The organism is Streptomyces chrestomyceticus JCM 4735, assembly GCF_003865135.1.
GTDB lineage: Bacteria > Actinomycetota > Actinomycetes > Streptomycetales > Streptomycetaceae > Streptomyces > Streptomyces chrestomyceticus.
The window spans coordinates 5,781,455-5,896,797 of sequence record NZ_BHZC01000001.1 but is presented as its reverse complement, the minus strand read 5'-3'; the positions used below and the strand labels follow the sequence as shown (position 1 = coordinate 5,896,797).

At 72.5% G+C, this 115,343-nt stretch carries 88 protein-coding genes, 1 tRNA gene, 1 other RNA gene and 3 pseudogenes (2 of these 93 running past the window's edge); 39 read left to right on the top strand and 54 right to left on the bottom strand.

Annotated features, from left to right (window positions below; genetic code table 11):
- Positions 1-1,420, bottom strand: partial view of an RDD family protein gene (locus EJG53_RS25555; protein ID WP_125046707.1) — the 5' portion only. The gene continues 179 nt to the left of window position 1, outside the view; 1,420 of the gene's 1,599 nt are visible here — the first part of the coding sequence; it begins with the start codon at positions 1,418-1,420; its stop codon lies beyond the left edge, outside the window.
- A gap of 249 nt (positions 1,421-1,669) precedes the next feature.
- Between EJG53_RS25555 and EJG53_RS25550 the strand changes: the two genes are divergently transcribed.
- A complete protein-coding gene (locus EJG53_RS25550) occupies positions 1,670-2,149 on the top strand; it encodes an SsgA family sporulation/cell division regulator (protein WP_125046706.1) in 480 nt (159 codons plus the stop codon).
- Between the two features lie 185 nt (positions 2,150-2,334).
- Here EJG53_RS25550 and EJG53_RS25545 read toward each other — a convergent pair whose 3' ends face one another.
- From EJG53_RS25545 to hppD, 5 genes are all read right to left on the bottom strand, one after another.
- Positions 2,335-2,745: a VOC family protein gene (locus EJG53_RS25545; RefSeq protein WP_125046705.1), complete on the bottom strand. Its 411-nt coding sequence runs from the start codon at positions 2,743-2,745 to the stop codon at positions 2,335-2,337.
- A 190-nt stretch (positions 2,746-2,935) separates the two neighbouring features.
- Positions 2,936-4,399, bottom strand: a complete 1,464-nt coding sequence (locus EJG53_RS25540; RefSeq protein ID WP_125046704.1) for a dihydrolipoyl dehydrogenase family protein — start codon at positions 4,397-4,399, stop codon at positions 2,936-2,938.
- A gap of 111 nt (positions 4,400-4,510) precedes the next feature.
- Complete coding sequence (locus EJG53_RS25535) at positions 4,511-4,804, bottom strand: ribosomal protein L7/L12 (RefSeq protein WP_125046703.1); 294 nt, start codon at positions 4,802-4,804, stop codon at positions 4,511-4,513.
- A 76-nt stretch (positions 4,805-4,880) separates the two neighbouring features.
- A complete protein-coding gene (locus EJG53_RS25530) occupies positions 4,881-6,245 on the bottom strand; it encodes an FAD-binding oxidoreductase (RefSeq protein ID WP_125046702.1) in 1,365 nt (454 codons plus the stop codon).
- A 177-nt stretch (positions 6,246-6,422) separates the two neighbouring features.
- Positions 6,423-7,568 (bottom strand): 4-hydroxyphenylpyruvate dioxygenase, encoded by a 1,146-nt coding sequence (gene hppD / locus EJG53_RS25525; protein WP_125046701.1) that lies wholly within the window; start codon positions 7,566-7,568, stop codon positions 6,423-6,425.
- Between the two features lie 129 nt (positions 7,569-7,697).
- Here hppD and EJG53_RS25520 point away from each other — a divergent pair, with 129 nt between their 5' ends.
- Genes EJG53_RS25520 through EJG53_RS25500 form a run of 5 tightly spaced genes read left to right on the top strand, consistent with a single transcriptional unit; the run spans position 7,698 to position 11,971 of the window.
- On the top strand, positions 7,698-8,165 hold the full coding sequence (locus tag EJG53_RS25520; protein ID WP_031007388.1) for an Lrp/AsnC family transcriptional regulator: 468 nt from the start codon (positions 7,698-7,700) through the stop codon (positions 8,163-8,165).
- A gap of 15 nt (positions 8,166-8,180) precedes the next feature.
- Entirely contained in the window at positions 8,181-8,828 is a 648-nt protein-coding gene (locus tag EJG53_RS25515) for an ABC transporter permease (protein ID WP_125046700.1), read from the top strand.
- Positions 8,821-10,074 (top strand): betaine/proline/choline family ABC transporter ATP-binding protein, encoded by a 1,254-nt coding sequence (locus EJG53_RS25510; protein WP_125046699.1) that lies wholly within the window; start codon positions 8,821-8,823, stop codon positions 10,072-10,074. Before EJG53_RS25515 ends, EJG53_RS25510 begins: the two co-directional genes overlap by 8 nt.
- Positions 10,071-10,970: an ABC transporter permease gene (locus tag EJG53_RS25505; protein ID WP_125046698.1), complete on the top strand. Its 900-nt coding sequence runs from the start codon at positions 10,071-10,073 to the stop codon at positions 10,968-10,970. Before EJG53_RS25510 ends, EJG53_RS25505 begins: the two co-directional genes overlap by 4 nt.
- Positions 10,967-11,971 (top strand): glycine betaine ABC transporter substrate-binding protein, encoded by a 1,005-nt coding sequence (locus EJG53_RS25500; RefSeq protein WP_125046697.1) that lies wholly within the window; start codon positions 10,967-10,969, stop codon positions 11,969-11,971. Before EJG53_RS25505 ends, EJG53_RS25500 begins: the two co-directional genes overlap by 4 nt.
- Before the next feature lie 95 nt (positions 11,972-12,066).
- Here the strand turns inward: EJG53_RS25500 and EJG53_RS25495 are convergent, their stop codons facing one another.
- The 4 genes from EJG53_RS25495 to EJG53_RS25480 all read right to left on the bottom strand — a co-directional run bounded on the left by EJG53_RS25495 (position 12,067) and on the right by EJG53_RS25480 (position 17,460).
- Complete coding sequence (locus EJG53_RS25495; protein ID WP_125046696.1) at positions 12,067-12,846, bottom strand: S16 family serine protease; 780 nt, start codon at positions 12,844-12,846, stop codon at positions 12,067-12,069.
- 76 nt (positions 12,847-12,922) lie between these two features.
- Positions 12,923-13,564: an IclR family transcriptional regulator gene (locus EJG53_RS25490; RefSeq protein ID WP_031007402.1), complete on the bottom strand. Its 642-nt coding sequence runs from the start codon at positions 13,562-13,564 to the stop codon at positions 12,923-12,925.
- A gap of 393 nt (positions 13,565-13,957) precedes the next feature.
- A complete protein-coding gene (locus EJG53_RS25485) occupies positions 13,958-15,754 on the bottom strand; it encodes a DEAD/DEAH box helicase (protein WP_031007405.1) in 1,797 nt (598 codons plus the stop codon).
- A gap of 41 nt (positions 15,755-15,795) precedes the next feature.
- A complete protein-coding gene (locus EJG53_RS25480) occupies positions 15,796-17,460 on the bottom strand; it encodes an MFS transporter (protein ID WP_244955331.1) in 1,665 nt (554 codons plus the stop codon).
- 152 nt (positions 17,461-17,612) lie between these two features.
- Between EJG53_RS25480 and EJG53_RS25475 the strand changes: the two genes are divergently transcribed.
- From EJG53_RS25475 to EJG53_RS25455, 6 genes are all read left to right on the top strand, one after another.
- Positions 17,613-18,290, top strand: a complete 678-nt coding sequence (locus EJG53_RS25475) for an alpha/beta fold hydrolase (RefSeq protein ID WP_244955330.1) — start codon at positions 17,613-17,615, stop codon at positions 18,288-18,290.
- The gene (locus EJG53_RS42755; RefSeq protein WP_244955329.1) at positions 18,287-18,475 is read left to right on the top strand and encodes an alpha/beta fold hydrolase; all 189 of its coding nucleotides are present in this window, start codon (positions 18,287-18,289) and stop codon (positions 18,473-18,475) included. The genes EJG53_RS25475 and EJG53_RS42755 overlap by 4 nt, the downstream gene beginning before the upstream one ends.
- 125 nt (positions 18,476-18,600) lie before the next feature.
- Positions 18,601-18,672, top strand: a tRNA-Cys gene (locus EJG53_RS25470).
- A gap of 504 nt (positions 18,673-19,176) precedes the next feature.
- Complete coding sequence (locus EJG53_RS25465; RefSeq protein WP_244955328.1) at positions 19,177-20,013, top strand: helix-turn-helix transcriptional regulator; 837 nt, start codon at positions 19,177-19,179, stop codon at positions 20,011-20,013.
- The gene (locus EJG53_RS25460; protein ID WP_125046695.1) at positions 20,010-20,504 is read left to right on the top strand and encodes an NUDIX domain-containing protein; all 495 of its coding nucleotides are present in this window, start codon (positions 20,010-20,012) and stop codon (positions 20,502-20,504) included. The genes EJG53_RS25465 and EJG53_RS25460 overlap by 4 nt, the downstream gene beginning before the upstream one ends.
- An 87-nt stretch (positions 20,505-20,591) precedes the next feature.
- On the top strand, positions 20,592-21,743 hold the full coding sequence (locus EJG53_RS25455; protein WP_244955327.1) for a transcriptional regulator: 1,152 nt from the start codon (positions 20,592-20,594) through the stop codon (positions 21,741-21,743).
- 72 nt (positions 21,744-21,815) lie between these two features.
- Here the strand turns inward: EJG53_RS25455 and EJG53_RS25450 are convergent, their stop codons facing one another.
- The 7 genes and pseudogenes from EJG53_RS25450 to EJG53_RS25420 all read right to left on the bottom strand — a co-directional run bounded on the left by EJG53_RS25450 (position 21,816) and on the right by EJG53_RS25420 (position 32,817).
- Positions 21,816-24,146, bottom strand: coding sequence for a xanthine dehydrogenase family protein molybdopterin-binding subunit (locus EJG53_RS25450; protein ID WP_125046694.1), 2,331 nt, complete (start codon positions 24,144-24,146; stop codon positions 21,816-21,818).
- Positions 24,143-25,215 (bottom strand): annotated as a pseudogene (locus EJG53_RS44195) ((2Fe-2S)-binding protein); the annotation flags it as partial. The pseudogene EJG53_RS44195 and the gene EJG53_RS25450, both read right to left, overlap by 4 nt.
- A 1,304-nt stretch (positions 25,216-26,519) precedes the next feature.
- Complete coding sequence (locus EJG53_RS25440; RefSeq protein ID WP_031007419.1) at positions 26,520-27,416, bottom strand: FAD binding domain-containing protein; 897 nt, start codon at positions 27,414-27,416, stop codon at positions 26,520-26,522.
- 469 nt (positions 27,417-27,885) lie between these two features.
- The gene (locus EJG53_RS25435; protein WP_125046693.1) at positions 27,886-29,589 is read right to left on the bottom strand and encodes a beta-N-acetylhexosaminidase; all 1,704 of its coding nucleotides are present in this window, start codon (positions 29,587-29,589) and stop codon (positions 27,886-27,888) included.
- 71 nt (positions 29,590-29,660) lie between these two features.
- The gene (locus tag EJG53_RS25430) at positions 29,661-30,539 is read right to left on the bottom strand and encodes a carbohydrate ABC transporter permease (RefSeq protein ID WP_125046692.1); all 879 of its coding nucleotides are present in this window, start codon (positions 30,537-30,539) and stop codon (positions 29,661-29,663) included.
- Positions 30,540-30,562: 23 nt separating this feature from the next.
- Entirely contained in the window at positions 30,563-31,456 is an 894-nt protein-coding gene (locus EJG53_RS25425) for a carbohydrate ABC transporter permease (RefSeq protein WP_241269649.1), read from the bottom strand.
- 62 nt (positions 31,457-31,518) lie between these two features.
- Positions 31,519-32,817: an extracellular solute-binding protein gene (locus EJG53_RS25420; protein WP_125046690.1), complete on the bottom strand. Its 1,299-nt coding sequence runs from the start codon at positions 32,815-32,817 to the stop codon at positions 31,519-31,521.
- Positions 32,818-33,116: 299 nt separating this feature from the next.
- On the opposite strand from EJG53_RS25420, the gene EJG53_RS25415 reads away from it, so the two are divergent.
- Positions 33,117-33,542, top strand: a complete 426-nt coding sequence (locus tag EJG53_RS25415) for an SSI family serine proteinase inhibitor (protein ID WP_125046689.1) — start codon at positions 33,117-33,119, stop codon at positions 33,540-33,542.
- 165 nt (positions 33,543-33,707) lie between these two features.
- On the opposite strand, the gene EJG53_RS25410 is transcribed toward EJG53_RS25415, so the two are convergent.
- Positions 33,708-34,004, bottom strand: coding sequence for a DUF3039 domain-containing protein (locus EJG53_RS25410; protein WP_125046688.1), 297 nt, complete (start codon positions 34,002-34,004; stop codon positions 33,708-33,710).
- A 289-nt stretch (positions 34,005-34,293) separates the two neighbouring features.
- Between EJG53_RS25410 and EJG53_RS25405 the strand changes: the two genes are divergently transcribed.
- Complete coding sequence (locus EJG53_RS25405) at positions 34,294-34,659, top strand: hypothetical protein (protein ID WP_125046687.1); 366 nt, start codon at positions 34,294-34,296, stop codon at positions 34,657-34,659.
- 135 nt (positions 34,660-34,794) lie between these two features.
- Here EJG53_RS25405 and EJG53_RS25400 read toward each other — a convergent pair whose 3' ends face one another.
- On the bottom strand, positions 34,795-35,385 hold the full coding sequence (locus EJG53_RS25400) for a YqgE/AlgH family protein (RefSeq protein WP_125046686.1): 591 nt from the start codon (positions 35,383-35,385) through the stop codon (positions 34,795-34,797).
- 298 nt (positions 35,386-35,683) lie between these two features.
- Between EJG53_RS25400 and murA the strand changes: the two genes are divergently transcribed.
- Positions 35,684-37,030 (top strand): UDP-N-acetylglucosamine 1-carboxyvinyltransferase, encoded by a 1,347-nt coding sequence (gene murA / locus EJG53_RS25395; RefSeq protein ID WP_031007446.1) that lies wholly within the window; start codon positions 35,684-35,686, stop codon positions 37,028-37,030.
- A gap of 591 nt (positions 37,031-37,621) precedes the next feature.
- Here murA and EJG53_RS25390 read toward each other — a convergent pair.
- From EJG53_RS25390 to EJG53_RS25360, 6 genes are all read right to left on the bottom strand, one after another.
- On the bottom strand, positions 37,622-37,903 hold the full coding sequence (locus EJG53_RS25390; protein ID WP_004571953.1) for an HU family DNA-binding protein: 282 nt from the start codon (positions 37,901-37,903) through the stop codon (positions 37,622-37,624).
- A 307-nt stretch (positions 37,904-38,210) separates the two neighbouring features.
- Positions 38,211-39,644: an NAD-dependent malic enzyme gene (locus EJG53_RS25380; RefSeq protein ID WP_174856454.1), complete on the bottom strand. Its 1,434-nt coding sequence runs from the start codon at positions 39,642-39,644 to the stop codon at positions 38,211-38,213.
- Positions 39,645-40,138: 494 nt separating this feature from the next.
- On the bottom strand, positions 40,139-42,562 hold the full coding sequence (locus tag EJG53_RS25375) for a HelD family protein (RefSeq protein ID WP_125046685.1): 2,424 nt from the start codon (positions 42,560-42,562) through the stop codon (positions 40,139-40,141).
- Between the two features lie 265 nt (positions 42,563-42,827).
- Positions 42,828-43,568, bottom strand: a complete 741-nt coding sequence (locus EJG53_RS25370) for a zf-HC2 domain-containing protein (protein ID WP_125046684.1) — start codon at positions 43,566-43,568, stop codon at positions 42,828-42,830.
- Positions 43,565-44,053, bottom strand: coding sequence for a sigma-70 family RNA polymerase sigma factor (locus EJG53_RS25365; protein ID WP_241269646.1), 489 nt, complete (start codon positions 44,051-44,053; stop codon positions 43,565-43,567). Before EJG53_RS25365 ends, EJG53_RS25370 begins: the two co-directional genes overlap by 4 nt.
- Before the next feature lie 540 nt (positions 44,054-44,593).
- The gene (locus EJG53_RS25360) at positions 44,594-45,235 is read right to left on the bottom strand and encodes a CGNR zinc finger domain-containing protein (protein WP_125046683.1); all 642 of its coding nucleotides are present in this window, start codon (positions 45,233-45,235) and stop codon (positions 44,594-44,596) included.
- Positions 45,236-45,390: 155 nt separating this feature from the next.
- On the opposite strand from EJG53_RS25360, the gene EJG53_RS25355 reads away from it, so the two are divergent.
- Positions 45,391-46,167 (top strand): class I SAM-dependent methyltransferase, encoded by a 777-nt coding sequence (locus EJG53_RS25355; protein WP_125046682.1) that lies wholly within the window; start codon positions 45,391-45,393, stop codon positions 46,165-46,167.
- A 47-nt stretch (positions 46,168-46,214) separates the two neighbouring features.
- Here EJG53_RS25355 and EJG53_RS25350 read toward each other — a convergent pair whose 3' ends face one another.
- The gene (locus EJG53_RS25350; RefSeq protein ID WP_125046681.1) at positions 46,215-47,486 is read right to left on the bottom strand and encodes a uroporphyrinogen-III synthase; all 1,272 of its coding nucleotides are present in this window, start codon (positions 47,484-47,486) and stop codon (positions 46,215-46,217) included.
- Positions 47,487-47,626: 140 nt separating this feature from the next.
- Positions 47,627-49,108 carry a nitrate/nitrite transporter gene (locus EJG53_RS25345; RefSeq protein WP_125046680.1) on the bottom strand — a complete coding sequence of 494 codons (1,482 nt, stop codon included), beginning with the start codon at positions 49,106-49,108 and terminating at the stop codon, positions 47,627-47,629.
- 318 nt (positions 49,109-49,426) lie between these two features.
- Here EJG53_RS25345 and EJG53_RS25340 point away from each other — a divergent pair, with 318 nt between their 5' ends.
- The 5 genes and pseudogenes from EJG53_RS25340 to EJG53_RS25325 all read left to right on the top strand — a co-directional run bounded on the left by EJG53_RS25340 (position 49,427) and on the right by EJG53_RS25325 (position 52,385).
- Positions 49,427-49,570 (top strand): lasso RiPP family leader peptide-containing protein, encoded by a 144-nt coding sequence (locus EJG53_RS25340; protein ID WP_125046679.1) that lies wholly within the window; start codon positions 49,427-49,429, stop codon positions 49,568-49,570.
- A gap of 272 nt (positions 49,571-49,842) precedes the next feature.
- The gene (locus tag EJG53_RS42745; RefSeq protein ID WP_244955324.1) at positions 49,843-50,415 is read left to right on the top strand and encodes a hypothetical protein; all 573 of its coding nucleotides are present in this window, start codon (positions 49,843-49,845) and stop codon (positions 50,413-50,415) included.
- The gene (locus EJG53_RS25335; RefSeq protein WP_244955323.1) at positions 50,385-51,719 is read left to right on the top strand and encodes an asparagine synthase-related protein; all 1,335 of its coding nucleotides are present in this window, start codon (positions 50,385-50,387) and stop codon (positions 51,717-51,719) included. Before EJG53_RS42745 ends, EJG53_RS25335 begins: the two co-directional genes overlap by 31 nt.
- A 28-nt stretch (positions 51,720-51,747) precedes the next feature.
- Positions 51,748-51,978, top strand: a pseudogene (locus EJG53_RS25330) (lasso peptide biosynthesis PqqD family chaperone); the annotation flags it as partial.
- Positions 51,975-52,385: a lasso peptide biosynthesis B2 protein gene (locus EJG53_RS25325; protein ID WP_125046678.1), complete on the top strand. Its 411-nt coding sequence runs from the start codon at positions 51,975-51,977 to the stop codon at positions 52,383-52,385. The pseudogene EJG53_RS25330 and the gene EJG53_RS25325, both read left to right, overlap by 4 nt.
- Before the next feature lie 26 nt (positions 52,386-52,411).
- On the opposite strand, the gene EJG53_RS25320 is transcribed toward EJG53_RS25325, so the two are convergent.
- Positions 52,412-52,933, bottom strand: a complete 522-nt coding sequence (locus EJG53_RS25320) for a DUF4232 domain-containing protein (RefSeq protein WP_244955321.1) — start codon at positions 52,931-52,933, stop codon at positions 52,412-52,414.
- Between the two features lie 103 nt (positions 52,934-53,036).
- Positions 53,037-54,008 carry a LysR family transcriptional regulator gene (locus EJG53_RS25315; RefSeq protein ID WP_125046677.1) on the bottom strand — a complete coding sequence of 324 codons (972 nt, stop codon included), beginning with the start codon at positions 54,006-54,008 and terminating at the stop codon, positions 53,037-53,039.
- 124 nt (positions 54,009-54,132) lie between these two features.
- On the opposite strand from EJG53_RS25315, the gene EJG53_RS25310 reads away from it, so the two are divergent.
- Positions 54,133-55,437 carry an MFS transporter gene (locus EJG53_RS25310; RefSeq protein WP_125046676.1) on the top strand — a complete coding sequence of 435 codons (1,305 nt, stop codon included), beginning with the start codon at positions 54,133-54,135 and terminating at the stop codon, positions 55,435-55,437.
- A gap of 121 nt (positions 55,438-55,558) precedes the next feature.
- On the opposite strand, the gene ssrA is transcribed toward EJG53_RS25310, so the two are convergent.
- From ssrA to ftsE, 5 genes are all read right to left on the bottom strand, one after another.
- Positions 55,559-55,928: a transfer-messenger RNA gene (gene ssrA, locus EJG53_RS25305) on the bottom strand.
- A 116-nt stretch (positions 55,929-56,044) separates the two neighbouring features.
- Positions 56,045-56,554, bottom strand: a complete 510-nt coding sequence (gene smpB / locus EJG53_RS25300; protein ID WP_125046675.1) for an SsrA-binding protein SmpB — start codon at positions 56,552-56,554, stop codon at positions 56,045-56,047.
- A gap of 18 nt (positions 56,555-56,572) precedes the next feature.
- Positions 56,573-57,769 (bottom strand): S41 family peptidase, encoded by a 1,197-nt coding sequence (locus tag EJG53_RS25295; protein ID WP_125046674.1) that lies wholly within the window; start codon positions 57,767-57,769, stop codon positions 56,573-56,575.
- A 67-nt stretch (positions 57,770-57,836) separates the two neighbouring features.
- Positions 57,837-58,748 carry a permease-like cell division protein FtsX gene (gene ftsX / locus EJG53_RS25290; RefSeq protein ID WP_031007481.1) on the bottom strand — a complete coding sequence of 304 codons (912 nt, stop codon included), beginning with the start codon at positions 58,746-58,748 and terminating at the stop codon, positions 57,837-57,839.
- Between the two features lie 32 nt (positions 58,749-58,780).
- Positions 58,781-59,470, bottom strand: coding sequence for a cell division ATP-binding protein FtsE (gene ftsE / locus EJG53_RS25285; RefSeq protein ID WP_030025118.1), 690 nt, complete (start codon positions 59,468-59,470; stop codon positions 58,781-58,783).
- A 294-nt stretch (positions 59,471-59,764) separates the two neighbouring features.
- Between ftsE and EJG53_RS25280 the strand changes: the two genes are divergently transcribed.
- Positions 59,765-59,953 carry a hypothetical protein gene (locus tag EJG53_RS25280; RefSeq protein WP_031007483.1) on the top strand — a complete coding sequence of 63 codons (189 nt, stop codon included), beginning with the start codon at positions 59,765-59,767 and terminating at the stop codon, positions 59,951-59,953.
- Positions 59,954-60,112: 159 nt separating this feature from the next.
- Here EJG53_RS25280 and EJG53_RS25275 read toward each other — a convergent pair whose 3' ends face one another.
- The 4 genes from EJG53_RS25275 to EJG53_RS25260 all read right to left on the bottom strand — a co-directional run bounded on the left by EJG53_RS25275 (position 60,113) and on the right by EJG53_RS25260 (position 66,079).
- Positions 60,113-61,093, bottom strand: coding sequence for a hypothetical protein (locus EJG53_RS25275; RefSeq protein WP_125046673.1), 981 nt, complete (start codon positions 61,091-61,093; stop codon positions 60,113-60,115).
- Positions 61,094-61,485: 392 nt separating this feature from the next.
- Positions 61,486-62,598: a peptide chain release factor 2 gene (prfB, locus tag EJG53_RS25270; protein WP_125046672.1), complete on the bottom strand. Its 1,113-nt coding sequence runs from the start codon at positions 62,596-62,598 to the stop codon at positions 61,486-61,488.
- A 102-nt stretch (positions 62,599-62,700) separates the two neighbouring features.
- Positions 62,701-64,047, bottom strand: coding sequence for a serine/threonine-protein kinase (locus tag EJG53_RS25265; RefSeq protein WP_125046671.1), 1,347 nt, complete (start codon positions 64,045-64,047; stop codon positions 62,701-62,703).
- Positions 64,048-64,294: 247 nt separating this feature from the next.
- A complete protein-coding gene (locus tag EJG53_RS25260) occupies positions 64,295-66,079 on the bottom strand; it encodes a serine/threonine-protein kinase (protein WP_125046670.1) in 1,785 nt (594 codons plus the stop codon).
- A gap of 476 nt (positions 66,080-66,555) precedes the next feature.
- On the opposite strand from EJG53_RS25260, the gene EJG53_RS25255 reads away from it, so the two are divergent.
- The 5 genes from EJG53_RS25255 (at position 66,556) to EJG53_RS25235 (ending at position 75,154) form a co-directional block, all read left to right on the top strand.
- Entirely contained in the window at positions 66,556-70,002 is a 3,447-nt protein-coding gene (locus EJG53_RS25255) for an FtsK/SpoIIIE domain-containing protein (protein WP_125046669.1), read from the top strand.
- Between the two features lie 251 nt (positions 70,003-70,253).
- Positions 70,254-71,639 carry an ABC transporter substrate-binding protein gene (locus EJG53_RS25250; RefSeq protein ID WP_125046668.1) on the top strand — a complete coding sequence of 462 codons (1,386 nt, stop codon included), beginning with the start codon at positions 70,254-70,256 and terminating at the stop codon, positions 71,637-71,639.
- 103 nt (positions 71,640-71,742) lie between these two features.
- A complete protein-coding gene (locus EJG53_RS25245) occupies positions 71,743-73,095 on the top strand; it encodes a carbohydrate ABC transporter permease (RefSeq protein WP_125046667.1) in 1,353 nt (450 codons plus the stop codon).
- Complete coding sequence (locus tag EJG53_RS25240) at positions 73,092-73,973, top strand: carbohydrate ABC transporter permease (RefSeq protein WP_125046666.1); 882 nt, start codon at positions 73,092-73,094, stop codon at positions 73,971-73,973. The genes EJG53_RS25245 and EJG53_RS25240 overlap by 4 nt, the downstream gene beginning before the upstream one ends.
- A 197-nt stretch (positions 73,974-74,170) precedes the next feature.
- Complete coding sequence (locus EJG53_RS25235; protein ID WP_125046665.1) at positions 74,171-75,154, top strand: class I SAM-dependent methyltransferase; 984 nt, start codon at positions 74,171-74,173, stop codon at positions 75,152-75,154.
- 18 nt (positions 75,155-75,172) lie between these two features.
- Here EJG53_RS25235 and EJG53_RS25230 read toward each other — a convergent pair whose 3' ends face one another.
- Positions 75,173-77,473 carry a bifunctional glycosyltransferase/CDP-glycerol:glycerophosphate glycerophosphotransferase gene (locus EJG53_RS25230; protein ID WP_125046664.1) on the bottom strand — a complete coding sequence of 767 codons (2,301 nt, stop codon included), beginning with the start codon at positions 77,471-77,473 and terminating at the stop codon, positions 75,173-75,175.
- A gap of 325 nt (positions 77,474-77,798) precedes the next feature.
- Between EJG53_RS25230 and EJG53_RS25225 the strand changes: the two genes are divergently transcribed.
- Both EJG53_RS25225 and galE read left to right on the top strand, forming a co-directional pair.
- Complete coding sequence (locus EJG53_RS25225) at positions 77,799-79,448, top strand: glycosyltransferase family 2 protein (RefSeq protein ID WP_167515164.1); 1,650 nt, start codon at positions 77,799-77,801, stop codon at positions 79,446-79,448.
- A gap of 165 nt (positions 79,449-79,613) precedes the next feature.
- Complete coding sequence (gene galE, locus EJG53_RS25220; RefSeq protein ID WP_125046662.1) at positions 79,614-80,591, top strand: UDP-glucose 4-epimerase GalE; 978 nt, start codon at positions 79,614-79,616, stop codon at positions 80,589-80,591.
- A 48-nt stretch (positions 80,592-80,639) separates the two neighbouring features.
- Here galE and EJG53_RS25215 read toward each other — a convergent pair whose 3' ends face one another.
- The 3 genes from EJG53_RS25215 to EJG53_RS25205 form a co-directional block, all read right to left on the bottom strand.
- Positions 80,640-81,785 carry a glycosyltransferase family 2 protein gene (locus EJG53_RS25215; protein ID WP_125046661.1) on the bottom strand — a complete coding sequence of 382 codons (1,146 nt, stop codon included), beginning with the start codon at positions 81,783-81,785 and terminating at the stop codon, positions 80,640-80,642.
- Positions 81,786-81,853: 68 nt separating this feature from the next.
- Positions 81,854-83,008: a glycosyltransferase gene (locus EJG53_RS25210; RefSeq protein WP_125046660.1), complete on the bottom strand. Its 1,155-nt coding sequence runs from the start codon at positions 83,006-83,008 to the stop codon at positions 81,854-81,856.
- Complete coding sequence (locus EJG53_RS25205; protein WP_244955320.1) at positions 82,995-85,979, bottom strand: bifunctional glycosyltransferase/CDP-glycerol:glycerophosphate glycerophosphotransferase; 2,985 nt, start codon at positions 85,977-85,979, stop codon at positions 82,995-82,997. The genes EJG53_RS25210 and EJG53_RS25205 overlap by 14 nt, the downstream gene beginning before the upstream one ends.
- A 368-nt stretch (positions 85,980-86,347) precedes the next feature.
- Between EJG53_RS25205 and EJG53_RS25200 the strand changes: the two genes are divergently transcribed.
- The 3 genes from EJG53_RS25200 (at position 86,348) to EJG53_RS25190 (ending at position 90,549) form a co-directional block, all read left to right on the top strand.
- Positions 86,348-88,942 carry a YfhO family protein gene (locus EJG53_RS25200; protein WP_244955319.1) on the top strand — a complete coding sequence of 865 codons (2,595 nt, stop codon included), beginning with the start codon at positions 86,348-86,350 and terminating at the stop codon, positions 88,940-88,942.
- 78 nt (positions 88,943-89,020) lie between these two features.
- Positions 89,021-89,992: a glycosyltransferase family 2 protein gene (locus EJG53_RS25195; RefSeq protein WP_125046657.1), complete on the top strand. Its 972-nt coding sequence runs from the start codon at positions 89,021-89,023 to the stop codon at positions 89,990-89,992.
- On the top strand, positions 89,989-90,549 hold the full coding sequence (locus tag EJG53_RS25190) for a GtrA family protein (protein ID WP_125046656.1): 561 nt from the start codon (positions 89,989-89,991) through the stop codon (positions 90,547-90,549). Before EJG53_RS25195 ends, EJG53_RS25190 begins: the two co-directional genes overlap by 4 nt.
- On the opposite strand, the gene EJG53_RS42740 is transcribed toward EJG53_RS25190, so the two are convergent.
- From EJG53_RS42740 to EJG53_RS25180, 3 genes are all read right to left on the bottom strand, one after another.
- The gene (locus tag EJG53_RS42740) at positions 90,519-91,052 is read right to left on the bottom strand and encodes a hypothetical protein (RefSeq protein ID WP_244955318.1); all 534 of its coding nucleotides are present in this window, start codon (positions 91,050-91,052) and stop codon (positions 90,519-90,521) included. The genes EJG53_RS25190 and EJG53_RS42740 overlap by 31 nt on opposite strands.
- Complete coding sequence (locus EJG53_RS25185) at positions 90,980-92,752, bottom strand: PIG-L family deacetylase (RefSeq protein ID WP_244955317.1); 1,773 nt, start codon at positions 92,750-92,752, stop codon at positions 90,980-90,982. The genes EJG53_RS42740 and EJG53_RS25185 overlap by 73 nt, the downstream gene beginning before the upstream one ends.
- A 230-nt stretch (positions 92,753-92,982) precedes the next feature.
- A complete protein-coding gene (locus tag EJG53_RS25180; protein WP_125046655.1) occupies positions 92,983-93,615 on the bottom strand; it encodes a TetR/AcrR family transcriptional regulator in 633 nt (210 codons plus the stop codon).
- Positions 93,616-93,895: 280 nt separating this feature from the next.
- Here EJG53_RS25180 and EJG53_RS25175 point away from each other — a divergent pair, with 280 nt between their 5' ends.
- On the top strand, positions 93,896-94,831 hold the full coding sequence (locus EJG53_RS25175) for an ABC transporter permease (RefSeq protein ID WP_125046654.1): 936 nt from the start codon (positions 93,896-93,898) through the stop codon (positions 94,829-94,831).
- Positions 94,824-95,639 carry an ABC transporter ATP-binding protein gene (locus EJG53_RS25170; RefSeq protein WP_371858725.1) on the top strand — a complete coding sequence of 272 codons (816 nt, stop codon included), beginning with the start codon at positions 94,824-94,826 and terminating at the stop codon, positions 95,637-95,639. The genes EJG53_RS25175 and EJG53_RS25170 overlap by 8 nt, the downstream gene beginning before the upstream one ends.
- Positions 95,640-95,804: 165 nt before the next feature.
- Here EJG53_RS25170 and EJG53_RS25165 read toward each other — a convergent pair whose 3' ends face one another.
- A complete protein-coding gene (locus EJG53_RS25165; protein WP_125046653.1) occupies positions 95,805-100,781 on the bottom strand; it encodes an NAD-glutamate dehydrogenase in 4,977 nt (1,658 codons plus the stop codon).
- A gap of 543 nt (positions 100,782-101,324) precedes the next feature.
- Between EJG53_RS25165 and EJG53_RS25160 the strand changes: the two genes are divergently transcribed.
- Positions 101,325-101,891, top strand: a complete 567-nt coding sequence (locus EJG53_RS25160; protein ID WP_125046652.1) for a DJ-1/PfpI family protein — start codon at positions 101,325-101,327, stop codon at positions 101,889-101,891.
- 80 nt (positions 101,892-101,971) lie between these two features.
- On the opposite strand, the gene EJG53_RS25155 is transcribed toward EJG53_RS25160, so the two are convergent.
- Both EJG53_RS25155 and EJG53_RS25150 read right to left on the bottom strand, forming a co-directional pair.
- Positions 101,972-102,706, bottom strand: a complete 735-nt coding sequence (locus EJG53_RS25155) for an HAD family hydrolase (RefSeq protein ID WP_125046651.1) — start codon at positions 102,704-102,706, stop codon at positions 101,972-101,974.
- Positions 102,707-102,774: 68 nt separating this feature from the next.
- Positions 102,775-103,281 (bottom strand): DUF6912 family protein, encoded by a 507-nt coding sequence (locus tag EJG53_RS25150; protein WP_125046650.1) that lies wholly within the window; start codon positions 103,279-103,281, stop codon positions 102,775-102,777.
- Between the two features lie 309 nt (positions 103,282-103,590).
- Between EJG53_RS25150 and EJG53_RS43400 the strand changes: the two genes are divergently transcribed.
- Positions 103,591-104,124, top strand: a complete 534-nt coding sequence (locus EJG53_RS43400) for an Rv3235 family protein (RefSeq protein ID WP_125046649.1) — start codon at positions 103,591-103,593, stop codon at positions 104,122-104,124.
- A gap of 89 nt (positions 104,125-104,213) precedes the next feature.
- Here the strand turns inward: EJG53_RS43400 and secA are convergent, their stop codons facing one another.
- The gene (gene secA / locus EJG53_RS25140) at positions 104,214-107,048 is read right to left on the bottom strand and encodes a preprotein translocase subunit SecA (protein WP_125046648.1); all 2,835 of its coding nucleotides are present in this window, start codon (positions 107,046-107,048) and stop codon (positions 104,214-104,216) included.
- Between the two features lie 390 nt (positions 107,049-107,438).
- Here secA and EJG53_RS25135 point away from each other — a divergent pair, with 390 nt between their 5' ends.
- Together EJG53_RS25135 and EJG53_RS25130 are read left to right on the top strand one after the other, a co-directional pair.
- On the top strand, positions 107,439-108,020 hold the full coding sequence (locus tag EJG53_RS25135; protein WP_125046647.1) for a GNAT family N-acetyltransferase: 582 nt from the start codon (positions 107,439-107,441) through the stop codon (positions 108,018-108,020).
- A 71-nt stretch (positions 108,021-108,091) separates the two neighbouring features.
- Entirely contained in the window at positions 108,092-109,288 is a 1,197-nt protein-coding gene (locus EJG53_RS25130; RefSeq protein ID WP_125046646.1) for a winged helix-turn-helix domain-containing protein, read from the top strand.
- A gap of 59 nt (positions 109,289-109,347) precedes the next feature.
- On the opposite strand, the gene EJG53_RS25125 is transcribed toward EJG53_RS25130, so the two are convergent.
- The 5 genes and pseudogenes from EJG53_RS25125 to EJG53_RS25105 form a co-directional block, all read right to left on the bottom strand.
- Positions 109,348-110,103, bottom strand: coding sequence for a response regulator (locus EJG53_RS25125; protein WP_125046645.1), 756 nt, complete (start codon positions 110,101-110,103; stop codon positions 109,348-109,350).
- 236 nt (positions 110,104-110,339) lie between these two features.
- A complete protein-coding gene (gene hpf / locus EJG53_RS25120) occupies positions 110,340-111,032 on the bottom strand; it encodes a ribosome hibernation-promoting factor, HPF/YfiA family (RefSeq protein WP_125046644.1) in 693 nt (230 codons plus the stop codon).
- Between the two features lie 320 nt (positions 111,033-111,352).
- Positions 111,353-111,637 (bottom strand): ComF family protein, encoded by a 285-nt coding sequence (locus tag EJG53_RS25115; protein WP_371858724.1) that lies wholly within the window; start codon positions 111,635-111,637, stop codon positions 111,353-111,355.
- Positions 111,638-112,999: 1,362 nt separating this feature from the next.
- Positions 113,000-113,344: pseudogene (locus EJG53_RS44190) on the bottom strand (hypothetical protein); the annotation flags it as partial.
- A gap of 259 nt (positions 113,345-113,603) precedes the next feature.
- On the bottom strand, positions 113,604-115,343 hold the 3' portion of the coding sequence (locus tag EJG53_RS25105; protein ID WP_125046643.1) for an LpqB family beta-propeller domain-containing protein. It continues 81 nt past the right edge of the window; only the last 1,740 of its 1,821 coding nucleotides appear in the window; the start codon falls outside the window, past its right edge; the stop codon is at positions 113,604-113,606.

The window sequence follows — 115,343 nt, the reverse complement described above, 5'->3', positions numbered from 1 at the left end:
GCACCTTGACGCCGCACACCTTCTTGCCGAGCGTGTGGCCCCACTTGACGGTGGGCAGCACCTCGTACAGGCCGCCGCCGATGAGCAGCACGGCGAGCACGACGGCCAGGTAGGGGCCGGTGGTGCCGTCGAGCAGGTAGACGGTGACCTCCCGCCCGGACTGCTTGGCGGCCTCCACCTTGGCGTCGATGTGCTCGGTGGCCGGGCCCCACAGCGGTACGGCGGCGGCGCCGGTGAGGACGGCCAGGACCAGGGTGTCGATCAGGCGGGCGGCGAAGCGGCGGCCCAGGGGGGCCGGGCGGCCCTGTTCCTGCGCGGCCGCGAGGAACGGGTCGGTGGTCGGCGGCTTCCAGGGGACGACGCCTTCGGCCGCGCCGTCCTGCTGCGGCGGGAAGCCGGAGAAGGGGGCGGGCTGGGCCTGCGGGCCGGGCTGCGGCGCGGGGGCCGGTCCGGGGGCCTGCGGTGCGGGAGCCGGGGCCGGTCCGGGGGCGGACCGGGAGGCCGGCTGGTGCGGCGGAACGTGCGGTGCCGGTGACTGCTGCGGCATCTGGGGGTGCTGAGGCTGCTGCGTCGGGAACGGCTGGTGCTGCACGGGCGGCACGGCGGGCCCCGGACCGGGCTGCGGCGGGGACTGCGGCTGTACGGGCCCCTGCGGCGCCTGCTGGGCCGGTCCCTGGGCGGCGGGCGTCCGGGCCCCGGGAGCGGGCTGCGCGGCCGCCTGCTGCGGGCCGGAGGCCGCCGGCGGCTGCTGCGCGCCCGTGGACGGCAGCGGCTGCGGCGCCGCGGCGCCGGGCAGCGGCGACGCCGGGGCGCCGCCGGACTGCGGCGCCATCCGGATCGACATCGTGTCGCTCTTGCCGCCCTGGGGCCCGTCGGGGCGTACGGCGCGGATGGTGGTCGTGCCGCGGTCGCGGCCGGGGGCGCCTTCGTCCCGTACGGCGCGGATGGTGACCGTGCCGTCGGTCCGCGGCGGCTCCTCGCCGGACGCCGGCGCACCGGGCGCGGCAGCGGCCTCGTCGCGCTGCTGCGGCAGCCCGGCCTGCGCCTCCTCGGGCGAGCCCCAGGCGATACGGCGGTCCTGCTCGCCGCCGAAGCCACCCTGCCGTGCGGTGTCGGCCTGCCAGGCGGAGGCGGGCGCGCCGCTGCCCGCCCCGGTCAGCCGACCGGGTTCCTCCTCCTCGTCGAGGAAGACCGGGCCGGTCTCCTCCACGGCGGGGGTGGGGGCCGGCGCGGGCGCGGGAGCCGGGGCGGCGCCGGGCGGCGGGGCGGGGAGCGCCTCGCCCTCGGCGGGCGCGGGCCGGCTGGTGCCCGGCACCCATGCGGCACCGTTCCAGTACCGGATGTAGCCGGGAATGGACGGGTCCGGGTAGAAGCCTGGCGTGGGGCTGCCGCCGGCGGATCCTGAGGAAGGGGCGCTCATGTCCGAAGTCCCGTATCTGTTCTCGGCCTGGTGTGGTGGGTGGGGCATGTGCAGTCTGCCGCAACGCAGCGTCCACATCTATCAGACGGAGGGTCGGGGCGGGTGTCCCGGCCGGGCCGGACCACCTGGAAGAGGCCCGCGAAAAAAGTTGTGCGAAGTCGCGTAATGGTCCGGGCTCCGGAGCCTCTATCCAAGTGCGGGCCCCGTCACAGGGGGGTTCGCAGGAGGTACCGAAGAGAGGCGGACCGTATGCACACCGTGGTGGAACGAGAGCTGGAGCTGGGCCTGGTCCTGTCGCCGGACCGCAGCATCCCCGTCCCGGCCCGGCTGACCTACCGCTCGGACGACCCCTACGCCGTCCACGTCACCTTCCACATCGGCTCGGACGCCCCCGTCAACTGGACGTTCGCCCGCGAACTGCTCGTCGAGGGGGTGTTCCGCCCGTGCGGCCACGGTGACGTGCGGGTGTGGCCCACGAAGGTGGACGGGCGCAGCCTGGTCTGCATGGCGCTCAGCTCCCCGGACGGCGAGGCCCTGCTGGAGGCGCCGGCCCCGGCGGTCTCGGCGTGGCTGGAGCGCACGCTGCGGGTGGTCCCGCCGGGGTCGGAGCAGGACCACTTGGGGCTGGACAAAGGGCTGAGCGCGCTGCTCGCCATGACGCCGCGGGACGACGACCGGTGGCTGTCCGGCCCGTGGCCGTCGGACGAGTCGCCGGAGGCGGGGGCGTAGGGCGTGTCTTTTGGATCAGCCTGGAGCAGCCCGCGGCGCCTGGTGCGGTGCATCGCAAGGCGGAGCATTGCCCTCGGACTGGGTGTCCGTGGGTGATGCGACAACGCCGCGAGGTGCCGTGCCAGGCGCCGCGGGCCCAGGATGATCCGAAAGACGCGCCCTAGCGCGGGCCGGACGTACCAGGGTCAGGACGATGCGGTACCGAGGTCCTCCAGGCTGTGCTTGCGGGTGAGGAACTCGATGGCGTGGCCGTCCGGGTCGCTGACGTAGACCCCGCGGCCGCCCGCGAGGTGGTTGATCTCCTGCGGCTTGTGGTGGTACGGGTCCGCCCAGTACGGCAGTTCGCGCTCCTGGATGCGGGCGAAGATCGCGTCGAACTCCTCCTCGGAGACCCGGAACGCGAGGTGCTGGGGCACGATCGCGGCCGCCTCGACGACGTGCTCGGCGTAGTCGATGGTCAGGCCGTTCGCGGTCGATACGGCGGCGAACGGGCCGAACGCCGTCGGCTCCTCCAGCCCGGCCAGCTCCGCGAGGAAGCGCGCGGACGCGAACTTGTCGGTGGCGTGGATGATGGTGTGGTCGAGTTGCACGGACACGGGGTGCCTCCTGCGACGTCTGCGCGGGCCGGTGCGTTCAGGCCCGTCGGGCTCTGGCACTCCTGACCGTACGGCGGCCCGGCGCGCCTGAGTATCGGGATTCCGACCTACGCCGCCGGTCCGGCCCTGCCCGGACCGAGGTCCTCGTCCGCGGTACGCACCGCCGCCCGGCCGCGTACGGACCGGCGTCTCAACCGCGGTACGTCTCCAGCAGCCGGAGCCACACCTCGCTGATCGTCGGATAGGCGGGCACCGCGTGCCACAGCCGGTCGATGGGGACCTCGCCGGCCACCGCGACGGTGGCGGAGTGCAGGAGTTCGCCGACGGCCGGGCCGACGAAGGTGACGCCGAGGAGGGTTTCGCGGTCGAGGTCGACGACCATACGGGCGCGGCCGCGGTAGCCGTCGGCGTACAGGCCGGCGCCCGCCACCGAGCCGAGGTCGAAGTCGACGACGCGGGTGCGGTGTCCGGCGCGTTCGGCTTCGGCGGCGGTCAGGCCGACGGAGGCGGCCTCGGGGTCGGTGAAGACGACCTGCGGTACGGCGGCGGTGTCGGCGGTCGCGGCGTGCGCGCCCCAGCGGCCGGTGTCCAGGGCGGTGGTGCCCTGGGCCTGTGCGGCGATGGCGGCGCCGACGATGCGGGCCTGGTACTTGCCCTGGTGGGTCAGCAGCGCGCGGTGGTTGACGTCGCCGACGGCGTACAGCCAGCCGTCCGCCACGCCCTTGACCCGGCAGGTGTCGTCGGTCTCCAGCCAGGTGCCGGGCTCCAGGCCGACCGTCTCCAGGCCGATGTCGTCGGTGCGCGGCGCGCGGCCGGTGGCGAACAGGATCTCGTCGGCGACCAGCTCGTCGCCGTTGTCGAGTACGACGGTGGCGGGCCCGTTGGGCATCTCGCGCCGTACCGCGGTCACCGAGACGCCGGTACGTACGGTGGCGCCCGTCTCGGCCAGGGACTCGGCGACCAGTTCGCCCGCGAACGGCTCCATCTTGGGCAGCAGTCCGCCGCCGCGCACCAGGAGCGTCACCCGGGAGCCCAGCGCCTGCCAGGCGGTGGCCATTTCGACGCCGACGACGCCGCCGCCGACCACCGCCAGGCGCGGCGGTACGGACTGCGCGCTGGTGGCCTCGCGGCTGGTCCAGGGGCGGGCGTCGGCCAGTCCGGGGAGGTCGGGGAGGACGGCGCGGCTGCCGGTGCAGACGGCGACGGCGTGCCGGGCGGTCAGGACGCGTTCCGCCCCGCCGCCCGTGTCGACCACGACGCGCCGGGGGCCGTCGAGGCGGGCCCGGCCGCGTACGAAGTCGATGCCGGCCGAGTCCAGCCACCGGACCTGGCCGTCGTCCTTCCAGTGGGAGGCGAACGCGTCGCGGTGGGCGAGCACCGCCTTGCTGTCCAGCGGCGCGGCCGCCGCCTGGAGCAGGCCGGGGACGCGGCGCGCGTCGGCGCGGGCGGTGACCGGGCGCAGCAGTGCCTTGCTGGGCATGCAGGCCCAGTACGAGCACTCGCCGCCGACCAGTTCGCTCTCCACGATCACCGCGCTGAGGCCGAGGGCGTGTGCCCGGTCGGCGACGTTCTCGCCGGTCGGCCCGGCGCCCAGCACGACGACGTCGTACGTGTCCCGGGCGGTGGCCTCTTCGGTCCCTGTGGTGGCTGGCATCGCTCTTCGCTCCCTGCGTCGGCGTCGCGGCGGTCGGCTCCATCCTCGTCCCGGGCGCCCGGCCCGGCCACATGTATCGGGGCATTCGCCGGGCGGCGGGGGCACCGGCTCTCAGCCTTCCCGGCGCTCCACGGCCTCCTTGGCCTCGACCAGGCCGGCGCCGGTCAGTTCGCGGTAGCGCTTGATCGCCTCGACCTTCCTGCCCTTGTGCAGCAGCGCGTCGATCTCGGCCATGCCCTCGGGGCCGGGCTCCTCGATGCCGAGGTGTTCCATGACGAGGTTCAGCTTGCGGTCCATGTGCCGCAGCCGGCGTTCGAGTGTCTTGTGGCGCGCGTCCATGGTGGAGGCGAGGACGACGATGACGACGGCCGCGGCGCCGATGATGGTCCAGAGGTCGGAGTTCATGGTCCGAACCCTAGAAGGTGCAGCTCATGACGGCCGAACCGCGGCCGGCCCACGGCCGGACCGCCGACGGTGCCGGTCAGAAGACCTTGCCGGGGTTGAGCAGTCCGAGCGGGTCGAAGACGGCCTTGATGCCGCGGTGCATCTCCAGGCCGACCGGGCCCAGCTCGCGGGCCAGCCACTCCTTCTTCAGGACGCCGACGCCGTGCTCGCCGGTGATCGTGCCGCCCAGTTCCAGGCCGAGCGCCATGATCTCGTCGAAGGACTCGCGGGCGCGCCGGGACTCGTCGGGGTCGTTCGCGTCGAAGCAGACGGTGGGGTGGGTGTTGCCGTCGCCCGCGTGCGCGCAGACGCCGATGGTCAGGTCGTACTTCTCGGCGATGGCGGCGGTGCCGTCGAGCATCGCGGCGAGTTGCGAGCGCGGTACGCAGACGTCGTCGATCATCGTGGCGGACTTGACGCGTTCCAGGGCGGTCAGGGTCAGCCGCCGTGCCTGGAGGAGGAGGTCGGACTCGGCCGGGGTCTCGGCCGGTACGACCTCGGTGGCGCCGGCGGCCTCGCACAGCGCGCCGACGGCGGCGAGGTCGGCGGCCGGTTCGGGGGTGTCGAAGGCGGCCAGGAGCAGGGCCTCGGTGCTGTCCGGCAGTCCCATCTGGGCCATCGCGTTGACGGCGCGGATGCTCGTACGGTCCATGAGTTCGAGCAGCGAGGGGGCGTGGCCGCGCGCCATGATCTCGCAGACCGCGTCGCACGCGGCGGCGGTGGAGGGGAACTCGGCGGCCAGCGCGAGCTGCTGGGGCGGTTCGGGCTTGAGGGCCAGGACGGCGCGTACGACGATGCCGAGGCTGCCCTCGGAACCGACGAAGAGGCGGGTGAGGTCGTAGCCCGCGACGCCCTTGGCGGTGCGGCGGCCGGTGGTGAGCAGCCGTCCGTCGGCGAGGACGACGTCCAGGCCGAGGACGTACTCGGCGGTGACGCCGTACTTGACGCAGCACAGGCCGCCGGAGGCGGTGCCGATGTTGCCGCCGATGGAGCACTCCTCCCAGCTCGAGGGGTCCGGCGGGTAATAGAGGCCGTGCTCATTGACGGCGCGGGAGAGCGCCGCGTTGACGACGCCGGGCTCGACGACCGCGATCCGGTCGACGGGGTTGATCTCGATGATCCGGTCCATCTTGACCAGGGAGAGCACGATGCAGCCGTCGGAGGCGTTGGCGGCGCCCGACAGGCCGGTGCGGGCGCCCTGGGGGACGACCGGGACGCGCAGTGCGGTGGCGGTGCGCATCACGCGCTGGACCTGCTCGACCGTGCGCGGCAGAACGACGACGGCGGGTGTGCCGGCCTCGCAGAAGCTCGCCATGTCGTGGGCGTAGGCGCCGGTGACGTCCGGGTCGGTGAGGATCGCTTCCGCGGGGAGGGCGTCGCGCAGGCGTGCGATGAGGTCCATGCCGTCAGCCTCCCATCCGTGGGCCGTACACGGAAGATCCTCTCCCGCACCCGGGTGGCGGTCCCGGGTGCGGGTGTGCCGCTCCCCTCGGGAAGGGCCGCGGCCCCGCCGGGTCAGGTTCCGGCGGGCCGCGGGGTGGGGGGTGGCGTCCGGAGGACACCCGGGGCGGGCCGGGTGTCAGAGGTTGCCGCGCCGTTCCTGCTCCCGCTCGATGGCCTCGAAGAGGGCCTTGAAGTTGCCCTTGCCGAAGCCCAGCGAGCCGTGGCGTTCGATCAGTTCGAAGAAGACGGTGGGGCGGTCCTGTACGGGCTTGGTGAAGATCTGCAGCAGATAACCGTCCTCGTCGCGGTCCACGAGGATCTTCAGCTCACGCAGCGTCTCGACCGGGACACGGGTCTCGCCGGCCCACTCGCCGAGGGTGTCGTAGTAGGAGTCCGGCGTGTCGAGGAACTCGACGCCCGCCGCGCGCATCGCCCGTACGCTCTCCACGATGTCGTTGGTGGCCAGCGCGACGTGCTGGCAGCCGGGGCCGCCGTAGAACTCCAGGTACTCGTCGATCTGCGACTTCTTCTTGGCGACGGCCGGCTCGTTGAGCGGGAACTTCACCTTGCGGGTGCCGTCCGCGACCACCTTGGACATCAGCGCGCTGTACTCGGTGGCGATGTCCGAGCCGACGAACTCCTTCATGTTCGTGAAGCCCATGACGTTGTTGTAGAAGGCGACCCACTCGTCCATCTTGCCGAGCTCGACGTTGCCGACGCAGTGGTCGATGGCCTGGAAGCGGCGCTTGCCGGGCTCGACGATGGGGTCGGCGGCGACGTAGCCGGGCAGGTAAGGGCCGTCGTAGTCGGTGCGCTCGACGAGGGTGTGCCGGGTCTTGCCGTACGTGGCGATGGAGGCGCGGACGACGACGCCGTGCTCGTCCTTGGTCTCGTACGGCTCCTCTATGCCGGTGGCACCGTGCTCCACGGCGTAGGCGTAGGCGGCGCGCGCGTCCGGCACCTCGATGGCGAGGTCGATGACGCCGTCACCGTGGGCGGCGACGTGGTCGGCCAGGAAGTGGCCCCAGTCCGTCGTCGGCTTGATGACGGAGGTGAAGACGAAGCGGGCGCCGCCGGATTCCAGCACGTAACTGGCGGTCTCGCGGCTGCCGTTCTCCGGTCCGGAGTAGGCGACCCGCTTCATGCCGAAGGCGGTGGCGTAGTAGTGCGCGGCCTGCTTGGCGTTGCCGACGGCGAAGACGACCGCGTCCATCCCCTTGACCGGGAAGGGATCGGCCTGCCGAGCACTGGTGGGGGTGGTGTGGTCCGTGGTCTGTGTCATGCCCGCAGACTCCCTCCGACCCACAAGGTGCGCAATAGTTTGCGCATTCACTGGGCAACCTGTATAGCGAATCGCTTGATTCACCGGACGATTCGTACATGATGACCATCAAATTCGGAGGCAATGGCCGTGGCGATCGATCATTTGGACGGCAGGCTCCTGGAGCTGCTCGCCGAGGAACCGCGCATCGGCGTACTGGAGGCCTCGCGCCGGCTCGGGGTGGCGCGCGGCACGGCGCAGGCGCGCCTGGACCGGCTTCAGTCGAACGGAGTGATCCGGGGATTCGGTCCGGACGTGGACCCGGCGGCGCTGGGCTACCCGGTCACCGCGTTCGCGACGCTGGAGATCAAACAGGGTCAAGGGGCCGACGTACGGGCGCACTTGGCGTCCGTACCGGAAGTGCTGGAGCTGCATACAACGACGGGACATGGGGACATGCTGTGCAGACTCGTTGCCCGTTCCAACGCCGACCTGCAACGGGTGATCGACCGAGTTGTGGGTTTCGATGGCATCATGCGGGCTTCCACCGCGATCGTCATGGAAAATCCGGTTCCGTTGCGCATCATCCCCCTGGTCAAGCAAGCCGCGGGGGACTGACCGAGGAGAGCGCGTGTGAGCTTCTGGGAGTACGTCGGCAGTCGGCACACCCAGCTCCTGACGGATACGTTTCAGCACGCCAGCGCCGTCTTCCAGTGCATGGTGCTCGCCACCGTGCTCGGCGTGCTGCTGGGCGTCGCCACCTACCGCACCGAGTGGGCCGGGAACCTCGCCACCGCCACCACCGCGACGATCCTGACGGTGCCCTCGCTGGCCCTGATCGGCCTGCTGGTGCCGATCGTCGGCCTCGGCGTGGCGCCGACCGTCATCGCCCTGACGCTGTACGGGCTGCTGCCGGTGGTACGTAACGCCGTCGTCGGCCTGCGCGGCGTCGACCCCGCGCTGATCGACGCCGCCAAGGGCATAGGGATGTCCCGCACGGCCCGGCTGCTCCGGGTCGAGCTGCCGCTGGCCTGGCCGCCGATCCTGACCGGCATCCGGGTCTCCACCCAGATGCTGATGGGTATCGCGGCCATCGCCGCCTACGCCTCCGGGCCCGGCCTGGGCAACGAGATCTTCCGCGGCATCGCCTCCCTGGGCAGCGCCAACGCGCTCAACCAGGTGCTGTCCGGAACACTCGGCATCGTCGTCCTGGCCCTGCTCTTCGACGCCGCGTACGTCGTCCTCGGACGGCTGACCATTTCCAGGGGGATCCGTGCCTGACACCACCGCCTCCGGCGCCGGCATCGCGCTGGAGAACCTGAGCAAGCTCTACCCGGGCAACCCCACGCCCGCGGTCGACAACGTGAGCATGGACATCAAGCCCGGCGAGACGGTGATCCTCGTCGGGCCCTCGGGGTGCGGCAAGTCCACCACCCTGAAGATGATCAACCGGCTGATCGAGCCCACCTCCGGGCGGATCATGATCGGCGACGAGGACGTCACCGGCATCGACCCGGTCCGGCTGCGCCGCAAGGTCGGCTACGCCATCCAGTCGTCCGGCCTCTTCCCGCACATGACCGTCGCCCAGAACATCGCGCTCGTCCCCAAGATGACCGGCTGGCCGAAGGCGAAGGTGAGCAGCCGCGTCGAGGAGATGCTCGACCTGGTCGGGCTGGACCCGCGCGAGTTCCACGGCCGCTACCCGAGACAGCTCTCCGGCGGGCAGCAGCAGCGCGTCGGCGTGGCGCGGGCGCTGGCCGCCGACCCGCCCGTCCTGCTCATGGACGAGCCGTTCGGCGCGGTCGACCCGATCACCCGCGACCACCTCCAGGACGAGCTGATCCGGCTCCAGCACGAACTGCGCAAGACCATCGTCTTCGTCACCCACGACTTCGACGAGGCGATCAAACTGGGCGACCGCATCGCGGTGCTGCGGGAGCAGTCGCACATCGCGCAGTTCGACACGCCCGAGGCCATCCTCACCAACCCCGCCGACGACTTCGTCTCCGGCTTCGTCGGGGCGGGCGCGGCCCTCAAACGCCTCAACCTCACCCGCGTACGGGACGTCGGCGTCGTCGACTTCCCCACCGCGTCCATGGAGGACCCCCTCCAGTCCATCTTCGACCTGCTGCGCTCCGGCACCACCAACGAGATCCTGCTGCTGGACCGGCACCGGCGCCCCTACAAGTGGCTGCGCCGCGGCGACCTGATGCGCGCCAAGGGCTCGCTGGCCCGCGCGGGCACGCTCGTGCACGACACGGTCACCCGCGACGCGACCCTGCGCGACGCGCTGGAGGCGGTGCTCACCGACAACGCGGGCCGGGTCGCGGTGACCGGGCGGCGCGGCGAGTACATCGGCGTCGTCGACATGGAGACGCTGATGAACAACGTCCACGAGCTGCTGGAGGAGGACCGGCTGGACGCCGTCGAGCACCGGCACGCGCTGGAGGAGCAGCGCGCGCGGCAGACGCGGCTGGCCCAGGAGGGCGTGGACCCGTCCGGTGGCGCGCACGGGGTCAAGGCGTGAGCCCCCGGGACCGGCGCCGGCCGCCGAAGGGCGAACGGCCGCCGGGCGAGCACGAGGTACGCGGGGTGACCTTCCGCGACGAGGCGGCGGCCGGGGAGCGCGGCCCCGTGCTGACGGCGGAACCGGAGCCCGCCCCGCCGGCCACCCGGCCACCGCGCCGGATCACCTGGAAGAAGGTGGCCGCGCTGCCCGCCGTACTGGCGGCGGTGCTGCTCGCCACCTGGCTGTGGTTCCGCGGCGTCGAGCTGGACTCGATCGGGCACCAGGCGGTGGACGGCGGCAAGGTGGGGCTGGCGCTGCGCCAGCACATCCAACTGACCGCCGTGTCGACCTTCTTCGTCCTGATCATCGCCATTCCCCTGGGCATCGCGCTGACCCGCGCCAAACTGCGCCGGGCCTCGCCGTTCGCGGTGGCGGTGGCCAACCTCGGGCAGGCGGTGCCCGCCCTGGGCCTGCTGGTGCTGCTGGTCATCTGGATCGGCATCGGGCCCGAGGCCGCCGTCATCGGCATGGTCATCTACGCGGTGCTGCCGGTCCTGGCCAACACCATCGCGGGCCTGAAGGCCATCGACCCGACGCTGACCGAGGCCGCCCGCGGCATCGGCATGTCCGCGGCCGGGGTGCTGGTCAAGGTCGAACTGCCGCTGGCCGTACCGCTGATCCTGGCGGGCGTACGCAACGCCCTCGTCCTGAACGTCGGCACCGCCACGCTGGCCACCTTCGGCGGTGGCGGCGGGCTCGGCGACCTGATCTCGGCGGGCATCATCACCCAGCGGATGCCGGTGCTGGTGCTCGGTTCCGTCCTGACGGTGGTGCTGGCGCTGCTGGTCGACTGGCTGGCGTCGCTCGTGGAACTGCTGCTGCGCCCGCGAGGGCTGGAGGTGGGGGAATCATGACCGCAGGACCGCGCCGGCCCCAGGGGCGGACCGTACCGGCCGCCACCGCCTGCCTGCTGCTGGGCGCGGCCGCACTGAGCGGCTGCGGGCTGGTCAGCGGCAGCCCGATGAGCGACGACGTGCGGCCCGGCACGATCGGCCGGGGGCAGCCGCTCAAAGGCGCCGAACTGACCGTGACGTCCAAGGAGTTCACCGAGAACATCATCCTGGGCCAGCTCATGGGCCTGGCCTTCAAGGCGGCCGGCGCCACGGTCGTCGACAAGACCAACATCCAGGGCTCGATCGGCGCCCGGGAGGCGGTCAAGTCCGGTACGGCGGACGGGATGTACGAGTACACCGGCACCGGCTGGATCACCTACCTCGGCCACGAACGCCCCATAGTGGACCCGCAGAAGCAGTGGGAGGCGGTACGCGACGGCGACCGCGCCAACGGCCTGGAGTGGCTGCCGCAGTCGAAGCTCAACAACACCTACGCGCTGGCGCTCAACGCCGAGCAGGACAAACGGCTGGGCGTCGAGACCCTGTCGGACGTCGCCGCGCTGTCCCGGAAGGACCCGAGCGCGGTCACCCTGTGCGCGGAGGCCGAGTTCTCGGCCCGTAACGACGGCCTGCCGGGCATGGCCAAGGCGTACGGCATGCGCATCCCGGCCGGCAACATCAAGAAGATGACCAGCGGCGTCGTCTACACGCAGGTGGCGGAGGGCCGCGCCTGCACCTTCGGCGAGGTCTACACGACCGACGGCCGGATCAAGGCGATGGGCCTGAAGACCGTCAAGGACGACCGGCACTTCTTCCCGAACTACAACGCGGCGCCCGAGATGAACGCGGCGACGATGAAGAAGTACCCGCAGATCGCCGCCCTCCTCGCGCCGATCACCGCGGCGCTGGACAACGCCGTCGCGCAGAACCTGAACGCGAAGGTGGACGTGGACGGGCAGGACCCGCACGAGGTCGCCAAGGAGTGGCTGATCGAGAAGGGGTTCATCAAGGAGGGCGGCTGAGCGGCTGCCGGGACGCTCCGGCCGGCTGCCCGCGGCTCGCAGCAGCCGGCCGTCAGCCGCCGGTCACATCCGGCCGGCAGCCGGTCAGCACCTGATCAGCAGCTCGGAACCTCGCCGCCGGACTTCAGCGCCTTGAGCGCGTCCACGGTGCCGGACAGCGTGCTGACCGGCACCAGCCGCAGCCCCGCCGGAAGCTCGGCCTGCGCGTCCCGGCACTCCGACTTCGGTACGAGGAAGACCGTGGCGCCGTCCCGGCCCGCGGCCTGCGTCTTCAGCGCGACACCGCCGACCGCTCCGACCTCGCCGTCCGCGGTGATCGTGCCGGTGCCCGCGATCTTCTTCCCGCCGGTCAGGTCGCCGCCCGCGCCGTCCCCGGCCAGCTTGTCGATGATGCCCAGCGAGAACAGCAGGCCCGCGCTGGGCCCGCCGATCGTGCCCAGGTCCAGCTTGACCTGGACGTCCTTGTCGCTCTTGTGGAGGTAGTTCAGGGCGGCGCGGGTGGCGACGTCCTGGGAGGAGCGCATGTCCTTCAGGTTGTGCTCCACGGCCTTCTCCGCCGTGTCGCCGACCGGGTAGACCGACTCGACGGGCATCACGGCCTGGTCCGTACGGAACCAGCCCCGGACGATGTCCGGCAGCCGGACCGGGGCGTCCGGGCCGGTCGCCACGATCGCCGCCATCCGCAGCTCACCGCTGGTCTCGCGGGTCGGCGCCCCGCTGATCGTGATCACCTGTTTGCCCTTGTGCTTGCCGAGCACGTCCGCCGTGTCGCCGGGGAAGGCGACCGAGAACGGCAGCGGCGCGAAGGCCACCGTGGCGAGGAGCGCGATGATCAGGGCGGCGCAGATCCCGAGGGCGCGAGTGCGAGAAGACACCCCGCCACCCTAGATGACCTGGCGGCCCGGCCTCTCACCACGGGGCGGGGCGGACACGCGCCACCGCCCCCGCCCGTCACCGCAGCGCTTCGGACACCTCACGGGCCGCCTCGACCACCCGGGGCCCGACCCGCTCGGGCACCGTGTCGGCGAGCATCACGACGCCGACGCTGCCCTCGATGCCGCTCACCCCGAGCAGCGGGGCCGCGGCGCCGCTCGCCCCCGCCTCCAACTCGCCGTGCGTCAGGGCCAGTCCGGCGTCCTCGACGCGGCCCTGCCGGGCCTTGAGGATCGCCCGCCCGGCCGCGCCCCGGTCCAGCGGGTGCCGGAAGCCCGCGCGGTAGGCGACGTGGTAGTCGGTCCAGGACGGCTCGACGACGGCGACGGCCAGCGCTTCCGTACCGTCCACGAGCGTCAGGTGGGCGGTGGCGCCGATGTCCTCGGCCAGGGCGCGCAGGGCGGGCAGCGCCGCCTCCCGCACCAGCGGATGCACCTGGCGGCCCAGGCGCAGCACGCCCAGGCCGACCCGGGCCCGGCCGCCGATGTCACGGCGTACCAGGGCGTGCTGCTCCAGGGTGGCGAGCAGACGGTAGACCACGGTCCGGTTGACCCCCAGCTTGGTGGACAGCTCGGTGACGGTCAGGCCGTGGTCGGTGTCGGCGAGCAATTTGAGGACGCGCAGTCCTCGGTCGAGCGTCTGGGAGGTCTCCGCGGTCACGACGCCCCCTCCTCGGGTGAGTGGCGGCTCGTCCGCGGGGTGCGCTGCCGGTCCCGGGGCAGCGCGCGCGAAGAGGCCGCCGGCCGCATGGCACCGGCTGCGCTCCGCGGCGGCGCTGCCACGGGGCGTGTGCGTGACCGGGACAGTAGCGAGCCGGTCCGGTCAGCGGAAGAGTCCGTCCAGAATCCGGTCTTCCATGACCGCTTTATCCCTGAACATCCGCAGGTTGTGACCGGATGGCGGCGCACACCGGCCTTTCGGCCTGGGGTACAACACGGAGACGTACGGACACGGAGACGTACGGACACGGGCACGTCCGCGCCCCCCGTACGGCCACGGCCCACGCCCCGGAACACCGTCCGGACCGCGGGCCGCCACCTCACTTCACAGGGCTCACTTCATACGCGTGGCCCACTCCCGCACCTTCTTGATCCGCTCGTTGAGCTGCCCGGCCGTGGCCTCCGCGCTCGGCGGGCCGCCGCACACCCGGCGCAGCTCGGTGTGGATCACGCCGTGCGGCTTGCCGCTCTGGTGGACGTACGCGCCGACCAGCGTGTTCAACTGCTTGCGCAGCTCCAGCAGCTCCTTGTGCGTGACCACCGGGCGCCGCTCGGCGGGCATCTCCAGCAGGTCGGCCTCGGAGTCCGGCTTCTTCTTGCTGTGCGCTATCTGCCGCGCCTGCCGCTTCTGGAGCAGCATCTGCACCTGGTCCGGCTCCAGCAGCCCGGGGATGCCGAGGTAGTCCTGCTCCTCCTCGCTGCCCGCGTGCGCCTGCATGCCGAACTCGGCACCGTCGTACAGCACCCGGTCGAAGACCGCCTCGGACTCCAGCGCCTCGAAGGAGAACTGCTCCTGCTCCCCCGTGTCCTCGTCCTGCTGCTTGTTGGCCTCGTCCATCTCCTTCTCGGACTCGGCGTACGGATCTTCCTCGCCGTCCTTCTTCGGCTTGTCCAGGACGTGGTCGCGCTCGACCTCCATCTCGTTGGCGAAGCCGAGCAGCGAGGGCACCGTGGGCAGGAAGACGGACGCGGTCTCGCCGCGCTTGCGGGACCGTACGAAGCGGCCCACCGCCTGCGCGAAGAACAGCGGGGTGGAGATCGTCGTCGCGTACACGCCGACCGCAAGCCGCGGCACGTCGACGCCCTCGGACACCATCCGGACCGCGACCATCCACCGGTCGTCGGAGTGCGCGAAGTCGTCGATGCGCTGGGAGGCGCCGCTGTCGTCGGACAGCACCAGGGTGGCGCCCTCGCCGGTGATCTCGCGGATCAGCTTGGCGTACGCGCGGGCCTGCTCCTGGTCGGAGGCGATCACCAGCGCGCCGGCGTCCGGTATCGCCTTGCGGACCTCGGTCAGCCGCTGGTCGGCGGCCTTGAGGACCTTGGGCATCCAGTCGCCGCGCGGGTCCAGCGCGGTGCGCCAGGCCTGGGAGACCGCGTCCTTGGTCATCGGCTCGCCGAGCTTCGCCGCGATCTCGTCGCCGGCCTTGGTGCGCCAGCGCATGCTGCCGCTGTACGACAGGAAGATCACCGGGCGGACGACGCCGTCGCCGAGCGCGTTGCCGTAGCCGTAGGTGTAGTCGGCGGAGCTGCGCCGGATGCCGTCGTCGCCCTCCTCGTACGTCACGAAGGGGATCGGGTTGGTGTCGGAGCGGAACGGCGTACCGGTCAGCGCGAGCCGCCGGGTGGCCGGCTCGAACGCCTCCAGGCACGCCTCGCCCCACGACTTGGAGTCGCCGGCGTGGTGGATCTCGTCGAGGATGACCAGCGTCTTGCGCTGCTCGATGCGGTTGCGGTGCAGCATCGGACGTACGCCGACACCCGCGTACGTGATCGCGATGCCGTGGTACTCCTTGCCGAGCGGACCCGCGCTGTACTCCGGGTCCAGCTTGATGCCTATCCGGGCGGCGGCCTCCGCCCACTGCTTCTTCAGGTGCTCGGTGGGGGCGACCACGGTCACCTGCTGCACGACGTGGTGGTGCAGCAGCCAGGAGGCGAGGGTGAGCGCGAAGGTGGTCTTGCCCGCGCCGGGGGTCGCGACCGCGAGGAAGTCGCGCGGCTGCGTCTGGATGTACTTGTCCATCGCGTTCTGCTGCCAGGCGCGCAGCTTGTTCGCGGTACCCCAGGGGGCCCGTCCGGGGAAGGCCGGGGACAGGTGGTGGTTGTTGGTGGCGCTGGTGGTGGTAGTCACGGTCTCCGTCGACTGGCTCGGCGATCGGCAACCGCGTCAGCCTAACGCTCCGCGGGAGCGGACGGCGTTCTCGGGTGAGCCACCGATGCCGTCTTCGCGCCACCGGACGGGACCGTCGCCAGGCCGCTTTCGGCGGGCTTCAGGCGTGTGGCCACCCACGATCCGACGAGGGCGACCGCCGCCATGGCGACGAAGACCGCGGCGAAGGCGGCGGGCTGCCCCCCGGATGCGGCGTTGGTCACGTCCGGCGTGCCGCCCGTGTCGACCGAGGCGCCGCCGAAGGCGCTGAACAGCAGGCCGCTCAGCCCGACGAACGTGATGTTGCCGAGGGCGTCGGAAACCTGGAGCGAGGCGGAATTGCTGCCCGCGTCCTCCGGCGGGGACAGCTTCAGCAGCAGCACACTCCCGCTCGAAATGTTCAGCCCCATCCCGAACCCGGCCACCACCCACGCGACCGCCACGATCCAGACCGGCACCCCGCCGAACAGCACCAGCGGCACGGCCAGGATCGACACCGTGATCAGCAGCAGCCCGATCCCCATGATCCGCTCCCGGTACGGCTCCAGGCGCGGCCGGCTCTGGGTGTACGAGCCCAGGGCCCAGGTCAGGCCGCCGCCGGTCAGCGACAGCCCGGCCAGCGTGGTGGACAGACCGCGCTCCGTGACGAGCATCAGCGGAATGAAACTCTCGGCGGCGAGCAGGGACCCGGCGGCCAGGCCACGGATCAGTACGACGGAGGGCAGCCCCCGCGCGGCCCGGAACGTCCCCTTGGGCAGCAGCCGGACAATGGCCGGCACCAGCAGTACGAGCCCGACGGCCGCGGGCACCACTGCCACCCAGTCCCGCCGCTGGGCCGCGTACTGAAGGAGCCCGGCCCCCGCCGCCACCGCCAGGGCGAGCCCAATGCGGCGCCGGTCCATCCCCTCGCCCCCCTTTCGGGGCGGCAGCTTGCGCAGCGCGGGCAGCATGACCGTCAGCGGCAGCAGAATGAGGACGGGTATGGACAGGAACACCCACCGCCAGCCCAACTGCTCGGTGACCGTCCCGGCGACGAGCGGCCCGACGATCACCGGCAGCACCCAGGCCGCCGAGAAGGCCGCGAGGACGGACGGCCGCAGCGCCTCCGGATAGGCGCGGCTCACCACCACGTACAACGCGACGATCACCAGCCCGCCCCCGATCCCCTGCACCCCGCGCCCCACCACGAACAGCCACATCTCCGGCGCGCACCCCGCGACCACCAGCCCCGCCCCGAACGTGGCGATCCCGGTGAACAGCGGCGCGAGCGGCCCGCCCCGGTCGCACCACTCCCCCGACAGCGCCATCGCGAACAGGCTCGCCGTGAAGTACGCGGAGAAGGCGAACGCGTACAGCTCGATGCCGTCCAGGGCGTGCCCGACGGCCGGCATCGCGGTGTTCACCGCGCTCGCCTCGAAGGCGATGAGCGAGACGACGGAGATGATGCCGAGGGTGAGCGCTCGGTATGTGCGGCCGAGGACGCCTTCGGTGGGCGGTGGGGGCGTGGGGTTGGGGCTGAGGCTTGCGGGGGAGGGTGCGGCCACCGGGCTCGCGGCGGGGCTCGCGAGAGAGGACGCGGCCTCCGGGCTCGCGGTGGGACCTTCGACGGGTCCCGCGACGGGCGGCGCGGCCAAGGCAGGGGCAGGTGGGGGCACTTCGGTGGCGTCACGCGGGTCCACGGCAGTCATGCGATCAGCGTAAGAGGCGTCGGTACGCTGCGCCCCTGTCGCGGGACGGGGATCTTGTCGGCCGTTCGAACTAGGGCGCCGGCCCACCCCCGCCCTCGGCTCCCCCTCCCCTCCCCTCCCTTCCCCCTCCACCCATACGGCAAGCTGCCCCCATGCCCCACTTCACCAGCTACGACGCCACCGTCCTGCACCACCGCGCACTCGGCCCGGACGATTCCGGGCTGCCGCCCCTGGTGGGTCTGGCGGGCGGCCCCGGCCGGGACGCCACGTACTTGGGCGACCTCGGCGGCCTGGCGGAGCAACGGCAACTGCTGATCCCGGACAGCCGCGGCACAGGCGCCTCCCCGCCCGCCCCCGACCCGTCCCGCTACGCCTTCCCGCACCTGGCCGAAGACCTGGAAGCACTCCGCACCCACCTCGGCCTGGACCGCTTCGCCCTGCTCGCCCACGACGCCGGGACGGCAACCGCGCAGGCGTACGCGGCGGCCTACCCGACCCGCCTCACCCGCCTGATCCTGGTCTCCCCCGTCCCACACCTCCAAGGCGAATTCCCCGACGACACACGGGACATCCTCACCTCCCGCTCGAACGAGCCATGGTGGCCGGAGGCATCAGCAGCCGTACAACACCTCTCCGAAACCCCCACCCCGGCCGATGCACACGACCTGCTCCTGACCGCGGCGCCGCTCGCCTACGGCCGCTGGGAGGCCCCCAACGAGCCCACGCAGCCACCGAAGCCGAACAACTGCACCCGGTACCGCGCGCCGCGTTCTGGCAGGGCGTCGACGAACCGGCCCGCCAGACCCTGCTGGCCGGCCTGCGCGACGTGACGTGCCCGGTCCTCGTCATGACCGGCGGCCGGGACGCGGTGACGGGCGTACGGGCAGGCGAACTGGTCGCCGACTCCTTCCCCGACGGCCGGACACACCACCTGCCCGAGGCGGGCCACTATCCCTGGGTCGACGAACCGGCCCGCTTCCGCCAGGCAGTGGAGGAGTTCCTGCACACCCCCTGAGCGCCCCTGAATCCGGCCGACCAACCGGACTCATGAACACCGCATTGCAACCACATGCCAGCCCGCCCGGAACCCTTGCCCCACCCCCGGGCCCGCGGCCTAACCTCGGTGCATCGCCTCATCACGGCCGTGTGCCCGAGCGGTTCAGGGACCGGACTGCAAATCCGGTTACGCAGGTTCGAATCCTGTCACGGCCTCGGAAGACGAGAGGGCGGCCCCGTCCGGACGGGGCCGCCCTCTCGTACGTGCGGGACCTATCCGTACGACCGCCTTCCGGTATCTCCTCCACCCGCATTCTGTGAGGGCTCACCGCAGGCCCCCACCCGATGCCCCGGATGGCGTCCGATCTCGACCGCAGCACAAGCCGCTACGGCCACGAATCCCGCGTCAAGGGCCTGCCGCCGCTCTTCGGCCTTCTCCTTGCACACGGAGCAGCCGTCGACAGGTGTCGGGTCCAGGTCGAAGAATTCCGTGAGGTGGACGGGTGGGGTGAGGAATCCGCCTGGTGTCATTCGGATCACCCCTGCTCCGTGCTCCCGAGAGCAGCCAACCCGCGTTCGGCAACGGCCTCCAGCCGGAACACAGCACTCCCTGAACCGGGAGTAGGTGTACAGATAGCTTCGTGCATGTAGAGCCTGCTCTCTCAGGTTGAGCCATGCCCCGTGCCGCCCATTACGGTCGCGGAGGGGCGAATGTGGCCCATGCTCGCGGTGTTCGCGGGACAGCACATCGACACTGCTAGACATCTTCGGACATCTTCAGGACACCAAGTCGTCCTGGCTGTCTATGCTGTTGGGATGGTCAACGAACGGCTCCGCCGTGCCATGCACCGAGCTGGACTCGACATCGCCTCTCTCGCCGACGCGTCGGAGGTATCGACCAAAACCGTGGAGCGGTGGCTCAGCGGGAAGGTCCCCTACCCGCGCACTCGCTACCGCGTGGCTGCCATCCTCCAGGAAGACGAGTCATACCTCTGGCCCGAAGCTGTCAACGGCTCCTCCCTCGCGGGCGCAGAGATGGTGGCGACCTACCCACGCCGAAGCGATGTCCCCCGGCACCTGTGGATGGAGTTGCTGCGGAGTTCCGAACGGGACATCGACCTCTTGGCTTTCGCCGGTCTCTTCCTCACCGAGGAACACCCCGACTGGCTACCCACGCTGGCCGAGAAGGCCCGGGGAGGGGCACGCGTCAGGATTCTCCTGGGCGATCCGGCCGGTACCCAACTCGCCTCAAGGGATCGCGAATACCGTATCGGCGGCGGCGTATCAGGGAGAGTCAGCTCCGTACTGAACTATTACGGCCGACTCGCGCCGGACACGGTGCAGATTCGACTGCACGATACGCCGTTGTACAACTCGATCTACCGGTTCGACGACGAGATGATCGTGAATGTACACGCGTACGGGGTGCTGGCGGCCTTCACTCCCGTCATGCACCTGCGCCGGATAGACGGCTCCTACTTCAGTACTTACGTGGAGTCGTACGAAAGGGTATGGGCTTCCGCCCGCCCCGCCGACGACGCGTTGGAGTCCCCATGACCAGGAAGACGCGCAGGATCGATTACTGGCAAGACCCCGCAGCGCCGGAACCGACGAGCCGCAAGCCGTCGGCGTCCGTATTCGTCCGCGATGACCGGGGGCGTCTGCTGCTTCTCAAACGGACGGACAACGACCTCTGGACGATCCCCACGGGAGGCGTGAAGAAGGGAGAGACGGTCGGCCAGACCGGCGTGCGCGAGTGCCACGAAGAGACCGGGTACCACGTTGAGGTCGTCGGACTGGTGGGGGTCTTCTCCTCTCCCGACCACGTGATCGTATACATGCACGGAGACCGCGTCGACGAGGTACGCCAGCCGGTCAATATCTGCCTACGCGCTCGGCTGATCGGCGGAGAGGCCCGCCCGGAGCCGTCCGAAGCAACCGAAATCCGATGGGTGGACCCGAAGCACTTGGACGATTACCGCATCCACCCAGCCATTCGCGCGCGAATCGAACACGGGCTGACCTCTTCCCAGCCGCAGATTCTCTGATACACCCACGGGCCGCTACCCGATCTCTCAACTTCCGCTCACAATCGCTCATTTCTCGCTGCTGCATGCTCGGATGCAGAGCTTTAAGTGCATGACCGGTTGTGGCCACGAGGCGAACTCGGCCTGGGAGGGTCACTCACCGTTGACCGGGCACTGACGTACAGCTCATCGTGGGACGCGGCAGTCACTGCTGTCATGGAGCTAGGAAGGGCAGACGTGGACAGGCGAATGTTTCTCGCAGGAGTCCCTTTCACAGCCGTCGCGGGTATCGGGCCGTCCCGCGATTCGCTGCTGAGTACGCTCGACCAAGACCATTCCCGGCCGGGCCGGCGGGTGAATCTCGAAGATGTTGTCGCGGTGCGGAACATGTTCGGCGTATTCCAGAAGATGGATATCTTCCAGGGTGGCGGATCCGGGCGTCGTGCCCTCACCGAGTACCTGAATCAGCACGTGTTCCCCCTGCTCAAGCGGACGTACACAGAGGACGTACGCCAAGCGCTCTGTGAAGCGGCCAGTGAGCAGACCTATTTGGCCGGGTGGATGGCCTACGACAACGGAGAACACGGCGTCGCGCAGCGGTTCCTGATCCAGTCGCTCCGGCTGGCGGAGGAGAGTGGTGACGCCGCTCTGGGCGCCCATGTGCTGGCGGGCATGGCCGACCAGGCCACGCTGGTGGGGCACCCTGCGGAGGGGCGTCGGCTGGCCCAGGCCGGGCGGCATGGCTTGGCGAAGACCACGTCGAACGCGTGCCTGGCTGATCTCTGGACGCTGGAGGCGCGCGCTCTCGCCGTCCTCGGGGAGTCCAAGGCCGCCGCTCGCGCGGTCGATGCGGCACAGACCGCGTACGCCAAGGTCGACTTGGCCGAGGAGCCCGAGTGGGCAGCCTTCATCGACCCGGCCTACCTCGGCGGGGAATGGGCCAACGCCTTCCGGGACATGGGGCGGCCCGACCATGCGGAGGAACACGCGCAGGCGTCGATTCGTCACGCGGAACGGCAGAACCGGGCCCGTCGCGGTGCGATGTCCCAAGCCGTGGTGGCGGTGTCCCATTTGCAGCGCAACGACCTCGAAGCAGCGCACGCCGCCGGTGTGCGGACGCTGAACCTGGCCGGCCAGGTGAAGTCGAGCCGATGCATGGAAGCCGTGCAGGACATCCAGCGGCGCATGGTCCCCTTCGGGAAGAACTCCCTCGTGGCCGATTTCAATGAGCGGGCCCGGTCGCTGGTCCGCGCCGCGTAGGCGGGTATTCGCACGGCTGAGGGCAGGCCCCGTATGAATGCAAGGGCCGCCCTCACGGGCGAACGCCAGCGCCTACTGCTGCTGCGCCACCGCCGCCTGCGGCCGGATCGGCAGGCGGCCTATCGGGCGGCCTGTGGCGGCGCGTACGGCGGAGGCTACGGCGGCCGGGGAGGTGACGACCGGGACGGCGCTGGCGGGTTTGGCGCCGAAGGGGGCTACCACGTCGCGTTCCTCGACCAGTTTGACGATGCGGATGTCGGGGGCGTCCAAGGCCGTGGGCATCGCGTAGCCGGTCAGGTCGGGGTGGCGGATCTGGCCGCGGGTGGTGCGGAGGTTTTCCATGAGGGCCGCGCCGAGGCCCTGGGTGACGCCGGCTTCGATGCGGGCGCGGAGCTGGCGCGGGTTGAGGACCCGGCCGACGTCCTGGGCGACGGACATCTCGACCACACGGATGGTGCCGAGTTCGATGTCGACGTCCGCGACGCAGCGGATGGCGCAGAAGGCGAGGCCGACGAAGGCGTCGCCCTGGCCGCTCTCGTCCAGGGGCTCGGTGGGGTGCGGGCGGCACTGGGCGGTGGCCCAGAGTTCCTTGCCGTCGAGGGCCTCGGCGACGGTGGTGCTGAGGACGCCGTCGTACGAGGTGATCTTGCCGTCGTTGATCTGGAGGAGTTCGGTGGACATGCCGAACTTGTGGGCCAGGGGCTGGAGGAGCTGCGTGCGCACCATCTTGGCGGCGCGTTCGACGGCGCCGCCGGAGACCCAGGTGTGGCGGCCGTGGCAGGCGCGCCCGGCGGACGGCTGGTCGGTGTCGACGGGGGCCACGTGCACCTCGTCGATGCCCAGGGTTTCCTGGACGATCTGCCGGGCCAGGGTGGAGAAGCCGGAGCCGGTCTCCACGGCGGCGCACAGCACGGTGGCGACCGAGCCGCTGACCTTGACCGTGGCGGTGGACACCTCGTCGGTGCCCTCCGCGCCGAGCATGTGGACCATGCCGAGCGCGTAGCCGACGCCGCGGCGCACCGCGGACGGCTCGCCCGCGCCCTCCAGGCCGCCGGGCAGCAGCCAGTCCTCCTCCGGGGTGTCCTTGGGGAGTTCGGGCAGCGGCTCGTCCTTGACGGCGCGCAGCAGTTCGGCGACGGGTGCGGGGCAGGTGACGGTCTGGCCGGTGGGCAGCAGGTCGCCGGTGGCCAGGACGTTGCGCAGCCGGATCTCGGCCGGATCCATGCCGAGCTTGGCGGCCAGCTTGTCCATCTGCCCCTCGTACGCGGCGCAGACCTGCATCGCGCCCTCGCCGCGCAGGTGCCCGGACGGCGGGTTGTTCGTGCGGACCGCCCAGCCCTCGATGAAGGCGTGCGGGACGACGTACGGGCCGCAGGCGAACGACACGGCGGCGGCCAGCGCCTCGGCGGAGGTGTCCGCGTACGCGCCCGCGTCCATCAGGATCTGCGCCTCGACCTTGACCAGCTTGCCCTCGGCGTCCGCGTGGTGGCGGTAGCGCAGCAGGGTGGGGTGGCGGTGGGCGTGGCCGAGGAAGGACTCCTCGCGGGTGGCGGCCAGTTTGACCGGGCAGCCGGTGCGCAGCGCGAGCAGCCCGAGGGAGAGCTGCATGCCGGGGTCCTCGCGGTCCGCGGTGGCGCCGGGCACGCCGGTGACGACGACGCGGACCCGCTCCGGCTCCAGCCCGAAGCAGGCGGCGGCCAGGTCGCGGTCGGTGTGCGGGTCCGTGGAGGCGGTGTAGATCTCCACGCCGCCGTCCGGGCGCGGCACCGCCAGCCCGGCCTCGGCGCCGATCGGCGCGGGGTCCTGGCGGCCGATGCGGTACAGGCCCTCGACGATGGTCTCGCCCACCACCTCGGGGTCGCCGAAGTGCAGCGGGATGTGCCGGATCAGGTTGCCGTCCGGGTGCAGCGGCTCGGCCTCGAAGGCCAGTTGGGGGTCGGTGACCGGCTCCAGGACGTCGTACTCGACGGCGATGGCCGCGGCCGCCAGCCGGGCCGTGTCGGGGTGGTCGGCGGCGACGGCGGCGATCGGCTCGCCGTGGTGGCGGACCACGTCGTGCGCGAAGACCGGCCGGTCGGGGATGCCCCGACCGTGTCCGGCGTCGCCCGGCACGTCCGCGTGCGTGACGACGGCCCGTACGCCCGGCATCTCCACGGCCTGCTTGGTGTCGATGGAGAGGATGCGGGCGCTGGGGTACGGGGAGCGCAGGACCGCGGCCCACAGCAGGCCCTCGGCCCACAGGTCGGAGGCGTACGGGAAGACGCCTTCCGTCTTGGCGGGCGCGTCCGCGGACGGGAGGGAGACGCCGAGGCCGTGCGGCGGCGGGTCGGCGGGTCCACCGGAACGGTCGCCCGCGGCGGGCGTCGCGGTGACGGCACCGGCGCCCTCGGATGTGCCGGTCATACGGAGCCTCCGGACTGTGGATCAGCGCCCGGGCCGTGGGGGTGCGGCCCGTGGGGGTGGTGGCCGTGGGAAGCGGGGCCCTGCGGGTCGGCGGGGCCCGCCTGGTGCGGGATGCGGGGGGCGGCGGTGCCGACCTCCTCCGGGGCGGCGGCCGCGGCCTCTTCGGCGGCCGCGGCGGCGTCGGCACGGCCGCGTACGACCTCGTTGACCGCGTCGAGCACGCCGCGGTAGCCCGAGCAGCGGCACAGGTTGCCGCAGAGGGCCTGCCGGGTCTCCAGCTCGGTGGGGGCGTGGTTGCCCTCCAGCAGGTCGTGGACGGTCATCGCCATGCCGGGGATGCAGAAGCCGCACTGCACGGCGCCGGAGTTGGCGAGGGCGCACTGCACGTCGGAGGGCGCGCCGTTCTGCGCGAGGCCCTCGACCGTACGGACCTCGCTGCCCGCCGTCGTCGCGGCGGGCACCAGGCACGACGCGACGAGCCGCCCGTCGACCTGCACGGAGCAGGCGCCGCACTCTCCCTGCGAGCAGCCGTCCTTGGCCCCGCGAGGCCGAGGCGCTCGCGCAGTACGTACAGCAGCGACTCGCCGATCCAGGCGTCGGTGACGGGGCGGTCGGTGCCGTTGACGGAGAGGACGTAGGAGGTGTGGGGATGTTCGTCGTGCGGGAGGGGGAGGGGGTCCGTGGCCGGGTCGTCGGCCGGGGTCGGGGACACGGTGGTGTCGTCGGCCGGGGGTGGTGTGGTTTCGGGGGCGGGTTCCGGTGCTGCGGGCGGCTGTTCGGCTGCGGATTCGGTGGGGGTGGTTACGGGGGCCGGGTCGGGGGTGGTGACGGGGGCCGGGTCCGTGGGTACGTCGGCGGCGGGCTCGACGGGAGCGGCCGTCGGGACGTCGGAAGCATCGGGGGTGGCTTGGTCGGCGGGCTCGGCAGGCGAGACCTCGGCGTCCGTGCCGGGGGCGGTTCCGGGCTCGGTGCCGAGGTCGGGCTCGGGCTCGGGCTCGGTGCCGGCCTCGGTCTCAGGGGTCGTGCCGTCGGCGGCCGGGGGCACGTCCGTGGCGGCACGGGTTTCGGCTTCCGGGGAGGCCCCCGTCTCGACGGCGGCTTCGGCGGCTGCGTCCACGGGCGCTTCGCCGGTGGCCTCGTCCGTACGAGCCTCGGTGTCCGTACGCACTCCGGCGGCAGGCGTGCCGCTCTCGTCCGCGCCCGGCACGGAAGCATCAGCGACAACCGGGCCGAGCGCGATCGGCCCGGACACGGGCTCCTGAGCAGCCTGACCGGCGTCTCCCCCGGCCTCCGGCTCCGGCTCCGGCCCGGTCACCGACTCCGGCGTCAACTCCGAACCCGGCTCCGTCTCCTGCTGCGGCAGCCCGTCACCGTACGCCGCCACCTCGTCCTGCGGCTCGGCCGGAGCCGCATCCCGCGGCTCCTCCACCGGCTCCGACCGCGGCGGCCACTGCGCCAGCGCGTCGGCGGGCAGCGACCAGTTGCCCGCGCCGCCGCCCAGCGTGCCGCCCGCGGTGTCGCCGGAGGCGGGTACGTGGTGGCCGGGGTCGTAGCCGGGTGTCACCTGGTCGGCGGGGCGGTGTGGCTGCTGGCCGTACGGGAGGTGGCCGGCGCCGGTGTGCTGGTCGGGGGTGTGCTGGTCGGTGGTGAAGTGCCACTGGCCGGTCGCCGCCGGGTCCACGGGGGCGTGGCCGTGGCCGTGCCCGTGGTCGTAGGGGCCGTACGCGGTGCCGTACCCGGAGGCCGGGTGCGTACGGTCGTCGCCCAGCAGGTACTCGCCGGACTCCTCCAGCACCTCGTCGGGGGCGGTCGGGATCGCCCACTGGCCCGTGGTGCCGCTGGACCCGTCGGTGCCCGCGGCGGGCCAGAGGGTGTGCGAGGAGCCGTCCGTGCCGTCGGTGTAGTGGCCGCCCGGCACGCCGGTGTGCGGGCCGCCGTCCGGCAGCCCGTGGGCGGGCAGGTCGGTGGCCGGGGCGTCGGCGAACGGCATCGTCCACTGGCCGGTGGCCGACGGGTCGGTCGTGGCGCCCGGGGTGGGCGGGGCGAAGGAGGACGGCGGGGTGTAGCCGTGGCCGGGCGCGGCGAGCGGGTCGGCGGCGTAGCCGCCGTGGTCGCCGGCGCCGGGTACGCCGTGGGCGTCCTGGATGCCGGTGCCGTGCGGGTCCGGGTAGCCCTGGTAGCCGTAACCACCCGGGTAGGGGCCGCTGGTGAAGCCGTCCGGGAGCTGGACGAAGGCGGTGGCCTCCGACTCGTACTCGTTGCCCTGGGGCAGCGGTTCCCAGCGCTGGCGGTCCTGCGGCCGCACCACGCGCAGCGGCTGGGTGTCCTCGGGGCTGTTGCGCCGGTCGGAACGGTCGGGGCGGTCGGCGTCGCTCACGAGAGCGCCCTCCCAAGTGCTCGGCGGGCCAGGGCCGCCACCGTACGGCGCAGGTGCAGTGCGGCGGGCGGCAGGGTCTGCGGTTCCGTGCCGTCCTGCGGCGGTGGCGGGTCCGGGATGCAGGCGGCGGCCACGTAGTCGCCGAAGGCGGCCAGCGCCTCGGGCACCAGCTTGCGTTCGCCGTCCCAGTCGATGATGGAGGCCACCCACTGCTCGGCCTCCAGGGGCCGCAGCGGCATGGCGGCCACCGCGCCGACCGCGCAGCGCACGCCGCGCCGGGCCGGGTCCAGGACGAGCGCGACGGAGGCGGTGGCGCGGCCGGGGCCGGTGCGGCCGGTGGCCTTCAGGAAGGTCTGCGGGGCGTGCAGCAGCGGCACCCGTACGTAGCCGACGAGTTCGCCGGGGCGCAGCATCTCGCGGCCGGCCAGCAGGTGGCTGACGGGGATCTCGCGGCGGGCGCCGCCGGGGCCGGCGACGACGAGGTTCGCTTCGAGGGCGGCGAGCACCGGCAGGGTGTCGCCGGTGGGCGCGGAGGTGACGATGTTGCCGCCGAGGGTGCCGGCGTTGCGTACCTGCGGGGGTCCGGCGGCGCGGGCGGCGGCGGCCAGGCCGGGGATGAGCGCGGCGAAGTCGGGGCGGCCCATCCGGGCGAGGGTCAGGCCCGCGCCGAGCAGGGCGTGGCCGTCCTGGTACTGCCAGCCGCGGATCTCGCTGATCCGGCCGAGGCCCACCAGTCCCGCGGGCCGCAGCAGCCCGGAGTTGACGGCGGCCATCAGGTCCGTACCGCCCGCGACGGGCACGGCGGCGGGCATGGCGGCGAGCGCCGCCACGGCCTCGTCGAGCGAGGCCGGCAACGTCACCGATTGCGAAGCCTGCGGTGCGTGCGTGGTCAACCCAGCTGCCCCTTCCCCGGTGTCCCGGCTGTTCCGCTCCGCCGTACGGTACGTGCTCACGGTCCGGACGTGGCAACTCTGGCACATCTTTGCAGGCCCGCGGCGCTAGGGCCCGGCTTCCAGACGCCTTCGGACGGCAGCGGGCGCGCCGCGTACGGGACATGGCCGGTGTTCGGGGCGTTCCGGGCGTCCGGGGCGCGCGCCGGCGGGCGGCGGCGCCGGGCGGGCGGCGGACGGCGGCCGGGGCGCGGTGGAGCAGGCGTGACGTGCGGGACGGCGTCCCCGTACGGCTCCCGGCACGGCCCCCGTCGGTGGCCGGAGCCGGGGGCCGTGCGGTGCGCGGGCGGACGTCGCCGTCCCCGCCTGGTGCGATGTACCGGACATAGCTCACCTTGGCTGCCTTCAGTGCGTTCCGCGGGAACCACCGTCCCAGGTACCGGTGTCCCGGGCCGCCCGCATCGGCTCCGGCTCACACGTTTGGGGGCGACCCCTCGATCGGGCGTCCGAGCAACCCGGGGCGCCGTTGCCACGGGAAGGGGCCGCCGGGCGGACGGTAGTCGACGCCGAGGGCGTCCAGGCGGTGGTAGTGGGCGTCCATCCGGCGGGTGAAGCCGGCGTGGTCGCGGTCCTCGGGCGGCGGCAGCCGCGACCAGGCGACCTCGGCGAAGGCGGCGAGCCGCGGGAAGACCTGGTAGTCCAGGCGCTGCTGGTTCTCCATCACCTCGGTCCAGACGTTGGCCTGGGTGCCGAGGACGCGGGCGGCCTCGTCCGGCGTGAGCTGCGGCGGCACCGGCTCGAAGCGGTAGACGTCCTCCAGCGTCCGTACGTAGCCGATCGGTACGGGTTCGTCGGCGCCGCCGTCCTGCCGGTGGTCCAGGTAGACCTGCTGCTCGGGGCACATGACGACGTCGTGGCCCGCCTGGGCGGCGGCGATGCCGCCCGCGTAGCCGCGCCAGGACGAGACCGCGGCGCCCGGCGCGAGGCCGCCCTCCAGGATCTCGTCCCAGCCGATCAGGCGGCGGCCGCGGTCGCCGAGCCAACTGTCGAAGTGCCGGATGATCCAGCTCTGCAGCTCGTCCTCGTCGGCCAGGCCCAGTTCCTTGATGCGGGCCTGGGCGGCGGGCGACGCGCGCCACTGGTCCTTGGGGCACTCGTCGCCGCCGATGTGCACGAACTGGGAGGGGAACAGGTCGAGGACTTCTTCCAGCACCCCTTCGTAGAAGCGGAGGGTGGTGTCGGAGGGGGCCAGGATGTTCGGGTTGACGCCCCAGGTGTCCCAGGGCTTGAGGGCTTCGGTGTCGATGACGTCGGCGTTGCCCAGTTCCGGGTACGCGGCGATGGCCGCCTGCGAGTGCCCCGGGATGTCGATCTCCGGGACGACGGTGATGTGCCGGGCGGCGGCGTAGGCCACGATCTCGCGGATGTCGTCCTGGGTGTAGTAGCCGCCGTGCGGCCGGTCGTCCCACAGGGGCGAGGCCCGGTGGCCGAGCTTGGTGCGCTCCCGCCAGGCGCCCGCCTCGGTGAGCCGCGGGTGGCGCCGGATCTCGATCCGCCAGCCCTGGTCGTCGGTGAGGTGGAAGTGCAGGACGTTGAGCTTGTGCGCGGCGAGCAGGTCGATGTAGCGCAGCACGCCGTCCTTGGGCAGGAAGTGGCGGGCGACGTCGAGCATCATGCCGCGCCAGGCGAAGCGGGGCGCGTCCTCGATGCGTACGGCCGGTACGGACCAGCGCTGTCCGGGGCGCAGGGGCGCGCGGCGGTACGCGTCGGCGCCGAGCAACTGCCGCAGGGTCTGCGCGCCCCAGAACGCGCCGGCCGCGCCGCCGCCGAGGAGGGTGACGCCGCTGCTGTCGGCCGTGAGCCGGTAGCCCTCGGGGCCGAGGGCGTCGGTGGTCTCCTCGTCGATGCGGAGGCGGATGACGCCACCGTCAGGGCCGTCCCCGGTCGTACGGTCCTCGGTCGTACGGTCCCCGGTCGTACGGGGCGGGAGCGGCAGGCCGGTCGCGGCGCCGACGGTGCCGCGCAGCCAGGCCGCGGTGGCTTCCGTACCGGGGCCCGCGTCCAGTGCGGTCTCCGGGCCCAGGAGGAAGGCGCCCTCCCCCGGCCGGGTGCCGCGTGGCTGAGGTATCAGGTCGGTCTCCGTACGGGCGTGGTCCGCCGTCGCTGCGTCGTCCATGTACTGACCCTTCCGTTCTGGGGGCTAGAGGGGTGGGAGTGGCTGGGGGGATGTACGGGGTGCGGGCGTCGTCAGTCCTTCACCGCGCCGCCCAGGCCCGACACCAGCCTGCGCTGTACGAGCACGAAGAACACCAGCACGGGAACGGTCATCACGGTCGAGGCCGCCATGATCCCGCCCCAGTCGTTCTCGTCCGGTTTGAAGAACACCAGCAGCGCCATCGGGAGGGTGGAGTTCTCCGTCGCGCTGATGATGAAGGACTTGGCGAAGAGGAAGTCGTTCCAGGTGCTGATGAAGGAGAAGACGCTGGTCGCGACGAGCCCGGGGAAGACGAGCGGGAAGAGGATCTGCCACAGGAAGCGGGCGCGTGACGCGCCGTCCAGGTAGGCGGCCTCCTCCAGGGCCTCGGGCACGGCCCGGACGAAGCCGCGCAGCATCCAGATCGCGAAGGGGAGGGAGAAGGCGAGGTGCGGCAGGATCAGCGAGCCGAGGGTGTTCAGGCCGATGCCGGGTACGGCGTCGCCGACGTCCCGCATCAGGAAGAACAGCGGGATGGTCAGGGCTTCGACCGGCACCATCTGGGCAACCAGGAACATGATCATCAGCGTCGTGCGGAACCGGAAGCGGAAGCGGGTGACGGCGGTCGCCGCGAGGAAGGCGATCAGCGCGGAGGCGATGACGACGACGCCCGCCACGAACAGGCTGTTGAGGAAGTAGCGGCCGAAGTCCTGCTGCTGGAAGACCCGCCGGAAGGCGTCCAGGGAAGGGTGCAGGGTCCAGGGCACCGGCTCGGTGGACTGCACCTCGCCCGCCGGTTTGAAGGCGGACAGCACCATCCAGTACAGGGGGAAGGCCACGGCGGCGGCGAGCAGCAGCGCGCCCGCCTCGGCGGCCAGCCGTCCGGGCCGCCGTATCCGCGGCCTGCGGACCGATGTACGGGCCGTACCCACCGTTCCTCCCCCACTCACCCCACTCACAGTTCTTCCCCTTGTCGGCGCAGCAGGCGCAGGTAGACGAGCGTGACGGCCAGCAGGATCAGCAGCATCACGATGCCGATCGCCGAGCCCAGGCTGTACTGGGACGAGGCGAACGCCTTCTGGTAGGCGTACACGTTCAGTACGAGGTTCTGTCCGGCGATGCCGCCGCCGTTGGTCATGACGTAGATCTGGGTGAAGACCTTGAAGTCCCAGATGACGGACTGGATGGTGACGACGACGAGGATCGGCCGCAGCATCGGCGCCATGACCGAGCGCCAGATCCGCCACTGCGACGCGCCGTCCATGGCGGCCGCCTCCAGGACCTCGCCCGGGATGGCGCGGATGCCCGCGTAGACGGTCACCATCACGAACGGGAACGAGCACCAGACGACTTCCAGCAGGACCAGCGCGAAGGCGCTGTAGCGCCCGTAGGTCCAGGAGAAGTCGCCGAGGCCCAGCACCCGGTTGACCGGCCCGAAGTCCGGGTCGAAGAGGAAGACCCAGACGGTGGAGCCGGTGATGGCGGGGGTGGCCCAGGCGCCGAGCGCGGCGAGCATCAGGGCCAGCCGGGGCACCGCCCGGATGCGGGTGAGCAGGACGGCGGTCGAGCAGCCGGCCAGCAGGGTGCACAGGACGCAGGCCGCGGCGAACACCACCGTCGCCAGCAGCACCTGCCAGAACTGGCCGTCGCCGAACAGTTCGGCGTAGTTCGCCAAGCCCTTGAAGCTGGTCGGTTCGCCGCCGCTGACCTGGGCCTGGGTGTATTCGAGGAACGAGATCAGGCCGAGCTGGTAGATCGGGTAGACGAGCAGGCCGACGAGGACGACCAGGGCGGGCGCGAGGTAGAGCCACGGGGTCCAGCGGCTCCCGTGCCGGGACGGCGGCCGCAGCCGGCGGCCGCCGGTGAGCGGCGTCCGGCCGCTCCCGGGGCGTGCTTCCTTGACCGTGAGCGTCACTTCTTGAACGCCTCGTTCATCTTCTTGGCCGCGTCGCCGGATGCCGTGGCGACGTCCTTGCGGCCGCTGACGATCTCCTGGTACATCGTCGGCAGCACCAGCGAGGAGTCGATGCCGCCCCAGGCCGGGGAGGCCGGGACGAACTTGGCGCCCGCCTCCAGCGTCCGCACGAAGGGCTCCACGAACGGCTGCTTCTTCTTCGCCTCGGCCCGTACGTCGCCGTACGTCGGCAGGAAGCCCATCGCGTCGAACAGCCGCCGCTGGGTGTCCTTGCCGGCCAGCGACTTCATCAGGTCGACGGCCAGCGTGCGGTGCGAACTGCTCTTCAGTACGCCGATGTTGTTGCCGCCCGCGAAGGCCGGGGCGATCGAGCCCTTCGTGGTGCCGGGCAGCGGCACGACCGCGTACTTGCCCTTGACCTTGCCGTCCTCCATGGCCTGGTGGCTGAAGTCGCCGCCGATCGTCATGCCCGCCTTGCCGGCGGCGAAGGCGGCGACGGAGTCGTTGCCGCCCATCTCGGCGCACTTGGCGGCCGGGCAGTTGGTGTCGCCGAAGAGGTCCGCGTACGCCTTGATGCCCGCCTGCGCCTTGGGGCTGTCCACGGCGGCGGTGTACGCATCGCCCTTGCCGGTCGCCAGCTCGCCGCCGTGCGCCCAGAGGAAGGGCAGCGCGCCGTAGGTGTACGCGCCGCCGACGGAGATCCCGTACAGCTCGGGCCGCTCCGCACGGATCTTGCGGGCGGTCGTGGCGACCTCGTCCAGGGTCGTGGGGACCGTGAGGCCCAGGTCCTTGAACACATCGGTGCGGTAGTAGAGCGCCCGGACGCCGACGAACAGCGGCGCGCCGTAGACCTTGCCGTCCACGGTCACCGACTGCTTGGCCGTCGGGTCGGTGTCCTTGGCGTCCTTCCAGGCGCCGAACTCCTGGCTGACGTCGGCCAGTCCGCCGTCCTTGACGTATCCGGCGGTGTCGGTGTTCCCGTACTCGATGACGTCGGGGGCGCTCTTGGGGTCGTTGAAGGCGGCCTTGATGCGCTGGGCGCGGGTGTCGACGGGGATGTAGGTGACGTCGACCTCGGTGCCCTTGTGGGCAGCCTCGTAGTCCGCCACCGCCTTGCGGACGACTTCTTCCTTGGGCTTGTTGTTGACCTCCTGGAAGAGCCAGACCCGCAGCGTGCCGGTTTTGCTGTCCTCCTTGGCGGCGCCGCCCGAGGTGGACGGGGCGCAGCCGACGGCGGCGCCGAGGGCGAGGGCAAGTGCCGCGGCACGGGCGGCTGTTCGGGCGGAGAGCTGCATCGGGTACCCCCTGAAGGATCGTTGCAACATACGCAACGGGCGTTTCGCCATGCACAATCCTCAGGAGGCTAAGCGCGCCGACGCTCCCCCACAAGAGCCGATCAGGCAACGGCGCGGGCGACACGCCGCCACTGGCCCACATTGGCCGTCAATTCGTCCCGGTACGTCTATCTATGAATCAGATGTCCCTCCTCGGCTCCCAGAAGCGGCCCCGGACCGCGTCCCCACGGACCGGCCCCCGGCAGCACCCCCTGGAAGCAGCACCCAGCCGCACGACAGACAAAGGACCGACCGAACCCATGCGCGCAAGACCCGTACGTACCGCCCTGCTGGCCGTCGCCGCCCTGGGCCTGCTCCCGCTCACCGCCACCCCCGCCAGCGCGGAGACCCAGCCGGAGACCGGCGGGCGCCAGCACATCGCCGTCCACGAGGGCACCGGCCCCTCCGGCCCACTCCTCGCCGCCGCCTACCTGCGGTGCTTCCCGACCGGCGGCAGCCACCCGACGCCGGAGGCGTCCTGCCTCAAGCTGGCCCTCGCCAACGGGGACTACGCCCGCGTACCGCAGATCCACCGCGCCTGCCCGAGGATCTACCAGCCGGTCACGGTCGTCGCCCACGGCACCTGGCACGGCAAGACGACCGCCTACCAGCACACCTATGCCAACCAGTGCATCGCCAACGCGGAGAGCGGCGACATCTTCAACCTCACCCCCTGGAGCGACTGACCCGCCCGGCCCCACCGCACGGAAGGCCCGGCCCCCACGCGGGGACCGGGCCTCTGTGTGCGGCGCGCACCACGCGTGCGGCCCGCTCCTGGTACGGGAACGGGCCGGACACGCGCGAGGCGGACGGGGAGCCGCGCGACAGCGCGCCGCCCCCGGACGGACGGACTACTTCTTGCCGCCGCCGTCCTTACCGCCCTTGTCCTTGTCGCCGCCGGCGCCCATGGACTCGTAGATCTCCTTGCACATGGGGCAGACCGGGTACTTCTTCGGGTCCCGGCCCGGCACCCACACCTTGCCGCAGAGAGCGACGACGGGCGTCCCGTCGAGCGCGCTCGCCATGATCTTGTCCTTCTGGACATAGTGGGCGTAGCGCTCGTGATCGCCGTCACCGTGCGACGTCTGCGGCGTCGGCTCTACGAGGGTCCCCGTACCTGCCCCACGCTCGGGCTCAACAGTGCTCATAACCGCCAAGGGTACCGACGCGCACGCCATGCCGGGAGCGGCGGCCCGCCCACAGGTGAAGGGCGAGCGCAAGGGGCGGGACGGGGGTGGATGCGCGGGGGTGGGTGGGGCTTGATGTCTGCCGCGAGGGCCGGTCCGCCGAGTGCGGAGCCGGCCCGCCGTCCGGTCGCTTCGCCCCTAGACTCCGATCCCTGAGCGACGAGTTCGGCCCCTTGAGCCGCGACCACCGCGTGGCGGAGCTGGAGGCGGAGATCGCCTCGCTGAGCGCACCGTGACGAGAGAGGCCCGCATGTCGCAGACCGAAGGCGCACGACTGTTCCGGGAGAGCTGGATCGCGGGGGTGCGACGGCACTTTCCCGGGGAGCCCAAGGCCGGGTACGTCACTCCGTGGGACGACACCCCGCAGTGGGAGCGCGACGCCGCCGGGGCCGTCTACGCGCAGATCCGTCAGTTCGTCGAGGTCAGCGGGGGCCGGACGGCGAGGCTGTCCCGTGAGCAGAAGAGCCGGTTCGTCGCGACGTGCTGGACGGCCCAGATGTACAAGCACTTCGAGGACCCCAAGCCCGGCTATGTGGCCGACTGGCCCGACCTGCCGTCCTGGCAGCGGGAGACCGACGCGGACATTTTTGAAGCCGTTGAGGGGGCGTGGGGCTGATCTTTCGGGTGCCTGGCCATCGCCGTGACCTGGGGGCGGGGGCGGGGCCGGTGACCTACGGGGCGAATCGAACGGTTGCGTTCCCCCAACGGGGGTTTACCCGTGGGGGCGGGCGGAACCCCGGCCTCCGGTCCCTCAGTTCAGTGACGGATCGTCCGGGTACGTCGCCACCATGGCCAGTTCGTTGCGCTGGCGGCGCAGGACCGCTCGCCAGAGTTGTTCGGGGTCCGGGGAGGAGACGTCGCCCGGTTCGGACTCGACGACGTACCAGGCGCCCTCGACCAGTTCGTCCTCCAACTGGCCGGGGCCCCAGCCCGCGTAACCGGCGAAGATCCGCAGGCTGCCGACCACCGTGGAGAGCAGTTCGGGCGGGGCCTCCAGGTCGACCAGCCCTATGGCGCCGTGTACGCGGCGCCAGCCCAGCGGGCCGTCGCCGACCAGGGCGCTCTCCGGGGTCTCGGGGCCGCCCGGCACCACGGCCACGCCGAGGGCCGAGTCCAGTGAGACCGGGCCGCCCTGGAAGACCACGCCGGGCTCGCCGGCCAGGGGCGCCCACGGCTGGAGGATGTCGCCGACGCCCACGGGCGTCGGGCGGTTGAGGACCACGCCGAGGGACCCCTCCTCGTCGTGGTCGAGCAGGAGCACCACCGCGCGGTCGAAATTCGGGTCGGCGAGCGCCGGTGTGGCGACGAGCAGCCGGCCGGTGAGCGAGGACACCTCGGTCATGGGGACATGATCCCGCACTTCGGACCGTCGCGGGGAGTCAACTGCGGTACCCGGGCGAGAGCAGCGCAGGGCGTACGACGGCAGCCCCGGCGCACGGGTCGGCGACAGAGGGGGCATAGCGGGGCATAGCCGTACGCAACGTACCGAAAGTCGATTACAGAGCAAAGGCGGACCGTAGCGGAGGGTGTTGTGACAAAGCCATTACACGCCCCGAACCCGCTCCGGCCTACGGGCACCCCCTCCGCCGCCCTTACCATTTCCCCTTGGCCCCCTGTCCGTCTCCAGGAACGCGAGATCCATGACCGTCTCTACCGACGACGTACTGCTTGTCCACGGCGGCACCCCGCTGGAGGGCGAGATCCGGGTTCGCGGCGCGAAGAACCTCGTGCCCAAGGCCATGGTCGCCGCGCTGCTCGGCAGCGGCCCGAGCAGACTGCGCAATGTGCCCGACATCCGCGACGTACGCGTCGTACGCGGCCTGCTGCAACTGCACGGCGTCACGGTGCGCCCCGGTGACGAGGCGGGCGAGCTCATCCTCGACCCGTCGCACGTGGAGAGCGCCAATGTCGCCGACATCGACGCGCACGCCGGCTCCTCGCGCATTCCGATCCTCTTCTGCGGCCCGCTGCTGCACCGCCTCGGCCACGCCTTCATCCCGGGCCTGGGCGGCTGCGACATCGGCGGCCGCCCGGTCGACTTCCACTTCGACGTGCTGCGCCAGTTCGGCGCGACCATCGAGAAGCGGGCGGACGGCCAGTACCTGGAGGCCCCGCAGCGGCTGCGGGGCTGCAAGATCCGCCTGCCGTACCCGTCCGTCGGCTCGACCGAGCAGGTGCTGCTGACCGCCGTCCTGGCGGAAGGCGTCACCGAGCTGTCGAACGCGGCCGTGGAACCGGAGATCGAAGACCTCATCTGCGTCCTGCAGAAGATGGGCGCGATCATCTCCATGGACACCGACCGGACCATCCGGATCACCGGTGTCGACAAGCTGGGCGGCTACAACCACCGCGCGCTCCCGGACCGCCTGGAGGCGGCCTCCTGGGCGTCCGCGGCGCTGGCCACCGAGGGCAACATCTACGTGCGCGGCGCGCAGCAGCGCTCGATGATGACCTTCCTGAACACCTACCGCAAGGTCGGCGGCGCCTTCGAGATCGACGACGAGGGCATCCGCTTCTGGCACCCGGGCGGCTCGCTGGACGCGATCGCCCTGGAGACCGACGTACACCCCGGTTTCCAGACCGACTGGCAGCAGCCGCTGGTCGTCGCCCTGACGCAGGCGTCCGGTCTGTCCATCGTCCACGAGACGGTGTACGAGTCCCGGCTCGGCTTCACGTCGGCGCTCAACCAGATGGGCGCGCACATCCAGCTCTACCGCGAGTGCCTGGGCGGCAGCGCCTGCCGCTTCGGGCAGCGCAACTTCCTGCACTCGGCGGTGGTGTCCGGGCCGACCAAGCTGCAGGGCGCCGACCTGGTCATCCCGGACCTGCGCGGCGGCTTCTCGTATCTGATTGCCGCCCTCGCGGCGCAGGGCACCTCGCGGGTGCACGGCATCGACCTGATCAACCGGGGCTACGAGAACTTCATGGAGAAGCTCGTGAGTCTGGGGGCGCACGTGGAGCTGCCGAACGGGGCTCTCAGCGCCTGATCGGCGGAGCGATTCAGAGGCGGTCATCCGGGAGGGTGGCCGCCTCTTCTGTTGCGCTCGGGCGTCACGTCGGGCCGGATGTTGTTTGCTGGCGCGAATGGTTGAATTCGGGCCTTTGGGTCGGGTGGCGCTCGCGGGCCGGGCCTTCGGGGATTGCGGTTGCGACGGGCACGCGAGGGGTGATGTGACGGGGGGCAGGGCGACGGGTGGGGACGAAGGGTGGGAGCGAGGGGTGGGGGCGGGATGGGTACGGAGACGGGGCCCGCGCCTTCGCCGGTGACGGTCGTCCGCGTGCTGCCCGAGGGGCCTCCGTACGACGCCCGAGTGCCGCCCGTACGACGTTCGCGACCGCCCGCGCCCCCTGAGCCGCCTCTACGCCCCTGTAGAGCAACGGGAGACATCAGGAGGCACAAGGGTCCCACCGGCCCCATCCGCGGGCCTTCTGGGCGCCTCCGTGGCCGCTGAACGCCGTACTCCGGATGCCGGGCGCCGGGTGCCGGATGTCGCGTACGCAAAAGAGCGGCCGTCCCCCGAAGGGGACGGCCGCTCTCACGCCTTTGTCACCAGGGGGCCGGTCGGGCCCCCGGCGGCTTACTTGCCCTTGGCGGCTTCCTTGAGCTTGGAGCCCGCGGAGACCTTCACGCTGTAGCCGGCCGGGATCTGGATCGGGTCGCCGGTCTGCGGGTTGCGCGCGGTGCGAGCGGCACGGTGGGTGCGCTCGAAGGTCAGGAAGCCGGGGATGGTGACCTTCTCGTCGCCCTTGGCGACGACCTCGCCGACGGTCTCGGCGAGCGCGGCCAGAACGGCGTCGGCGTCCTTGCGGGTCACCTCGGCACGGTCGGCCAGAGCGGCCACCAGCTCACTGCGGTTCATGTTTGTACTCCCGTGTTCTTCTTGCCAATGAGGCGTGAGATCGAAGCCGATGCTGCCAGGGCCCTTGGACGGTGCCCGGACCCGGGTCTGCTGACAGACCCTCGCGCCCGGATACGCATCCTGCCCCCACCTGCGGCGGTAAAGCCAATCCGGCACCCAGGAGGGTCACACGAAAAGCGCCACTGCCTCAGAGTGGTGACGTCCCGCACCGTGCCCCACCGGGCCGGCCCCGCAGGGCGGCGGCCGTCTGCTGCCCGCCACCCTATGGGGGCGCCGAGGGCCCGGTGTCACGCGACGCGCCGGGCGGTCAGGCCGTCGTGGCGGCCGTCACAGCCTCTCCCGCGGCCTTCGCGGCTTCCTTCACCGCGTCGGCCACCGCGCCCGCGACCTTGTCGTTGAAGACGCTCGGGATGATGTAGTTCGCGTTGCGCTCGTCGTCCAGGACGACATCGGCCAGCGCGCCGGCCGCGGCCAGCATCATGTCCGTGTTCACCGTACGGGACTGCGCGTCCAGCAGGCCGCGGAAGACGCCCGGGAAGACCAGCACGTTGTTGATCTGGTTGGGGAAGTCGGACCGGCCGGTGGCCACGACGGAGGCGGTCTGCCGCGCGATCGCGGGGTCCACCTCGGGGTCGGGGTTGGCGAGTGCGAACACGATCGCGCCCTGCGCCATCTTGGCGACGTCGTCGCCGTCCAGGACGTTGGGGGCGGAGACGCCGATGAAGACGTCGGCGTTGACGACGGCCTCCTTGAGGGTGCCGGTCTCGCCCTCCGGGTTGGTGTTGTCGGCGATCCAGCGCAGCGGCGAGTCGGGGTCGGCGTCGACCAGGTCCTTGCGGCCGGCGTGCACCACGCCGTTGATGTCGGCGACGACGGCGTGCTGGACGCCGGCCGCCATCAGCAGCTTGAGGATGGCCGTACCGGCGGCGCCGGCGCCGGACATCACCACGCGGACGTCCTCGAACTTCTTGTCCACCACGCGCAGCGCGTTGGTCAGCGCGGCGAGCACCACGATGGCGGTGCCGTGCTGGTCGTCGTGGAAGACCGGGATGTCCAGGGCCTCGCGCAGCCGGGCCTCGATCTCGAAGCAGCGGGGCGCGGAGATGTCCTCCAGGTTGATGCCCGCGAAGCCGGGGGCGATCGCCTTGACGATCTCCACGATCGCGTCGGTGTCCTGGGTGTCCAGGCACAGCGGCCAGGCGTCGATGCCGGCGAAGCGCTTGAAGAGGGCCGCCTTGCCCTCCATGACGGGCAGCGCGGCCTTGGGGCCGATGTTGCCCAGGCCCAGCACGGCGGAGCCGTCGGTGACGACCGCGACGCTGTTGCGCTTGATGGTCAGGCGGCGGGCGTCCTCGGGGTTGTTGGCGATGGCCTGGCAGACCCGGGCGACGCCGGGGGTGTAGACCATCGACAGGTCGTCACGGCTGCGGATGGGGTGCTTCGACTGCATCTCGATCTTGCCGCCGAGGTGCATCAGGAACGTACGGTCGGAGACCTTGCCGAGCGAGACGCCCTCGATGCCGCGGAGCTTCTCGACGATCTCGTCCGCGTGGGCGGTGGAGGTCGCGGCGATGGTGACGTCGATGCGGAGCTTTTCGTGGCCGGAGGCGGTCACATCGAGGCCGGTGACGGAGCCGCCGGAGGACTCCACGGCCGTGGTGAGCTGGCTGACCGCCGTACCGCTCGCGGGAACCTCCAGTCGCACCGTCATCGAATACGAGACGCTAGGCGCCGTTGCCATGGCCGACTTCCTCTGCTTTCCCTTGTTTCTCTCTGCGCGCCGCTCCGGGGTCCTCAGGAGGGGCCGGGCCGGAGTGCGAAGACCGATCGTCCCACCTACCAGCCGGTACACGGTAACCAGCCTCTTATTCCGGAAAGACTTTTCCACCATACGAGAGGGTGCGGTCGAACGGAAGACCTGGCCGGCAACCGTGGATGAACAGTGCGCGAACGCCGACGGGCGCCTCCCGGATTGCTCCGGAAGGCGCCCGTCGTGTGGTTCAGTGACACCGACCCGCCATGCTCGCCTCGCGGCAAGTGGTCGCTCGTAGCGACTATGGTTGGGCCCGGGGGCTTGGATCGGGCCGGTGCCACCACCAAGGCTAACAAACCATCCCTGGAAGCGAATCCCGTCCCGCCACCTTCTTTCGCGGCGGCGCACCGCCGTTCGGCGGACCCCCGGAGACGCCCCGGCGGCCCCGGGCGCCCCGGCAGCCCCCGGGCCGTCCCCGGCGCTCAGTCCCTGAGCAGGTCCGGGACCCCGTCCTCGTCCGGCTCGTCACGCGCCCCGGACAGCACCGTCAACTGCTGGGTGGCCCGGGTCAGCGCCACGTACAGCACCCGCAGCCCGGCCGGCGACTCGTCCGCGATCTCGGCGGGCGAGACCACCAGCGTCGCGTCGTACTCCAGACCCTTGGCCTCCAGCGAGCCCAGCGCCACCACCCGGTCGCCCAGCTCCGCCAGCCAGCGGCGGGCCTCGGCGCGCCGGTCCATCGCGACGACGACGCCGACGGTGCCGTCCACCTCGTCCAGCAGCCGCCTGGCCGCCTCCCGTACGGACCCGGCCAGGTCCTTCTCGTCGGCGACGGCGAAGCGCGGCGTCAGGCCCGTGGAGCGGACCGCCTCCGGCGCCTCCATGCCCGGCATGGCCAGCGCCAGCACCCGCGCCGCCAGCTCCGCGATCTCCGCCGGGTTGCGGTAGTTGACGGTGAGGGTGAAGCGGCGGCGCGGACGGGTGCCCAGCGCCTCGTCGCGGGCGACGGCCGCCTCGTCCGGGTCGGACCAGGACGACTGCGCCGGGTCGCCGACCACCGTCCACGTCGCGTGCCGGCCGCGGCGGCCGACCATCCGCCACTGCATGGGCGTCAGGTCCTGCGCCTCGTCGACGATGACGTGGGCGTAGTCCGTACGCTCCTCCTCCAGCCGCTCGCGGCGGCTGCGCCCGCCGCCGGACATCCGGTCGGCGTACGTGCTCAGCTCCTCCAGGCCGGTGAGCTGGTCCAGCGGGTCGGCGTCGCGGGGTCTGGCGGGCCGGGGCGGCGCGCCGAGGATGAGCTGGAGCTCGTCCAGGAGGGCCACGTCGTGGACGGACAGCGGGCCCTGCCCCTGGTCGTCCAGACGGCTCAGCGAGCGGGCCAGCCTGCGTACCTCGCGCTGGTTGAGCACCCGGCGCGCCCAGCGGCCGAGGCGGCGCTCGTCGGCCATGGCGGCCAGCACGCCGCGCGGGGTCAGTTCCGGCCACCAGGCGTCGAGGAAGTCCTGGAAGTCCTGCTCGGTGGTGATGTCCTCGTCGAACGCCTGGCGGGCCTCGGCGGCCAGTTCGGGGTCGGTGTAGCGCTTGGCCGCGCCGGACCGGGACCAGAGGGCGTCCAGGATCAGGCGGCGGGCGCGCGGGCGCAGCAGGTTGACGGGCGCAGTGCCGCCGAGGGCGTTGTGCCGGATGCGGTGCAGGTCGCGTGCGTCCAGTTCGACGCGGGCGCCGAAGACGACGACGCGCAGCCGGTCCGGCGGCCCTGCGGGGGCCCCTGCGGACCGGTCGTCCTCCTCGCCGAAGGCGAGCTGGCCGTCGGGGGGCGTGGCGGCGGCCCCCGCGGCCGTCGTCCCGGTCATTTCCAGGGCCCCGCGCGCCGCCTTGCGCAGCAGTTTCTGCATCCGGCTGGATCCCTTGATGCGGGCCACGGCCGGGGAGTCGTACGCGGTGGCCTCGGCGCCGTCCACCAAGGAGCCCAGTGCGCGGATGGCGACCTGGCCCTCCTCGCCGAGGGACGGCAGGACGCCCTCGGTGTACGCGACGAGCAGCGGCGTCGGGGAGACGATGAGGATGCCGCCCGCGTAGCGGCGGCGGTCCTGGTAGAGGAGGTAGGCGGCGCGGTGCAGCGCCACCGCGGTCTTGCCGGTGCCGGGGCCGCCCTCGACCTCCGTGACGGAGGCGGCGGGGGCCCGGATGACCATGTCCTGCTCGGCCTGGATGGAGGCGACGATGTCGCGCATGGTGTGGCTGCGGGCCCGGCCCAGGGCGGCCATCAGCGCGCCGTCGCCGACCGCGGGCAGCTCCTCGCCGTCCAGCGTCGCGGTGATCTCCGGGCGCATCAGGTCGTCCTCGACGCCCAGGACGCGGCGGCCCTTGGAGCGGATGACCCGGCGGCGTACGACGCGGCCGGGGGCGACCGGGGTGGCCCGGTAGAAGGGGGCGGCGGCGGGTGCGCGCCAGTCGATGACCAGCGGGCTGTAGTCGGCGTCCAGCACGCCGAGGCGGCCGATGTGCAGGGTCTCGGCGATCTCGGCGCGGCCGTCGGCGATCGCGCCGTCGGCGGGTTCGACGGAGGTGTACGCGCCGTCCGGGCCCTTCTTGCCGTCCTTGCCCAGGAGCAGGTCGATCCGGCCGAAGAGGAAGTCCTCGTACTCGGAGTTGAGCCGGTTCAGGTGGGCGCCGGCCTGGAAGACCTGGGCGTCCCGCTCGGCGAGGGCGCCGGGCGTGCCGACCTGGCCGCGTTTGGCGGCGTCGTCCACGAGGAACTCGGCCTCGTGGATCTTCTCCTCCAGACGCTGGTAGACACGGTCGAGATGCTCCTGTTCCGAAGCGATCTCGCGCTCGCGTGTGCTGTCCGGCTGTGCGTCGTGGACGGAGTCCGGCGCGTGCGTGGCATTCTGCGCGGCCACCCAGGCCCCCTTCTTCTGTGCGTAGGGCAGCCGTCAACCGTACGCGAACCGGGCACCGGGCGCACCTGACCCAAGGGACGAAATCACCACCGGGCGGGAGCAAACCGGGCACCGTGGACGGGCGGGTGGGGCGGAATCAGCGGTTCCGATTAATCGGGGAGGGGGACGGGCGGCCGGTCACGGCTCGCGCTCAGGGCCGGGCGGCCGGTCACACCCCGATCCGGAGGATCGGCCGGGCGCCGGGCCCGGGGGCCGGGCCCGCCGGTCACACCTTGATCTCGGCCAGCCGCCTGCCGTCGAGCGTGCGGACCTCGAAATGGTCGATGTAGGAACGGTTCATCGCCGAGCCGCCGTGGGTGTAGAGCGGCTCCTTGTTCCACTTGGCGGCGCCGTCCTTGAGGCCGTAGCCGCCCGGGGGCACCGCCCAGGTCGTCACGGTCTGCTCCGCGCCGCTCTTGCCGACCGCGACCAGGTCGCAGGTGAGCGGACCCCGGACGTTGCCCAGCTTGAGGGCGACGTGGGTGCCCCAGGGCCTGCGCTCCATGGAGACGCTGGCGGCGACCTTGGTCACCGGGTCGACCGTGCCGGCCTTCTCGCCGTGCTCGTACATCGCGCGGGCGTAGCTCGTCAGGTGCTCCGGGGACTCGGCGTCGTCCCCCGCCGTCAGCGCGTACGTGGCCAGCGGGCCGCCGACGACCAGTACGGCAGCGGCGGCGACCAGGTACAGGCGGCGGCGCCGGCGGGTGCGGCGCACCGCGCCGACCTCCTCCAGCAGCCCCGCCAGGAGGCCCGGCCCGGGGGCCGGGGTGACCGCCTCCGGGTCGGGCGCCGATTCCCTGGCGTCGGCGAGCAGCGGCGGCAGGCCCAGCAGGCCGTCCAGTTCGGCGGCGCACCGGTCGCAGTCGGTCAGGTGCTCCTCGAAGCGTGCCGCCTCGGCGGCGTCCAGGACGCCCAGCGCGTAGGCGCCGACGTCGGTGTGTGCTACGGGCTCAACGGGCCGCTTCACGCCGTCACTCCTCGTTCTTCCAGCGAGAGCTTCAGGGAGCGCAGGGCGTAGAAGACCCGGGACCGGACGGTCCCGGCCGGCACCCGGAGGACTTCGGCCGCCTCATTGACCGTACGCCCCTTGAAGTAGGTCTCTATCAACGCCTCCCGATGGGCCGCACTGAGGTCGCCGAGCGCTTCGGTGATCGTCATCAGGCGCAGGGCCCGGTCGATCTCGTCGGCGGCCGGCATCGATTCCAGCGGGCCGGCGTCGACCTCCTGGGGACGTGCCTGACGGCTGCGGTGGCTGTCGATGACGATGCGCCGGGCGACGGTGACCAGCCAGGGACGGACGGAACCGGTCGCGCGCTGCAACTGGCCGGCGTTGCGCCAGGCCCGCAGCAGGGTCTCCTGCACCACGTCCTCCGCCCGGTGCCGGTCCCCGGCGACCAGGCGCAGCACGAAGGCGAGCAGCGGGCCGGCGTGCTCCTCGTACAGGGCCCGCATCAGCTCCTCGTCCGGCGCCGTACTGTCTGCCACGTCGGCATCCTCGCGCACGCCAACTCCCGGGTCGATAGCGCGGATCGGACATTCGCTGCGCACGGGCATCAGTACTCGCATCCGTCGCCGGTGTCACTGTCGTCACCATCCGCACCGTCGATCACCTCGATCTGCCGTCCGCGGCCGGGCTCGCGCATGTCCGCCCCCTCGTCTCGCATTCCGGGCCGATCGGGGCCCGGGTAAAGGCCCCTTCAGTCAGCAGTACGGGGGCCGGAGCGCCGGGACTCAGTCCCCGCCGGGTGAATTCCCGTGCGGGTGAGGGGGTTAGGGGGTGCGGGCGGGCGATTGGCGAAGGGCGCGTATGCATTCCCCGGTTCACGGGGCGGCTTTCCGCCGGGAGCATCGGGGAGCGGTCCCGAGGGGCGCCGTCCGCATTTCCGGCCGGCGCGTCCGGGATGCCCTGCGGGACAGCGCTGAATGGTTTCTCTTTCAATCTCCGTACGGCGCAATTCCCGCGCACCCGGGGGCGCGTCCTCACCGGGCCGCTTACGTGTTCGTCGGCACCGTCCGTACGGCAGGGAGCGGAACCTGAGCGGTCACGGCGGGCGGCCGGCCCGCGCGGCCCTCCGCCCGCCGGCGGTGGCGGGCCACCCGTTCCCGGTTTCCGCACACCTCGCTGGAGCACCACCGGCGCCGCCGCCCGCGCGAGGTGTCCAGGTACACCAGCGCGCAGCTCTCGCCCTCGCACTGCCGTAACTGGCCGCGGGCGACCGCGTCGGTCAGCATCCCTATGGCGTCCCGCGCCACCGCCGCCAGCAGTCCGGCGCAGTCGGGGGGTACGGCGAGCGCCCGGACGAGGGCGCCGTCGTCGGCGCGTACGGCGCGGGCGGGCGGGACCGGCGCGGCGGCGGCCGCCGCGTTGAGCAGGCGCAGGTCACCGTCGGCGGCCCGGCCGCGCAGTTCGTCGTGGACGACGCGGCGCAGCAGTTCGCGCAGCATCCGGAAGCGTACGACCCAGCCGCGGTCCACGGCGCCGAGCTGGGCGCTGCCGGGGACGACGCCCGCGCCCACCAGCCAGGCCGCCAGTTGTTCGGGGCCGGCCAGCCGTTCGGCGGACCGGCCGGTCGTGGCCATCAGGTCCAGGCAGATCCGCCCGCAGTCGAACCGCAGGTCAAAAGGCGCCGCCATGTGCCCGTCACTCCTTGGGAGACAACCTCTGCCCTATCAGAGTGCCCGGCGCGGCCCCCGGCCGGAACCCTCGGCACCGCCGCGTACCGGGCCCCGCCCTTTGTATACATCACGTGTATGCATCGCGTGTATACGCCTGTTGTATAGTCCGGGGCATGTCGGCCAAGACCCTGCTCAAGAACCGTTCCAGCCTGACGCACAAGGTCCGTTACGCGGTCAGCAATCCGGCGCGCATCGCGCCCTACCTCAAGCGCACCGCCCGGGACTCGTGGCTGCGCCTCAAACACCCCGACCACGTCGCGTACTACCGCGCCGTGATGGCCTCCGACGCCGGCCGCAACCCGGAGGCCGCGGTCGGCAGCCGCAGCCACGAACGCTGGCTGGCCCTGGGCGAGATGCAGTTCAGCTATCTGATGGAGCACGGGCTCCGTCCCGACATGCGGATGCTGGACATCGGCTGCGGCAACCTGCGGGCCGGCTGGCGCTTCATCGCCCACCTCGACACCGGCAACTACTACGGCATCGACATCTCGCCGGACATCCTGATATCCGCCAAGAAGACGCTGGCCACCTACGAACTGCAGGACAAGCTCCCGCACCTGACGATCACGCAGGACCTGACCTTCGACTTCCTGCCGGACCGGCACTTCGACGTGGTGCACGCGCACAGCGTGTTCTCGCACTCGCCGCTGTCCGTGATCGACGAGTGCTTCCGGCACGTCGGCCGCGTCCTGGCGCCCGGCGGGTTCTTCGACTTCACCTTCGACCGCACCGAGGGCACCGAGCACCAGGTACTGCGCGAGGACTTCTACTACCGCACCGGGACGCTGCTGGCGCTGGCCCGCAAGCACGGGCTGGAGGCCCGGTTCATGGAGGACTGGGAGACCCGCCCGCACGGTCAGTCCAAGATCCGGGTGACGAACCCCGCGTAGCCGCCGCGGTTCGCGCGGCCCCGGACACAGCCGTACGGCGCGGTACGTCACCCGTCGCCGTACTTGGCCCCCAGCCGCGGGTCGAGCGCCAGCCGGTACCCCCGCTTGACCACCGTCTGGATCAGCTTGGGCGCGCCGAGCGCCCCCCGCAGCCGGGCCATCGCCGTCTCCACCGCGTGCTCGTCGCGCCCCGCACCCGGCAGGGCGCGCAGCAGGTCGGCGCGGGAGACGACCCAGCCGGGGCGGCGGGCCAGCGCGCGCAGCAGCGCCATCCCCGCCGGGGGTACGGGCCGCAGCGCGCCGTCCACCAGGACGGCCTGTCCGCGGATCTCCACCCGCCGTCCGGCGACCGTCAACGGGCGGACGCGGCCCGGCAGTTCGCGGCACAGGAGCTGGACGAGCGGGCCGAGCCGGAACCGTTCGGGCTGGTACGTGGTCACCTCGTGCGCTTCGAGGGGCAGCGCGGTGACCGGTCCGACGCAGGCGGGCAGCACGTCGCGGCGCAGCGCGTCCAGCAGGCCGTCCCGCAGGCCGCGTTCCTCGGCGCGGCGCAGCAGCGAGGCGGCGGCGGGCGCGCTGGTGAACGTGATCGCGTCCAGTGCGCGGCCGACCGCCGCGTCCAGCAGCCGGTCGACGGGGCCGATGTCGGCGGGCGGCATCCAGCGGTAGACCGGCACGCCGACCACCTCGGCGCCGCCCGCCCGCAGCGACTCCACGAAACCGGGCAGCGGTTCGCCGTGCAACTGGAGGGCGATCCGGCGCCCGCGCACGCCCTCCTCCAGCAGCCGGTCCAGCACCTCCGCCAGCGACTCCGACTGCGGCGACCAGGTCTCCGTCAGCCCGGCCGCGCGGATCGCGCCCTTGACCTTCGGGCCGCGGGCCAGCAGCTCGACGGCGCCGAGCCGGGCGAGCAGCGCCTCGCCGAGCCCCCAGCCCTCGGCTGCCTCGATCCAGCCCCGGAAGCCGATCGCGGTGGTCGCGATCACCACGTCCGGGGCCCGGTCGATCAGGTCCTGGGTGGCGGCGAGCAGTTCGGTGTCGTCCGGCAGCGGCACAATGCGCAGCGCGGGGGCGTGCAGGACCTGGGCGCCGCGCCGTTCGAGCAGGGCGCCCAGCTCCTCAGCGCGGCGGGCGGCGGTCACTCCGACGGTGAAGCCGTCCAGGGGGCGTACGTCCGGGGTGACCGGGGCCGCGTCCGGCGCGGCGTCCAGCGGGGCCTCTGCGCCGTCCCGCGCCGGATCGCCGGGCCGCCCCGCGCCGTCCGGTGCCCCGTCCTGTGCGCCGTCGTCGTGACGCTCGTCGTGCTCGCCCTCGTGCATCGTCCGTCCCTGGCTCGTCCTGGCTCCGGTGCCGCCGGGCACCGGTGGCGGTCCGAGCCTGCCAACCGCCGGTGACAGGCTCGCTCCCGCAGTATTTCCCAGCCGTTACGGACCACGGCGGCCGCCCGGCGCGGCGCGCGTCACACCTCCGCGAGCGCGGGCTCCGCCGCCTCCCGCTCCCGTACGGCCACGGTGGCCGCCGTACGCCTCAGGTATACGGCCCAGGTCACCGCGGAGCACAGCGCGTAACAGCCGAGGAAGGCCACGAACGCCGGGGTTCCGGAGCCCCCGGCCCGGAACGCCTGGCGGAAGGCGAGGTTGACGCCGAGTCCACCGAGCGCGCCGACGGCGCCGATCAGTCCCATCGCCGCGCCGGCCAGCCGCCGCCCGTGGGCCGCGGCCGCCTCGCCGGTCAGACCCTTCGCCAGCGCCTTGGCCTGGAAGATGCCGGGGATCATCTTGTACGTGGAGCCGTTGCCGAGGCCGCTGAGCACGAACAGGGCGACGAACCCGGCGAGGAAGACGCCCAGCGAGTGCCGCGCCGACGCCGCGATCACCACGCCCGTGGCCAGGGCCATCGCCGCGAAGGTGGCCAGGGTGATGCGGGCCCCGCCGTACCGGTCCGCCAGCCGGCCGCCCACCGGCCGCACCAGCGAGCCGAGCAGCGGCCCGAGGAAGGTCAGCGACGCCGCCTGGAGGGGCGTGCGCGCGAACTGGGTCTGCAGGACCAGGCCGAAGGCGAAGCCGTAGCCGATGAACGAGCCGAAGGTGCCGACGTAGAGGAGCGAGACGATCCAGGTGTGCGGGTCGCGGGCGGCGTCCCTGGCCGCTCCGGTGTCGTTGCGCACGGGGCGCAGGTTGTCCATGAACAGAGCCGCCAGTACGGCGGCGATCACGATCAGCGGCAGGTAGACCGCGAGCACCAGCCGGGGGTGCGCCGCGCCGGCCGTCGCGATCACGAGCAGCCCCAGCAACTGGACGACGGGCACGCCGATGTTGCCGCCGCCCGCGTTGAGGCCGAGCGCCCAGCCCTTCTTGCGCAGCGGGTAGAAGGAGTTGATGTTCGTCATGGACGAGGCGAAGTTGCCGCCGCCGACCCCCGCCAGCGCCGCGACCAGGAGAAAGACGGTGTACGAGGTGCCCGGCCGCACCGCGCACGCCGCGGCGGCGGTGGGAACCAGCAGCAACGCCGCACTGAACACCGTCCAGTTGCGGCCGCCGAACCGCGCCACCGCGAAGGTGTACGGCACCCGCAGCACCGCCCCCACCAGCGTCGGCACCGCCACCAGGAAGAACTTTCCGGCCGCGTCGATCCCGTACTCGGGGCCCATGAAGAGCACCAGCACCGACCACAGGCTCCAGACGGAGAACCCGATGTGCTCGCAGAGGATGGAGAGCGCGAGGTTGCGCCGGGCGATCCGGCGCCCGTGGCCGCGCCAGAAGGTCTCGTCCTCCGGGTCCCAGTGCTCGATCCAGTGGCCGGGGCCCCGGGTGGGGGCGGGGGCGCGGGCCGCTGCGTCTCCGCCCGTGGCTGTTCCTGTCGTTGCCGTCGTTGCTTCCGTCGCCGTCGTTTCCGTCGTTGCTGCCGTGCCCGTTTCCGCCGTCGCGTCGGTGCCCGTCATCGCGCCTCCCAGCTACCGGTTGCCGCCGTACCGCGACGCTAGGGAGGCCGCGTTTCCCCCCTGTGGCGGCGCGTGACCGCCGCGAAACCTTGCGCTCACCGCGTCCGGGAGCGCGCGGTGAGCGGAGAACGCGCTGGTGGCGCACAACCGCCGGAGGTTACGCCAATGCACCCCGTGCGCCCCCGACATCACTCGTTAGGGGCAATGGCAGGGGCCGCCGACGCTGGCAACATCTCCCTTGGACGCGCTGCGTAATCGCGTGAGCACTGCCTGTGTTCAAGAGCGGCGCAGTACCTCTGAGGGAAGGGGAAACATCCGATGCCCGAGATCCATGAACAGACCGAGACGGTGGAGTACGAAGCGCCGGAGCTGGCCGAGGCCGGTGAGTTCGCCGAGCTGACGCTCGGGTTCCACGGCCACCACTGGGACGCCTTCGGAGGCCGCGGCCACGGCTGGTGGTGACCCTGTGGCCGATCGGGTCCCACCGGTCTCCGCCACGCCCCGGTGGGGCGCCGGGTCCCCGGCCTGACGGGACGTCGCCCGCACGCCCCCAGTCCGGCGGTCCCTGCCCGGACGCGCACCGCCCGTCCCGGCAGGGGCCGCCCCCACCCGGGGCCGTACCGGCCGGACCCGTACCGCCCGCCCTCCGCCGTCACCTGTCAGCACCTGCCCGCACCCGTCCGGAACCGACCGTGCCGTACACCCGCACCGCACGCCAGGGGTGGTAAGTCATCGTGGATTTCGTCGTCTTCCCCGACCATCCCGCGACCGGTCCGCTGTGTCTGAACCTGCGCCGCGACCCCGCCGTGCGCACGGTGCGCCACCCCTCCGGACGCCCCTGGATCATGGGGCACTGGACCGATGACGAAGCTGTCGTGGCCAGTTCGGGTCCTGACCGACTGCTGCTGCTCGGCACGACCTCGGCGGACGCCGGGACCCTGGGCCGGATGCTGCGCCGGCTGCGCCGCCTGGACGACCTCGACACCCGGGTCCGCGAACTGCCCGGCAGCTTCTTCCTGCTGGCCTCGATGGGCTCCCGTACCCGGTGCCAGGGCAGCCTGTCGACGGTCCGGCAGCTCCACCACGCGACCGTCAACGGCGTCACGGTCGCCGGCAGCCGTCCGCAGGACCTGGCGGCGCTGGCCCGGGAGGCGGCCGCCGTCGGACTGCCCACCGGCGCGCCCGGCCTCGGTACGGTCGACGACGAGAGCCTGGCGCTGCGGCTGCTCGCCCCGTTCGCCCCCTTCCCGCTCGCCCAGCGCCCGGCCTGGCGGGGGTGCACGCCGTACCGCCGGGCCACTGCCTGACGCTCGGCGCCGACGGGCGGCACGGCACGGCGCGCTGGTGGCAGGCCCCGCAGCCCGATCTGTGGCTGGAGGACGCCGCCGAGTCCGTACGGGACGCGCTGACCGAGGCGGTACGGGTGCGCACCCGCCGCCCGGCGCTCAGCGCCGACCTCTCCGGCGGCATGGACTCCACCAGCCTGTGCTTCCTCGCCGCCCGTGAGGACACCCGGCTGATCACCACGGCCTGGGTGTGCCGGGACGAGGCCAACGACGACACCGTGTGGAGCGGCCACGGCGCGGCCCTGCTCCGCGCCGCCGAGCACCTTCCCCTCCCCTACGCCGACGCGCCCACCTGGTACACACCCCCGCCGCCCGCGCACACCGACCCGGCGGGCCCGCTCGCCGTGATCCGGGAGAGCGCCCGGCTCAGCCACCTGGCGCGCCTCGTCGCCGCCCGCGGCTCCCGTACGCATCTGGTCGGCGTCGGCGGTGACGAACTGTTCTCCCCGCGCCCGGTGGCGCTGAACTCCCTGGCCCGTACGGACTTCCGGTCCGCCGCCCGGCGCGCGTGCACGGCCCGCCGCCTCGGCCGCTGGACGCTGGTGGACACCCTGCGCACCCTGTTCGGCGGCGTCCCGTACCCGCAGTGGCTGGAGTCCTGCGCCGACCGGATCGTGCCCGGTGTGCGGTCCGGGGACAGCGGCGCCGACTGGGAGGTCGTACCGGCCATGCCGCCGTGGGCGCATCCGGACGCGGTGTCCACCGTGCGCCGTCTGGTGCGCGACGCCGCCGCCGGGGCGCCCGAGCCCTTCGCGCCGCTGCGCTGCCAGCACGAGACGCTGCGGGCCGCCGCCCGCGCCGGGGAGATCGTGCGCGGCGCGGCCGCCCTGACCGCGCGGCACGGCGTCACCTTCGAGGCGCCGTTCCTCGACGACACCGTCATCGAGGCCGCGCTGGCCGTGCGCCTCGTGGACCAGGTCGCGGTCGGCTCGTACAAGCCGCTGCTCAGCGCGGCCATGCGCGGCATCCTGCCGGACGCGGTGCGGGCCCGGGGCACCAAGGGCGAACACAGCGCCGAGGTCTACGCGGGCCTGCGCCGCCACCGCCGAGCCCTGTCCGCCCTCTGTGACGACTCGCACCTGGCCGGGCTGGGCCTGATCCGGCCCGAGGTGCTGCGGACGGCCCTGACCTCGCTCCAGCCGCTCGCGCACACCCTGCACCCCCTCGACCCCACCCTGGCGGCCGAGTACTGGCTGCGCTCCCTCCGGGAGACGCAGGCCCCCGTCCCCACCCGCCCCACCGTTCCCGCCGCGGAAGGAGCCTGAACCCGATGTTCGCCCTCGCCCCCACGTCAGCAGCGTGCGCACCCCCGGAGGCATGGTGCTGCTCAACGCCCGTACGGGCCGCTACTGGCAGATGAACAACACCGGCGCGTTCGTCCTGGAGCACCTGCTCGCGGGCGGCACCTGCGCGTCGGCCGCCGACGAACTGCGCCACCGCCACCCCTCGGCGGCGGACCGGGTGGCCGCGGACGCCGTCGCCCTGCTGGAGTCGCTCAGGTCGGCGAAGCTGGTGACCTCGTGAGCATCCCGGTCGCCCTGGGCGTGCCCGCGCGCCTGTCCTTCGCGGAACGCTGCGCGGCCCGCTGCTGCGTCGCCGCGGCCCGCCTCCTGACGCACTGCTCCCCCCGCACGCTGTGCCGCGCGCTGGAGGCCGTACGGCGCGGCGCCCGCCCCGCCACCGCACCGGAAGCCGCGCGTGCCCGGCACGCCGTCGTCACGGTCAGCCTGCGCTGTGCGGGCAACGGCTGTCTGCAACGCTCCGTGGCGACCGCCCTGTTGTGCCGTCTGCGCGGCCACTGGCCCCAGTGGTGCACGGGCGTCCGTACGGAACCGTTCCGCGCCCACGCGTGGGTGGCGGTGGACGGCCGTCCCGTGGGCGAGCCCGACGACACCCGGCTCTACCAGCCGTTGCTGACCGTCCCCCGGTAGATCCGCCCCCGGATGCCGCGGGCCGGTCAGCCGGCGGCCCGCGGCGGTGCCATCCGGATCACGTCGCCGCAGACGTCCATCCCGGTCTCCCGGCCCTTCTCGTCCTGTATCGGCGCCATCGCGTCGTTGCCGGTGTCGCGGGGTGCCGCCGCCACGGCGTGGCCGTTGGTGAAGCAGTCGTCGCGAGCCGGCCGCGCGCCCGCGGGGTCCCGGTACCGGAAATCGATCACGACGCTTCCACCGCTGGCCAGACCCACCGGCCGCGTCCGGCCCTGCCCGACGCCGTTCGCGAAGGGCCCCTTGCCGAGGTACACCCGGAAGGCCGGGTAGCCGCCGAAGACGCACTTGCCGCCGGTGTTGACCGCCGAGAGCCGGCCTTCCCGGTGCGTGGCGCGCGCCTTCTTCTTCAGGACCGTGACCTTCCACTTCAGGTCCTTGGTCGTGCATTTCGCGTGCAGCGCGTCGACGCGCGGGTCGTCACAGGCGACCAGGCCGCCGCTCAGGGCGAGCACGGCCAGGGCCGCCGCGGTCAGCGGACGCTTGCGCACGGGAACCCCCTTCGATGTCCGGCTACGGTTCCTGACGCCCTTAGGGAGGGGTTCCAGCGCTTACAGGTTGCTTATACGACGAAAATTCGGCAGTCGGCGGCGATCATCGGCCGTTCGCCATCAACGCGGCGTCCTCGTCCGGCAGCCACACCGGGCCCTCCGGCCGCCGCAGCCAGCCCCGCTCGGCCGCCAGCCTCCGGCAGGCCGTCCGCAGCGCGTCCAGGCCCGCGTGGCGCAGGCCGCGCCGCCACACCAGGGACACCGGCGAGAGCGGCACGGGGTCGGTGACCGGCCGCAGCGCCATACCGGGCACATTGATGAACTCCACGCTGGCCAGCACCGACCAGCCCTGCTTGCGCACCACCCGCATGAACTCCGCCGATCCCTCGATCTCCGGGAACGGCGCCGCCATCGCGATGTCCCGCCCGGCGAAGAGGCGCGCGGCGAGGTCGGTCCACTCGGCGGTGTGCGGGTTCCCGTCCCCGGCGTAGAGGGTCTCGCCCGCCAGGTCGGCCAGGGGGACGGCGGGGCGGGCCGCCAGCGGGTGGTCCGCGTCCAGCAGGACGGCCATCGGCTCGTACCGTACGGGCTGGTGCTCCAGGCGGGCCCGGACGGCCGGGGGCAGTCCGGCAATCCGCCCGAAGGACACGTCCAGCCGCCCGGCGGCGAGTTCGGCCGCCGCGCCGGTCAGGCCGCTGTGGTAGCGCGCGACGAGTTCGCAGGCGGGGGCCAGGCGGCGGGCTTCCTCCAGGACGGCGTGCGCCGTGCCCATGGGGACGCTGACGTCGACCAGCAGCGGACGGTCGTCGGGGGCGCGGAAGGCGGCGGCCAGGTCGTCGTGGGCGGCCAGCACCCGGCGCGCGTACGGGAGCAGCCGGGTGCCGTCCTCGGTGAGGGTGACCCGGCGCGTCGTACGGTCGAAGAGGTCGGCGCCCACCTCCCGTTCCAGCCGCCGGATGTCGCGGCTCAGTGCCTGCTGGGCGACGTACAGCCGGGCGGCGGCGCGGGTGAAGTGCAGTTCGTCGGCGACGGCGGTGAAGGCGCGGAGCAGGCGCGGGTCGAGGTCTCGGGGCACGCGCACATCGTGCCACCGGCGCGCGCGGGGGCCGGACGCGCCAATGGCATTGACAACAGGGATGCGTGAATGCGCGCGCTTCTGGTGTTGGACGGGGAACGGCGCTCGCAGCGACGGTAGTTGCGTGATCCTCTTCCTCGCCGCCCGGCCCGTGACCGCCCCGCCCGTCCGCCCCGCTACGCCGCCCGCCCGTCGTCGGCGCCGCCGCTCCCCCGCCGCGCTCCGACGCGTACTCGCGCCGTACGGACGGATCTTCGCCGTCCCCGGCACCCGCGCCTTCACCGCCGCCAACCTCCTCGCCCGGCTGCCCATGGGCATGTTCAGCGTCAGCGCGATCCTGATGATCGCCGGGTCGCGCGGCTCGTACGCGCTGGCCGGGGCCGTCACCGCGACAGGGCTCGCGGCGACGGCGGTCGCCGGGCCGTGGACGGCGCGGCTGGTCGACCGGTACGGACAGGCCAGGGTCGCCGTCCCCGCGACGGCACTGGCCGTGCTCGGGTCGCTGGCGCTGCTGCTGTGTGTCCACTTCGGTGCGCCGTCCTGGACGCTGTTCGCCGCGTACGCCTGCACCGCGTCCACACCGAACACCGGCGGCATGGCACGCGCCCGCTGGGCCCACCTCCTGCGGGACGACCCGCGCGCGCTGCACACCGCCAACTCCTTCGAGCAGGCGGCGGACGAGGTGTGCTTCATGCTCGGACCGGTGCTGGCGGCCTTCCTGTGCACCGGGCTCTTCCCGGAGGCGGGCACGCTGACCGGCGCGGTGCTGCTGCTGACGGGCGTGCTGCTGTTCGCCGCCCAGCGCCGTACGGAGCCGCCGGTCGCACCCGCGTCCGCCCGCCACGGCGCCGGACAACTGGTGACGTCGCTGCTCCCCCTCCTGCTGACCTTCCTTGCCACCGGCGCGGTCTTCGGCTCGCTGGAGGTCGTCACGATCGGTTTCACCGACGCGCACGGGCAGCGCGCCGTGGCGGGCGCGCTGCTCGCCCTCCAGGCGGCCGGGTCCTGCGCGGCGGGCCTGCTGTACGGGGTGCTGCGCCCGGCCGGGCCGGCGGACCGCCGCTTCGTACTGTGCGTGACCGCGATGGCCGCGCTGATGTGGCTGCCGTTCGCGGCAGCGGGCGCGGGCGGCGGGGTCCTCCTGGCGGCCGCCCTCCTGCTCGCCGGGATGGCCACGGCGCCGACCATGGTCACCGGGATGGGGCTGATCCAGTCCCGGGTGCCGGCCGGGCGCCTGAACGAGGGCATGACGCTGGCCGTCACGGCGCTGCTGACCGGCATCGCGGCGGGCTCGGCGGGCGGCGGCTGGGCCGTGCAGCACCTGCCCGCCGGCACCCCCGCGGGCTACACCGTGCCCGCCGCGGCGGGCGCCCTGGCCCTGACCGCGGCCGTCACCGCCCACGCCGTACGGGCCCGGCGGCCCGCGTGAGGCCCGGGACCCTACGGCAACGACAAGGGCGGCAACGACAAAGGCCCCGCTGCCTGGGCAGCGGGGCCTTCGCCTCACATGGGGTGACGGGTCCGGGGGCCAGGGCCTCCGGTTCTCCGTCGAGTGGAGATGGCGGGAATCGAACCCGCGTCCAACGGTGCGGAAACAGGGCTTCTCCGAGCGCAGTCCGCTGCGATTTTCTCGGCCCCGGAGATCTCGCGGACAAGTCTCCGACGGGCTCAGTCACTGTGTGATTTCCTCCTAGGACCCGTGACCGGTCCTAGAAGTTTAGTTCCCTAGCTGATGCCAGGATCCGGGTCGGGAACATCCCCGGGCTGACACTTCGCAGGTCGCTACTTAGGCAGCGAGGGCGAAGGAATCGCGCTTGGTGTTGGCGATTATTTTTTGCGACATATGGTTTACGAGATCATTGCCGCTTCCTCGGCTCGCTTCCCCTGCTTCGACATCCGCTGTCGAAACCGATCATCCCCATGTTGTTTTTTCAAGGTGGTGCCTGCACCGGCGTGCGGTGCGTAGCCCATCGTACGTGACCAACGCACGACGATGCCAGCGTATTCCTGCCCGGGGCGGCGGGCCGCGCCGCCGCTCAGGCCCGCTCGCGCCGCTTGGCCGCCGAGATCGCCCGGTCCGCCTCGCGCCGGTCCTGCTGCTCCCGCAGCGTCTGCCGCTTGTCGTACTCCTTCTTGCCCTTGGCGAGCGCGATCTCGACCTTCGCGCGGCCGTTCTTGAAGTACAGCGACAGCGGCACGATCGTGTGGCTGGTCTCCTGCGACTTCGACTCCAGCTTGTCGATCTCCAGGCGGTGCAGCAGCAGCTTGCGCTTGCGGCGCGCACTGTGGTTGGTCCAGGTGCCCTGGGCGTACTCCGGGATGTGCACGTTGTGCAGCCACGCCTCGCCGCGGTCGATCTGCACGAAGCCGTCGACCAGGGACGCCCGGCCCTGGCGCAGCGACTTGACCTCGGTGCCGGTCAGCACCAGCCCGCATTCGTACGTGTCCAGGATGAGGTAGTCGTGCCGCGCCTTCTTGTGCTGGGCGATGAGCTTGCGGCCGGTCCCGTCGTCCTTCTTGTTGTTCTTCTTGTTCGCCTTAGCCATAGTGGCGCCATTTTCGCACTACGCACCGCCCCCAAGGCCACTCAATACCGTGCGCGCGCGGGCCGGGGCATCGTCCTCGGCGATCAGGTCGGGCGTGATGCCGTGCTCGTCCACTTCCCGCCCCGACGGCATGCGGTACCGGCCGACGGTCAGCTCGGCGACCGAGCCGTCCGGCTGCGCGCTGGGAAGCTGCACCGAGCCCTTGCCGAAGGTCGGGGTGCCCACGACGACCGCGCGGCCGCGGTCCTGGAGCGCCCCTGCCAGAAGTTCTCCGGCGCTCATCGTGCCGCCGTCCACCAGGACCGCGACGGGGATGTCCGGGTCACCGCCGCCCTTCGCGTACAGGGCGCGCTGGCTGCCGCGTACGTCGTACGTGGCGACCAGGCCGCCGTCCAGGAAGGCGGAGGCGGCGGTGACCGCCTCGTCCACCAGGCCGCCGGTGTTGCCGCGCAGGTCCAGCAGCACGCCGCCGCGCGGGGAGGCCGTGCGCACCGCCCGGCGGATCTCCTCGCCCGTACCGCTGGTGAAGGCGCCGACCTTGATCCGGGTGGGCCCGTCCGGACCGTCGGGGTGGTCGGTGATCACGTTCTGGTCCCGCAGGCGGGCCCGGCGCAGGGTCTCGGTCCACTGCCTCGTACCGCGCCCCAGCTCCAGGGTGACGCCGCTCCCGGCGCCCGGCGCCGCGCCCTCGGCGGCCGGTCCGGCGTCACCGCGCAGCCGCGCCACGACCTCGGTGACCGGGCTGCCCCGGGAGGCCACGCCGTCCACCGCGCGCAGCTCGTCGCCGGGGCGCAGGCCGGCCGCCGCCGCGGGGCTGCCGGGCCGTACCCGGGAGACCAGGGCGCGGCCGTCCGGCGCCTGTCGCAGCCACAGGCCCACGCCCACGTACTCGCCGCCGAGCTCGCGCTGGAAGTCCTCGTACTCGCGGGCGGAGAACGCCGTGGACCAGCGGTCACCGCTGCGGCTGACGACGTCGTCCGCGGTTCCGGTGCCGTCCGGATGCGCTCCGGCGGGCCGGCCGGCGCGCGCCGGCCGGTGGCCGTGGCCGGCCCCGTCGGCCGCCCGCCCGGACATCTGCTGCCCGTCCGCCGGGTGCCCGGTCTCCTTCCAGGTGCCCGCCGCCGCGCCGGTCGCCAGCACGCTCACGAAGACCAACGTCAGGGCCGCCCCGCGGCGGCTGCGGCGGGGCCGGGCGAACAAACTCGGGCCCGTCATGCCGGTGAGTGTAGGACAGAAAGAAGCGCCGTACGGGGAGTTGACCGTACGGCGCCCTTGGCATACGTCACACCTTGAGGTACTTACGGAGCGCGAAGAACGCGGCGAGCGCCGGCATCAACAGGCCGATCAGCAGCACCAGCGGCAGCACCGCGACGACCGAATCCCAGCCGATGAACTTGATGACCAGAATCTTCGTGGCCAGCCAGTTGTTGATCAGCACCCACTTGCCGCCGACGATCAGCACACACGCGAACACCGCGCCCAGCAGGCCCGCGATGGCCGCCTCCAGGATGAACGGCATCTGGATGTAGAAGCTGGACGCACCCACCAGCCGCATGATCCCGGTCTCCCGCCGCCGGCTGAACGCCGACACCCGCACGGTGTTGACGATCAGCATCAGCGCCACCACCAGCATCAGCGCCATCACCACCAGCGCGGCGATGTTCATGCCGTTCAGGAGGTTGAACAACGGCTCGATGGTGTCCCGCTGGTCCTGCACCTCCTGGACGCCCGGCCGTTCCGAGAAGGCCGATTTGATCACTTCGTACTTCGTGGGGTCCTTGAGCTTGACCCGGAAGGACTCCGGCAACTGGTCGGGGGTGACCAGGCCCGCCACGGGGGTGTCGCCGAACTGCTCCTTGTAGTGCTTGTACGCCTGGTCGCTGGACTCGTACTGCACGTTCTGCACGATCGGCAGCCGGTCCAGTTCGGCCTTGATGTCGTTCTTCTGCTGCTGGGTGGCCGCGCCCTTGGCGCAGTGGGATCCCGTCTCGGCGTCGTTCTTGTTGCAGAAGAAGATGGAGACGTTGACCTTGTCGTACCAATAGCCCTTCATCGTGCTGACCTGGTCGCGCATCAGCAGCGAGGCGCCGAACAGGCCGAGGGAGAGGGCGACGGAGACGATGACCGCGAAGGTCATCGTGAGATTCCGGCGGAGACCGACGCCGATCTCCGACAGGACGAACTGGGCGCGCATGGCGTCCTTTCAGTGCTGGGGGCCGTACACGCTTAGTGCTGGTAGCCGTACACGCCGCGCGACTGGTCACGCACGAGCCGGCCCTTTTCGAGTTCCATGACGCGCTTGCGCATCTGGTCGACGATCTGCTGGTCGTGGGTGGCCATGACCACCGTCGTACCGGTCCGGTTGATCCGGTCCAGCAGCTTCATGATGCCGACCGAGGTCTGCGGGTCGAGGTTGCCGGTGGGCTCGTCCGCGATGAGCAGCAGGGGCCGGTTGACGAACGCCCGCGCGATGGCGACGCGCTGCTGCTCGCCACCGGACAGCTCGCCCGGCATCCGGTCGTCCTTGCCGCCGAGGCCGACGAGGTCGAGGACCTCGGGGACCGTCTTGCGGATCTGGCCGCGCGGCTTGCCGATGACTTCGAGGGCGAAGGCGACGTTCTGCCCCACCGTCTTGTTGGGGAGCAGCCGGAAGTCCTGGAAGACGGTGCCCACCTGGCGCCGCATCTGCGGCACCTTCCAGTTGGAGAGCTTCGCGAGGTCCTTGCCCAGTACGTGCACGGCGCCATGGCTGGCACGCTCCTCCCGCAGGAGCAGACGCAGGAAGGTGGACTTGCCGGAGCCCGAGGAGCCCACCAGGAAGACGAACTCACCGCGCTCGATCTCCAGGGAGACATCCCTGAGGGCGGGGCGGTTCTGCTTCGGGTAGGTCTTGGAGACGTTGTCGAATCGGATCACTGATGCACCACGGTCGACCTGGGTAGCGGCACGGGATGCCCCTGTTGGGGCTCCTGTCGGTGAGCGTGACCCTACGCGAGTCTCGCGCGAAGGCGCAGTCGCCGTTCGGGGTTGGTGCGTTTATTCACGGCATCTACGGGGACAAAACGAGCACATTCCGGCCCGGCGGCGCGGGCAGGCCCGCGGAAAAGGCCGGAAGGCGACCGGGGCGCGCCGTTCCGACGGCGAGCTGGCAAAGTGGTAGGGGAACCAACGTGGTCCCTTGCGCGTTGCAGCGGTTGAGGAGGAGGTCGCATGACGTACGACCGGCTGGTGTGCGCCAACTGCGCGGCCCCTGTGAACGAGGGCCGCTGCCCCGTGTGCCGGGCCAGCAGGGAACGGCTGCAGGAGAACGGGCTGTTCGGCCAGGTGACGCCCGCGGCCCTGGTGGCGCTGCTGGTGGCGCTCGTCGCGCTCGCGGCGCTGCTGCACCAGGCCGCCTGAGACACCCCGGGGGGCCGCGGCCCCGTGTGACGTACCGCGTACGGAGCGTCGCCGCACCCGGCGCGCAGAGGTGATGGAGAACGCCGGAGGGCCCGGAGCGCTGTTCGCGCTCCGGGCCCTCCGTCATGCGCTGCCCCGGGGTGCGGGGCGGGGCCTGGGTCAGGCCGCGGCCGCGCCGCCGTTCTTGTTGATCAGGCGCGGCATCAGGCGGAAGCCGATGCCACCGGCGATCATCGTCGCCGCGCCGACGAGCAGGAAGGTGGTGCCGGAGGCACCGGTCTCCGCCAGCTCGCCGCCCTTAGCCTGCTGCTGCGGCTGGCCGGGGGTGTCCACGATCTGCTGGCTGCCCTCGCCGGGCTGCTCGATCGGCTTGCTGCCCTCGTTGTCGGTACCGGTGCCGGTGCCGTCGTCGCTGCCGCCGGTGGAGGAGCCGCCGGTGCTGCCGGTGCTGCCGTTGCTGCCGTTGCTGCCGGAGGAGGAGCCGCCGGACTGGCCGCCGTTCCCGTTGCCGCCGGTCTGGCTGCCGGACTGACCACCGGTCTCGTTACCGCCGGTCTGGCTGCCGCTCTGGCCACCGGTCTCGTTGCCACCGGTCTGGCTGCCCGACTGACCACCAGTCTCGTTACCGCCGGTCTGGCTGCCCGACTGACCACCAGTCTCGTTACCGCCGGTCTGGCTGCCCGACTGACCACCAGTCTCGTTGCCACCGGTCTGGCTGCCCGACTGACCACCAGTCTCGTTGCCACCGGTCTGGCTGCCCGACTGACCACCAGTCTCGTTGCCACCGGTCTGGCTGCCCGACTGACCACCAGTCTCGCTACCGCCGGTCTGGCTGCCGCTCTGGCCACCGGTCTCGTTGCCACCGGTCTGGCTGCCCGACTGACCACCGGTCTCATTGCCACCGGTCTCGCTGCCACCGGTGCCACCGATCTGGCCGGCCGTCTCACTGCCGCCGGAGTCACCGCCGCCGGTGAGCAGGTCGTCGATGAGACCGCCCAGGCCGCCGGAACCACCGGAAGCCGCCGTGGTCGGCTCGTTGCCGACCGCGGAGGCCGCGCCGGCCGCGGTGAGCGACGCGCCGGCCGCGATCACCGCGCCGGCCGCAATACGCGCTACACGCAGCCGCGTCTTTTTCGTCATGTGCTGCTACCCCCAGTAGCTCTACTCATCCATGGAGCATCGCCGTTCGGGGCAGCGGCCGACCCGGGTAGGCGAGTCGCGGTACCGCCCTGCGGCCGTTGCACTCAGTTCCCCGTTCACACGCACGCCCCGGACATACGCATGCCGCGTACCACCCTTCCCAGTTCTCACAGCGTCGTCAAGGTCAAATAAAGGCGCGATGACCGAATTGAGAGGAGTTGCGGGGTCCATGGACGTATGACTGTGACCAAATTGCCACACGGCCACACGGCAGCAAAAAACAACTGCCGCTCAAAAAGCGGCAGTTGTTTTCACAGAAAATCCATGAGCCCTTCAGTCGCGGCTTACCGGTTTATCGACTCGGCGACCGATCGGCCCGGTGACCGGCCCGGTTACTTTCCCTGCTCCTGCTGCTTGCGCCAGCGGATGCCCGCCTCCAGGAAGCCGTCGATGTCGCCGTCGAGCACGGACTGCGGGTTGCCGACCTCGAACTCGGTGCGCAGGTCCTTGACCATCTGGTACGGGTGCAGGACGTACGACCGCATCTGGTTGCCCCAGGAATTGCCGCCGTCGCCCTTGAGCGCGTCCATCTTGGCCTGCTCCTCCTGGCGGCGGCGTTCGAGCAGCTTCGCCTGGAGGACGTTCATCGCGGTCGCCTTGTTCTGGATCTGCGAGCGCTCGTTCTGGCAGGAGACGACGATGCCGGTCGGGATGTGCGTCAGGCGCACCGCGGAGTCGGTCGTGTTGACGCCCTGGCCGCCGGGGCCCGAGGAGCGGTACACGTCGACGCGCAGCTCGGACTCGTCGATCTCGATGTGGTCGGTCTGCTCGACCACCGGCAGCACCTCGACGCCCGCGAAGGACGTCTGGCGGCGGCCCTGGTTGTCGAAGGGCGAGATGCGCACGAGGCGGTGGGTGCCCTGCTCGACGGAGAGGGTGCCGTAGGCGTACGGCACCTGGACGGCGAAGGTGGTCGACTTGATGCCGGCCTCTTCGGCGTACGAGGTCTCGTACAGCTCGGTCTTGTAGCCGTGTCGCTCGGCCCAGCGCAGGTACATGCGCTGGAGCTTCTCGGCGAAGTCGGCGGCGTCCACGCCGCCGGCCTCGGCGCGGATGTTGACGACGGCCTCGCGGGAGTCGTACTCGCCCGACAGCAGCGTGCGGACCTCCAGCTCGTCGACGGCCTTGCGGACGTCGGCCAGCTCCTTCTCGGCCTCGGCACGGGTCTCGTCGTCACCCTCGGCCTCGGCGAGCTCGAAGAGCACACCGACGTCGTCGACCCGGCCGCGCAGCTCCTCGGCCCGGCGGAGCTGGCCCTGGAGGTAGGACAGCCGACTGGTGATCTTCTGTGCGCTCTCCGGGTCGTCCCAGAGGGACGGCGCCGCTGCCTGCTCCTCAAGCGCGGCGATATCGGCCCTCATCTTGTCGAGGTCCAGGACGGCCTCGATCGACCCCATGGTCGAGGAGAGGGACTTCAGCTCTTCGGATACATCGACGACTGCCACGCACCCCAGCCTAACGGCTGCCGCCGCCTGCGTGCCCCGAGCCTCGCGCCGCTCGTGGGGCGGCGGCGCGAGGAGGGCGGCGGGGCGGGGCGTCGTCCGAGGTCAGCGGGTGGGCCGCGGGGTCGCCGGGTCGGATTGCCGGACGCCCGGCTTGGCGTCCTCGCCGGAGTCGCCGTGCTGGGAGGCGAACCAGCCGCCGAGCCCGGCGGCGGCCACCACCGCGGCGGCGGCCAGCCCCAGTTTCACCCGGCGGCGGCGTACCGCCTCGCGGTGCCGGGCCGAGCCGGCCCGGGGCTCGCCCGCGGCGCGCGGGGCGCGGGCCGTGCCGTGCGCACCGCCCGCCAGCTCGTCCGGGCCGGGGACGCGCATGCTGGTGTGCGTCTCGCGGTTCGAGTCGGGGGCGGCCGAGCCGTGGACGAGCGGTACGGCGCCGCGCGGGCGGGAGCCGCCGGGCGCGACCGGCGGGTAGAGGGCCTCGTCGTACGCGCCCGGGGCGGACCCGGCGGCACCGGACACGTACGGGCCGGTGGCGGTGTCCGCCGCCTCCTCGGCGGCCTGGTCGCCGTCGGGCTCGTCGATGTCCAGCGGCGGGTGGCCCGCCAGGCCGGGCAGGATCTCGCGCAGCCGGGTGGCCAGTTCGGGGGCGCGCAGCCGGGAGGCGGGCGCCTTGGCCAGGCACTGCAGGAGCAGTTGCCACAGTTCGTCCGGGATGCCGGGCAGCGGCGCCACGGCCTCGGTGACGTGGCGGCGCAGTACCGCGCCGGGGTGGCCGCCGCCGAACGGGGTGAAGCCGGCGAGCATCTCGTACAGCACCGTGGCGAGCGCGTACACGTCGACGGACGCGCGCGGCGGCAGGCCCTCGATGATCTCGGGCGCGAGGTAGTCGGGGGTGCCGATCACCTTGGCCGAGCGCAGGTTTCCGGCGGCCGGTGGCTGCGGGAGGGCGCGGCGCGGTGTGTCGACGAGGCGGGCGATGCCGAAGTCGGTGAGCAGCGCGGGGTGGGCGCCGCCGGGCCCGAGCGGTCCCTGCATGTCCAGCAGGACGTTCTCGGGCTTGACGTCGCGGTGCACGATGCCGGCCTTGTGGGCGGCGGCGAGGCCGTCGGCCACGTCGGCGGCGACGGCGACGGCGGCCTCCGGGGCGAGCCGCCGCTCCCGCTCCAGGCGGGTGCGCAGGTCCGTGCCGCGGACGAGGTCCATGACCAGGGCGAGGTCGTTGCCGTCGACGACCAGGTCGCGCACGCCGACGACGTGCGGGTGGTCCAGACCCAGCAGCGCCGCGCGCTCCTGGACGAAGCGGCCGACCAGCTCCTGGTCGGCGGCCAGGTCCTCGCGCAGCAGCTTGATGGCGACGGCCCCCTCGGGTCCGTCGCCTAGCCATACCGTGCCGGCACTGCCGCGGCCAAGGATCTGGTGGGCGGTGTACCGGCTGCCGATCTTCCGTGCCAAGACTGCTCCGACGTGTCGGGCCCGCTGAGCGTCCTCAGGGGGCTGAAGGTGGCGTCAAAGCTACGCGGGTGCCGGGGGGTTCCGTGCCCAGGATGGGCCCGGGTATCACTTCTGTGGGGGAAATCGCCCACTGGAAGTCGACAAATCCCCTTGGTCACCGTGCCGGACGCGGGCGCGGCGCTCCCCGGCGGGCGTGCCGGAGCGGCCCCGCGACCCCGGTGGGCACCGGGGCCGCGGGCAGCGGACGTCACTTGAACCAGGTGCCGACGTCGTTGAAGAAGTCCCGGACGCTGCCGATGACGTCGCCGATCTGTTCGAAGTAGCCCTTGCCCGTACCGATCCACTCCTGGAGCGGGGAGAACTCCCAGACCGCCCAGCCGCCGACGAACAGGATCACCAGGACGAAGAGACAGCCCTTCAGGCAGCCCAGGCCGGGGATGCGCATCGGGTTGGCGCTGCGCTGCCGGGGCTCGCGGCGCGGCCGGGGCTCGCGCTCCCGGGGCGGCGGCTCGGGCTCGTAGCGCTGGGGCGGCGGCTGCTGCCGGCGCGGCGCCTGCTGGGGCTGGTGCTGCGGTGGCTGGTAGGGCGCGGGGGCCTGCTGCTGGTACGGCGCGGGCGCCTGCTGCTGGTACTGCGGCGGCGGCTGCTGGGGGCGCCGCTGCGGAGGCTGCGGGGGCTGCTGCGGCTGCGCGGGCTGGCGCTGCAGGCGACGGCGCAGCGGGTCCTGGCCCGGATCCATGTACTGCGTCTGCTCGTTGCGGTCCCGGGCGGCCCGCATCTGGGACTCCCACGGGTGCGGCCCCTCGGGCCGGCCACCGGGCGGGCCCGGCGGTACGGGCGGCATCGCGCGCGTGGGGTCGGCGCCGTTCTGACCGTACCCCTGGCCGTAGTCCTGACCCTGACCGTAATCCTGCCCCTGACCGCCGGGGCCGGAGGAGAGCACCTGGGTGGGGTCGGCGTCCGGGCCGCCGGGTCCGCCCCGGCCACCGGTGGACGGCAGCACGCTGGTCGCCGCGGCCGGGTCGTACGAAGCGCCGGTGGACGGCAGCACCTGGGTGGGGTCGGCGTCGCCCGTACCGCCGGTGCCGGTGCCGGGCACCGTGGCGGGGGACGGGTCCGGCGCCAGCAGCGCGGCGACGCCGAGCGCGGCCTCGGCCTGCGCGGGGGTCGCGTGTACGCCGACGCCCGCGGCGACCGTGCGCAGCGCGCGGGCCAGGTTCTCGGCGCTGGGCCGCTCGCCCGGCTCCTTGCTCAGGCAGCGCTCGATGACCGTCCACAGCGGCTCGGGCACGGTGGACGGACGGCGCGGCTCCTCGCTGAGGTGGCGGTGCAGCACTTCGAGGGCGCTGGCGCCGCCGAACGGCGGGCGGCCGGTGACGAGCTCGTACAGCAGGATGCCGGCGCCATAGATGTCCACGGCGGAGGTCTGCGGGCGGCCCTCGGCGGACTCCGGCGCCACGTAGGCGGGGGTACCGACGAATTCGTGGGTGCGGGTCAGGCCGGGCGAGTCCGCGAGGCGCGCGATGCCGAAGTCGGTGAGCATCGGGTGCAGCTCGGCGGTGTCGCCCTCGCCGGTGCCCTGGAGCAGGACGTTGGCGGGCTTCAGGTCGCGGTGCACCACGCCGTCGGCGTGGCTGGCGGCCAGCGCGTCGGCGATCTGGGCGGTCAGCAGGGCGGCCGCGACGGGGCTGAAGGGGCCGTTGTCGCGGAGGTAGCGGTGCAGGTCGGGGCCGTCGACGAGGTCCATGACCAGGGCGAGCAGGTCGCCCTCGACGACCAGGTCGCGGGTGCGGACGATGTTCGGGTGGGTGAGCCGCAGCAGCACCGAGCGCTCGCGCAGAAAGCGCATGACGACGTCCGCGTCGTGCGCCAGCTCCTCCTTGAGGACCTTGATCGCGACCGTCTCGCCGGGCTCCCCGGCCACCGCGGCCTCGGCCCCGGCCGTCTCCCTCTGACGGGCACGCCAGACGGTGCCCGTGGCGCCGCGTCCCAGCGGCTCCTCAAGCAGGTACTTGCTGCCTACCGGCCGCACGTGCGCTCCCTGGTCGTGATCGATCCTTGCCGGGCCGGTGGGTCGCAGCGGCCCGTCGCCCCACTGTAGTGCCGCCGTACGGGCCGTACGGCGGGACGATCGGGCAGGGCTCGGAGGAAAGACGCGCATTCAGGACAGATGGTTGCGAGCGCACGGGGCCCGGTGTCCACGTCAGGCCGAACAGCGAACGCCGATGATCGAAAACCGGCCGTTCACCGTGCTCGATCAGGTGCTTTTCCGCCCGGGGACGACCGATCAAGATCACTGAGTGATGGTCGGCGGGCGTGTTGTCAGTGGCAGGTGCGAGGATGCACCCAGCACGGAAGCGGTGGGGGTGCGGGGCCTCCGTCGCGCGCGTGCGGCGCGGGAGCACGATCCCCGCGCCCAGGGACTTGTACGTGCCGAGTGCCCGGCGCGGCGGGGGAGGTCACGGGGCCCCTGCCGAACGGTCCGGGCGGAAGGGACCGCTGACGGCGATGCAGATCCGGCTGACCGTCCTCGGGCCGCGCAGCGGCCACCCCACGCGGGTCTGCGACGTCCTCGTCACGGCCCCCGCCGGGACGGCGCTCGCCACGGTCGCGGGCGGCCTCGCGGCCGCCGTGGCCGGGTCCGGCGCGGACATCGGCAGCAGCACCAGCGGCGGCACCGGCAAAGGCGCCGCCGCCCCGGCCGGCTCCGGCGGCACCGTCGTGCTCTACGCGGGCAGCGAGCGGCTGGACCCGCAGCGCGCGGCGGTCGGCGAGCCCCCGCTGATCGACGGCGCGGTGCTCTCCCTCGGCGCCCCCGGCCCGGCCCCGGCGCACGGCCTGCCGCACGGCGCGCCCCGGCTGCGGGTCGTCTCCGGGCCGGACGCCGGCGGGGTCCACCTCCTGCACGGCGGCCAGGGCGCCATCCGCGTCGGCCGCTCCGCCGAGGCGGACGTGCCCCTCGACGATCCGGACGTCTCCCGCCTGCACTGCGCGGTGACGGTCGAACCGGACGGCTCGGTGCTGGTCGCCGACCTCCGCTCGACCAACGGGACGGCCGTCGGCGGCACCGAGGTCGGCGAGCACCCGGTCCCGCTGCCGCCCGGCGCGCTGCTGCGCATCGGCGAGTCCGTGCTGCGCCTCCAGGCCGTGCCCGCCGGGCCCGACCCCGCCCTGGTGTGCGCGCCCGACGGCGAGGGCCAGTTGCGCGTCTCCCAGCAGGACGCCGGCGCCCCGGGGGCCCGGGGTGCCGGGCCTTCCGGCGCTCCCGCCGTCCCCGGCGCGCGGTCCGCCGCGCACGATCAGGACGCCCGGCGGCCCGAGGTGCCGCGCCAGGACGCCCTGCGGTCCGAGGTGCCGCGCCAGGACACCCGGCGTCCCGGGGTGCCGCACCAGAGCTCCCCCGCCGCTCCTCCCGCGGCCCGGAGCGTCCCCGCCCCCGCGCCGTACGCCACCTCGCCGCACGCCCTCACCCCGTACGGCGACCCGCGGCCGCCGGAGGAGCTGCCCGCCGCGTACGACAGCCCGGCGCGCCGCGGCACCCCGCTGCGCGGCACCCCGTACCCCGGCAGCCCCCAGGAGCACTACACGCCGTACGACCCGGACGGCGCCGGTTCGGAGCGGACCCACGGCGGCGGAGAGGATCTGGCCCCGGCCGAGGGGCACGATCCGCGCCAGGAGGAGCCGGCCCCCAGGGCCGCGCGCCGGGGCGGCATCGGGGCCTGGGCCCGTCGGCTGACCGGCGCCCGGCCGGCCGACGGGCGCGCCGGGACCGGCCCCGCCCCCGCACCGACCGTGTGGGAGGAGCAGCAGCGGCAGTCCCAGGCGGCGGCGTCCGGAGCGGCGGACCGGGCGGACGAGCCCGCCGGCGGGCGGCTGAGCCCCGAGGCCGCGGACGAGCGGTGGCCGGACCCGGCGACGGTGCTGCTGACCGCCCTCGGCCCCGGGCCCCGGCTCTGGGAGCGCGGCCCCGACCACCCGGACGCGCTCACCGTCCGGCTCGGCACCGCCCCGCAGGACGGCGGCCGGGCCGCCGTGCCGGTGACCGTCGAGCTGCGCAAGGCGGGCGCCCTGGGGCTCGCCGGGCCGCGCGCCCGGCTCGGCGGCCTCGCACGCGCCGCCGTCGCGCAGCTCGCCGCCCTGCACTCCCCCGCCACCCTGGAGATCGTGCTGGTCAGCACGGACCGCGCGCGGTCCCTGGAGGACCGGCTGGCCGACTGGTCCTGGCTCGGCTGGCTCCCCCAGGTGCGCCCGGCCCACGCCCAGGACTGCCGGCTGCTGCTCGCGTACGAGAAGGAGCAGGCGACGGCCCGTACGGCCGAGCTGGCGCGCCGCCTCGACGACGGTCCGCTGGGCCCGCACTGGGCCGGTGCCGACCGCGCCGCCGTCGCCTCCGCCGCCGCGCGCTACAACGGCCCGTACACCCTCCTGATCGTGGACGGCGACCCCGGCTCGTCGGCGCTGCGCGAGACGACGGCCCGGCTCGCGGCGAACGGCCCGGCGGCCGGCATCCATGTGCTGTGCCTGGCCGAGACGCCCGCCGCCACCCCGGCCTTCCCGCTGTCCGCGACGTACGAGGCGGCCCGCGCGGCGTCGCCCGCGTTCGGCGAGTGCGGCGCGGTCGCGGTGCTGAGCGGCGACGTCGCCACCGCGCTGCGCGTCGTCCAGCCCGGCTCGGGTCCGAACGGCACGGTCGCCGCGGTCGACGCGGTCTCCGGCGCCTGGGCCGAGCGGTTCGCACGCGCCCTCGCGCCGCTGCGCGAGGCGGACACCGGCGAGGGCCTCGGCGGGCGCCCGGCGCGCAGCGCCGCCGTACCGCTGCCGGACACCTCCCGGCTGCTGGACGAGCTGGGCCTCGCACGGGCCACCCCGGCCTCCCTGATGGCCCGTTGGGCCGCCGCCTCGGACCCCGGCCGGGCGGGCGCCGCCGCCGTGCTGGGCGCGGGCCCGCACGGGCCGCTGTGCGCCGATCCGGCCACCGACGCCTGCCATCTGCTGGTGACCGGCGGCCCGGGCAGCGGCAAGACGGAACTGCTGCGCTCGCTGGCCGCCTCGCTCGCCGCCGCCGACCGCCCCGACCTGCTCTCCCTCGTCCTGGTGGACGGCGCGGGCCCGGAGCGCGGCGAGGGGCTGCGGCTCTGCACGGACCTGCCGCACGTGACCACCCATCTGACGGCCTCCGACCCGGTGCGGATGCGGCAGTTCGCGCAGGCGCTCAGCTCCGAGCTGAAGCGGCGCGCCGAGACCCTGGCCGGCACGGACTTCGCCGAGTGGCGGGCCCGGCACCTCCCGGACCCGCGCACCCCGGCGCCCCGCCGCCCCGGCGAGGGCCCGTCCGGCGCGCCGGCCGCCGAGCGGGACACCACCTCGACGGGCACCCTGCGGCTGCGGGCGCGCAGCGCCTCCGGGGCCGGTGCCGAGGCGCAGGCGCCGCAGGCCGCGCCGCTGTCCCGGCTGTTCGTGCTGGTCGACGACTTCGACGCGCTGGTCGCCCCGGCCCTGGGCAGTACGGGCCGTCCGGCGGCCGGTTCGGTGGTGCGGGCGCTGGAGGCGGTGGCGCGGGACGGGGTGGCGCTCGGCGTGCACCTGATAGCGGCCACCGGCCACCCGGACCGTACGGCCGACACGGCCACGGACCGCGCGGCCGGACTGCGGGTGGAGCTGGGCCCGGCGGCGGACGCGGCCGAGCCGGTGCCGCCCGGGCGCGGGCGGCTGCACCGCGCGGCGGACTCCTCCGTCACCCCGTTCCAGGCCGGCCGGGTGACCGGGCGGATACCCCGGACGTCCACGCTCCGCCCCACGGTCGTACCGCTGGAGTGGGAGCGGATGGGCGATCCGCCGGCCCGCCGCCCGCTGCGCGAGCTGGGCAACGGGCCGACCGACCTGGCGCTGCTGGCGAGCGCCCTCCAGCGGGCCGCCCAGTCCTCCGGCGCGCCCGCCGCCCCGCCGCTGCTCTGACGCGCCGCCGCTCCCGGGACAGAAGGCCCGGCCCCGGCGTCCCGGCGCCCGTACGCCGCCCCGGCGTGCCGTACGTGGCGCAATCGTGAGGTGTACGCGAGGGGTAACGGGCCGGTCACGAAAGGCCAGTTGGGGCGGGAGGCGGTATTGCGGGGGCGGTGCTCCGGGCGTAGGACTGTGCCCGGCGGACCGTCACACGGCGCGGACCGCCCCACGGCGCTCGGTGCACCGCACGGGAGGGGTCTACGGGGATGGGCACTTCACGCACACGGCGCGCCGGCGCGCGCGCCACCGCAACCACCCGCGCCGCCCTGGCACTTGCCGCGGCGGGCGCGCTGACACTGACCGCCTGCAGCGGCAACGGCGGCGACGGCGGCAAGAGCAAGGGCGGCAGTGCGGGCAGCAGCGGCGGCGTCTCCGTCCAGCTCCCCAAGCTGACCGGCCAGAAACTCCAGGTCTCGGCGGTCTGGACCGGCCCGGAGCGGGCGAGCTTCCTGAAGGTGCTGGAGGAGTTCGAGAAGCGCACCGGCGCGACGGTCGACTACATTCCCAGCGGCGACGACATGGCCGGCTTCATCGGCTCGAAGGTGGCCGGCGGCGGGCAGCCGGACGTGGCGTTCCCGCCGCAGGTCGGCGTGTTGCGGGAGTTCGCGCGCAAGGGCTGGCTCAAGCCGCTCGGCCCCGAGGCCAAGGAGCAGCTCGCCAAGAACTTCTCCCCGGGCTGGCGGAAGCTGGGCTCGTACAACAGCACCGAGTACGGCGTGTACTACAAGGCCAGCAACAAGTCGCTGGTCTGGTACAACACCAAGGCGTTCGAGGACGCGGGGGTGGCCGAGCCGAAGGACTGGGCGGAGTTCCTCAAGACGGCGCAGACCATCGCGGACTCCGGGGTGCCGCCGGTCTCGGTGGGCGGCGCGGACGGCTGGACGCTGACCGACTGGTTCGAGAACGTCTACCTCTCCCAGGCCGGCCCGGAGAAGTACGACCTGCTGGCCCAGCACAAGATCAAGTGGACCGATCCGTCCGTCACCCAGGCGCTGACCGCGCTGGGCCGCCTCTTCGGCACGCCGGGCCTGCTGGCCGGCGGCAACAGCGGCGCGCTGCAGACCCAGTTCCCGGCGTCGGTCACCCAGACCTTCAGCGGCCAGCCTCCGAAGGCCGCCATGGTCTCCTCCGCCGACTACGCCGCCACCAACATCGCGCAGACCAAGGCCGAGGTCGGCAAGGACGCCAAGGTCTTCCCGTTCCCCGCGGTGGGCTCCCGGTCGCCGGTGGTGACCGGCGGCGACGCGGCGGTGGCCCTGAAGGACACCAAGGGCGCACAGGCCCTGCTCACCTTCCTCGCCTCCACGGACGCCGCGAAGATCTGGGCGCAGGCCGGCGGGTTCATCTCCCCCAACAAGGAGCTGGACCGGGCCGCGTACGCCAACGACACGATGCGCGAGATCGCCGAGGCGCTGATCAAGGCGGGCGACGACTTCCGCTTCGACATGTCCGACCAGGCACCGGCCAGTTTCGGCGGCAAGCCGGGCCAGGGCGAGTGGAAGGACCTCCAGGACTTCCTGAAGAACCCGAAGGACATCGCGGGCACCCAGAAGAAGCTGGAGCAGGACGCCGCCAAGGCGTACGGCAGCTAGCCCGGGGGCTCCGTACGGCGGCGGGCCCCCCGAGGGTCCGCCGCCGCAGCAGCGCACCCACGGTGCGCACCGCCGCCGACCGCATCGACCGGGGGACACCACCATGAACGCTGCGACCGCGGGCGGACCGGCCGGCCCGGTCCGCCCGCGCACCGGCACGCTGCGCCGGGTCAAGAGTGTGGCGGGCACCCGCCCCTGGGTCGCCGCCGTCTTCCTGCTGCCCGCCCTCGTCCTGCTCGGGGCGCTGGTCGTCTACCCCATCGGCTTCTCGGTCTACCGGAGCCTGTTCGACACGTCCGGCGACGGCTTCGTGGGCCTGGGCAACTACGTCGAGCTGTTCTCGGACGAGCGGATCCGGATCGCGCTGAAGAACAACGTCATCTGGGTCGTGGTGGCCCCGACCGTGTCCACCGCGCTCGGCCTGATCTTCGCGGTGCTCACCGAACGGGTCCGCTGGGGCACCGCCTTCAAGCTGGTCGTCTTCATGCCGATGGCGATCTCGATGCTGGCCGCCGGCATCATCTTCCGGCTGGTGTACGACCAGGACCCGGAGCGCGGTGTCGCCAACGCCGTGTGGGTCGGCATCCACGACACGTTCGCGGAGCCCGCGCCGTACCCGGGGGCGAAGCCGCGGCCCAACTCCGGTCTGACGGCGTCCGGGGGCGCGTACACCACGGCGAAGCCGGTGCGCGCGGGCGACCCGGCGAACCTGCCGCTGGTGGCCGTCCAGCCCGGCGACCTGGGCACGGCGCGTCCGGCGACGGCCGCGCGCCCGGAGCCGGGCAAGGTCACCGGCACCGCCTGGCTGGACTTCACCCGAGGTGGCGGCGGCACCCCGAACATCATCGACCGCTCCGAGAAGGGGCTGCCGGGCCTGACCGTCGAGGCGGTCAAGGACGGCCGGACCGTCGCGAGCGCGACCACCGGCCCGGACGGGCGGTTCACGCTGCCCGCCGCGGCGGACGGCGCGCTGCTGCGGCTGCCGGCGGCCAACTTCGCCGAGGCGTACAACGGGGTGAACTGGCTCGGCCCGGCCCTGGTCACCCCGGCCATCATCGGCGCGTACGTGTGGATGTGGGCCGGGTTCGCGATGGTGCTGATCGCGGCGGGCCTGGCCGGGATGCCGCGGGAGCTGCTGGAGGCGGCGCGGGTGGACGGCGCCAACGAGTGGCAGGTCTTCCGCCGGGTGACGGTGCCGCTGCTGGCGCCCGTCCTGATCGTCGTGCTGGTCACGCTCATGATCAACGTGCTGAAGATCTTCGACCTGGTCTACATCATCGCACCGGGCTCCAGCCTCAAGGACGCCAACGTCCTCGCCCTCCAGCTCTTCCAGTCGTCGTTCGGCACGGATGTGGACCAGGGCATCGGCAGCGCCATCGCGGTGTTCCTGCTGCTGCTCGTGCTGCCGGTGATGTACGTCAATCTCCGGCGCCTACGGAAGGAGCGCGGGCGATGACGACCGCCGACGGTGTCGTACGGGCCAAGCAGTCGCTGCCCGCCCGGATCGCGGCCCGCACGGGCGGCGGCGTCCTGCGGATCGTGCTGATCCTGGTCGGGCTGTTCTGGCTGATGCCGACGGTCGGCCTGCTGGTGTCCTCGCTGCGCTCGCCGCAGGACATCGCCGAGTCCGGCTGGTGGACGGTGTTCACCGAGCCCGCCCAGCTCACCTGGGCCAGCTACGGCCATCTCCTGGAGAACGCCAAGGTGATGGACTCGTTGCTGACCACCGCGCTGATCACGGTGCCGGCGACGGTGCTGGTGGTCGTCATCGGGGCGCTGGCCGGGTACGCGTTCGCCTGGATGGACTTCCCCGGGCGCGACGCGTGGTTCATGGTCGTGGTCGGGCTGCTGGTGGTGCCCGTGCAGGTCGCGCTGATTCCCGTCGCCGAGCTGTTCGGCGCGATCGGGCTGTTCGAGACGACGCCCGGTGTGATCCTCTTCCACACCGCCTTCGGCCTGCCGTTCGCGGTGTTCCTGCTGCGCAACTTCTTCGCCGAGATCCCGCGCGAACTGCTGGAGGCGGCCCGGCTGGACGGCGCCAACGAGATCCGCCTGTTCACCCGGGTGGTGCTGCCGCTGGGCGGGCCCGCCATCGCCTCGCTGGGCATCTTCCAGTTCCTGTGGGTGTGGAACGACCTGCTGGTGGCGCTGATCTTCGCGGACAGCGGCAGCCCGCCGATCACGGTCGCGCTCCAGCAGGAGGTACGGCAGTTCGGCAACAACATCGACGTACTGGCGCCCGGCGCGTTCCTGTCGATGGTGGTCCCGCTGGTCGTCTTCTTCGCCTTCCAGCGGCAGTTCGTGTCCGGGGTGATGGCGGGCGCGGTGAAGTGACCGCGTCCGGCGGGTGTCCCCGCAGGGGTACGGGAACGGGCGCGGTGGCGTAAGGGAACGCTGTGCCGTACGCCACTTTCCGTTCACGTTGCTGCCCCACGATGACGGGCACGCCGACGGCGGGTACGGCCGCCTCGGCGCGGGCCGCCGCGCGCCGCACGGACCCGCCCCCTCGACCGTCTGGAGACGGACCGCACATGACTGCCCGCACCGCAGACCTCAGTGACGGACACCTCCCGCGCCCCGGGCGGCTGTCCGACGTCAAGGGCTGGTTCTTCACCGCCGACCAGCTCCTCTTCGACTGGTTCCTGGCCCGCCAGGAGGACCGGGCCGAGCCGGGCGACCTGCTCGAACTCGGCGCCTACCTGGGCAAGAGCGCCATCTTCATGGGCGCCCGGCTGCGTCCCGGCGACCGCTTCACGGTCTGCGACCTGTTCGACTCGCCCGCCGAGGACGCCTCCAACTCCAAGGAGATGGCGAAGTCCTACGCCACCCTGACGCGCCGCGCCTTCGAGGCGAACTACCTGGCCTTCCACGACGAGCTGCCGGAGATCGTGCAGGGCCTCAGCTCCAGCGTGGCGCAGCACGTCGAGCCGGGAAGCTGCCGCTTCGCGCACATCGACGCCTCGCACCTGTACGAGCATGTGCACGGCGACATCGTCACGGTGCGCGACCTGCTCACGCCCCAGGGCATCGTCGTCCTCGACGACTTCCGCGCCGAGCACTGCCCCGGGGTGGCCGCCGCCACCTGGCAGGCGGTCACCGGCCTGGCGCTGCGTCCGATCTGCATCACGCCGACCAAGTTCTACGGCACCTGGGGCGACCCCGCGCCCGTACAGGCGGCGCTGCTGGCGTGGCTGACCGGCCGCGAGGGGGTGTGGCACGAGGTGCAGGAGGTCAACGGGGCGCCGCTGATCCGGCTGAGCGCCAAGAACGCCAAGGAGCCCGCGCACCCGGTCTCCCGGCACCGTACGGAAGCCGCGCGCGACGCCGCCCCGGCCGCCGCTGCTTCCTCCGCCTCCCCCGCTTCCGGTCCACGGGCGCCCGCCCGCGCCGCCGCGACCCGTCCGGCCGCCGCCCGCGCCCGCCGGAGCCCGGCCCGCCGGCTCGCGGTGAACGTCCTGCCGCCGTTCATCACCAAGGCCGTCGTCGCCGCCCGCCGCCGCTCGGCGGCCCGCTGAGCGCGTCCCGGCCCGCCGTCACCCGACGACCGCGCCGGGCCCCGTGAGGGTGCGGGTGGCGCCGTCCTGCCGGGCCGCGGCCCGTTCGGCGGCCCGGGGTGACGGGGCGGTACGGCGTTCGCCGGGTGGCAGCAGCGGCAGCAGGTCGTCCTCGCCGAGGAGCACCCGGCGCACCACCCGCTCCGCGGCCAGCCCGTCGTCGTACTGGCAGAAGCGCTCCCGGAAGGCGGCCCGCAGCGACGCCGCCGCCGGGCCGTCCCAGCGCCCCGAGTGGAAGGCCCCGGCGATGTCCGCCTCGTCCGCCGCGAGGACGCCGGGGGTGTCGCCGGGCCGCCCGGACAGCAGGTCGACGTAGACGCCGCGGGTGAGCCGGAAGGCGTCCCAGTCGGCGGTGTGCACGACGATCGGCCGGTCGAGGTTGGCGTAGTCGAACAGGACCGAGGAGAAGTCGCACAGCAGCGCGTCGGCGGCCAGGCACAGGTCCTCGATGTGCGGGTGGCCGGAGACGTCCAGGACCGCGCCCTCCTCCTGGAGCGCGACCGTGCGCGGGTCCGTGCCCTGGTGCGGGCCGCTGTACGGGTGCGCGCGGACCAGCAGTTGGAAGCGCGGGCCGAGCGCCGCGGCGAGGTGGGCCACGTCCAGCGGCGGGACGGCGCCGTCCGGCCGGACGCGGTGGGTGGGCGCGTACAGGACGGCGGTCGCGCCGGGCCGGATGCCGAACGCGGCGCGCAGGGCGCGTACATCGGCCGCGGTGGCGGTGGCGTACCGGTCGTTGCGGGGGAAGCCGGTGGCCAGCGTCTCGTACGAGCTGGGGTAGGCGCGTTGCCAGATCTCGCTGGAGTGCTGGTTGGCGGAGAGGCAGTAGTCCCACTGGTCGGCGTGTTCCAGCGCGCGGCCGGGGCCCGGTCCTGCCGGGGTGCCCGGGTAGCGGTGCGAGTCCAGGCCGGTGGCCTTCAGCGGGGTGCCCTGGTGGGTCTGGAGGCAGATCTGTCCCGGCCGCCCGGCCGCGCCGGGGAAGTCGCCGTCGGTGACCAGGTACGTGGCGCGGGCCAGCAGTTCCCAGTAGCGGCGGGAGCCGACGGTGACGTGGTCCGCGCCCGCCGGGACGGCGTCCACCGCGTCCGGGTGGACGGCCCAGACGCCGTGCAACTGGGGCGCGATCTCGCGGGCCTTGCGGTCGACGGCGTACGGGTTGCCGGTCACCGCGCGGTTGCCGCGCGCGCCGTAGAGCACCAGGTCGGCGTCGAGCGGGGTGTGCAGCCGCAGGCCGTAGTAGCGCCGGAAGGCCGTACGGGCGGCGGCCTCACCGCGGTCCCGCAGCTCCTTGGCCACCTCGCGCCGCAGCACCTGCGCGCCGTGCAGCGACCGGTAGGCGCGGTACGAGCGCAGTGCGGCCGGCAGTGGTGCGCCGGAAGGCCGGTGCGCGCGGATGCAGCGGCTCGCGGCGCGGAAGAAGGCGGCGCGGTCGGCGGGCACGATGCGGTCGGGGTCGTCGAGGATCGCCAGCAGCCGGTCGGTCATCCGGGCGTGCAGGACGGTCCGCAGTGGCAGCAGGCCGTCTCCGGTCCCGTCGCTGTCCTGCTCCCCCGGCAGCAGGCCGTCGAGCCGGGCGAACAGTTCCTCATAGCGTTCGACGGCGACGAAGTGGTGGCGCCCGGGTGTGGTGACGGCGCTGCCCCGCCGCCGCTCGCGCCAGGTGACGCACACCTGGTCCAGCGCCGCGACGCGCCCGGCGGTCAACAGGCTTCCGTACGCGTACGGGACGTCTTCGTACGGGCCGTCGGCGAAGGCCGGCCCCTGGCCGGTCCAGTGCTCGCGGCGCACCGCGCGGTTCCACGCGGCGGGCTCCACGCCGAGCACGTCGGGGCGCTGGACGGCGTCGAACACCGCGTCCCCCACCGCCTCCAGGAAGGCGCCGTCGCCGCTGGGCCGCCGCCGCTCCCAGACGTCCATCCGTTCGTGGTCCCACAGCAGGACGTCCGGCTCGCCGCACGCCCGCAGCCGCGCGTCGACGGCGGCCAGCGCGCCGGGGGCCAGCGTGTCGTCACCGTCGAGGAAGAGCAGGTAGTCGCCGCGGGCCTGCGCGGCACCGGCGTTACGGGACGGGCCCGCGCCGCTCGGGCGGCGCTGGTGCAGGGCGGTCAGGCGCGGGTCGCGGAGCGCGTACTCGTCGATGATCGCGCCGGTGGCGTCCGCCGAGCAGTCGTCGACGGCGATCAGCTCCACGTCCCGGTGGCACTGCTCCAGTACGGAGTCCAGGCAGGCGCGCAGGAAGCCCTGGACGCTGCGGGCGGAAACGATGACGCTGAAGCGGGGCATGGCCATCCCAAGGTCGGGAGTACACAGGAGGGAAGGATGCAGAGCGTAATCGTGTCGCTACGTACTGTCGATCGCGCCTGTCACCCGTTCGGCCCAGGCCCGGTGACCCGCCACCGTGGGGCGAGTCGATCGGTACGCCACGGACCAGCCACGGATCATGGGCGGCGGGGGCCCGCGCCCGGCCGCGGGGTGCGGGACGGCAAGATGGCCCGGAGCAGGGGCGCGCACGCAACCGCGGGCCAGCTTGCGGCCTCCGAGCAGCGGGGACGGAAGCACCGGCCCTCCGGCGCCGACCACACCGACACGAAATGTAGATGTAGTGACTGTGAATGAAGCCCCAGAGCCGCGGCCGGGGCCTGCCCTCACGCCGTCCGCGCAGGTCAGCATCGTCGTCATCGCCTACAACGACGCCACGCTGGTCGGCGAGGCGGTGCGCTCCGCGCTGGCGCAGGGGGACGCGATCGCCGAGGTGATCGCGGTCGACGACGCCTCCACCGACCGCACCGGCCGGGTCCTGGACGACCTCGCACGCGAGCATCCGCGGCTGCGGGTGATCCACCGGGAGGACAACAGCGGCGGCTGCGGTACGCCCCGCAACGACGGGCTGCGGGCCGCCACCGGCCGCTTCGTGATGTTCCTGGACAGCGACGACGTGCTGCCCGAGGGCGCCGTCGACGCCCTCCTGGCGGCCGCGCTGCGCCACGACACCCCGGTGACGGCGGGCCTGTGCGTACGCCGCGAGCTACCGGGGCCGCGCGAGGTGCCCTGGCAGCCGGACCTCTACCGCGCGCCCGCGCTGCTCGATCCCGTCACCGCCCACCCCGAGCTGGTCGGCGACACCCTGTGCGTCAACAAGCTCTACGACCGGGCCTTCCTCCTGGATCACGGCATCCTCTTCCCCGACGGCCGCTTCACCTACGAGGACTTCGTCTTCACCTCCCGGGTGCTGGCCGCCGCCCCGCGCCTCGCGGTCGTCCCCGACGAGGTGTACGTCTGGCACGTCCGGCGCAGCGCCAAGAAGCAGTCGATCTCGCTGGACCGCAAGGACGTCGCCAACTGGGAGGCCCGGATCGAGGCGCACCGCACCAGCGTGCGGATCTTCGCCGACGCCGGGCACAAGGGCCTCGCGCACGCGGCGCGCACCAAGTTCCTCGACCACGACCTGCGGATGTACGTACGGGAGCTGCACACCCGGAGCGCGGACTACCGGCAGGAGTGGTGGCGGCTGACCCGCGCCTACCTGGCCGGGTTCGAGGAGAGCGAGCTGCTCGCCGCCACCGCCCCGGCCCGCTGGCTCGCCCGGGTCCTGCTCGCCTCCGGGACGCCGGTGGACTCCGACCGGCTCACCCAGCTCGCCGCGCGCCCCGGACGGCTGCTGCCGCCGTACGCGCGGGACGGCGAGCGCCCCGTGTGGTCGTCCGCCCTGCCCGAGGCCGAACTGGACGGCCTGGACGCGCTGCCCGCCGAGCGACTGCCGGTGACCGTCGACGCCGAGCCCGTCCTCGGCACCCGCTCCCTGCTGCGGCTGCGCGTGCACGAGCTGTACGGGCGGGTGGCCGCCGCCGGGCCGGTCGGCATCGACGTGGAGCTGCGCCGCCGGGCGGACGGCCGCCGCGGGCCCGTACACACCGCCGCCCTCACCCCGGACCCGTCCGGGGACGCCTGGACGGCCGAGACGGCGCTCGACCTCGGCGCCCTGATCACCCGCGGCGGCAGCGGTTCCGGCACCCCCGTGCCGTGGGACCTGACCGCCCAGGTGCGCTGCGCGGACGGCTCCGTCCTGCACGTCGCGCTGCGGGCCACCGGCCCCGGGCTGCGGCGGCACGCGCTGCCCAGCGCGCGGCACGGCCTGCTGCTGGCGCAGCCGTACGCGACCACCGGTGGCGCGCTGGCGCTGCGGATGGCGTCCGGTATGCGTACCGCGTGGCAGATCGCGGCCCGCAAGCTGCGTCGTGGCGGCGGGCGCGCTCGTTAGTCATGTCACAGCGGCCCGGCCGGCGGCGGCCGGGCCCCGTGCGGCGGAGGCCGTGCGACGGCCCCGGTCAGCGCGCCGGACCCGGCCGACACGGCCTCCGGATCGCCGCCCGCCGGCGTCCGCACCGCACCTCCCGACGAGCAACGACCAGCTTAGGATGGCGAGATGTCTTACTTGATCACGGGCGGCGCCGGCTACATCGGCGCCCACGTCGTACGGGCCATGACACAGGCGGGCGAGCGGGTCGTGGTGCTCGACGACCTCTCCACGGGCGTGGCCGCCCGGGTCCCCGAGGGCGTGCCGATGGTGGTGGGCTCCACCCTGGACCGCGAGCTGCTGGACCGGACGATCTCCGAGCACGGCATCACCGGTGTGGTGCACCTCGCCGCGAAGAAGCAGGTCGGCGAGTCCGTGGAGATGCCGCTGCACTACTACCGCGAGAACGTGCACGGCCTCCAGACGCTGCTGGAGGCGATGGCGGCGGGCGGCGTCGGCCAGTTCGTCTTCTCGTCCTCCGCGGCCGTCTACGGCATGCCGGACGTGGACCTGGTCACCGAGGACACCCCTTGCTCGCCGATCAACCCGTACGGCGAGACCAAGCTCGTCGGCGAGTGGATGGCGCGCGCGGCGGGCAAGGCGCACGGCATCAACACCGCGTGCCTGCGCTACTTCAACGTGGCCGGCACCGCCACGCCCGAGCTGGCCGACATGGGCGTCTTCAACATCGTCCCGATGGTCTTCGAGAAGCTCACCGAGGGCGCGTCCCCGCGGATCTTCGGCGACGACTACCCGACGCCGGACGGCACCTGCATCCGCGACTACATCCACGTCGCGGACCTCGCCGACGCCCACCTGGCCGCCGCGCGCAAGCTGGCCGAGCCCGGCCCGGTGCGCGACCTGACCCTGAACATCGGCCGCGGCGAGGGCGTCTCCGTCAAGGAGATGGTCGACCTGATCACCGAGATCACCGGGCACACCGACGCGGTCGCCGAGGTCACCCCGCGCCGCCCCGGCGACCCGGCCCGGGTCGTCGCCGCCGCCGACCGGATCGCCGACGAGCTGGGCTGGAAGGCCCGCCACGACGTGCGCGACATGATCACCTCGGCCTGGCAGGGCTGGCAGCACCACCGCGCCGGCGCCTGATCCGAGCCCCTCCGTACGCCCCCGGTGCCGCCGGGGGCGTACGCCGTTTCAGGCCGTTTCCCGGGCCTCCGCCGGCCGCAGTGCGTAGCAGTCGTCCGGAATGCCGCGCTCCGGGTCGCGGAAGTACGGGTACGCGGCGTACTCCCGGCCGTCCTCGCCGCTCACCGGCGGCCCCGGCTCCCGCCCGGTGTCCGCGCCGATGATCTCGCTCAGCTCGTCCACCATGCCTTCCCGCAGACAGTGCGCGCGCAGCCGCAGCCGGGGCGGCAGGGCGGCCAGCACCCGGCCGGTGAGGTAGGACTCGACCAGCGGGCGGGCGGCCTTCGCCATGGCGTGCCGCCCCTCGGTGTCCCGGGCGAGGTACGGCGCGGCGAACTGGGCGAGGATCTCGCCGTGGAAGTGGCGGACCATGAGCGCGTCGCGCTCGGGGCCCGGCGGCACCAGCTCCGCGACCTGGGCGAGCACGGTGGCGATGTAGCCGAGGTGCTCGGGCCAGTCGAGGTCCTGGCGGCTGGCGTTGGAGTCGTCGTCGCGGCCCTGGAGGTAGTAGCAGTCGTAGTCGCCGAGGACGGAGACGGTGTCCGCGCCGAGCAGGGCGCTGATGCCGAAGGGCAGGTCCTCGGCGAGCAGCCGTCCTTCGACGAAGCGCAGGCCGCGCTCCTGGACGTAGGAGCGGCGGAAGAGTTTGTAGGCGGCCAGCGTCCAGTAGACGGGCGAGTCCCAGGGTGTGACGCGGGGGCTGGTGGTGCGCAGGTCGACGGGGGCCGGGCGCCCGCCGGTGCCGACTATGCGCCCGTAGACGAGGTCCGAGCCGTGGGTGTCGGCCATCGCGGTGAGCCGTTCCAGGGCTTCGGTGCCGAGGTGGTCGTCGGAGTCGAGGAAGAAGAGGTACCGGCCGCGGGCGCGGTCCATGCCGACGTTGCGCGGCCGGCCGGCGCCGCCCGACGGCGGCTGGTGGAGCACGGTCAGGTTCGGGTGCGTACGGGCCTGCTCGTCCAGCCAGGCGCCGCTGCCGTCGTCGGACCCGTCGTCCACGGCGATCACCTCGACGGCCTCGGGCCCGAGGCTCTGGGCGAAGACGGACCCCAGGCACTGTTCGAGGTAGCGCCGGGTGTTGTGCACCGGCACGACGACGGAGACGGCCGGGTCGCGGGGACCCCGGCCGTCGGGAGCGGGCGGACGGTCTGCTGCCACGGTGTGCCTCTATCGTCATCGGTACGGGCCGGCCCCGCGGCGTGCGGAGCCGGCCCGTCCAGGGTGCCTCAGCGCTCCAGCAAGGCGAAGAGGTCTTCCCAGCGCTTGACGATCCGGTCGGTCGAGTAGCGCTGGACGTTCTCCCGCGCCGCCGTGCCGAGCCGGTCGCGCAGCTCCTTGTCGGAGATCAGCGCGTCGATGTGGCGGGCCAGTTCGGTGGTGTTGCCGACCACGGCCAGCAGGCCGTCCTCGCCGTCCCGCACGATCTCGTGGACACCGGGCGCGCAGTCGAAGGCCGCGCACGGCACACCGCTGGCCATCGCCTCCATGAGGGAGAGCGGGAAGCCCTCGGCACGGGAGGACTGGGCGAAGACGGAGGCGCCGCGCAGCGCCCCGGCCACGTCGTCGGTACGGCCCATGAACTCCACGGAGCCGTCCAGGCCGAGCATGGCGGCCTGCTTCTTCAGCAGGTCCTCGTCGTCGCCGGAACCGTAGATGCGCAGGGTCCAGCCCGGGTGGTCCGGCGCGACCATGGCCCAGGTGTCGAGCAGCAGGTCGACGCCCTTCTCGTCGGAGAGCCGGCCGATGCTGGCGACGACCTTGGCGGTGCGGTCGGAGGGCACCTCGGGCGTCACCGGCAGCGGGTTGGGCATGAAGTCCGCGTTGTCCATGCCCTGGCGGATCCACCGGTCGGCGTCCTCGCGGGTGAGCGCGAGCAGTCGGTCCACGTCCTTGTAGTACGTCTTGACCCGCCCGAAGCGCGAGGAGTTGCGGCAGGCGTCGAAGGACTCGTGGGTCATGCCGACGACGGGCAGGCCCGCGGTGTCGGCGAGCGCCACCCACTCCATGGCCCACACCTGCGTCACGATGACCACGCCGCCCGGCCGGGCGCCGCGGAACAGCGCGCTGAGCTTGTCCGCCTGCTCCTGCATGCCGGCCTGGCGGGCGGCGCGCCGCCGCTGCTCGGCGATGTTCAGCCGGCCCTTGATGCCGCGGGGGGCCGGTACGGCCTTGGGCGGGTGCACGTCGTACAGGGTCGTGGTGGCGTACGGCAGGTCGTCGCCGAGGTCGGCGCGCAGTTCCTCGGGGGCCGGTACGACGCCGACGACGTGCACCCGGTGGCCGCTCTCGGTGAAGAGCCGGGCCATCTGGTGGGACCAGGTGGTCACCCCGCCCATCTCGTCGACGTTGTTGTTGACGATGAAGATGTCACGCCCGGTCATGGGCTTCCCCCTTCACGGAAGAACCGCTGTGCGCGGAGCCGGTGATGACGGTGGGGCCGGGCAGCGCGTCGCCGTACGCCGGGCCGCTGTCCGCCGGGCGGCCGGCGCCGGCGCCGCCGCCGAAGAACCGGTCGACGATCTGGCGGGCCGCGTCGCCCTGGTCGTACTCGCCGAACTCGGCGGTGAAGCGGCGCCGCGCCTCCCGGTGCCCGTCGTCCGCCGCCTTGAGGCCCTCGATCGCCGCGAACAGCTCCTCGGCCGTCTCCAGCACCGGGCCCGGCGCCTTCTCCTTGAGGTCGAAGTAGGTGCCGCGCGCCTCGTTGGCGTACTCCTCGTAGTCGTACGCGAAGAACAGCATCGGCCGGTCGAGCAGGGCGTAGTCGAACATCACGGAGGAGTAGTCCGTGATCAGACCGTCGGCCAACTGGAGCAGCGGGGTGATGTCGTGGTGCCCGGTGACGTCGATGACCTTGCCGCGTACGGAGGGCGGCAGCACCACGTTGTTCAGGTAGTGCGAGCGCATCAGCAGCACGAAGCGGTCGCCGAAGCGCTCGGCGAACTCGTCCACGTCAAAGGGGAGTTCGAAGCCCCGTACCGAACCGTTGGGGTTGGCGCGGAAGGTCGGCGCGTACAGCAGCACGGTCTTGTCCGCGCCGATGCCCAGCTCCTCGGCGAGCGGGCCGCGTTCGCGCGCGCCGCCCGCCTCCTCGGCGCGGCGCGTCGCGACCAGCGCGTCGTTGCGCGGGTAGCCGCTGCGCAGCAGCACCTCGTCGCGCAGCCGGAAGGCGTTGGCCAGGGTCCGTACGTCGTGCTCGGAGCGGACCAGGAAGTGGTCGAAGCGGTCCAGGACCTTCTGGAAGTCCGCCTTGGCGGCCCGCGTCTTGAGCTTCATGCGCGGCTCGTCGAAGCCCATGCGCTTGAGGGCGGAGCCGTGCCAGGTCTGGATGTAGGTGGTCTCGGGGCGCTTGACCAGGCGCAGCGGGAAGCCCTGGTTGTCGATCCAGAACTCGGCCTGGGCGAGGGCGCGCAGGTACTGCCAGCTCCAGCGCTTGACGAGGGTGGCGTCCTTGGGGAAGCCCTCCGGCTTCCGGCCGTCGTAGGACCACACGGCCTCGAAGTCGACGCCCTGGCGGCGCATCTCCTCGTAGATGGCGCGGGGGCTGTCGCTGTACTGCTTGCCGAGGTGGCTCTCGAAGACGACCAGGCCCTTGCGGACGGGCAGCTTGCTGAACACCTCGTGGTAGACGCGCAGCTTGGTCTCGCCGGAGTTCAGGTCGCGCTGCGCCTTGCGGGCCTTGCGCACGCCGGTCTTGGCGAGGTCGGCGGCGGGGCTGCGCAGCGCCTGCCGCAGCACCTCGTTGGTGCGCCGGGCCGCCTTGCCCTGGGCGTCCAGGACGAAGGTGAGGTGGCCACGCTTGGAGGTGGCGGGCTCGACGCGGTCGGAGACCAGCCGGGTGAGCCGGGGGCGGACCCGCAGCGCGTGGGCGCTGTCGAGGTCGACGCCGCCGACGGTCAGGCGGGTGCGGGTGGTGACGCCGTCCACGTCCAGGATCAGCCGGACGTCCCAGACGGCGTCGATCATGCCGAGCGGGCGCAGCCGGCGGGCGAGGTCCAGTTCGGCGTCCCAGTGCAGGCCGTCCGCCGCGATGCGCAGGGAGGTCAGCGGGAAGGAGAACGCCTGGAGGCTCTTGCGGCGGGCCTTCAGTTCGAGCCGGCCGCGCAGCGGGGTGCCGGGGGTGACCTTGCCGAGCGGGTTGACGACGGTGCCGGCCAGCCGGACGGTGCCCTGTCCGTCGTCCTCGTAGGCGGCGAGCTGGTTGCGCAGGAACAGCTTGCCGACGGAGCGGGTGTGGTACCCGGCGTCGGTGACGTCCAGGACCCGGCGGCCCTCGGGGTCGTCGAGGTGTTCGGCGCACCAGTAGATACGGCCGTCGCGTTCGGCGAGCGGGGAGGAGAGTTTGTCGCGGTTGATCAGGGTGTCCACCGCCGGCATCAAATTCGCCCAGTCCTCCCGGGCCAGGAGGTAGGCGCAGATCGCCTGAATGCGCTGGACGCGTTCGTACGCCTCGGGGGCGATACCGGCGAGATAGCCGTTGGCCATCCGGGCGAACTCGCGGCGGTAGTCCTCGTCCAGCAGCGGAAGATCACGCAGATGCAGCACGAGGTCGTGCTTGAGGAACTTGACGTCCTTGTGGAATTTGAGGTCGTCCAGCCCCTCGCGCTCCAGCAGTTCGTCCACCCGGCGGTGGATCTCCATGCGGTGCGCGAAGTTGGCGATCTCGTGCCGCCGGTTGCTGATCGATTTGGTGGCGGCCTTCTCGAACACGTTCCAGAAGTACACGTGGTTGGGGATCAGCGTGATCCGCTTGGCCGCCACGTACGCCTGGGCCGAGAAGAGCAGGTCCTCGTAGTGGATGCCGACGGGAAAGACGAGCCCGGCCTCCAGGAGGAATTCACGCCGATAGCACTTGTTGGTCGACAGCGTGTCGAAGACCAGCAGGTCGGGCAATTCGGAAACGGATTCGATCGTCCGGGTCCGGGAGTACAGCCAGGGATACCACTCGGTCTGCTTCTTGTTGCGGGAATCGACCTCGACCCGGACGCACATGCCGGAGACCAGGTCGGCGCCGGTGCGCTCGGCCGCCTCCAGCATGTTGCGGCAGGCGTTCGGCTCCAGGACGTCGTCGCTGTCCAGGAACATCACGTAGTCGCCGGTGGCGTGCTGGACGCCGTGGTTGCGGGGCGCTCCGCAGCCGCCGCTGTTCTCCGGCAACTGCAGCGCCCGCACCCGGTCGGGGTGGGCGGCGGCGAGCTGCCGGGCCACGTCGAAGGATCTGTCCGTGCTGCAGTCGTCGACGATCAGAACTTCGACTCCGTGGAGCGTCTGGTCCAGTACGGACCGGACGGCCGTCGGTAGCCGGTCGGCGTCGTTATAGACGATCACGACTACGGAGACGTCAGGCACGGGCACCCCAATCCTCTTTTCATAGCGCTGCGGGATCCCAAAGCTACCTTGGCCAGCGACCGGCCCGGCACGCCGTCGACCGGCGTACGAGCGCACGTTCGCCGCCGCACCTCGCTCTTGTCAAACCGCATTATTGCGGACATTTGGCTTACCGTAGGACTCTCGACCCGGGGACGATCACCCGCATCGAGATCCGGGTCCCGACATGCCGTACATGAAAAACGCATCACCCAAAAGCGGCATCTACTCGCTCAAGACGCAGGTGACCAGGGAAGCGCGGCCGCCCCGTGAATGTGACGATCAAAATGCTGACCGCGCCGGCCCAGCGCCTGGCGAGACCGCGGTACGCGCCGTCTTTCGCAGCATTGCTGGCCATGGGCGCCTATTGCCTCGGTATGACGATGCTCGGCAGCTATCCGTTCGGTACCCGCTCCCGCGCCGTCAACGACCTCGGAAATCAGTTCGTACCGTTCCACGCCCATCTGTGGGACTTGCTGCACGGCAGCACCACCGGTGACCTGCTCCTCAACTGGAACAGCGGTTACGGCGTGCCCTTTCTCGCCGACTTCCTCACCTATCTGATGAATCCGTTCTCCTGGCTTGTCGGCCTCTTCCCGCGCGACCTGGCCGAGCTGCCGGTGTTCCTCGTCACGCTGGGCTGCATCGGCCTGGGCAGCGCCCTGATGACCGTCTTCCTCGGCCGGGTGCACCCCGGCGCGCCCTGGCCGCGCGCGCTGCTCGCGGTGGGCTACGGCACCTGCGCCTGGGTCGTGAGCGACGGCACCGCCGACCCCATGTGGATGTGGGGCCTGGTCTCGCTGCCGCTGACCGGCATCGCCGCCGACTGGTGCCTGCGCCGGCGCCGCTGGGTGGCGGGCGCCCTGCTCGTCGGCGTGTCCTGGGCGGGGAACTTCTACACGGCGGCGATGGCCAGCCTCGCCATGGCCCTGGTGCTGGCGGTACGCCTGCTGCTCGCCACCGAGGTTCCCGTACGCGACCGGCTGCGCTCCCTGGCCCGCGCCGCCACCATGGCACTCACCGGCATCCTGCTCGCGGCCCCCGCGATCACTGTCACCCTCAAGGCCAGCAAGGCGTCCCGGCCCGCGCCGGAGGCGGTCTACCGGGGGCGGCCGCCGACGCTGGACTTCGTCGCGGAGCTGTTGCCCGGCGGGCGCGGCTCGGTCCCCGCGCCGCACCTCTTCATCGGGATGCTGGGGCTGCTTCTGGTGGCGGCCTTCCCGTTCGTCCGCGCCGTTCCGGTCCGTACGCGCGTCGCCTGGTACGGGCTGGCCGCCTGCGTCGCGGTCTCCTTCGTGTGGAAGCCGACGCTGCTGCTCTGGCACGGGCTGGCGGTCCCCAACGGCAGCCCGTACCGCGCCTCCTTCGTGCTCAGCGCGCTCCTGGTGATCATCGCGTGGCTGGCCCTGGCGCACCGGCCGCGCCCGCGCGAGCTGGCCGCCGGCGCCGTCCTGGTCGCCCTGCTCGCCGCGCTGTGCAGCGGCCGCAGCGTGGTGGGCCCGGCCACCTGGGTCCTGGTGGCCGGGTGCGGCCCGGTGGTACTCACGGCGCTGCTGGCGCTGGCCCGGCACCGCGCGCGCAGCAGCGTACGCACCCTCGCCGCAGCCGCCCTGACCTGCGCGGTCTTCTTCGGGTCGGCCTATGCGGCGTTCTCCGTGACGGCCGTCAGGGACCAGCTCGCCTGGTGGGAACCGAAGATCACGCTCGACGGCCGGACGATCGCGGTGCATCGGGAGATCAAGGCACGCGAGGACTGGCCGCGCTCCCGCACCGACCCCGGACCGCACGAGTTCGCCAACAACGACCCCCTGCTGCTGGGCGGCGAGGGCGGCTCGTACTACAGCAGCTACGTACCGGAGAGGACCGCACGCACCCTGCGCGAGATGGGCGGCGGCTGGTACATCCACGGCCGGCACCTCCGCAGCGTCGAGGACCCCGTAAGCCGCGCGGTCCTGGCGGTGAGCAGTTTCCGCACCGGTCCGCAGGCCGGTCCGGTCGACGTGGGGCGGGCCGCCGCCGCGCCCCTGCTGACCGTACGGCCCGGCTTGTCGGCGGACGATCTGGACCAGCCACGGCGCGGGGCGGCCAGGCGGGGCATGGACGTACGCGCCGACCCGCGCGTCGGCGGCGGCTCGGTCTTCGCCCGCCAGGAGCGGCTACTGGGCGCGCGGGTGTACGAGGTGCCCACGCTGCGCCTGGCGGGCGGGGGCAGCGGCGGCGCCGGGGGCCCCGCAGCGGGGAGCCATACGGCGGCCGCTCCCGAGAGCGGGGCCGTGCGTCCGGTGCCGCGCCTGGTCGACGGCGAGTGGCGGCTGCCCGCGACCCGCCGGGGCGGCGCGGCGCTCTTCACCGTCCGCTGCACGCCGGGCTCCGACGTCTTCTGGTACGCGCCCTGGTACCTCGGCCAGGTGCGGACCGCCGGCCTCACCTCCCCCGGGTTCGGCATCCGGGAGACGACCGCGAACCCGGTCAAGGGCCTCGGCGTCGCCCCGCCCGACGGGCGGCTGACGGTCGCCTTCAGCAGTCCGAGGGCCCAGCGCGTCCCCGAGCACCCGCTCGGCTGCCTGAGCCGCGGAAAACTCGCCGCCGCCGTCGCCGGCCTGCGGAAACAGGGCCCGGTACGGCTCTCGTCGAGCGGCCACGGGCTCTCCGCCGAGCTGCCCGCGCACCGCACCGGCACGGCCGTCCTCGCCGTCCCGGCCGTCACCGGCTGGGGCTGCCGGGTGGACGGCGGCGCCGCCCGCGCCCCGCACTCGTTCGGCGGCCTGATCGCCGTACCGCTCGGAGCGGGCGCCACGCGCCTGGACTGCTCGTACCGGCCACCCGGGCTGCTGCCGGGGCTGGCGGCGAGCGGCGCCGCGCTGGGGGTGCTGGCGGCCGTGGCCGTCACCTGCGGCGTGCGGCGGCGCCGGGGCGGAGCGCGCCGCCCGCCCTCGTCGCTCGAATCGTGACATTTCATCTCATTAGTAGAATTGCTGCCTGGGACGTGGTGGCTCCCGCCGCGCTCCGCCCCGGCGAAAGGGCTCCCCATGAAGCTCTCGGTCGTTGTCCCCTGTTACGACGAAGAGGAAGTCATCGGGCAGTTCGACGAGGAGATCCGCACGGTGCTCGGACAGCTCGCCGTCGAGTACGAGCTGTGCTACGTCGACGACGGCAGCACCGACGGCACGCTGCACCGGATACGCACCCTCGCCCAGCAGCACCGCCCCACCACCCGCTACCTCTCCTTCAGCCGCAACTTCGGCAAGGAGTCCGCGATGCTCGCGGGCCTGAAGGAGGCCAGCGGCGACGCCGTCATCCTGATGGACGCCGACCTCCAGCACCCGCCCCAGCTCATCGAGAAGATGCTCGACCTCTACCAGCTCGGCCACGACCAGGTCATCGCCAAGCGCAGCCGGGACGGCGACAAACCGCTGCGCAGCGTGTGCAGCCGGCTGTACTACCGCGCGATCAACAAGTGGGTGGACGTGGAACTGACCGACGGCGTCGGCGACTTCCGGCTGCTGTCCCGCACCGCCGTCGACGCGCTGGTCTCGCTGCCCGAGTACAACCGCTTCTCCAAGGGCCTGTTCTCCTGGATAGGCTTCGACACCGTCACCTTCGACTACCGCAACGCCCGGCGCGAGGGCGGCCGCACCAAGTGGTGCTTCGGCGCCCTGGTCAACTACGGCATCGACGGCATGATCTCCTTCAACAGCCGCCCGCTGCGGGTGGCCATCTACACCGGCCTGAGCCTGGCCGCGCTGGCCGCCGCGTACGCCCTGTGGATCGTCGGCGCCGCGATCGCCGGCGGCATCACCGCGCCCGGCTATGTGACGCTGGTGGCGATCATCGTGGGCCTGGGCGGCCTCCAGATGGTGATGCTCGGCCTGATCGGCGAGTACATCGGCCGCATCTACTACGAGACCAAGCGGCGCCCGCACTTCCTGGTCAAGGAGACCAACGGGACGGCGCCCACGCACACCCCCACGGCCCGGGTCGCCGGGCGGACCCGCCGATGAGGTGTCGGCCGAACCGCCGTCCGTACCGCCACCCGTACCGCCGTCCGTCACGGGGCCGGTCCCCGCTCGGGCGGCTGCCGCTGGGGCGGCTGCTGCGCTTCGCCGTCGTCGGCGGCGTGAACACCCTCACCTTCTACGGGTGCTACCTGGCGCTGCACCCCTGGATGCCGTACTTCGCCGCCTACACGCTCGCGTTCCTGTTCAGCATGGTGGGCTCGTTCTTCCTGAACACCTACTTCACCTACCGCACCCGGCCGAGCTGGAAGAAGTTCCTGCTCTTCCCGCTCACCCAGGTCACGAACTACGTGGTGCAGAGCGTGGGACTGGTGGTGCTGGTGAACTGGTGCGGGCTCGGCACCCGCGTCGCGCCGCTGCTCGCTGCGGTGCTGGCGATCCCGTTCACCTATTTGGTGTCCACCCGCATTCTGGTGCCGGGGGCGCGGGCTTCCGGGAAGGGCGGTCCGGTCGGTAAGGCCGGTGCGGCCGTTCCGGCCGACGAGGCAGACCGCCGTACGGGTGACGAGGCTCAGCCCGCGCGTTTCGCCGGGCCGCTCTGACCCCGCGGGACCGGCTGGGCCCGCCACTCCTGGAACGCGCCGTCCGCCCCCACGTCCCGCTGCCGCACCACGTGCAGCCGCCCGTCGTTGCCGAGGACGGCCAGCACCGCGCGCCCGTCGGTGTCCTGCCCGACGGCCGCCGCGCCCGAGTGCGGCACCTTCCCCGTCAGCCAGCGGCCCGGCGTGTCCTGCCCCGTGTCGCTGAGCGCGTACCGCAGCAGGCCCGCGTTGTCCCGCCCCGCGACCACGACGGTCCGCGCGGGCTTGCCGACGGCCGCCAGGGCCACCCGCCCGTACCCGCCGACCGGCTCGTACCGCGCCGACAGCCGCCAGGACCCGGGCCGCGGCCGCCGCTCGGCCAGGAGCACCTGGGCCGTGGCGCTCTGCCGGTACGCGAGGCGCACCGCCCCGCCGCCCAGCGGCACCAGGCTCAGCGGGCCACCGGGCTCGGGCAGCCCGGTGTCCCCGGTGGGCTCCGGTATCTGCCCCGCCTCCCTCGACACCCAGTGGTGCACGGCCCGGTCACTGGGCGCCACGACGTGCACCAGCCCCTCGGAGTCCACACATGCGTCCAGCCCGTCCACGACAGCCGGTACCCGGCCCCCGAACCGGGGGAGGCCGTCGGCGCCTCCAGGTGCCGCCACAGCGACCAGTCCCCGCCCTGGGCGCCGCTGCGGTACGCGATGCCGCCGCGCCAGTCGCGGGCGAAGACGTGCACCGTGCCGTCCTGGCCGACGGCCGCCGCCGGGAAGCCCGTCTCCAGGGACTTCAGCGGCGCGGCGTCCGGAGTGCCCAGCGACTCCCACGGGCCGAAGGCCGGTACGCCGTTTCGCGCGGTGCCGTTCTGGAGGGCGGTCAGCAGCTCGCGGCGGTGCGCGTGGTTGGGGGCGGGCAGGACCGTACGGGAGACGAAGAGCTGGAGCGCCCCGCCGGGGTGGCTCACGGCGTGGACCTGGCCCTGGAGGAGACCGCCACCGAGCCGGTGCGGGCCGCTGAAGGTGCCGTTGCCCGGCGCGGTCTCGGCCCAGCACACGGCGGTGCCGTCCAGGACGGCGAAGGCGGCGAGCCGGCCGTCCTTCAGCGGCCGCAGCCAACTGTTCGAGCCGGGGGCGCGCAGCCGGGTGCTGCGCGTCCAGTTGCGTGACCAGCCGTCGAGCGCCGAGCCGCCGACCTTGCGGTCGCCGCAGCCCGCCCGGTCGCCGCAGTCGCGGCCGTCGGCCCACCCGTAGACGGACAGCAGCTCGGCCTTGCGCCGGGCCGTCGGCAGGTCGACGTTGTTGGGCAGCACGCCCGCCTCGTACCCGATGTAGTTCTCCACGACGGTGGGACGGGTGGGCCTGCCGCCCCAGTAGGCCGCCAGCGCCGCCTGGGTGAAGCAGGCCGAGCTGATGTGGTCCTGGTGGTCGTAGTACTGGAAGCCGCGCAGCTTGGGGTCGTCGGTGGGCGGGGGCCGGTGCGGGGCGTGCACCGCGTTCGGGTCGAGAGTGCGCACCACGGTGGGCCGCACCCGTTCCAGCAGGGCCGTCAGCGACGCGACGACGTCCTCACGGGTGTACTGGAACGTGCGCTGTACGGGAGTGCCCTCCGACCGCAGCGTGGGCAGCACGTCGACGGCGCCGAGCCACAGCCCGCGCAGGCTCCGCGCGCGTGGCTCGGAGACGGTCCGCGCCTCCACCAGCTCCATGAAGACGAGCTGGTTCCGCGGCGCGGCGCGCAGCGTCTGGATCTCGACCTGGAAGCCGGGCAGCAGGGAGATGGCCTCGACGTCCCAGGGGCTGAGCGGATCGCCGGTGGCCATCACCGCGTGCGCGGCCCGCAGCCCGTTGGTACGGGCGCGCGCGAAGGCCGGGCGGTCGCGCGGCGGCATCCGGTCCCCGCGCCCGTGCTCGGCGGTGTTGCGGCCGTCCGACTCGCCGCCGGTCATACAGACCGTCACCGACCGGGCGCCGCTGCGCACCGACTGCTCCAGCGCCGGGTTCATGAAGTACAGCGAGTCGTCGGCGTGCGCGATGACGTGCAGGAACGCCTGCTCCGCACCGGACGCGGCGGCCTCCCGCTCCAGCGCCGGATCGGCCACCTGCGACAGCGGCATCCCCGGCCCGGCCCAGGCCCACCCCACGGCACCGGCCGTCACCGCGGCCGCGCCGCCCCCGGCCACCTGGAGCAGCCGCCGTCGGGACCACCGGGACGGGTGCGTCGGCACAGGTCACGCCCTCCACGGCGCCCGGCCACGCCCCACTCGTCACCATCCGGCTCACACCGGAATGAGCCACCTCGCGCACTGCACCTCCCCAGTATTCGGCCGCGCGGCGCGCGCCGCTCGCCCGATTAGTCCGGGGTCGTGGGTGTGGGGGTCCTCGCGGTGGCCGTGAGGGGGAACCGGGGTCGGGAGCCGAGCCGCAACCCGGATCGGGCCGGGGCCGGGGTGCCGCGCTACGCCTCCAGGGCCGACGCCACCGCGAGGGCCAGTTCGTCCAGGTAGGTCTTCGGGAGTTCGTCGCGTACGACCATCAGGCGCCAGTAGAGCGGGCCGGTCATCAGGTCGAGGGCCAGGCGCGCGTCGGCTTTCGGGCGCAGCTCGCCGCGTTCGACCGCGCGGGCCACCATCGCCGCCGCGACGCCCTGCTGGCTGTCGAGCAGGGCGGTGCGCAGCGCTTCGGCGATCTCGGGGCTGCGCGCGGCCTCGGCCAGCAGGTCCGGGATGATCTGCGCGGCCATCGGGTGCCGCAGCGCGCGGGCCGCGACCTCCAGCAGCATCCGTACGTCGCCGCGCAGCGTCCCGGTGTCCGGCGTCGGCAGGCCCTCGGCGGCCACCGCGGAGACCACGTCCAGCACGAGGTGCAGCTTGGAGCGCCACCGCCGGTAGACGGCGGTCTTGCCGACGCCCGCCCGCCGGGCGATGCCCTCGATGGACATCCGCGCGAACCCCACCGCCGCCAGCTCCGCGAAGACCGCGGCGCGGATCGCCTCGGTCTTCTCCTCGCGCAGTACGGCGGCCCCGGCCGGCGCCCGCCGCCCGCCCGGTACGCCCGGTGTCCTCGTCATGTCCGTGCCGTCCTTTGCCATGCCTTGATCGTAGCGTCGCGACGGTACGGGCACGTCGCGACGGGACGGTTGCGTTCCGACGAGACGATTGCGGCACACGACGGAACAACTGCGTTCCGACGAGACGGTTGCGTCGCGACGGAACGGTCAGGGCGCGACGAAACGGTCTCGTAGCGACGCTACGGTTGCGTTTCGACGTGAGCCGGTCGTACGCTCGGCACCGTTACGACGATACGGGAGCGTTCTGACGTAACCGGCGCTCCTCCGTCCCTCCCTCACCCGCCCGGAGGCGACCGCCCGTATGCCCCAGACCCTCGCCCCACCGGCCCGCCCCGCCGAGGCGCCGTCCGTGGTCCCGGCCGCCGCCCCGCCCGACCCCGGCCTGCAAGCACTGGCGGAGCGGTACGGATTGACCGTCAGCGGCGCCCGCCCGCCGCTGCGGGAGTACACCCGCCGCCTGTGGGCGCGCCGCCACTTCATCGCGTCCTTCGCCACCGCCCGGCTGACCGCCACATACACCACGGCCCGGCTGGGCCAGCTCTGGCAGGTCATGACCCCGCTGCTCAACGCGGGCGTCTACTACTTGATCTTCGGCATGCTGCTGCACACCAACCGCGGCATTCCGAACTTCATCCCGTTCCTGTGCACCGGGATCTTCGTCTTCACCTTCACCCAGTCCACGGTCCTGGCCGGCACCCGCGCCGTCTCCGGCAGCATCGGCCTGGTCCGCGCCCTGCACTTCCCGCGCGCCGCGCTGCCCGTCGCGCACACCCTCATCCAGCTCCAGCAGCTCATCTGTTCCATGGGTGTGCTGGCGGCCATCGTGCTGATCTGCGGCGTACCGGTGACATGGCACTGGCTGCTGATGATCCCCGCCCTGCTGCTCCAGTCGGTCTTCAACACCGGCCTCGCCCTGGCCATGGCCCGTATCGGCGCGAAGACCACGGACACCGCGCAGCTCATGCCGTTCGTGCTGCGCACCTGGATGTACGTGTCCGGCGTCTTCTACAACCTCTCCACGTTCACCAGCAGCGCGCCCCACCTGGTCTCGGTGGCCCTGAACTGCAATCCCGCCCTGATCTACATCGACCTGACGCGGTACGCCCTGATCGACACGGTGCGCGCCCAGGACCTGCCGCCGCACGTGTGGCCGCTGGCCCTCGGCTGGGCCCTGCTGGCCGGCGCCGCCGGATACGTCTTCTTCTGGAAGGCCGAGGAGGAGTACGGCCGTGGCTGACACCACCATCGAACGCACCCCCGCCCCCCTCGACGCCCCCGAGCCCGCCGACGACCGCACCCCCACCGTCATCTGCGACAACGTCCACATCGTCTACAAGGTGTACGGAGGCAGCGCGGGCAAGGGCGGCGCGACGGCCGCCCTGAACCGGATCGTCCGCCGCCGGCCGAGTGCCGGCGTCCGTGAGGTGCACGCCGTCAAGGGCGTCACCTTCGTCGCCCACAAGGGTGAGGCGATCGGGCTGATCGGCTCCAACGGCTCCGGGAAGTCCACGCTGCTGCGTGCCGTCGCCGGGCTCCTGCCGCCCGCCGCCGGCCGCGTCTACACCCACGGCCAGCCGTCACTCCTGGGGGTGAACGCGGCCCTGATGAACGACCTGACCGGCGAGCGCAACGTCGTCCTCGGCGGGCTCGCCATGGGGATGTCCCGCGCGGAGGTCCGCGACCGTTACCCGGGCATCGTCGACTTCTCCGGCATCAACGAGAAGGGCGACTTCGTCTCGCTGCCGATGCGCACGTACTCCTCCGGCATGGCGGCCCGGCTGCGCTTCTCCATCGCCGCCGCGAAGAGCCACGACGTCCTGATGATCGACGAAGCGCTGGCCACCGGCGACCGCGCCTTCCAGAAGCGCTCCGAGGCCCGGATCCGCGAACTCCGCGAGGAAGCCGGCACCGTCTTCCTCGTCAGCCACAACAACAAGGCGATCCGCGACACCTGCGATCGCGTCCTGTGGCTGGAGAAGGGGGAACTGGTCATGGACGGCCCCACGGAGGAGGTCGTGACGGCGTACGAGCGGGGCGCCAGGTAGCACGGCGGGTAGCGCGAGCGGTGCGGGCGCCCAGCCAGGGCCCCGCCCAAGCGCCCGCCCAGAGCACCCGCCCAGCGCTCCGGCCCAGAACGCCCCGAGCGCCCGGAACGACGGCGGCGCGGCCCGGCAGTGCCGGACCGCGCCGCTCTCATACCGTGGTGCGCGTCAGCGGTGCGTGCGCAGCAGCGTCCGCATCGTCCGCATCGCGACCGAGAGGTTCGCCAGGTCGAAGCCCTCCGACCCGTGGATCTCCTCCAGCGTGGTCCGCGCGCGTCCGAGGATCGCGGCGTTCTTCTCCTCCCACGCCTTGAACCGCTCCTCCGGCGTCGCGGAGTCGCTGCCCACCGACAGCACGTCGCTGGTCAGCGCCGCGTGCGCGGCGAACAGGTCCTCGCGGATGGAGGCGCGGGCCATCGACTGCCACCGGTCGTTGCGCGGCAGTTCCAGGATGCGGTCCAGGAGCTGGTTGATCCGCAGCCGGTCACCCAGGTCGTAGTAGACCTCGGCGACGTCCAGCGGCTCCTTGCCGGTGCGGTCCGCGATGGCCACGATGTCCAGCGCGGGGAAGACGGAGGAGAATCCGGCCACCCGGGTGGCCAGCTCCGCCGGGACCCCGGCCTCGGTCAGCTCGTCCAGGATGCGCTGGTGCCATTCCAGGTCGCTGCCGCACAGCAGCTTGGGCAGTTCGGCCCAGACCCCGGCGACCCGGTCCGCGAAGAAGTCGATGGTCTCGGAGAGCTCCAGCGGCTGCGGGCGGTTGTTGAGGAGCCAGCGGGTGCCGCGCTCCACCAGGCGCCGGGAGTGCAGCCTGATGCGGGTCTGCACGTCGGCGGCGACGACATTGTCGAGGGCCTCGACGTCGTCCCAGACCCGGTTCAGCCCGAAGATCGCGCGGGCCGCGGTGTGCGCCCGTACGACCTCTTCGAGCGCGGCGCCGGTCTCCTCCCGCATGCGGTGCAGGAAGCTGGTGCCGCCGGTGTTGACCGTGTCGTTGACCATGACGGTCGTGACGATCTCGCGGCGCAGCGCGTGCGCGTCGATCTGCTCGGCGAACTTCTCCCGCAGCGCGCTGGGGAAGTACGCGTGCAGCAGGTGCTGGAGGTACGGGTCGTCCGGCAGCCCGGTCTGGATCAGCGCGTCGGCGACCGTGATCTTCGTGTAGGCGAGGAGCACGGCGGTCTCGGGCTGGGTCAGGCCGCGGCCGGCGTTCAGTCGTTCCTTGATCTGCCGGTCGCTGGGCATGAACTCCAGCGACCGGTCCAGGTGGCCGTCGCGCTCCAGGCGGCGGATGAAGCGCTGCTGGGCGGGGAGCATGCTCGCGGACTGCGCCTGGGCCAGGGACAGCGCGATGTTCTGCGCGTAGTTGTTGCGCAGCACCAGCGCGCCGACCTCGTCGGTCATCGCGGCCAGCAGCTTGTTGCGCTGCTTGACCGTCATGTCGCCGTCGGCGACGACCGCGTTCAGCAGGATCTTGATGTTCACCTCGTGGTCGGAGGTGTCCACACCGGCACTGTTGTCGATCGCATCGGTATTGATCTTGCCGCCGTTCTGGGCGAACTCGATCCGGCCGAGCTGGGTCAGACCCAGGTTGCCGCCCTCGCCGACGACCTTGACCCGCAGGTCCTCGCCGTTGACGCGGATCGCGTCGTTGGACTTGTCGCCCACGTCCGCGTTCGACTCCGCCGACGACTTCACGTACGTACCGATGCCGCCGTTCCACAGCAGGTCCACCGGCGCGGCGAGGATCGCCCGCATCAGGTCGGCGGGGGTCATCTTCTTGACGCCCGCCTCGATGCCGAGGGCGGCCCGCACCTGCGCGTTGACCGGGATCGACTTGGCGGTACGGGGGTGGATGCCGCCGCCCTGCGACAGCAGCTTGGTGTCGTAGTCCGCCCACGAGGAGCGCGGCAGCTCGAACAGCCGGCGGCGCTCGGCGTACGAGGTGGCCGCGTCCGGCGTCGGGTCGAGGAAGATGTGCCGGTGGTCGAAGGCGGCCACCAGCCGGATGTGCTCGCTGAGCAGCATGCCGTTGCCGAACACGTCACCGGACATGTCACCGACGCCGACGACGGTGAAGTCCTCGCTCTGGGTGTCCACGCCCAGCTCGCGGAAGTGCCGCTTGACCGACTCCCAGGCGCCGCGGGCGGTGATGCCCATGCCCTTGTGGTCGTAGCCGGCGCTGCCGCCGGACGCGAAGGCGTCACCGAGCCAGAAGCCGTACGACTCGGCGACCTCGTTGGCGATGTCGGAGAACGTCGCGGTACCCTTGTCGGCCGCCACGACGAGGTACGTGTCGTCCTCGTCGTGCCGTACGACGTCCGAGGGGTGCACGACCTCGCCGCCGACCAGGTTGTCGGTGATGTCCAGCAGACCCGAGATGAACGTCTTGTAGCAGGCGATGCCCTCCGCCAGCCACGCGTCGCGGTCCACCGACGGGTCCGGAAGCTGCTTGCCGACGAACCCGCCCTTGGCGCCGACCGGCACGATGACGGTGTTCTTCACCATCTGCGCCTTGACCAGGCCGAGCACCTCCGTACGGAAGTCCTCGCGCCGGTCCGACCAGCGCAGACCGCCGCGCGCCACCTTGCCGAAGCGCAGGTGGACGCCCTCGACGCGCGGCGAGTACACCCAGATCTCGTATGCCGGGCGCGGCGCCGGCAGGTCCGGGATGGCCTGCGGGTCGAGCTTCATCGACAGGTAGGCGTGCGGCTGCCCGTCGCTGTTCTTCTGGTAGTGGTTCGTGCGCAGCGTCGCCTTGATGACGGTGAGGAACGACCGCAGGATGCGGTCCTCGTCCAGGCTCGCGACCTGGTCCAGCGCGCCGTCCAGCTCCTCCAGCAGCCCGTCGGTCAGCTCGGTGCCGGCCCGCTGCCGCTCCGGCGACATCCGCGCCTCGAAGAGGCTGACCAGCAGCCGGGTGGTGTGGACGTTGTTGGAGAGGGTGTCCTCCATGTACGTCTGGCTGAACGTCGAACCGGCCTGCCGCAGGTACTTGGCGTACGCCCGCAGCACCATCGCCTGACGCCAGTTCAGGCCGGCCCGCAGCACCAGCTTGTTGAAGTTGTCGCTCTCCGCGCGGCCGGTCCACACCGCCGTGAAGGCGTCCTGGAACCGCTCGCGCGCGTCGTCGCCGTTCATCCGCTCGGGGATGCGCAGCCCGAAGTCGTAGATCCAGGCGGTGGCGCCGTCGGTGCAGCGCAGCTCGTGCGGCCGCTCGTCGACGACCTCGACGCCGAGACGGTTCAGCACCGGCAGGACCTTGGACAGGGAGACCGGCTCACCCGTGCGGTAGATCTTGAAACGGCGCTCGTCGGGGCCCGCGCCGACCGGCTCGTACAGGCTGACCTCGAAGTCCTTGCCGCCCTTCGCCGTCAGCTTCTCCAGGTGCTGGAGGTCGGCGACCGCGCTGCGCGGCGGGTTGTCGGCCTTGTAGCCCTCGGGGAAGGCGTGGTTGTAGCGGCGCAGCAGCTCGGCGGCGCGCTCCTCGCCGACCTCGGCGGTCAGCGCCTCGGCGAAGCCGTCGGCCCAGGAGCGGGCGGCCTCGACCAGCCGCGCCTCGATGCGCTCGGCGTCGGCGTCGGTCAGGTCCGGCAGCGCGGCGCCGGGCTCGACCCGGACGACGAAGTGCAGCCGGGAGAGGATCGACTCGGTGTTCCAGGCGGTGAAGTCGACGCTGGTGCCGCCCAGTTCCTCCTTGAGGATGTCGATCAGGCGCAGCCGTACGCTGGTGGTGTAGCGGTCGCGCGGCAGGTAGACCAGCGCCGAGAAGTAGCGCCCGTACTCGTCCTGGCGCAGGTACAGCCGCAGCCGGCGGCGCTCCTGGAGGTACAGCACGCTGGTGACGATGGACTGGAGCTGGTCCACGCGCGTCTGGAACAGCTCGTCGCGCGGGTAGGTCTCCAGGATCTGGAGGAGGTCGCGGCCGTCGTGGCTGTTCGCGGTGAAGCCCGCGGCGTCCAGCACCTCGGCGACCTTGCGGCGGATGACCGGCACCCGGCGTACGGACTCGGTGTACGCGGCCGAGGAGAACAGGCCGAGGAAGCGGCGCTCGCCGACGACGTTGCCCTGGGCGTCGAACTTCTTGACGCCCACGTAGTCGAGGTACGAGGGGCGGTGCACGGTGGAGCGGCTGTTGGCCTTGGTCAGGATCAGCAGCCGGTGCTCGCGGGCCTTGGCTCGGGCGTCCTTGGGGAGCCGGTTGAACGACGGGGAGACGGGGTGGCCGTCGTCGCCCTCGCTGTGCGCCGGGTCGGAGCGCAGGATGCCGAGGCCGGTGCCGGGCACGGCGGTCAGCACGTCCTCCTCCGCGCCGGACTCGCCGGGGACCGAGGTCAGCTCGTACTCGCGGAAGCCGAGGAAGGTGAAGTGGTCGGCGGCCAGCCAGCGCAGCAGCTCGCGGGCCTCGTCGACCTCCTGGTCGCGCAGGTCGTCGGCGGTCGGCTCGGTGGGCAGCTCGTCGGCGATGCGCAGCGCGGCGTCGCGCATCTTCTCCCAGTCCTCGACGGCCTCCCGCACGTCGGACAGCACCCTCAGCAGATCGGCGGTGATCTGCTTGAGGTCGGCGCGGTCCGTCTCCCGGTCGATCTCGACGTGGATCCACGACTCGATCAGCGCGTCGTGCGGCAGGTCCCGGCCTTTGCCGTGGCCCGCCTTGTCCTTGCCGGTCCGGCCGTGCGCGTCGCACGTGTTGTCGAGGACCTCGATCAGCTTGCCGGTCACGTCACGCCGGACGATCACCTGCGGGTGGATCACCACATGGATGCCGCGGCCCTGACGCGACAGCTCGTTGGTGACCGAGTCGACCAGGAAGGGCATGTCGTCGGTGACGACCTCGACCACGGAGTGGCTGCAGGTCCAGCCGTTCTCCTCGACCGTCGGGGTGTGCACCCGGACGTTCGCGGTGCCCTGCGGCCGGTTCTCGGCCAGCCGGTAGTGGGAGAGCGCGGCGCCGAAGACGTCCACCGGGTCGCGGCCGGTCAGGTCCTCCGGCGCGGTGTGCAGGTAGTAGCGCTGGAGGTATCCCAGGAGGGTGTCCGGGTCGAGACCCTGCACCGGTGCCTGTCCCCCGGCCGGGCTGCTTTCAGCGACCCGGGCCGCCCGCGCGAGCAGCTCGGTCTTGGCTTCGTCCAGCTTGGTCTGCATGTCCTCTGGCTCCTGTCGCGCGCCGTTGCGTGACGTTGTGGATGAACTCCGTGGAAGCTGCACGACGCCGGTCCGGCCGGTGAGGGTTCCACCGCCGCAACGCGGGGAAGTGTCCGGTCGGGGACGACGCCGTGCCGCGATGAGCGATGGCCGGACCGCTCGGCACCGACCCGGTCGGGGTCGGTTTCCGGTCCTGATCGCAACGGTCAGCGGCCGCCCGGTCACTGTGCTGTCCCGGGCGCACGACGAGGGCCTCGATGCCCTCGCGGGTTATCGCGCTGATCACGATGCAAGGCTATCGCTCCCGGCCGGGGTGCCGTCATGGTCCAGCTGTGTACAAAACCACTAGCCGAAATTTGACGATCCGGACAGCGACGGGTCCGTGCGCCGCATCCCTGGAATCCCACGGTATCCCGCGGGGGCTTGGCAAGGACGGCGATCCGGAGGACGTTGAGCGGGACAGCGAGGAACGGACCACGGGCGCACGGATGTGACGAACGGCACGTCCGCGCGTGGTGAGCGACCCGAGCGGAGGTGGACGGCATGGCCGCCAAGATCCTGATCGTGACCGGCGACGCTGCGGAGTCCCTGGAGGTCCTCTACCCCTACCAGCGGCTGCGCGAGGAGGGCTACGACGTGCATGTCGCCGCCCCCGCCCGCAAGACACTGCGGCTGGTCGTGCACGACTTCGAACCGGGGTTCGACACCTACACCGAGAAACCCGGCTACACCTGGCCCGCCGACCTGGCCTTCTCCGAGGTCGACCCGGGACAGTACGCCGCGCTCGTGGTGCCCGGCGGGCGAGCGCCCGAATATCTGCGCAACGACCCCGAGCTGCGCAAACTCGTGAAGTCCTTCTTCGACGCGGACAAGCCCGTCGCCCAGATCTGCCACGGCCCGCTGCTGACCGCCGCGATCGGCGGCCTCAACGGGCGCCGGGTCACCGCCTACCCCGCCCTCGAAATGGACATGCAGGCCGCCGGGGCCGCCTTCCGGGACGCCGAGGTCGTCGTGGACGGCACGCTGGTCTCCTCCCGCGCCTGGCCGGACCACTCCGGGTGGATGCGCGAGTTCATCGCGGTGCTGCGGGCCAAGGCGCCGGTGACCTGAGGTCGCGGGGGGGCGCCCGTCCGGGGCGTGAGCCTCCGGGGGGCCGCGTCCGGGGCGGCGCCGGGGTGCCCGCCTCTGCGTTACGCGGCTATCTGCTCCGCCAGCTCCACGGCCTCCGCCAGGGTGTCCACCACCGGCACCCCGGCGGCCGCCAGGCTGGCCCGGCTGTGCGACCCGCCGGTGTAGAGCACGGCGTGGGCGCCCGCGTGCCGTGCGGCCACCGCGTCGTCCACCGCGTCACCGATCACGACCGTACGGCCCGGGTCTATGCGTCCCGTCGCGCCGCCGCGCCCCGCCGTACCGTTCCCGTGCCCGTCACCGTTCCCGGCCCCGGAAGGTCCGGCGGTCAGGGCCGCGAGGTGGCGCACCATGTGCTCGCTCTTGCTCCCGCCGGAAGGTCCCGTACGGCCGTCCACGCGCAGGAAACGCGCCTCGATGCCGAAGCCCCGCACCAGCGGCGTCAGCTCGTCATGGCCGTACATGCTCAGGATCGACTGGCTGCGGCCCGCCAGTTGCCAGCTCTCCAGCAGCAGCTCGGCGCCCTCGGTGAGGCCGCACGCGGGCCGGTGGGCGGCGTAGTGCCGGTGGAACGCCTCGTCCATGACCAGCCACTCCGCTTCGGTCGGCAGCCGGCCCAGCAGCCGCTCGTAGAACCGGGGGATCGGGACGCAGTACAGCTCCCGGTAACGGTCGAGGGTGATCGGGGGCAGGCCGAGCTCGGCGAAGGCGGCGTTGGTCGCGCCCATCACCGCTTCGGTGTCGTGAAAGAGCGTGCCGTTCCAGTCCCAGACGATGTGCGTCGCGTGCGTCCCCATGCCAAGACGGTACCCATGACCACTGACAGCCCAGTCCCGGACCGCGGCACCACGGGGCGCGCGGGCGGTCAGGCGATCAGGTTCGGGATCTCCTGCACGCCGAACCACATCAGCTCGTGGTCCTCCGCGCCGTCCACCGTGAACCGCGCGTCCTCGTCGCCGAGGTCCGCGGCGCCCAGCGCGCCGGCGGCGGCCGTGACGTCCTGGACGGCGTCGTCGGAGTCCACGTGCACCGCCGCGGCCTTCGCCATCGGCACCGGCCCGGCGATCCGGACCTCGCCCAGCGCCGCCTGGTCCAGGCCGCGGTCGGGGTCGGCGACGGCCGCGCCGTCCGGTACGTCCACGGCCACCACGACCCGGCGCCGCGGGGCGTCCGGGTCGGCCGCGAGGCGGCGCAGCGAGCCCTGCGCGGCCCGGTTGAGCGCCGCGTACTCCAGTTCCTCGATGTCGTCGGAGACGTACCACTCGCGCAGCGCGGGCGTGACGGCGTAGGCGTCCAGCGGGCCGGGGCCCAGCTCCCCGGCCTCGTGCGCCGCCGCGAGTCCGGGCAGGGTCAGGGGGACATACACGCGCATGGCTGCCGCTTCCGCTCACATCGCCGGTTCCGAAAAATCTGTCCGGCCAGCATACGGGCGCGGGGTACGGCGTGAGATACGGGCCGGAGTCCCCCTTCGTGCTCCCGCTCCGCCGCCCCGGCACCGTCCTCGACGGCCCGCGCGCCGTTCCGCGCCCGCACACCAGCCCGCTCTCATCCTGATGGGTGAATCTCCGGCCGTCCGCCCGGCCCGGCCGACGGCCCTTGCCGCAGCCGATTCCCCGCCGGTAGAAGATCCCCACCGAAGCTACTGACCGGTATCCACCGGACCGGCCGAACGGGGGCCCTCATGCTCACCACCCACACCGACACCCTCCCACCCGCCCGCACCCGCTCCCCCAGGCTTCCGCCCGCCGCGGGCCCGGGACGCCCCCGCACCGGCCCGCCCGGCCGGCCGCCCGGCCGCCGTGACCCCCGGCGCCCGGCCGGTCCCCGTACGGCCCCCACCCGGGCCGTCCGGCGCCGCCCCGCCCGCCCCGATCCGCACGACTGGTTCGCCGAGCAACTGCTCCTGACCCTGAGCGGCCGCCGCCCCGTGCACGCCCTCCTGGGACACGCGCTGCCCGCCGCGTACGACCGCCTCGTCGAACTGGCCCCACAAGCACCCCTGCGTCCCACAGGCGCCCCGGCAGGCCGCTACGCACCGGCCCCGTCGGTGGCCCACTGCGGCCTGTGCCTGCCGCGCCCGGACGTCATCGAGGCGTTCGCCCGCATCGCCTCCGGCGAGCGGCTGCGCGCCCTCGCCTTCCGGCTGGAGCTGGGCGGCGACGCCCGGTGGCGCTGCGCCGCCGTCGACATCGGCCCGAGCGCCCGTGTGTGGTGACACCTCCGTACGCGAAGAGCCGGGGCGCCGCAGCTTCCCGCTGCGACGCCCCGGCCTCACCCGTACCGGGCCTCAGACCCCGGCGGGTGTCACTTCTTGCGGCGGCGTCCGCCGCTCTTCTGGGCCTTGCGGCGCTCCGCGCGCGTCAGGCCGTCCGACTCCGAGCGGGCCGGGGCCGCGTCCTCGCTGGTGAAGTCGCCCTCGACGACACCGCCCTCGCCGTCCACGGTCGGCGCGGAGAAGTGCAGCCGGTCCGGACGCTGCGGCGCCTCCAGGCCCTTCGCGTGGATCTCCGGCCGTCCGGCGCCGGCCCCGGCGGGCACGGCGTCCTGGGCGTCCTTGTCCAGCGAGGTCTTCTCCTCGGCGGCGGCCACCGGGACCTCCTCGACCTGCTGCTCGACCTGGACCTCCAGGTTGAACAGGTAGCCGACGGACTCCTCCTTGATGCCCTCCATCATCGCGGTGAACATGTCGAAGCCCTCGCGCTGGTACTCGACCAGCGGGTCCTTCTGGGCCATCGCGCGCAGGCCGATGCCCTCCTGGAGGTAGTCCATCTCGTAGAGGTGCTCGCGCCACTTGCGGTCCAGGACGGACAGCACCACGCGGCGCTCCAGCTCGCGCATGATGTCGGAGCCGAGCTGCTCCTCACGGGCCGCGTACTGCTGGTGGATGTCCTCCTTGACGGCCTCCGCGATGAAGTCGGAGGTGATGCCGGCGCGGTCACCGGCCTCCTCCTCCAGCTCCTCGACCGTCACCTTGACCGGGTAGAGCTGCTTGAACGCGCCCCACAGGCGGTCCAGGTCCCACTCCTCGGCGAAGCCCTCGACCGTCTCCGCCTGGATGTAGGCGTCGATGGTGTCGTCCATGAAGTGCTTGATCTGCTCCTGGAGGTCCTCGCCCTCCAGGACGCGGCGGCGCTCGCCGTAGATGACCTCGCGCTGGCGGTTGAGGACCTCGTCGTACTTCAGGACGTTCTTACGGGTCTCGAAGTTCTGCTGCTCGACCTGCGACTGCGCGGACGCGATGGCGCGCGTCACCATCTTGTTCTCGATCGGTACGTCGTCCGGGACGTTGGCCATCGCCATGACCCGCTCGACCATCTGGGCCTTGAACAGGCGCATCAGGTCGTCGCCGAGGGAGAGGTAGAAGCGCGACTCGCCCGGGTCGCCCTGCCGGCCGGAGCGGCCGCGGAGCTGGTTGTCGATCCGGCGCGACTCGTGCCGCTCGGTGCCCAGGACGTACAGCCCGCCGAGGCTCTTGACCTCTTCGAACTCCGCCTCGACCGCGGCCTCGGCCCGCTCCAGGGCGGCGGGCAGCGCGGCCGCCCACTCCTCGACGTGCTCGACCGGGTCCAGGCCCTGGCTGCGCAGCTCGGCCTCGGCGAGGTCGTCCGGGTTGCCGCCCAGCTTGATGTCCGTACCGCGGCCGGCCATGTTCGTGGCGACCGTGACGGCGCCCTTGCGGCCGGCCTGGGCGACGATGGACGCCTCCCGGTCGTGCTGCTTGGCGTTGAGGACCTCGTGGGGCACGCCGCGCTTGTTCAACTGCTGGGAGAGGTACTCGGACTTCTCCACGGAGGTCGTGCCGACCAGGATCGGCTGGCCCTTCTCGTGCTTCTCGACGATGTCCTCGACGACCGCCGCGAACTTGGCGACCTCGGTGCGGTAGATCAGGTCGGCCTGGTCCTTGCGGACCATCGGGCGGTTCGTCGGGATCGGGACGACGCCCAGCTTGTAGATCTGGTGGAACTCGGCGGCCTCGGTCATGGCCGTACCGGTCATGCCGGAGAGCTTGTTGTAGAGGCGGAAGAAGTTCTGGAGGGTGATGGTGGCGAGCGTCTGGTTCTCGTCCTTGATCTCCACCCCCTCCTTCGCCTCGATGGCCTGGTGCATGCCCTCGTTGTAGCGGCGGCCGGCGAGGATACGGCCGGTGTGCTCGTCGACGATCATGACCTCGCCGTCGATGACGACGTAGTCCTTGTCGAGCTTGAACAGCTCCTTGGCCTTGATCGCGTTGTTCAGGTACCCGACCAGCGGCGTGTTGACCGACTCGTACAGGTTGTCGATGCCGAGCCAGTCCTCGACCTTGCTGACGCCCGACTCGTGGATGCCGACCGTGCGCTTCTTCTCGTCGATGTCGTAGTCGCCGGTCTCCTCGATACCGCGCTGCGGGTTGGCGGGCTCGCCCTTCTTCAGGCGCTTGACCAACTTCGCGAAGTCGCCGTACCACTTGGTGGCCGAGTCCGCCGGGCCCGAGATGATCAGCGGCGTACGGGCCTCGTCGACCAGGATGGAGTCGACCTCGTCGACGATGGCGAAGTTGTGGCCGCGCTGGACCAGCTCGTCCTTCGACCAGGCCATGTTGTCGCGCAGGTAGTCGAAACCGAACTCATTGTTCGTTCCGTACGTGATGTCCCGGTTGTACTGTTCGCGCCGTTCGGCGGGCGTCATGTTGGCCAGAATGCAACCGACCGTGAGTCCGAGGAACTTGTGGACCCGGCCCATCATCTCGGAGTCGCGCTCGGCCAGGTAGTCGTTGACCGTGATCAGGTGGACGCCCTCGCCGGACAGCGCGTTCAGATACGCGGGGAGGGTGCCTACCAGGGTCTTGCCCTCACCGGTCTTCATCTCGGCGACGTACCCCATGTGGAGGGCCGCGCCACCCATTAGCTGGACGTCGTAGGGGCGCTGGCCGAGCACCCGCTTGGCGGCCTCACGGACCGTCGCGAACGCCTCGGGCAGCAGGTCGTCCAGGGTTTCGCCGTCCGCGAACCGCTGCTTGTACTCGTCGGTGAGCGCCCGCAGCTCGGCGTCGGAGAGGGCCGCGAAGTCCTCCTCGATGGAGTTGACCTGGCCCGCGATGCGGTGCAGTTTGCGCAGGATCTTTCCTTCGCCTGCACGCATGAGCTTGTTGAAGACGGACACTTGGGCTGGTCTCCTTGCCGGTCGGGCCTGGCGCTGGGGGTACCCCCCGCCGCAGGCAGGGGGAGGGTGCGCGGGCGCGGCATTTTTCCAAGGGGCAGGCCCCGCCGCAACGGCCATCGTAAAGGAGGACCCCATCCGGCCGGGAGGTCCACCGCCGCGAAGCACACCGCTCCCCGGTGCACACCCTTCCCTACGAGAACGCGCGGGACCACGAGAAAGTGCCGGGAGGGGCCCGGGAAGCGGGCGGGGGGCCGGGGGCGGGCGGGGCCGGAGAGCCGGTGCGCAGGGGGCGGGGGTGAGCTGTGGGGCGGCGGACGGCCCGGAGGACGGACCGGGAGCGTTCCGGGAAAACCGCTCGCCGCGCCCGTCCCGTCTCCGCACACTCCCCCCATGGAACCCGTCACGCTGACCACCGAGCGTCTCCTCCTGCGCCCCTTCGCCCCCGCCGACGTCCAGGCCGTGCACACCGCCTGCCAGGACCCGGCCATCCCGCGCTGGACCTCCGTACCGTCCCCGTTCGGCATGGCGCAGGCGCACGACTACATAACCCGCAGCCAGGAGGAGTGGCGTACGGACACCCAGTACCGCTTCGCCGTGACCACCAAGGCGGACGGCACGCTGACCGGAGCCGTGAGCCTGTTCCGCATGACGCTGCGGTCCGCCGAGCGGCAGGCCGAGATCGGCTACTGGACGACGAGGGAACAGCGCGGCAACGGCTGGACCGCCGAGGCCGTACGCGAGGTCGCGCGCTGGGCCCTGACAGAACTCGGCGTCGAACGCCTGGAGTGGCTCGCCGAAGTCGGCAACAGCGCGTCGCGCGGCGTGGCGCTGAAGGCCGGATTCCGGATGGAGGGCACCCTGCGCGCCAAGATCTCGCTCCGCGGCGTCCGGCGGGACGCCTGGATCGGCTCGCTGCTCCCCGGCGACCTGGGGCTGCCCTCCGGGACGCCCCATCTCCCGTTCCCGGGCTGACGAGTTCGGGCGGTACGGCCCGCCGGACGCGGTCGGCGGCGTTGTCAGTGGTCACTCCTACGCTGTGCCTCATGACAGCCGCGAAGCCCGTGAAGCCGAAGCCCGTGACCACCCTGTCCGCCGACGACGCCCGGCGCATGGCACTGCGGGCCCAGGGTTTCCTCGGCGCGCCGGACCGCCGCGCGGGCGTACGGGGCGTCCTGCGGCGCCTGGGCGCGGTGCAGCTCGACACCATCTCGGTGCTGGCCCGCTCCCACGAGCTGATCCCGTACGCCCGGCTCGGCGCCGTCGGCCGCCCCGCCGTCGAGTCCGCCTACTGGTCGGGCGGGCACAGCTTCGAGTACTGGTCGCACGCCGCCTGCATCCTGCCCGTCGAGGAGTGGCCGCACTTCGCCTTCCGGCGCCGCGCGATGCGCGCGAAGGGGCACCGCTGGCACCGGATGGAGGACCGCGAGGGCTCCTGCGCCGCCGTACTGGACCGGCTGAAGGCCGACGGCCCGCTGACCACCTCCGACCTGGGCGGCGGCCGCAAGGGCGGCGAGTGGTGGGACTGGTCCGAGACGAAGATCGCGGTGGAGTGGCTGCTGGACACCGGCGAGGTGGTGTGCACGGAGCGCCGCGCCTGGAAGCGGGTGTACGACCTCGCCGAGCGCGCCATCCCGGACGACCTGCTGCACGACGACCTGGACGACGCGGAGTGCATGCGGCGCCTGGTCGCCCAGGCCGGCGCCGCGCTGGGCGTGGCCACCCGCGCCGACCTCGCCGACTACCACCGCCTCAAGAACGAGCAGGTGGACGCCGTCATCGAGGCGTCGGGGCTGGTCCCGGTCGAGGTGGCGGGCTGGGGCAGGCCCGCCTGGGCGGACCCCGCCGCCCTGGCCGAAACGCCGCGCGGCCGGCACCGTACGACCCTGCTCTCCCCCTTCGACTCCCTGATCTGGGACCGCCCGCGCACGGCACGGATCTTCGACTTCACCCACCGCCTGGAGGCATACGTCCCGCGCCCCAAGCGGATACACGGCTATTTCGCGATGCCGCTGCTGACCGGCGGCCGGCTCGCCGGGCGGGTGGACCCGGCCCGCGAGGGCAGCACACTCGTCGCCCGCCAGGTGTCCCTGCGCGACGCCAAGGCCGTACGGCCGATGGCCCAGGCGCTGACCGAGGCCGCGCGGTGGGTCGGCTGCGACTCCGTACGCATCGAACGCTGCGACGACGCCGCACTGCGGGCGGCGCTGGTCGCGGAGGTGGAGGTGGAAGCTGGGGCGTAGGGGCGGAAGCGGGGGCACAGGGGGTGGAGCGGGCCGTGGCACGCCCCTCCCTCAGCCCCTCAGCGGATCTCCAGGATCTTTTCCCGCATCGCGTACACGACCGCCTCCATCCGGGAGTGCAGTTGCAGCTTCTCCAGGATGTTCCGGACGTGGTTCTTGACGGTGTTCTCGGAGATGAACAGTTCCTTGGCGATGTCCCGGTTGTTCATACCGGTCGCGACCAGCTTGAGGACCTCCAGCTCACGGTCGGTGAGCCGGGGCGCCGGCACCAGGCGGCGCTCGTCGGTGCGCTGGATCATCGACTTGAACTCGGTCAGCAGCTTGGACGCCATGGACGGGCTGATCTGGGACTGGCCGTCCGCCACCGCGCGGATCGCCGTCGCCACCTCGTCCGTGGAGATCTCCTTGAGGAGGTAGCCGGTGGCCCCGGCCTTGATCGCGTCGTAGAGGTCGGCCTCCTCGTCGCTGATCGTCAGCATGATGATCTTCGCGCTGGGGGCCACCTCCTTGATGGAGGTGCACGCCTCGATGCCGCCGCGCCGGGGCATCCGTACGTCCATCAGCACAATGTCGGGCAGCAGGTCGGCGGCCTTGTCCACCGCCTCGGCGCCGTCCCCGGCCTCACCGACGACCTCGATGTCCTCCTCGTGGGCGAGCACGATCTCCAGGCCCCGGCGGAAGAGCGCGTGGTCGTCGACGACCAGGACCCTGATCGGCTCCGCGCGTGACATGCCCGCGTCCGTGCCGGAACCGTCACCGACGCCGACCCCGTCGTCGTCCGCTCCGCCGCGCACGGGCCCGAAGCTGTCCCCCATCGTTCCTCCCCGTCAACTACTCGGCCGGTGAAGGCCAGAGTTTGGACATAAGGCTGGTTGACTACAGCCCGTTGCGGCCGGCCCGAACAGCGCCATACACCCCTCTCCCCCGCATGTCGCCATCACGTGCTCACAAGCTCCCTGGCCGGCACAGACACTATACGGCCTCAACTCCTGCCCCCCGCAGGCGCAATGGTGCCCCCGGGCGTACGCCGGGGGCACCACTTCAGCGACTGTCAGCCGCCGAGCGCCCCACCGGCGCCACCGGGCTCCTCTCCCCCGAACGAGTCAGGGTTCAGATGGATGACGCCGTAGTCGTAGGCGTGCCGCCGGTAGACGACACTCGGCTGCTTGGTCTCGGCGTCGACGAAGAGGTAGAAGTCGTGTCCGACCAACTCCATCTCGTAGAGCGCCTGGTTGAGCGTCATCGGCGCCGCGGAGTGGGTCTTCTCGCGGACGACCAGCGGGCCTTCGCCCTGGACCTCCAGCGACCCGATCTTCGTCGTCGGCACCTGCTCCTGCGGCTCACCGTCCACGGTCAGGTGGCCGGTCTCGTCGAGCTTCGCCGCGTCCGGGACGCTGACCGCGACGTCGCTCGCCGGGATGCGCCCGTTGCCGCGGCGCGAGTGGCGCTTGTCGTGCTGCTTGCGCAGCCGCGCTTCCAGCTTGGCCGTGGCCAGGTCCAGCGCGGCGTAGGGGTCGGCGGCGGCCGCCTCGGCCCGTACCACCGGGCCTCGGGAGCGGAGGGTGATCTCCACTCGGTCGGAACGGTCGGCCTGCCGGGGGTTGGGCTCCTTGGACACCTCGACGTCCAGGCTGATCACCTTGCCGTCGAGCTTCTGGACCTTGTCCAGCTTCAGCTTCTCGGCCACGTGCTTGCGGAACCGCTCGGGCACCTCGGTCTTGCGGCCCTTGACGACGATGTCCACGCAGAACTCCGTTCCCGGATCACCCCGCTGCTACGCGCGGAGCGATTCCTTCTTGCACCAGGCTCCGGTGAGTGCCGAAGCCTCGGACTTGGCGACTTTCACCTCCTCCTCCCCCGTCGGCAGGGTCCCCACTCCCGTTCATTTCAGGGTCCCTGCAAAAGCCCATGAACGCACCTATCCCGGCATCCGAGGCAAAGCGTCAGCCAAGTCCTCACAACCGAACATAGCTCTCCCGGACGGGTGACGGCACCCCCTGGCCGGCACTAGCTCCGTTTGGGTGCTTTTTCGCCCTCGTTACCTGCAACGATGAATTTTGGCGGTCAGTTCCAGTTGATTTCGAAAGCACTCCGCGGCGCCGCCACCACACCTGCCCCCACCACCTTCCCCCCGGCCGCCCGCACGGCCCGCGCCGCCTCCGCCAGCGAAGCCCCGGTGGTCAACAGATCGTCCACCAGTACCACCGGGGCCACCGCCAGCAGCCGCACGGCTCCGGGGACGACTGTCAGGGCTCCGGAGACGTTGGCCACGCGCTGGCGGGCACTGAGGCCCGCCTGATCAGCAACCGTACGCCGCTGCCGCAGCACGCAGAGGACCCGAACGGGCACCCCTTCCCGCCGAAGGTCCCGAGCCGCCGCAAGCGCGATCCGCCGCACCGGATCATGCCCCCGCCCAGCCACCGCCCGCCGGGCTGAGGGGACGGGGATGAGGAGGAGGGGGGTGGTGGGGTGAGTAGGGCGAGCGCTTCGGGTGGGGTGGGTGGTGGCTGTGGGGGCGATGTGAGCTGAGGGGCCGGTGACGGTCGGGGCGCCGAGGGTGGCCGCCGGAGCGGCGGGGTGGGGCTGGCCTGGGGGGCCGGAGACGGCCCGGGGCAGCGCGGAGCCGCCGCCGTCATCCAGCGGCCGGAGGCAGCCACACGGCCCTTCAGCCGTCCCTGGCTCCCCAGGCCTGCCCGACCCAGTAAGATCCAACGCTCCACCGCCGGCGCGCGGGCACTCCACACCGGACCATACGGCCCCGGAGCAGCCCGCCCCGCCACCAGGACACGCCCTGGTACCGCACAGGTCACCCGCAGCCGCTCGCGGAAAATCTCCCCTGCTGTCCCTCCCCGCCGGGTGCCCCGCCCGACCCACCTGCCCACGGGGCTGACGCGGACAGCCCTGCACCGGCTCCGACCCGGCAGCGCCCGCTACGCCACCAGACACAAGCCGAAACCTCACCTGATCCCCTACCCACCCAGACCTCGTCTCACCACCAGCCCCTCGCACACCCCCAGCCCCACCCCTCACCGACTCCGCAGAGCAAAGCTCCCCACCGGCCAAACGCACACACCCAGCCGCCCCGGCCCCCGCCACCTCACCAGGACCAGACGCACCATCGAGCGGCCGTGCACCGCCAGGCTGCGCCTCCGGCCCTCCACCTACCTGCACGCTCGGTCCTCCGCCAGGCTGTGCCCCCGGCTCTCCACCAGACTGCGCCTCACCACCGGGCTGCGGCTCGCCACCGGGCCGAAGCTCACCACTGGGCTGATGCTCACCGCCGGGCCGAAGCTGACCACTGGGCTGACGCCCACCGCCGGCACCAGGCCCACAGCCAGCCCAGAGCCCCGTCCTCCAGCCGGACCGAGGCTCGCCACCGGACATGCCGGCACCACTGCCCTCAGACTCAGCTCCGGACGTATCAGCACCACTGCCCTCAAGCTCAGCACCAGACGCAGCAGCCCCACTAGCCCCAGGCTCTCCACCGGACAGGGCGGCACCCCTGACCCCAGGCTCTCCATCGGACAGGGCGGCACCCCTGCCCCCAGGCTCGCCCCCAGACGCAGCAGCACCCCTGCCCCCAGGCTCGCCACCGGGCCAAAGCCCACCACCTATCCCAGCGCTCACACCAGCCCCAGACCACCTACCGGCCCAAAGCTCCCCACCGCCCCCAGAACCACCACCAGCCCCAGCCTCCCCACCGTAAGAACTCAACGGCCCACCCCGCGCCCACAGCCCCCGCACGGCCCCCGCAAGCGCCTGCCCCAACGGAACGGCCAGCCGCAACGCACCCCGCTCCTTGTGCGCGAGCAGCACAGCCCGCACCTCATCGGCGTACGGCGCCGCGGCACAGGTGGGCGGAAGGCCGGGCGGAACAGGCCGCGGCCGCACCCTCCGGGGGCCCCGGGGGCCTCCCCCGCCCCCACCCCCACTCCCCCTCGCCCCCCGGATCAGCGCCTTGTGGCAGTCCTCGCACAGTTCCGTACGAGGAAGGCCGCATCCGGCGCAGTCCACCGGTAGTACCAGACCGGTGATTTCCCGCCATACGCCCCGCATGGATCTACTGTCCCGCGGGGTGGGGTGGGGCACCACCCCCTGTGGATAACCCGGGTGACGGGGTGAATCCACAGGGCTGTGCCGATCTCAGCCCCGGTCAGAACCTGCCGAACACGGCACGGTCACACCGACAACCACAACGGCCCTGCCCCGCATCCACGGCCACGACAAGACCTACACCCACCCACCGCACCCCACCACCCAAATCCCCAACAGCGACGGCAAGAACGCGGGCAACCCAAGCATCACCCGCCCCGCCCTACCCCGGATAAACCGGCGCCTTCCCCTCCTTCGCCACGGTCTTCCAGTTCGCGTCCTGCGGCAGCCGCACGATCCCCTCGGCCCCGTCCGCGACCAGCGGCCTCGTCTCGTCCTCCGAAGCCGTCACCGCCTTGACCCCGTTGACGCCGGGCAGCGTCTGCGCGCTCGACGCCGAGCCGTCCGTCTCCATGTACTGCATCTGCTGCACCCCGCCGGACTGCCGGCCGACCACCACGAGCCGGCTGCCGCCCGCCCACGACGCCGCCACCACGTCCTCCAACTGAGGCGCGATCGGCCGCAGTTCCTCCACCGACAGCACCGGGTGCTGCGCCGTGCCGCCGCGTTCGACCCGGCCGAGCTGCAGCGTCGTACGTCCCTTGTCCTCGACCAGCACCGCGATCCGGATGCCGTCGGACGCCACCTTGATCGACTTGATCCGCCGGTCACCGAGGCCGGGCACCGTGACCACGTCGGGCGTGCCCTTGCCCTCCCGCAGGCGCAGCAGCCGCGAGCCCTTGTCGCTGCGGTCCGCTATCCACAGGTCGCCCAGCCCGTCCCAACTGGGTGCCGAGAATCCGTTCTTGGCCGTGCTGTGCAGCAGCTCCGGGCCGCGTTCGGTGCCGTACTCCAGCGGCGCCACGTACAGCGACCGGCCGTCGGCCGAGACGCCCGCCGCGGTGTCCTCGCCGCGCGAGATCGCGATCGAGCTCAGCGGGGTCTTGCCGGACCCGAACGGTCCTGGCACCGGCCGCGGCTCCGTGGTCGTGTCCGGCATGCTGACGACCTTCTGGTCAGCGTCGATGAAGTACTCCTGGGCGGGCCGCCCGACGTGCTTGCGTGGCGCGAACTCGCTGTTGGCGCGGTCCTGCGACAGGACACACAGCCGGTTGCCGGTCTCGTCCTGCAGCTCCACCTCGCTGATCTTCGAAGCCCGGGTGATGTCCTGGACGGTGAAGAACAACTGGGCCGCCATCCGCCGGCACTGCCCGGGCCCGGCGGCGGCCGCCCGCTTGCTCAGCTTCACCCGCAGCGCGTTGGAGTCGTCGAGGGACAGGCCGCTGCTCCTGAGCACCGTGCCCGTCGGGAACGCGGAGGCGGTGACCTGGTTCAGCCAGTTCGTGGGCCCCTCCAGCAGCGCCGTCACGCTCGCGGTGACCGGGTCTATCCGCTGCCGCAGGTAGACGGGGTCGGCGACCAGTACGTTGTGGCCCGCCTTGGCCGACTGCGCCTCCGACTTGTAGTCGGCGAAGTAGTACTTGTTGACGGAACGGTAGATCCGCTGGAAGTCGGACTGCCCGAGCACCAGACCGTTGGGCAGCCGGTCGATGCGCCACTGACCGTCCTCCTTGGTCAGGTGGATGGTCTGCTGATACGCCCGCTCCTCCGGCGTGTAGGCGTGGTTGCTGTCGACGGTGGCCACCTGGCTGCCGGACAACGTGATCGTGTAGCCGTTCGGGTCCTCACGGTTGGCCTGCCCCACGGGCTCGGCCTTGGGCCGCTGCTGGAGCACCTTCGTCGCGGAGAACGGCTGCCACGTCTTCCTCGTCGAACTGGCCAGGTACTGCACGGCCGTACTGAAGTCCACCTCGTCGCTCGTCGTCGCGTCGAGGAAGCCACTGACGATCTCCGTGGGCTGCGCCCCGTCCTGCGGGGGTACGCCGTAGACCCGTACCTGCGCGTCGGCCTCCGCCCGCGGCGACTGGTCGACCGCCTGCATGTCCCCGCTGTCCGGCATCGT

What these genes read in the sequence shown, in the direction of transcription:
- EJG53_RS25550 (WP_125046706.1), top strand. Translation starts at nt 1,670, where the DNA reads ATGCACACCGTGGTGGAACGAGAGCTGGAGCTGGGCCTGGTCCTGTCG.
- EJG53_RS25540 (WP_125046704.1), bottom strand. Translation starts at nt 4,399, where the DNA reads ATGCCAGCCACCACAGGGACCGAAGAGGCCACCGCCCGGGACACGTAC.
- EJG53_RS25535 (WP_125046703.1), bottom strand. Translation starts at nt 4,804, where the DNA reads ATGAACTCCGACCTCTGGACCATCATCGGCGCCGCGGCCGTCGTCATC.
- EJG53_RS25530 (WP_125046702.1), bottom strand. Translation starts at nt 6,245, where the DNA reads ATGGACCTCATCGCACGCCTGCGCGACGCCCTCCCCGCGGAAGCGATC.
- hppD (WP_125046701.1), bottom strand. Translation starts at nt 7,568, where the DNA reads ATGACACAGACCACGGACCACACCACCCCCACCAGTGCTCGGCAGGCC.
- EJG53_RS25500 (WP_125046697.1), top strand. Translation starts at nt 10,967, where the DNA reads ATGACCGCAGGACCGCGCCGGCCCCAGGGGCGGACCGTACCGGCCGCC.
- EJG53_RS25480 (WP_244955331.1), bottom strand. Translation starts at nt 17,460, where the DNA reads ATGACTGCCGTGGACCCGCGTGACGCCACCGAAGTGCCCCCACCTGCC.
- EJG53_RS25475 (WP_244955330.1), top strand. Translation starts at nt 17,613, where the DNA reads ATGCCCCACTTCACCAGCTACGACGCCACCGTCCTGCACCACCGCGCA.
- EJG53_RS25465 (WP_244955328.1), top strand. Translation starts at nt 19,177, where the DNA reads ATGCTCGCGGTGTTCGCGGGACAGCACATCGACACTGCTAGACATCTT.
- EJG53_RS25460 (WP_125046695.1), top strand. Translation starts at nt 20,010, where the DNA reads ATGACCAGGAAGACGCGCAGGATCGATTACTGGCAAGACCCCGCAGCG.
- EJG53_RS25450 (WP_125046694.1), bottom strand. Translation starts at nt 24,146, where the DNA reads ATGACCGGCACATCCGAGGGCGCCGGTGCCGTCACCGCGACGCCCGCC.
- EJG53_RS25435 (WP_125046693.1), bottom strand. Translation starts at nt 29,589, where the DNA reads ATGGACGACGCAGCGACGGCGGACCACGCCCGTACGGAGACCGACCTG.
- EJG53_RS25420 (WP_125046690.1), bottom strand. Translation starts at nt 32,817, where the DNA reads ATGCAGCTCTCCGCCCGAACAGCCGCCCGTGCCGCGGCACTTGCCCTC.
- EJG53_RS25415 (WP_125046689.1), top strand. Translation starts at nt 33,117, where the DNA reads ATGCGCGCAAGACCCGTACGTACCGCCCTGCTGGCCGTCGCCGCCCTG.
- EJG53_RS25410 (WP_125046688.1), bottom strand. Translation starts at nt 34,004, where the DNA reads ATGAGCACTGTTGAGCCCGAGCGTGGGGCAGGTACGGGGACCCTCGTA.
- EJG53_RS25405 (WP_125046687.1), top strand. Translation starts at nt 34,294, where the DNA reads ATGTCGCAGACCGAAGGCGCACGACTGTTCCGGGAGAGCTGGATCGCG.
- EJG53_RS25400 (WP_125046686.1), bottom strand. Translation starts at nt 35,385, where the DNA reads ATGACCGAGGTGTCCTCGCTCACCGGCCGGCTGCTCGTCGCCACACCG.
- murA (WP_031007446.1), top strand. Translation starts at nt 35,684, where the DNA reads ATGACCGTCTCTACCGACGACGTACTGCTTGTCCACGGCGGCACCCCG.
- EJG53_RS25390 (WP_004571953.1), bottom strand. Translation starts at nt 37,903, where the DNA reads ATGAACCGCAGTGAGCTGGTGGCCGCTCTGGCCGACCGTGCCGAGGTG.
- EJG53_RS25380 (WP_174856454.1), bottom strand. Translation starts at nt 39,644, where the DNA reads ATGGCAACGGCGCCTAGCGTCTCGTATTCGATGACGGTGCGACTGGAG.
- EJG53_RS25365 (WP_241269646.1), bottom strand. Translation starts at nt 44,053, where the DNA reads ATGCGGGCCCTGTACGAGGAGCACGCCGGCCCGCTGCTCGCCTTCGTG.
- EJG53_RS25360 (WP_125046683.1), bottom strand. Translation starts at nt 45,235, where the DNA reads ATGGCGGCGCCTTTTGACCTGCGGTTCGACTGCGGGCGGATCTGCCTG.
- EJG53_RS25355 (WP_125046682.1), top strand. Translation starts at nt 45,391, where the DNA reads ATGTCGGCCAAGACCCTGCTCAAGAACCGTTCCAGCCTGACGCACAAG.
- EJG53_RS25350 (WP_125046681.1), bottom strand. Translation starts at nt 47,486, where the DNA reads ATGCACGAGGGCGAGCACGACGAGCGTCACGACGACGGCGCACAGGAC.
- EJG53_RS25345 (WP_125046680.1), bottom strand. Translation starts at nt 49,108, where the DNA reads ATGACGGGCACCGACGCGACGGCGGAAACGGGCACGGCAGCAACGACG.
- EJG53_RS25340 (WP_125046679.1), top strand. Translation starts at nt 49,427, where the DNA reads ATGCCCGAGATCCATGAACAGACCGAGACGGTGGAGTACGAAGCGCCG.
- smpB (WP_125046675.1), bottom strand. Translation starts at nt 56,554, where the DNA reads ATGGCTAAGGCGAACAAGAAGAACAACAAGAAGGACGACGGGACCGGC.
- EJG53_RS25295 (WP_125046674.1), bottom strand. Translation starts at nt 57,769, where the DNA reads ATGACGGGCCCGAGTTTGTTCGCCCGGCCCCGCCGCAGCCGCCGCGGG.
- ftsX (WP_031007481.1), bottom strand. Translation starts at nt 58,748, where the DNA reads ATGCGCGCCCAGTTCGTCCTGTCGGAGATCGGCGTCGGTCTCCGCCGG.
- EJG53_RS25280 (WP_031007483.1), top strand. Translation starts at nt 59,765, where the DNA reads ATGACGTACGACCGGCTGGTGTGCGCCAACTGCGCGGCCCCTGTGAAC.
- EJG53_RS25275 (WP_125046673.1), bottom strand. Translation starts at nt 61,093, where the DNA reads ATGACGAAAAAGACGCGGCTGCGTGTAGCGCGTATTGCGGCCGGCGCG.
- EJG53_RS25255 (WP_125046669.1), top strand. Translation starts at nt 66,556, where the DNA reads ATGCAGATCCGGCTGACCGTCCTCGGGCCGCGCAGCGGCCACCCCACG.
- EJG53_RS25250 (WP_125046668.1), top strand. Translation starts at nt 70,254, where the DNA reads ATGGGCACTTCACGCACACGGCGCGCCGGCGCGCGCGCCACCGCAACC.
- EJG53_RS25245 (WP_125046667.1), top strand. Translation starts at nt 71,743, where the DNA reads ATGAACGCTGCGACCGCGGGCGGACCGGCCGGCCCGGTCCGCCCGCGC.
- EJG53_RS25240 (WP_125046666.1), top strand. Translation starts at nt 73,092, where the DNA reads ATGACGACCGCCGACGGTGTCGTACGGGCCAAGCAGTCGCTGCCCGCC.
- EJG53_RS25235 (WP_125046665.1), top strand. Translation starts at nt 74,171, where the DNA reads ATGACTGCCCGCACCGCAGACCTCAGTGACGGACACCTCCCGCGCCCC.
- EJG53_RS25230 (WP_125046664.1), bottom strand. Translation starts at nt 77,473, where the DNA reads ATGCCCCGCTTCAGCGTCATCGTTTCCGCCCGCAGCGTCCAGGGCTTC.
- galE (WP_125046662.1), top strand. Translation starts at nt 79,614, where the DNA reads ATGTCTTACTTGATCACGGGCGGCGCCGGCTACATCGGCGCCCACGTC.
- EJG53_RS25210 (WP_125046660.1), bottom strand. Translation starts at nt 83,008, where the DNA reads ATGACCGGGCGTGACATCTTCATCGTCAACAACAACGTCGACGAGATG.
- EJG53_RS25200 (WP_244955319.1), top strand. Translation starts at nt 86,348, where the DNA reads ATGGGCGCCTATTGCCTCGGTATGACGATGCTCGGCAGCTATCCGTTC.
- EJG53_RS25195 (WP_125046657.1), top strand. Translation starts at nt 89,021, where the DNA reads ATGAAGCTCTCGGTCGTTGTCCCCTGTTACGACGAAGAGGAAGTCATC.
- EJG53_RS25190 (WP_125046656.1), top strand. Translation starts at nt 89,989, where the DNA reads ATGAGGTGTCGGCCGAACCGCCGTCCGTACCGCCACCCGTACCGCCGT.
- EJG53_RS25180 (WP_125046655.1), bottom strand. Translation starts at nt 93,615, where the DNA reads ATGGCAAAGGACGGCACGGACATGACGAGGACACCGGGCGTACCGGGC.
- EJG53_RS25175 (WP_125046654.1), top strand. Translation starts at nt 93,896, where the DNA reads ATGCCCCAGACCCTCGCCCCACCGGCCCGCCCCGCCGAGGCGCCGTCC.
- EJG53_RS25165 (WP_125046653.1), bottom strand. Translation starts at nt 100,781, where the DNA reads ATGCAGACCAAGCTGGACGAAGCCAAGACCGAGCTGCTCGCGCGGGCG.
- EJG53_RS25160 (WP_125046652.1), top strand. Translation starts at nt 101,325, where the DNA reads ATGGCCGCCAAGATCCTGATCGTGACCGGCGACGCTGCGGAGTCCCTG.
- EJG53_RS25155 (WP_125046651.1), bottom strand. Translation starts at nt 102,706, where the DNA reads ATGGGGACGCACGCGACGCACATCGTCTGGGACTGGAACGGCACGCTC.
- EJG53_RS25150 (WP_125046650.1), bottom strand. Translation starts at nt 103,281, where the DNA reads ATGCGCGTGTATGTCCCCCTGACCCTGCCCGGACTCGCGGCGGCGCAC.
- EJG53_RS43400 (WP_125046649.1), top strand. Translation starts at nt 103,591, where the DNA reads ATGCTCACCACCCACACCGACACCCTCCCACCCGCCCGCACCCGCTCC.
- EJG53_RS25135 (WP_125046647.1), top strand. Translation starts at nt 107,439, where the DNA reads ATGGAACCCGTCACGCTGACCACCGAGCGTCTCCTCCTGCGCCCCTTC.
- EJG53_RS25130 (WP_125046646.1), top strand. Translation starts at nt 108,092, where the DNA reads ATGACAGCCGCGAAGCCCGTGAAGCCGAAGCCCGTGACCACCCTGTCC.
- EJG53_RS25125 (WP_125046645.1), bottom strand. Translation starts at nt 110,103, where the DNA reads ATGGGGGACAGCTTCGGGCCCGTGCGCGGCGGAGCGGACGACGACGGG.